The sequence below is a fragment of the Acinetobacter sp. YH16038 genome (genome assembly GCF_013417275.1).
GTDB lineage: Bacteria > Pseudomonadota > Gammaproteobacteria > Pseudomonadales > Moraxellaceae > Acinetobacter.
On record NZ_VPEG01000008.1, the window covers coordinates 1 to 115,343 of the forward strand.

The window sequence follows — 115,343 nt, forward strand, 5'->3', positions numbered from 1 at the left end:
GCCGCCTCCACCATTGCGGCGATTTATAAAGATCGTTGGAAAGTTGAGCTGTTCTTTAAGGCGATTAAGCAGAATCTCAAATTAAAAGCGTTTCTAGGCCGCAGCAGGAACGCAATTCAGACACAAATCTGGATTGCGATGATCGCCTATTTATTGGTGAGTTTCGCTCAACATTTAGGAAAAACAGGTTGGACAGTTCAACGTTTACTCAGAATAATTCAAGTGAATTTGTTTGAAAGAAGAACTTTAAAAGCTTTATTTTCACCCGATAAAATACCCATAAAACAAGAGGAAGCTCAAATGAGCTTCCTCTTGTGAAAAATTGTGGGACAGCAATGCCGTCAGGTGCTTTTTTTAGCTCAGGTGTTTTGTACAACGTTTGGACTAGTGGATGATTTAATCTAAGGTTTATGATCAGCACCGGTACGCTTGCTCAAGCTGTAACGCGCATAGCCATTGTAGGCGATATGAAATAGCAAGGCATGTAAAGCAATACTTGCAGCTACCAGAAACGAATTTGGCCCGCGTCCTGTATAGGCCATCCTTCTATAGATTTCCTCCGTCTGCGGATGCAGCCAGATGACTATAAACAAAAAGATAAATCCGAAGGTCATGGCAATAATCGTGGAACCCCAGACCAGTCTGCTTTTCTCTTCCTGGGTGGGTAGTCGGAGTTCTTTTTTTACAAAGTACCGGGCGCTGAGAAAGGCGGAGGCAATCAGGGCAGGAATCAGCAGAATGGCGCCCAGATTGAACACGTAGATGAGTATGCCGACTATTAAGACCAGAGTCAGATAAACGGTGACAAAATATTTAAGATAATGCGACATCGTTTTAGCCTCCTTATGCTGAGGTCTCTTCAGGATGGACGATTTTTACGTTGATGTCTACGGTATAAAACCCAGCCCACGATGATCACGACAATCGCAATAATCACATAACTGACCTGACTGAAGATTTTGTGCATCAATTCCTGGTTTTCACCAAAATAAAAACCGACACAGGCCAGGAACGTCGTCCAGATTACAGTACCCAGTCCACTATAGAACATGAATTTCCAGAAAGGCATATGGCTCATGCCGGCCGGGATACTGATGAGGGAACGTACTGCTGGAACCATCCGGCCAAAGAACACAATTCGATGCCCATATTGCTCGAACCATTCTAAAGATTTTTTGACATCTTCAGATTTGATAAACAGAAATTTTCCGTATTTGTCTACAAATTTGAAAATACTGTCGTGGTTAAATTTGTAGCCAATCCAATAGAGCAATGCCGCTGCCAATAACGAACCGATACTGCCTGCAATAATGACTCCGACCAGCACTAATTCTCCTTGAGATGCGGAATAGCCGGCAGAAGGCATAATAATTTCAGAGGGGATCGGGGGAAAGACATTGTCAAGAAACATGAGCAAGGCAATGCCCCAGTAGCCCAGCTGTTCCATGACAGAAATAATCCATTCAGTCAGATTCATAAAATTGGCAAAATAAAAAATACTGCTTGTATCCTAAGCAGTATTTTTAAGAGGGTAAAGTTAAGTTATATAAATGGCCAAGTGCGGATTAACTATGGGTTAAGGTATAAATGTAAACTTTACGTAAGCTGTAAGCCAGGCAAACTGGCAGAGCACTGAGCAGTAAATAGTGTGCTGCTGTAGCCTCAATATGGTAGCCAATAAACAGGGCAAGAATGGCACCAATGATAGTTCCCAAGATCACAATAAACAGATGTGATTCTGCTTCTAGCTCATCTGTCAGTTGGGTAATACGTTCCAGTTTTGTATTTTCTTTAGGTTGGAATCTAACAATATTATCTGGATCCCGAGCAAGTGAATTGGCCATTTTGTTTTCCTTTTCATTTAAAAAATTAATTAATAATGAAAGACTTATGGTAACAAAGTAATATGATATAAAGACTATCAAGCTTAGCTGTAAAAATATGCTGTTCTTGGTAAGGGATTGGTAAGTTTTTTATTGCAGATGTAATGCTTATGTAAACAAAAAGCCCTCCGAAGAGGGCTTAGATATTTTTAGTTACAAAACTGGAATTAGAGACGTTTACGTTTTGCAGCCAGAATTTGCGATTGACGCATACGGAAACCTTCTTTTTGTTTCTCGGTAGTTTTATCGATGCAGTACACACAAGATACGCCGTGTTCATAACTTGGCAGCGCTGCCTCTTCAGGTGTTAATGGCCAGCCACACGCATGACATTTGGTATTTTGACCTTCTTCCACACCATGTGTAACTGCAGTACGGCCATCAAATACGAAACATTCACCTTCCCAAAGACTTTCTTCAGCTGGAGTTTCTTCTAGGTATTTCAGAATACCGCCTTTCAGGTGATACACCTCTTTAAAGCCTTCCTGAAGCAATAAAGAAGTTGATTTTTCACAACGAATACCACCGGTACAGAACATGGCAATTTTCTTATCCTTGTGCTGTTCCAGGTTCTTTTTCACATATTCAGGGAATTCACGGAAAGTTTCAGTTTTTGGATCGATTGCGCCTTTGAAGGTACCGGCTTTGTATTCGTAATCATTACGGGTATCAACCAGAATCACATCATCACGTGCAATCAGCTCATTCCATTCTTTAGGATCAAGATAATGACCAACCAGATCACGTGGCTTAACCGGCACACCTAAAGTCACAATCTCTTTTTTCAGCTTGATCTTCATTTTACGGAATGGTTTGTCAGAGCTATGCGACTCTTTGTATTCCATTTCGTTGAAGCCTTCATCAAGCAGAAACTGATGTACTTTGTCGATGGCTTCACGGTTACCCGCAACAGTCCCGTTAATGCCTTCACCTGCCACAATTAGAGTACCGCAAAGGTTGATGGTTTTTACCAAGTCTAAAAGACGTTGTTGCAGACCCTCAGGATCTTGAACTTCTTTGAATTGATAAAGTGCGGCAACAACCCAACCAGTCGTCGCTTGCTGTTCTACAGGTGCAAGCTGTTCTACAGTAGCGTTCATGGAATACTCCAACGTAGCATGATAATTTGAAAGGCGCATATTTTAACGTGATTTGAATGAATAAGCGAGTAAAAGGCCGGGTTTTAACGGACTTCAAATCGATAGGGAGAGCGTGTATAGTCATGCCGACCCAGGATTTTGATGCAATGATGCAGATGCTGGAAGTTGCAGCACAGTTGGAGTAAGTTTTGAGTTCGGATCGTCGTATTGCATCTTTAACCCCTTGCGCAGGGCGTTGCTCAACCGTATTTGGGGATGCGGTCTGTCGTGGTTGCCGCCGTTTTAATCATGAAGTGATTCACTGGAATAGTTATAACGCAGATCAACATACTGCAGTCTGGCAGCGGCTGGATGCACAGCTAGATCAGATTTTGGTCCCGATGCTACCGATGGCGAATCTGGCCAAAGTGGAAACATTTGTCCTGTCTAAACGGGTGCGTCTGCGGGAAGATGCGACTAAGGGCCGTAAGCTTTACCATGCCTTAAAACTCTGTGAAAAGAACCGTCATTTTACTGATGAAAGCGGTTTAGGCATTCATTACAAACAGGTGCGTCCGCTTTGGGATGAATTCGAGCGTCGGGTACTGGCACTGGCCAAAGCCAGTTATGACCTGGCTTTTTTACGGGCGGATGGGATGAGTCAGCATTTGATTCATATGCAGGAAGAGGACTAAGTCCTCTTTTTTATTTAGTAAAATCATGATAGCTGAGGAAATGGCATGAATATCAGTGAATATATTCTCTATTGTCTGGCCGTCGTTATCATGATTGCCACACCTGGGCCTGTGATGTTGCTGGTCGCTAGTGCTGGACTGAAAGGTGGCTATAAGCATGCTTTGCAGACCATTTTCGGGACGAATTTTGCTTCTCTGGTATTGATCACCTTATCTATTTTTAGCTTAAAAGGCTTATTGGTCATTAATGAAAACTGGCTGAATGGCATCAAGCTGCTTGGCTGTTTATATATTGCCTGGCTGGGAATCCAGATTTTCCGGGAAGTCTGGCAAGGGCAGGGTTCAACCAGTTCACAAGGCTTGCAGCCAGTACAGGGTGGCTTCCGAACCGGTTTTCTGGTGGGGATCTCCAACCCCAAAGATATTATTTTCTTTGCTGCGTTTTTCCCGCAGTTTATTGGCATTACTCCAAACTTAGATTCCAGCTTAGTGATTCTGACGATCAGCTGGATTGTGCTGGATTTTTTGACTCTGTCATTAGTTTATTTAGGCTTTCAACGCTTTGCTAAATCCAGGCTGTATCCTTATTTGCTTGGTTTGTGCGGTTTGATTTTATTGGTAGTCGCAGTCTATGGAATATTATCTATACTCATCTAAAAATATTTATATAAGATAAAAAATCCCGGTCTTAAGCCGGGATTTTTTATCTTTAAATCTTATACTTATACATTGTGCTGCTGGCGGTAACGCACCAGTTCATCAATGGTAATCACGGTCAGCTGATGCGTCTGTGCATAAGACAATACCTGAATGCCAGAAGCCATGGTGCCATCGGGGTTAGTCAGTTCACACAGAACACCGGCAGGTTTCAAGCCAGCTAAACGCGCAAGATCAATCGTACCTTCGGTATGGCCGCGACGGGTCAACACACCACCTTCACGTGCACGTAAAGGGAAGACATGCCCTGGGCGATTCAGATCACTGGCGACAGCACCGTCTTTAATGGCTGCTTTAATCGTAGTGGTACGGTCTTTGGCAGATACACCAGTGGTCACACCTTCTGAAGCTTCAATCGTTACAGTAAAGGCAGTTTTAAACTGGCTAGAGTTGTCCTGCACCATAGGTGGCAGTTTTAAATGATTGGCCAGTTCATCAGTCAGGCACAGGCAGACAATACCAGAACCATCACGAATCATGCGTGCCATGGTTTCTACAGTCAAAGTCTCTGCTGCAATGATGAGGTCGGCTTCATTCTCGCGGTCAAAGTCATCCATCACCAGAACAGGTCTGCCTTGGCGGATGTCTTCGAGTGCTTGTTGGATGCGCTGTTCAGCGGGAGCTAAAGCGGAAAAGAAAATTTCGGGTTGAATCAAACTTGACATTGAAACGCTCACGTAAAGTAAAAGTACGATTGAACATTTCAGGACATAGTGAAAATAGGCTTATAGCAAAACAGTTTCATGCCAGGCATAAAACAGGGTGTACTGCTTTCGTCTTCTTTCATCCGGACTATACCGTCGGCTCTGGATTTGCACCAGATCTGCAGATCAATCGAAATTGACCGCTCGTGGGCTGATTCAGAAATAGAAAGATTTACTACCCTGAAATTACCACCGGTGGGGAATCTCACCCCGCCCTGAAGCGATGTAGGGCCATTATAGTCCTGATTTTTAAAAGATGGGATAGTTTGGCCAGTCACGAATTTGCAGAATTTCAGATAAGCAAAACAGATTATCTGAATTACTACAGTCCTTTAGCAAAAAACTGGAAACATGTTATGTTGCTATTAACAATAGAAATTGATCAATCATTCTGACAATGAAGAAAACCGAGCTGATCCATAATAATCCATTTTCTCCCTCGCTGTTTTGTGATGCAAAGGTTTTGCGTTATCTCAATATTTTGGGCGTTGCGCTGATTGCAGTCAGTTTGCTGTATTTAATGGCTGCGAACTGGTGGATGCTACCGAATCAGGTACAGTTAGCAATTCCAATGCTGGTTTTACTCTGTAGTGCAATAGCCAGCATTTACTTTAATCAGCGGGAATGGATCAGACAGAGTCTGGATACTGTATCTGGCCTGATGCTGGGCTTAAGTCTGGTGGTGATTGGGCAGATCTATCAGACTGGTGCGGATAGTTATCAGTTATTTCTGCTCTGGGCCGTATTGCTGTTGCCGTGGCTATATCGACCAAATATCGGGGTTTTTGCCATGCTTTGTGTGGTCAGTCAGCTGGCATTGTATTTTTACTTTAAGCAAAGTTTCTGGATGATACGGGCAGAAGGATTATATCTACTGACTTTGAATCTACTGACGGCCATCAGCTTTGCCTTTGCCATACGTTATTATTCGTTACTGCGATATCTGTTTATTGCATTCATTATCATGATTTCGATCAGCAGTATGATGCAGTTTACCCATCATTTTCAGCTGATCTATCTGGCTTCTTCAGTTGTTCTGCCAGCAGGTGCTGCATTTTATTTTTATCGTAAGCATCAGGCACTAGAAACCATTTTACTGATTGCAGGCTTGGCTGCCAGTTTGAGCCTATGGCTGTTTGAACTGGTGGACGATCAGCTTACCAATTCAGCAGCGGGCTTATTTATCTTGGCAATGCTGATCTTTGGCTGGTTTGCGATGATCAGTTTTGCCCTAAAGAAAATTTTTCCACAAACCAAATTCTCCGTCATTCCTTTGGCACTTGGTGCCTGGATAGCTGGGATTATTCTGGCAGTCTTGTTGCTGACCTATTGGAAAGCGGTTTCAATTGTTTTAGGTCTCATTTTTATTGGCATCGCTTGGAAATTATTAAGTCAAAAGAATTCCATATTTCTACGTCAGTTTGCCTATTGTCTTTGGGTTTGCGGGCAAGCTGCGGTATTAATTCATACGGAACTGCTCACCGATAGTCTGTTTATAGTGTGGCTGTTGCAATTAATGATGCTGGCTCTGACTGTGATCAAACGGATGCACTGGTTCATTCTAACCTTACAGCTCTTGATAGCTCATGCTTTAGCAATTGTGGTTTTGGCATTAGAGAATTCCTTTAAGCATGATGATATTGTAATCACGCTTGCCCTAAGCTTGAACTATGTCATTTTTATCGGGCTAATTCTAACTGCTAGATATTGGCAGTCCTCAATTTATCAGAAAAGTATTCTGCTCTGGATCATCGCTATGCTGACAGGTTCAGCCGTGGTTCAATCTGTGACTGGATTAGAGCATTGGCAGCGCATCGGGCAGATCAGCTTTGACCACGTTCTGCTGTTTTATGTTCTTCCGAGCTTATTGTTGCTTGGTTTTATTTGGCAAAACTGGCAGCAATTTTATGAAAAATTGCTCTGGCTGATTCCTATATTTGGCATCTTACTCATTCTGTTGGGCTATTTTGAGATTTTTATTATTATGCTGCTTATGGCATGGGCCATTGTTTATAAGCAGTCCTTGATTCAGGCCTTAACCATCTTGCTGTTAATCTTCTGGTTATGGATGCTGTATTACAATCTGGGCTTAAGTTTTCTATTAAAAAGCATCAGTATCTTTGCTTCTGGGATACTGGTCTTGTTGTTGGCATATATGTTGAAGCAGTCATCAAAACTGCAACATGAGCAAGGAGAGACAAGATGAAAAAGTTTCTTCCTTTGCATCTAGCTATTTTCAGTATTGCCTTATTTTGTGGATTGATTGCGCAACATGAATGGCATCTTCGAGATAGCCAAAGTATTTATGTGGAGCTGGCACCAGTAGATCCGCGATCAATTCTGCAAGGAGATTACATGGCGCTGAATTATGATCTGCATTTTAGTGCACTAGCAGCGGAGAATAGATCAGAACAATCAGAACCTAAAATCAGTATTCAAGATTTTGAAAACCAGTCCCGTGTACTAAGCTATGTACAGCTTGATGAGCAAGGAAAAGTGGTCAAAACCAGTTTTGATCGAAGTGCGCTGGATCAGCCACGCTCAGCGCGACTAATCCTGAAAAATCCACGGAATACCTTTGAAGGCTTATATCCGGCTGCCAACAGTTTTATGTTCGCTGAGGGACTTGAGCCTTGTTATCGTAATGCTAAATTCGCCGAATTAAAGCTAAAAGAAAATGGAGAAACTTTGTTGGCTGACCTGGTAGATCAAAATCTTAAGTCCTTAAACTGTGAGAACCGAAAAAGCTGGTGGCAGGGGCGTTAGTTTTATTTTAATCAGCCCATAAAAAAGCCCGCGAGAAGCGAGCTTTTGAGAATCTTGTTGAACCAGCTTAGGCAACCTGTACCGGAATGCAATTTGCAGTGTGATTCACAGTGTTATCCGGGTTGGCATAAACCAGACGTGGTTTATGAGCATTGGCTTCGGCTTCAGTGAAATCACCAAATGTTGCGATAATCACGATATCACCAACATCAGCCTGGTGCGCAGCACCACCATTCACAGAAATAATCCCTGAATTATCTTCACCACGAATGGCATAAGTAGTAAAACGCTTACCATTGGTCACGTTCCAAACATGAATTTCTTCGTATTCACGAATGCCAGCTAGATCCATCAAAACGCCATCAATTGCACATGAACCTTCATAGTGTAATTCTGCATGTGTAACAAAAGCGCGATGAATTTTGCATTTTAATAAACGAGATAGCATGGCTAGCGTCCCCTTAGTTGACCTAAGACTTTGATCTTATGGTTGAATCAATTTCTACGACACTGGATAAGTGGGTAGGCTTGCGCATTTTGCGCCTAAATGGCCAGCAAGGCAAGCGGAATTGTCCAGCAATTTATGAATGTTTAGTTCGGTTTATAAGCATTGATTTGATTCATTGCCTGTTGTACTTCACCGTTCACCAGCATTTTGGCGCGAGCAAGTGCATGGGCAATTGCATCGTCCATTAACTCTTGTTCACTGCTTGGTGCTTTACTCAGGACATGACCAGAAACACGGTCTTTAGAACCTGGGTGACCAATACCAATGCGTAGACGATGAAAGTTCGGACCGATATGCGGCACGATATCGCGTAAACCGTTATGTCCACCATGACCACCGCCAGTTTTCAGGCGAATAATGCCTGGATTCATATCCAGTTCATCATGGGCAATCAGGATTGATTCGGGTGCGATATTGTAGAATTTGGCGAAAGGAACAACACTTTTACCGGAAAGGTTCATGAATGTTGTAGGAAGAAGGAGACGGACGTCTTGACCTTCGATATTGCCACGACCGCTGAATCCATTGAATTTAGGGTCTTTTTTAAGGCTAATGCCATATTGATCTGCAAGGCGTTCTACAAACCAGAAGCCTGCATTATGGCGGGTTTGAGCATACTCAGAACCTGGGTTGCCCAAACCTACAATCAGTGAAATATTTGACACTAATCTACACCATTAACACTTATGCGCGTTTGAAGTCAGCGTGCATTGGAGTGTTTTTAGCTGGGTGACGTTGTAACGCTTGGATTTTAACGCTTTCAACTTTACCGTTTACATCAATTTCGATTACTTCTTCGAAGAATGAGTTGCTTTCTAAGAATTTAACAAGCTGACGAAGTTCAAGAGAAACAGCTACAGGAGCAGCTTCGCCACCATAGATGATCGCTGGAACTTTAGCAGCATGACGAAGGCGGCGGCTCGAACCTTTCCCTTGTTGTGCTACTTCACGTGCTTCTGCGTTTAATACGAAGTTTGCCATGATAGACATCCTATTTAAGTTTTAAATGAACCGGACCTGCGACCGATCCGGTGATAGAAAGCCCCGCCAAATGGCAGGGCTTTGGAAATTCAGCGCACTATTATAGATAAGAATCGAACATTGCGCTAATAGATTCTTCGTTGTTGATACGACGAATTGTTTCAGCAACCATGCTTGCAACTGAAACCTGGCGAATCTTGCCAAGAGCTAAAGCTTCTTCTGAAAGAGGGATGGTGTCAGTAACTACCAACTCATCGATCACAGAATTTTTCAGATTTTCAAGTGCTTTACCAGATAATACTGGGTGAGTCGCGTAAGCAACTACTTTGCGGGCACCGAAAGTTTTCAACGCATCAGCAGCTTTACAAAGCGTACCAGCAGTATCCACCATGTCATCAACGATCACACAGTCACGATCTTTCACATCACCAATCAAATGCATCACTTGTGATTCATTCGCTTTTTGACGACGTTTATCGATGATCGCCAGGTCGATATCACCCATCTGTTTCGCAACAGCACGAGCACGAACTACACCACCTACGTCAGGAGAAACAACCATCAGGTTATGATGCTGTTGTTGGCGTAAGTCAGCAAGCAGGGCTGGCGTACCGTAGATGTTGTCTACAGGAATATCGAAGAAACCTTGGATCTGGTCAGCGTGAAGGTCAATCATCACCACACGGTCAATACCTACAGTGGTCAGCATATCTGCAACAACTTTTGCAGTAATCGGCACACGGCTTGAACGGGGACGACGGTCTTGACGGGCATAACCGAAGTAAGGAATCACGGCAGTAATACGACCAGCACTTGCACGGCGTAACGCGTCAGCCATAACCAGGATTTCCATCAGGTTATCGTTGGTCGGTGCACAAGTAGGTTGTACGATGAATACGTCTTTACCACGAACATTTTCAGTGATCTCAACAGCGATTTCGCCATCAGAGAACTGGCCTACAGAGGCAGCGCCTAGAGGAATATGTAAGTGACTTACGACTTTTTGAGCGAATTGTGGATGCGCGGTTCCACTAAAAACGACAAGATTGGGCATGAAGCACCCTTGGCGGTTGGTATGTATGGAAGTAGATGGCAGGGGTAGCTGGATTCGAACCAACGAATGCCGGGATCAAAACCCGGTGCCTTACCACTTGGCGATACCCCTAATGCGGCAGAACTTTAATATTTTTGCGGTATTGTGTCAAGGTAAATTAACAGTCTTACAGCAAATGATGTTCTGTCTTTTTTCGAGAAAATGGCAGGGGCGGCTGGATTCGAACCAACGGATGCCGAGATCAAAACCCGGTGCCTTACCACTTGGCGACGCCCCTAGATTTGATGAACTGTAAGATGGCAGGGGTAGCTGGATTCGAACCAACGGATGCCGGGATCAAAACCCGGTGCCTTACCACTTGGCGATACCCCTAATACAGTACATCTACAGGTGAATAATGGCAGGGGTAGCTGGATTCGAACCAACGGATGCCGAGATCAAAACCCGGTGCCTTACCACTTGGCGATACCCCTATTGAACCTTGAAATGATGTAATGGCGATTCTTGCAGACTGTTCACCAGGTAAGATTTACATGGTGCATTCTCAAGAATGTCGGTCACATTCATATCATCAGTCACTTCGATAAAAACACAAGCACCTGTACCTGTAAGCTTTGCAACACCGAATTGATCGAGATATTGCATTGCCTCATCGACTTCTGGATATAGGCTTCGTGCCACTGGCTCAAAGTTATTTCCGAAATCAGATGGCTTTATCTGATAGGCGCAAAATTTAGAGGGCTTCGTGTCTCTTGTCAACGTTTTTTGTGAAAAAAGCTGTTGAGTGCTGATAAAACAGTCAGGTTTTAACACAATGAACTGTTTTTGATCTAAGTCTATGAATGTTAAGTGTTCACCAATACCTTCAGCCCAAGCATTGCGACCATGAACAAAAATAGGCACATCCGCGCCCAGCTTGACGCCGAGCTCTGCCAGTTGCTCAGAATTTAAGCCACAATGCCATAACTGATTCAGCACAATCAAGGTCGTTGCTGCATTGGATGAGCCACCACCAAGACCTGCACCCATGGGAATATTCTTCTCTAGTCGAATGATCAGACCAGAAGGCGTTTTGGCATAAGGCTGCAAAATCTGCGCTGCACGATAGATGAGATTCTGTTCCAAATTGACTGAGGCTAGACCTTCAATCTGAATCTGCTGATCATCTGTTTGCTCAAACTCTAGCCAGTCACACAAATCTATCAACTGAAAGATACTTTGCAGCTCGTGATAACCATCCGGACGGCGACCGGTGATATGGAGAAACAAATTCAGTTTTGCAGGTGAGGGAACACGAATCATCATAGGCTTGCATCAGACCAGTTAACGGTTTTGAATCACCATTGTAATACGGTTTTCACCCCCATTCTCAAGCGACTGCTTTAAAATCAAGCGGTTTGGAACAGTTGCCTGCTGGTTATAACTCAGATCTACCATCCAGCCTTGTTCAATAATCTGGCTGATACGCTGTGAGCTGTCTTTCTGGATCTGGGCTGATTGTGTCGCAGGACGTGCCTGTACCCAATCGACTAAATGACTAATCGGGGCTTGCCAGCCGGTTGCACGTTGCAATAGTTCTTCTGCCGTTGCTGCCTTGATCAGACCGGTTTTGGCACTATTCAACGTCACCTGACCAGGAGTACCTGAAATCTGGGTTTTTCCGGCACCTAAGATACCAGTCAGTTCAATATCAAACTCTTCCTGCTGCTGCACCCAGGTAAAAAAGGCACTGCCGCTTTGCTGAGGTGTACGTACCCCGATTTTACCTTGCAGCTGGAACTGGTTTTCAGCCTGTACCGATGGCGTGACAGGCGCTTTTTGCTGCACCATCTGCTGACAACCACTCATGAATAGGGCAGTAGAAGCAAGGAAACAGCAGCCTAAAGTACTTATGTTGTGCATAAAAGAATGGACTCGTTCAGGATTGTGGTGCTAACAATAGCGAATTAAGTTGGTTTAATTCTGGGTCATTTGGATGGTTTTGTTGTAATTGTTGTAACACTTGATGGAATTGTTGTAGATCGCCCTTCATATAAAGCGAACGTGCATAACGGACGCCAATTTTCGCACTTGGATTCAGTTCATAGGCTTTAAGCAGCACTTGGGCAGCCGTAGCAAAGTCATTTTGCAAATAACAGATATAGCCATAGGTATCCAGAATAGAAGCCTGTTCTGGTGCGTATTCCAGTGCCTGTTCAGCATAGCGCCGTGCTTCATCCAGACGGCGATTTTGTCGCGCCAGTGTATAGGCATAAGCATTCAGATAGGTTGGACTATTCGGCTCGATTTTAAGCAGGGTTTTTAACAGCTGATCTAGTTGATCACGGTCTTCATGCGGATCTAACAACAAGACTTGAGCATAGACCAGTTCCGGATCATCCGGCAGGTTTTTGCTGGCTTCTTCCAGAATTCGGATCGCTGCGTTCTTATTATTCATGCGTTTCAGAATATCCGCTTGAGCCAGATACAGGAAACTGGCATGTTGCGGATAATTGACCCGTTCCTGAGTCAGAAAGCGCAGCGCATCATGCAATTTATCCTGCTCGGCAAAGATCGCAATGATATTGCGTCGTGAGACCGTATACAGGCTGCCATCCACCAGGCGGTAATACGCCTTGGCGGTTTCATAATGCTGTTTGCGTTCTGCATTGACCGCCAGATAGTAATAGGCTTCATTCTGGTACTGAGCCGAATAACGGAGCTCAACCAGGTATTTTTCAGCTCGTTCATATTGCTGCAGGTCAATACTGGTCAGACCGGCAATAAACAGTGCTTCTTCGTGTTGTGGTGATTTTTTCAGGATCGTTTCTAGTTTCTGTAAGGCCTTTTCAGCTTCATTTAGCTTGATCAGGTATTTAACCTCAGCCAGACGTATATCCATGTTATTGCGATGTTTGCGACTGGCTTTCTCGTACCATTTCAGCGTTTCCGCATCATCACCCAATGCCGCCAACAGATTGGCTTTCATCAGGATATAACCAGTCGACTTTGGACGTTTTTTTAAGGCGCGATTAATAGTGTTGAGAGCCTGCTCTAACTGACCTTTTTGTGCCTCCAGACCGGCGACCAAAACCAGAATCGAAGGATTGTCTTTGGCTTTGCTAGTACTTAGAGCCTGAATTAAATATTCACGGTCATCCGGCTCATCCGGGGCAATCCCGGCCAGAATTTCTTCCAGATCGGCGTTATCATCAATTTTCAGGATCTTTTCCAGCGTTTCTGCCGCCAGTTCGTACTCATGCGCTTTTAAGGCAATATGCGCCAGATAGAATAATGCCGGCACATCCTGTGGTTCTTGAACGACCCAGTGGGTAGAAATATCCAGCGCTGCATTCAGGTCTTCATGTTCGAGGGCGATATTGAGTGCGCGCTGTTTAACCGCGGTGGAATTGCTTTTAATGGCCAGCACAGTATAGTTGTGTAAAGCGTTTGGAATATCGCGATAGGCGAGTGCGAACTCGGCTATCATACTTTGTTTTATCGCATCATAATTTTGATTTGCATGGTAAACTGCTTCTGCTGCATAAAGATGAGCAGTTGAAGCCATGCTAACCACCAGCAAGAATGTGGTAGAATATTGCTTAATGGTAGGGCCGTTTATACGGCTAGTTGTTAGACGCAATTTTTCTTTATCCAAGTAATGCTTTTTATGACACCGATGTTGCACAATAGCATAAATTTAGTGAAATGATGACCTGATATGTCTTTCTTTGCATTGGGTGTCAACCATCAAACTGCCTCTGTAGAGCTGCGCGAAAAGATTGCTTTTAACCCTGAAAAGTTAAGCATTTTACTTGCCGAGCAAAGCCAGCACCCTGTACTGAATGATATGGTGGTGGTGTCTACATGTAACCGGACCGAAGTTTACGCGATGTCGGACAATGTCGACATGGTGCTAAACTGGCTCGCCCAGACCAATGGTATTGATCCCAAGCAATTACAGAATCATGTTTATCGCTATGAGAATGCGCAAGCCGTCACTCATCTGATGCGTGTCGCCAGTGGTCTCGACTCCCTGATGCTTGGTGAACCGCAGATTCTGGGACAGGTCAAAACTGCACTCTCTCTTGCCAAAGAATCTAAAACCGTTTCGCAAAACCTGAATCGTATCTTTGAATATGCCTTTTATGCGGCCAAGCGTGTGCGCTCGGAAACAGCAGTCGGCAGTCATGCAGTATCGATGGGCTATGCAGTTGCACAATTAGCATTGCAAGTATTTAGCCGGCCTGAGCAGTTAACTGTAATGGTCGTGGCAGCCGGGGAAATGAACAGTCTGGTGGCCAAACATCTGGCAGAAATGGGCGTCAGAAAAATCATTATCTGTAACCGAACTCGTGCTCGTGCAGAGAATCTGGCGCAGGAAATTGCCCACCGTGCAGAAGTCGAGATTATTGATTTTGATCAGTTGGCAGCAAACCTGCATCGTGCAGATGTGATTTCCAGTTGTACCGGTAGTTTGCATCAAGTCATTCACTATCCGGATGTCAAAGCTGCCTTAAAGAAGCGCCGTTACCAGCAAATGCTGTTGGTCGATCTGGCTGTACCGCGTGATATTGATCCAAAAGTTGAAAAGCTGGATGGAGTTTATCTCTATGGCGTGGACGATCTGCAAAGCGTGATTGATGAAAACCTGGCGCAGCGTCGTCAGGCAGCGGTCGAAGCGGAAGTGATGGTCAATCAACTGGCGACTGAGTTGATCACCCAGCAGAAGGTGAGTGAGGCGGGTAGTACGATTCATGCTTACCGGGATTATGGGGAAAGCTTACGTCAGGAAGAACTGGCAACTGCTATGCAACGTATTGCCAAAGGTGAAAGTGCTGAAACAGTATTGGCCGAATTTTCTCATCGTTTGACTCAAAAACTTCTGCATCCGACCTCAATCATGCTGCGTGAAGCTGCCAAAGCTGAAGATCCAAGCTATTTTGAAATGCTACAGAACAGTTTACAGGACGTGGTACAGCATCGCCGTAAGGTTAAACATTAAAATGATGTTGGAATAACTTTCCGATATTTAAAAGGCGTTTAAAATAAACGCCTTTTTTATTTCTTGGTTTTTAATCTTCGAGTAAGGTCATGGAACGTTTTTTATCAATTTCATAAATCCGCATCTTGAGATTTTTCATCTCCGCGATGCTACTAAACTTTTTCGATTTTAATTTGTGTTGTAAGCATTGATATTGCAGCTTGATCGAGAAGTCTGCCGCCAGTTTATCTGCCTGCTCAGGAGAAGAGGTGTAATCGCTGACATTGGCATGTTGCAGGATATGCTGTAACTCATGATGATGTGCAGCACAGGCACCGAGTACATAATAAGTTGACAGTTCCGGGTCATCCGGCAATTCATCAAAAATCACATTAAATATATTCAGAATCTTGAATAGCAATTGATCTTCACTGACCAGTGCACGTAGTGGTTCAAAATGAATATACAGATAAGGATGATTCAACAGAATCGCAATGACATATTCTTCGGCATCAATTTTGGTGCTAAAGCTTAGAGATGCGTCATTATTGACTTTGGGTTGCCATTTGCGGCTAAAACCGAGTTTTTCCCGGAAGAACTGTTGCAGCAAATAACGAAATGAGCCAGCTTTTGGCAACAATTCGGTTAATTGACGCAGCTCGCCCATCACCTGACTTTTACCTTCAGGCGTTGCAATGTCGTGATTCTGGGTAAGATGAGCAAAGACAAAGTCAGAGAGTAGCGGTGCCTGATCCAGCAGACGGCGGAAATTTTCAATGCCTTCACGACGGATCAGAGAGTCTGGATCATGATCATTCGGTAGGACAAAGAATTTTAACTCACGCCCATCGTTCAGTAAGGGTAGAGCAATTTCCAGAGTACGGCGTGCAGCCTTTTGTCCGGCAGCATCACCATCAAAGGCAATGGTAATCCGGTTATTCTGCTTGAACAGAATATTTAGGTGATCAGTATTACTGGCCGTTCCCAAAGTAGCTACTGCACCATGAATGCCATATTGCTGCAAGGCAATGACATCCATATAGCCTTCCACCATCAGCCAGTCTTGAGCTTTCTGCTTGCGACCTTCATACAGGCCATACAATAACTGGTTTTTATGGAAAACTTCTGAATCGGGCGAGTTGATGTATTTCGGTTTGATCTCGTCATTCAGTGCACGACCACCAAAACCGACCACACGGCCTTTACTATCACGAATCGGGAAAATGACACGGTCACGGAGCAGGTCAAAATCCCGACCACTATCGCTAGTACGAATCAGACCTAAAAGTTTGAGACCTTCAATATCCTGTGGAAAGGCTTTTTCCAGATGTTGCCAGTCTTCCGGTGCATAACCGAGTCGCCAGTAGGCAATCGTTTCTGAGGTCAGACCACGCTGTTTAAAATATTGCTGGGCACTTGGACTGTTGGGTAGCTGACGCTCATAAAACTGCGCGATATTTTCCAGCAGGTCGTATAAGTTGCCATCTGCTTGTGCTTCTGCTGCAGGCATTTGCTCAAAAGAAGCAAAAGGGTCATCCGTATAAAATTCAGCTTCAGGTGTCTGAATTTCAGCAAATGGATCAAAATAAGCAGGTTGTTCGGATACTGGATTTATAGATGTATCCGCAGTTTTTGCTGGCGATGCTGCAACCGGCTTTGGTTTGGCTTCGCGTTTGTATTTTAAGCGGTTAGAATCTTTATTGTCTTTAGGCAGTTCAATTCCGGTCTGGCTAGACAGGTCTTTCATCACTTCAATGAAATTGCGGCTGCCAATATCCATTAAAAAGCGGATAGCATTGCCGTTGGCCTGACAGCCAAAGCAGTGGAAATACTGCTTGTCACGATAGACGTGAAAAGAAGGAGATTTTTCCTGATGGAAAGGGCAACAACCCGAATAGGTACGGCCAGTTTTTTTTAGTTTCACGTATTGACCAATCACATCGACAATATCGGTGCGATCGAGAATCTGATCAATCGTATGCTGAGGAATGGCCATGGTTTGCTAAGCTTCTCGTGCTGCGTTATTTAGGTGTTAAATCATTGAAAATTAAGAGCAGGATGATTTATCCAACGCTATAAATGAATTAATTGGTATAACCTGTTTGCACAATTTGTTCAAGCATTGCTCAGAAAATGCAAAAGGGCAAGTATGATAACTTGCCCTTTGCAAAAATGCACCTGTAACAGTTGGCTTATTCAGCAGTCGGTTCAGGTAGCTCAGTTTCAGAGGTTTTTGGACGATCGAGTAGACCAAACGTCATGCGATTGGTCAAACTGCGTTTTTCTGCCTGTGCTTCAGATGATTGGCTAGACGTATCGGTCACGGTTTTGGCTTCTTTACCGAAAATACCCAAAGTCGCACGGTTGAAGAAACTGCCTTCACTACGTGCTGCACGCAGGTTTACGGTACCATCGGCATTCACTAGACCTGGATAGTTCAGTTTCAGCACTTCGATATATTGCTGTGCTGTTGCTTTGTCACCTAGTTTGTCATAGCCATAAGCAACAGTTGCCAGTGCTTCTGGAATCTGTGGCGTTTGTGGGTAATGTTCAATCACCCATAAGCCACGTTCAACAGCAGCCAGATATGCTTTACGCTTGATATTAAAGCGAGCCGCATTCATTTCGCTTTCTGCCAGTTCCTGACCGATAAACTTCATACGCTGTGCAGCATCAACCGCATAGGTGCTTGATGGGTAGCGGCGAATGAAATCGACAAAATTCTGGTAAGCCACTTTCAGGTAGCTGACATCACGGTGTGACTGTTTTAGTGAGGTATAACGCAGCAGGCCATTATAGTTCTGCTCCATATTCGCTACGCCACGAATATAGTAAGCATAGTCGACATTTGGATGTTGCGGATTCAGACGGATAAAGCGTTCTGCCAGTGCCACTGCACCTTCATAATCTTTTTGCTGGAATTTGACATACAGCAGTTCCAGTTGCGCCTGCGGTGCATACTGGCTGGTTGGGTAATAGGTTTCCAGTGCTTCGAGCTGTTTTGCTGCATCAGTATATTGTTTGCGATCTAGCGCGTTCTGTGCTTTCTGGATATAAACCTGTTCGCTAGATTCTGGACCTTTGTCCACGACTTCTTTTTTTGGATTACTGCTACAGCCTACCATTGCCGATGCAATGCCTAACGTCACAGCAAGCATTGTCATTTTATAATGTGGTAGCGACATAAAAATTCCTCTGTTAATACGGGCAATGAGCTACAATTGCACTATTAAACCACTTTTGTCTGAATGAGCAAATGAGTCAAGCACAATCTTCCAATTCTAATATCCCTGATACTGATTTCAATTTACTTGAAGATTCTGAGGATGCAGATAACCATACTTCAGACGCAACTGCAACACGTTTATCGTTGCAATTTCAATTGGATGAAAGTTATATCGGGCAACGTATCGACCAGATTGCGGCCATGGTCTGGAGCGATTTTTCTCGAGAAAAGCTCAAGCAATGGATCAAAGACGGCAATTTATTAGTGAATGGTCAACCAGTTAAGCCGAAATTTAAAAGTGACGGTTTTGAAACCCTGACTTTAAACGTTGAACTGGAGGCACAAACCCGTAGTCTGCCTGAAGATATTCCACTGGATATCGTCTATGAAGATGATGACATTATTGTCATTAACAAACCAGTGGGCATGGTGGTGCATCCGGGTGCAGGCAATATGACCGGTACGCTGGTCAATGCCTTGCTGCATCATTATCCGAAATCTTCTGAACTGGCGCGTGCAGGTTTAGTACACCGGATTGATAAAGACACTAGTGGCCTATTGGTTGTCGCAAAAAATCTGGAAGCGCAGTTTGCGCTTAGCAAGCAGCTTGAGAAAAAGACCGTCTACCGTGTGTATGACCTGATCGTATATGGCAATATCATTGCCGGCGGTACCATTGATGAACCGATTAAACGTCATCCGGTTGATCGTGTGAAAATGGCAGTCCTGCCAGGCGGTAAGGAAGCGGTGACGCATTACAATGTGAAAGAGCGCTTCCAGCATTTCACCCGTATTCAGGCACGTCTGGAAACCGGTCGTACGCACCAGATTCGTGTGCATTTTAGTTACCTGGGCTATGGTCTGGTCGGTGATCAGGTCTATATGCCACGTGTGCGTATGCCAGCCGGTGCTTCGCAATTGCTGGATGACACCTTGCGTGGTTTTAAACGTCAGGCATTGCATGCAGCGACTCTAGGCCTGAAACATCCACGTACCAAAGAAGAAATGACCTTTAATGCGCCGTGGCCAGAAGACTTCGCCAATCTGGTTGAAGTACTACGCAGCGAAAACAAGGCCTATTAATTTTTCATTCTATTAGCAGTCATTAAAAGGGAAGCGACATGCAATTTGTACAAGGTTTGCCTCAAGGCGTTTATGTGGGTCAGACCCGTGTTCATCATGAACAGGTACAGCCATCAGCCCAGCCAGAGCTAGCGGGCTTTAACCTGGCTTTGCATGTCAATGATGATGCTGCGCGTGTACAGAAGCATCGCATTCAGCTGTTGAAAGATTTCCAGCCTTTTGGCGTGGACAAAATTACCTGGATGACACAGACGCATAGCACCATTTGTCATACTATCAATGAGCAGATGCCTTTTAAGGCATTGGTCGGTGATGGTCTGGTGACACAGCGCAAAGCTCATGCCTTAATGATGATGACGGCAGACTGCTTGCCGGTAGTGCTGGGTAATGCTGAAGGTACTGAAGTGGCCAATCTGCATGCTGGCTGGCGTGGGCTGGCAGGCGGTATCGTTGAAAATACCATTGCCGCGATGCAGACCCAGCCAACCTGGGCGTGGCTTGGTGCAGCGATCAGCCAGCCTTGTTTTGAAATTGGCGCAGAAGTAAAAGAAGCTTTCTGTTCCAAATATCCTGAACTGGACAGTGCATTTCAGGCAGGAGAACAGGCCGGAAAATACTATGCGGATCTGTATGCAATTGCGCGTTACATCTTGCAGCAGCAGGGTGTTGAGACTGTTTTAGGTGGCGATCAGTGTTCATATCGTCAGGCGGATGAATATTTTTCCTATCGCCGTGAAGCCAAAACCGGACGCATGGCAACATTCGTGTTTATGGCATGAAAATGTTAAACTTGATTGAAATTCTTGGTTTTTGATTGTTATGTCCCTATCTTCCCAATCTGTTGCGATTGTTTATCACAGTCCTTATGGACACACGGCTAAAGTGGCAAACTTCATTGCCGAAGGCGCACAAAAAACTGGTGTCCAGGTGCATATGATGAATGTGGAACAGGTGGATTGGGAGGTGTTGGACGCTGCCGATGCAATTGTATTTGGCTGTCCGACCTATATGGGTAGTCTGACTTCTGCCATGAAGTTATTTATGGAGCAGTCGTCCAAGCGCTGGCTGGCACGTAGCTGGCAAGGCAAGCTGGCAGCAGCCTTTACCAATGGTGGTGGCTTAAGTGGGGACAAGCTGGCTGTCTTGCAGCAGATTAATCTGTTTGCGATGCAACATGGCATGTTGTGGTCAGGTCTACCGTTAATGCCGACAGGTCGTGCCACTACCGATCTGAATCGTATGTCGAGCTTTCTGGGTCTCATGACCCAATCTGATAATGCGCCTGTTGAAGTGACACCACCGGAAGGGGATTTACAAACCGCGATCTGGTTTGGGGAATATATTGCCTTGACCCTAGCGCGTCTGAATCTGAAAGCCTAATTTGATCCATAAAAAAACCTCCATTAGTTGGAGGTTTTTTTATTGCTGGCATTATTTATGGAAAATACGCGCTTTATCACGTTGCCAGTCACGGTCTTTTTCAGATGCACGTTTATCATGTAACTGTTTACCTTTTACCAACGCAATTTCCAGCTTGGCATGTGGGCCTTTCCAGTAACAGGCCAGTGGTACACAGGAATAACCTTTCTGGTTAATTGCGCCCATGAGTTTTTCAATTTCACGGCGTTTCAGCAGCAGTTTACGGGTACGCGTTGCTTCAGGGACAACATGGGTAGATGCACTCAGTAAAGGCTGAATCTGTGCGCCGAACAGGAAGGCCTCACCATTTTTAAAGGTGATATAGCTCTCCACAATACTCATACGACCGGCACGCAGGGATTTTACTTCCCAGCCTTGCAAGGAAAGTCCAGCTTCAAATTTTTCTTCAATAAAATAATCGTGACGGGCACGTTTGTTCAGAGCAATCGTTCCGCCGTTATTTTTTTTAACTACAGTTGCTTTCGCCATAATCAGACACTTCCAAAGTTGTAGCTATTGTACCGTAACTTTTATTGAGTTGAAGTGTTTAAATTGATGGAGTTTCTTCACTAAAAAATGAAGATTTTGTTAAAATGGAAACTTACACAATAAACAGAGTACAAATGGATGACTAAAACTCGTGTAATTTATCCGGGAACTTTTGATCCGATCACCAATGGCCATATTGATTTGGTGACCCGCGCAGCAAAGATGTTTGATGAAGTTGTAGTTGCGATTGCCATCGGACATCATAAAAACCCGGTATTTAGTCTGGAAGAACGAGTTGAACTGGCCAAAACGTCATTAAGCCATTTGAACAATGTTGAATTTGTAGGATTTGATGGCCTGCTGGTGAACTTCTTCCGCGAGCAGAATGCCACAGCGGTATTGCGTGGTTTACGTGCAGTGTCCGATTTTGAGTATGAATTCCAGCTGGCCAACATGAACCGTCAACTGGATTCTCATTTTGAAGCGGTGTTTTTAACTCCTTCAGAGCAATATTCTTTTATTTCATCCACATTGGTGCGTGAAATTGCTCGTTTAAGAGGTGATGTGACCAAGTTTGTTCCGCCAAACGTGGTTGAAGCCTTTGAGCGTAAACTTCAACAAGGTTGGTAGAGTGTCTTTATATATCACCGATGAATGTATCAATTGTGATGTCTGTGAACCTGTCTGTCCGAATGAGGCAATTTTCATGGGTGACGTCATCTATGAAATTAACCCGGACTTATGTACAGAGTGCGTCGGGCATCACGACAAACCACAATGCCAGTTATTCTGTCCTGTGGACTGTATCCCGCTTGATCCGAACCATGCCGAGACGCGTGAGGAGCTTCAGGCCAAGTATGAAAAACTGACTGCTCAAAAAACATCAAGCAATTAGTCGCCAGATTTGGTACTATGCGGCTCGAAGTGAGCCAGACGATCGCTGCTGTGGAGATCTCCGTGATTGAAGCAGGGGAGGAAAGTCCGGGCTTCATAGGGCAAGGTGCCAGGTAACGCCTGGGCGGCGTGAGCCGACGGAAAGTGCAGCAGAGAGTAGACCGCCTTCATTATGGTTCTGAGCAATCGGAATCGGAGGTAAGGGTGAAAGGGTGCGGTAAGAGCGCACCGCATGACTGGTAACAGTTCATGGCATGGTAAACCCCACCGGAAGCAAGACCAAATAGGGATCCTTTAGGCATGGCCCATGCTGGATCCGGGTAGGTCGCTTGAGCGTATGAGTGATTGTACGCCTAGAGGAATGATCGTTCTCGACAGAACCCGGCTTATCGGCTCACTTCACCAAATTTTGATCAATCAGCACAATATGGGCTTGACGTTCTAAACAGAAAAACCCATAATGCGCGCACAGTTTAAGGCTATGTAGCTCAGTTGGTTAGAGCACCGCACTCATAATGCGGGGGTCACAAGTTCAAGTCTCGTCATAGCCACCATATTCTGAAAAAACCCACTCCGATTGAGTGGGTTTTTTTATGGCTTAATTTTGAGTTGTACTTGGAGGAAGAGCTGAAACACCTTACAATCGGTCAAATAAAACCATGACAAGAATATTGATAATGATAAAAAAAATCATCTTAAACATCTTAATTTTATATATTACTTTTCCTGTTTTTGCTGAAAATTCAATTCAATCATTGCCGTTTCAAAAAGAAAATATTTCTGCAACTGAAATAAGGAAAATTTGCCAACAATTAGAATCCGAATGTCATGAAATGAATGCTCAACTCTGGTCAGTCAGTATTGCAAAAAATAAATATTATTATTTGATAGAAGACAAATTACGAATCACACAGCTTGTAAAGCAGCGTGAGCAATATCGAATTATGGAGCACTGGGATTTGGATCAGCATCAACCTGTATTTGCAATTCAGGAGGATCATAAGTCGATCATTTATCTCCATCCTGCACTTTACCCTTTAAATAAGCATAGTTATGCCATTGCCTTGGTTTATGGCGGTATTTCAAACTCTCTGGGTGATGATAGGGGTGAGCGAAGTGTAGATTTTATTCAATTACTTCCAAAAGGAAAAACAAAACTGGTCTTTGAGCATTTACCTTTTTACCAATACCAGAATCAACTCTCCTGCTACCGAGATATGAAAGATGAAAAGAATAATTATTGTGAAGATCAGCAGGCGACCATACTTAAAATCAGCTATAGAGATGTAGGATTGGCTTATTATGAATGGCATCTAAGTTATTTGAATATAAACTGGCTTAAAAATAATAAAATCGATGAATATAAACAGCGGAGTTTGACGCTAATCCCTTTTATTCAAGTGCGTTAAAGGCATGCAGTAGCGATGTAACATCATCCGTCTGCAACTGCTCACGCATTTTTAAAAACTGCTTTTCATCCATGTCATAGAGCTTAAGGGAAAGCAGTTTTTTTATATCTTTTTCAGGGAAGCGGTATTTAATGATTTTCGCAGGTACACCACCTACAACAGCATAAGGTGGTACATCTTTGGTCACGACTGCACCTGTAGCAACAACAGCACCTTCACCAAGCTTTACACCCTGCATAATCATGGCACGAGAGCCAATCCAACAGCCATCTCCAATGACTGTATCACCTGCAGGCACAAAACTGCGTGTATCGAACGGAAACGCTGAGATCCAATCCGTACGGTGTAACTGGTTACCACCCATCATAATTACGCATTCTGCGCCAAAGCAGACGAAATTGCCGATATAGAGCTGATCGATCGGCTTCTCTGGTGTGGCTGGCTTGTCATGCAGATAACGCACCACACAACGCTCGAAACCTTGGTCCCAATAGGCTGAGTAATAACTGTAATTGCCCTTAATATGAATATTCGGATTCTTCACGGTTTTGGAGATGAATTCGAACTCGCACCAATGGTTCACAGGGGAATTAATCAACTTTTCAGCCATAACCGGGATACAAAAATAAGGAATACGCCATTATAGCGAATTGATCTTTAAGCTGGAGAACAATCCCATTCAACAACTGGCCTGATCAGGATTAAGTTTTATATGGCCTTAGCGGATTGAGGAATACGAGCAATGACTTTGATTTCGAAGTCAAAACCTGCCAGCCAGGTCACCCCCACAGCTGTCCAATTCGGATAGGGCCTTTGCGTAAAAATCTCGTTTTTAACTTTCATAATACTCTCAAATTGCTGTTCAGGATCGGTGTGAAAGGTGGTGACATCGACAATATCATCGAAAGTACAACCAGCCGCTGCCAATGTAGCAGCCAAGTTTTCAAAAGCTCGTTCTACCTGTTTCTCAAAGTCAGGTTCAGGACTGCCATCTTCACGGCTACCAACCTGACCAGAAACAAATAATAAATCTTCTGATTTGATTGCGGCAGAATAACCATGCTGTTCATACAAAGCATGGCGATTTTGGGGAAATATTGCAGTTCTAGTCATGATAATTCTCGCTCAATTTTAATTTATACGTATTTTAGAAAGCTGTTTAAATTTTCACATACGTAACGTATGTAAACATAATTGACATACGATGCGTATGTCAATTAAAATTTTCACAATGCTGATGGAAACAATATATGTCTGTACGTGAACAAAAAATGGCGGAAACCCGCAAAAAACTCATAGAAGTGGCACGTCGTGCATTTGCTGAATATGGTTATACAGACACTTCCATGGATAAGCTCACGGCAGAAGCAGGGCTAACCCGGGGTGCGCTATACCATCATTTTGGTGATAAAAAGGGCTTATTTGCTGCCGTGGTCGATCAGATTGATTCAGAAATGGCTGAATATGCCGGGCAACATCTGGAGCAGCCAGATGATCTGTGGGAAGGATTAATGCTTGAAGGGCGTACCTATATCGAACATGCATTAAATGCTGAGTTTCAACGGATTGTGCTACGCGATGGTCCGGCAGTATTAGGAGATCCCTCACACTGGCCAAGTCAAAGTAAATGCCTACAGTCGACACGTGAATGCGTAGAACAGTTACTGGCTGAAGGTAGATTGAAACCAGTCGATGCACTTGCTGCGGCAGTCTTGCTCAATGGTGCAGCAATGAATGCAGCACTGTGGGTCGCTTCTAGTGAGGATCCTGCACAGGTCTTACCTCAGGCTTTACAGGCATTTGAAGCCTTGGCATCTGGCTTCTTAAAATAAAATCGATGGGAATTTCTAGGCTCAATAAAAAACCCCTCATCTGAGGGGTCTTACAGCCTAAAATATCTAGTTAAAAATTAGATATATTCAACGCTTACAATTTCGTATTCGACTTCACCTTGTGGTGTCACGATTTTCACATCGTCGCCTTCGTTTTTACCCAGCAGGCCACGCGCGATCGGAGAGTTCACAGAGATCTTGTTGATCTTAAAGTCTGCTTCATCATCACCTACGATTTTGTAAGTTTTGCGTTCTTCAGTGTCTAGATTCTCAATAGTCACAGTGACACCAAAAACTACACGACCGTTTTGCTCCAGTTCTTTAACATCAATCACCTGGCAAGCGCCCAGTTTACCTTCGATGTCCTGAATACGGCCTTCACAGAAACCTTGCTGCTCACGCGCAGCATGATATTCCGCGTTTTCTTTTAAATCCCCATGCTCACGTGCCTCTGCAATCGCTGCAGTAATACGTGGACGATCCACAGTTTTCAGTTGGTGTAATTCTTTCTCTAAGGCAAGTTTGCCTTCGGGAGTCATAGGATAACGTTGCATAGTTGTCCCTCAGTAATAAAAATGAAAGTCTATAAATGAAAAAAAGCCCGCCACCGAGAAGGTGACGGGACTTCTCAGTAACGAATTAACCTACTGTTAAATCTTGCAAACGATATACATCCATTGGCAATTTAATTGCTAAAGCTTGGCATACAGCATCAGCACCATTCAGGGTAGTGGTATGGTATACCTTACCTTGAAGCGCAGAGCGACGGATCGAGAATGAATCCTGCTGAGCTTGTTTACCTTCAGTGGTATTGATAATGAGGTGAATTTCACCATTTTTCAAGCGGTCTACAATGTTTGGACGGCCTTCGGTTACTTTATTTACACGTTCACATTCAATACCTGCAGCTTTAATTACATCGTATGTGCCGCCAGTCGCAAGAATCTTGAAGCCAAAGTCAGCAAGCTGTTTTGCAATACCTACCGCACGTGGTTTATCAGAATCGCGTACAGAGATGAATGCATGCTTCACTTCGCCTTCAGTTGGCAGACCTGGTAAACGATCGTTAGAGCCTAGAACAGCTTTGTAGAACGCTTCACCAAATGTTTTACCAACGCCCATTACTTCGCCTGTTGATTTCATCTCAGGGCCAAGGATCGGGTCAACACCAGGGAATTTGTTGAATGGGAATACTGCTTCTTTCACAGAGAAGTGAGCAGGGATAATCTCTTTGGTAAAGCCTTGAGACTCAAGAGATTGGCCAGCCATACAACGTGCAGCCACTTTTGCTAAAGATTCACCGATACATTTAGAAACGAACGGAACCGTACGAGAAGCACGAGGGTTCACTTCCAGAATGTAAACGTCATCGCCTTTAACTGCAAACTGAACGTTCATCAAGCCCACAACGCCAAGCTCTTTAGCCATAGCGATGGTTTGACGACGCATTTCGTTTTGCACGTCTTCAGACAGTGAGTATGGAGGAATCGAACATGCAGAGTCACCAGAGTGAATACCGGCTTGTTCAATGTGCTGCATAATACCGCCGATCACCACGTCTTTACCGTCAGATACGCAGTCCACGTCAACTTCGATGGCATCGTCAAGGAAGTGATCGAGAAGAACAGGCGCTTCATTCGATGCTTGTACGGCATCACGTAAGTAGCGTTTTAATTCTTCGTCGTTATACACGATTTCCATCGCACGACCACCGAGTACGTATGAAGGACGTACCACCAGTGGATAACCCACTTTAGCTGCTTCAGCCATACCTTCTTCAGCAGATTTTACGATGCTGTTATTCGGTTGACGAAGTTGCAGGCGTTGAATCATTTGTTGGAAACGTTCACGGTCTTCTGCACGGTCAATCGCATCTGGAGATGTACCGATAATTGGCGCACCAGCTTCTTCCAAAGCACGAGCCAGTTTCAGTGGAGTCTGACCGCCGTACTGAACGATAATACCTTTCGGCTTTTCAGTACGTACGATTTCAAGAACGTCTTCAAGTGTAATCGGTTCGAAGTACAGACGATCAGATGTGTCATAGTCAGTTGAAACCGTTTCAGGGTTACAGTTCACCATGATGGTTTCATAACCGTCGTCACGCATTGCCAGGGCAGCATGTACACAGCAGTAATCGAATTCGATACCTTGACCGATACGGTTAGGACCGCCACCAATCACCATGATCTTGTCGCGGTTAGACGGATTAGATTCACACTCTTCATCATAAGTCGAGTACATATAAGCAGTATCAGATTCAAACTCTGCTGCACATGTATCCACACGTTTGTAGACTGGAGTTACACCCAGGTTCCAACGGTGCTTACGGAATTGTTTTTGTGAAATACCCATCAGGTTGGCAATACGGTGGTCAGATAAACCTTTACGTTTAAATGAACGGATATTGTCAGCGTTAAGATCACCAAAACCTAAAGATTTGATTTGTTCTTCAGTTTTAACGATGTCTTCGATCTGGATCAGGAACCAGCGGTCAATATTGGTTGCCGCAAATACTTCATCAAGCGTGAAACCGTGACGGAATGCATCAGCCACATACCAGATACGCTCTGGACCTGGAACTTTAAGTTCTTGAAGAATCTTCTCGCGTGCACCTTCAGTACCCACTTCGATTTTTTCATCAAAACCAGTTGCGCCAACTTCAAGACCGCGAAGTGCTTTGTTCACAGATTCCTGGAAGTTACGGCCAATCGCCATCACTTCACCTACAGATTTCATCTGTGTAGTCAGTGTCGCATCAGCTTGCGGGAATTTTTCGAAGTTGAAACGTGGAATCTTGGTAACAACGTAGTCAATTGCTGGTTCGAACGATGCTGGAGTTGTACCGCCAGTGATGTCATTCTTCAGCTCATCAAGGGTATAACCAACAGCCAGTTTCGCTGCGATTTTTGCAATCGGGAAACCAGTCGCTTTAGATGCCAGTGCAGATGAACGCGATACACGCGGGTTCATCTCGATGATCACCATACGGCCATCTTTCGGGTTGATACCGAACTGAACGTTAGAACCGCCCGTTTCAACACCGATTTCACGAAGAACTGCTAAAGATGCATTACGCATCAACTGGTATTCTTTATCAGTCAGTGTTTGTGCAGGCGCAACAGTGATCGAGTCACCGGTGTGTACGCCCATTGGGTCAAAGTTTTCGATCGCACATACAATGATACAGTTGTCGTTTTTGTCACGAACAACTTCCATCTCGTACTCTTTCCAGCCAATCAATGATTCATCGATCAATAATTGGTGAGTAGGAGAGAGGTCGAAACCGCGTTCACAGATTTCCAGGAATTCTTCACGGTTGTAAGCAATACCACCGCCTGAACCACCCATCGTAAATGATGGACGGATAATCACGGGGAAACCGAAGCGCGCTTGAATCTCAAGTGCTTCTTCCATAGATTCAGCAATCGCAGCTTTTGGACATTCCAGACCAATTTTACGCATTGCTTCGTCAAACAGTTTACGGTCTTCTGCTTTTTCGATCGCTTCTTTGGTCGCGCCGATCAGTTCAACGTTGTATTTTTCAAGAATACCGTTGGCATCCAGTGCAAGGGCACAGTTCAGTGCAGTCTGGCCACCCATCGTTGGAAGCACAGCATCTGGACGTTCTTTTTCAATGATTGCTGCAACAGTCTGCCAGGTAATCGGTTCGATATACGTCGCATCTGCCATTGCAGGGTCGGTCATAATGGTCGCTGGGTTAGAGTTCACCAGAATAACGCGGTAGCCTTCTTCACGAAGCGCTTTACATGCTTGAGCACCTGAGTAGTCAAACTCACATGCTTGACCGATGACGATCGGACCAGCACCAATGATCAAGATGCTTTTAATGTCAGTACGTTTAGCCATGATGCTTCCTTAATTACTTCTTAGATGCTTCGATAAGTTCGATGAAATGATCGAACAATGGTGCGCAGTCATGTGGACCAGGGCTTGCTTCAGGGTGACCCTGGAAGCTGAACGCAGGTTTGTCTGTACGATGGATACCTTGGTTTGTACCATCAAACAGTGAGCGATGAGTCACACGCAATACCGCAGGCAAGGTGCTTTCATCCACTGCGAAGCCGTGGTTTTGAGAAGTAATCATCACTGTACCAGTTTCGATGTTCTGTACAGGATGGTTAGCGCCATGGTGACCGTGCGGCATTTTTACCGTTTTAGCACCCGATGCAAGAGCAAGAATCTGGTGACCTAAGCAGATACCAAATACTGGAATTTCAGTTGTTTCAACAATTGTTTTTACAGCTTCAATTGCGTAGTCACATGCAGCTGGATCGCCAGGACCATTTGACAGGAATACGCCATCTGGATTTAACGCAAGTACTTTTTCAGCAGGAGTTTGTGCAGGCACCACAGTCAATTTACAGCCGCGGTCTGCGAGCATACGCAAGATGTTGGTTTTGACACCGTAGTCGTATGCAACCACATGGAATTTAAGTTCAGGTTGAGTAAAGCCTTTGCCAAGTGCCCATGAGCCTTCAGTCCATTCGAAACCGGTCGGATCACAGCATTCTTTCGCAAGGTCTAAACCACTTAAACCACCGAATGCACGTGCTTTTTCGACTGCTTCTTCTTCAGTGATGTTTTCACCCGCAAGGATACAACCGTTTTGTGCACCTTTATCACGCAAAATTCGAGTTAATCGTCGCGTGTCGATGTCAGCAATGGCAACTACATTGTGCTGTTTTAAATAATCACCGAGTGATTGATTCGCACGGAAGTTACTATGTAGTAAAGGAAGGTCACGGATAATTAAACCGTTTGCCCATACTTTATGAATACGACCTGATTCAGCGTCTTCTTCGTTGCAACCTGTGTTACCGATATGTGGGTAAGTTAGCGTTACAAGCTGCTGTGCATAACTAGGATCAGTCAAAATTTCTTGATAGCCAGTCATGGCAGTGTTGAAAACGACTTCACCAGTCGTACAACCCGATGCGCCAATTGAAGTACCTTTAAAGATAGTTCCGTCGGCAAGGGCTAAAATTGCTGGGGTGCTCAAACCAAAGCTCCTGAAATTTAGGCTGTAAAAAAGCGAGTAGACGAAAAAAAAGGAAGGTTAATTTTTAAACCTACCCTCCTATGTCTGCTCGCTTGAACTTAACACGGCATTATACGCAGAACCACCCCCTAAGTCCAATAGCTTTACAGCAAAAGTATGAGATAAATGGCTTGCTTTTTGCTTGAAAGTCTGTTTTACGAACAACGTAAAAAAATGTAAGCAATTAAGAATTGTCTAACAAATCAAATCTTAATTTTTATCAAAACTACTAATATGGATGAGTCGTAATATAACTATAGGAATAAGACACATGACTACAGCAGCGAAATCTTCCCAATCCAAGAAAAAGATCAATACCGTGGTTTCAGAAACGACTGAACAGCTTGAAAAAGTAGCAGCTGAAGCCAAAGAACAGGTGGTAGAAACCATCGAAGAAAGCAAAGAGAAGCTTGAAGTCGAAGCGAAACAGCTGGGTGATACTGTTCAGGAACAGTTACGCCAGTTAAAACAGGATCTGTTACAACGGATCGATACTCTGAAAGAGCAGTTATTTGGTTCACAAAAAGAACTGACTGAATTAACCAGTTTTATCAAAACCGAATTTACCGCAGTAATTGAAGACTTATCCAATATGGGTAAGGAACTGAAAGAAGATGTCAGCCAGATCTCGACCAAACATAAAGAGCATCTGACTGGTACATTCAAGCGCTCAAAAGACAGCACCATTGAAGTCCTGAAAAAGGTCAAACCCATGGTAAAAGCTGAAAGTTCAGAAAAAAGCCCTGAGCTGAAGAGTTAAGGGAATACGCTGACTTAAATTGCATGAAAGGAGAACTGGATACGTTCTCCTTTGTCTTTTTGAAGCAAAACGGACTCACAATAATAATGAAAGGGGGTCACGATGCAGCAGCATTATTTTATAGGTGTACTTTTTTTACTGACGCTGATTATGATGCTTAATCTGGTAAGTTGGTTAATGCGTACACTTTATCTCGGTGTGATGATGTTATGTCTGGGATTCTTTGGACTAACTTTTGGAACGATTATCCTGATCATCTTCACGTTAACTGTAATTTTTTATGCCGCGGTAAAATCAGTACAGGATAATTACCGTCTACATCACTAGAATATCGAAAACAATTAAAACGAACTCTTAGTCTATCAGCTTAAATAACGTTTAAATCATTATCAAAATAGCCAGCCCTAAGTATAGAGAGCAGGCTAGTTGTATCAATTTAATATTGACCTGAATCCACGTAATTAAAATACAGGCAAATATTTTTTAAAACTATAATAGTGAGCTTTGAGCGGATGAGCCGAAAAAGCCCATAAAAAAACGTGAGACTTTAATGCTCACGTTTTTTAATATCTTTTTTATCCAGCAAATACTTTTAATCTGCATTAAAAGACATGCAGCCAATCCCGTTTATTGTGGAAGTCTGCTTCTGGGCTGCTGTGCTGCATCGCAAAGTATTGATCACCTTGTGAGGTTTTTAATACTGCTGTCAGACCAATAAACAGGTCTGCCCATTTAAGTTTATGCTCAACCATAAACTCGGTCAGATCCAGACTGACATTAAGACCATAATGGGTGCGTTTAAGCTGATTCAGTTCGATATCGTATGCAGCAGGTGGCGGCATATCTTCCGGATAGCGATATTCCTCAAACTGATAGGCTTGCCAGGCCTGAGAGGGGGAGAGATTGATTTCGCGATAATAATCTTCACCCTGAACCCCGATAAAGATTTCAAAGCAGGTCTGTTCCCACAAAAAATCACGACGGGGATGTGCAGTAACCATTTCTGGCCACAGCACGTACTGGTTGGGATCGCGCAACCAAAATCCGACATTCAAGCTGCATGGATTTTGCTGTTCGATGGCACCGACCAATGAGATTGCCTGAAAACGGCGATCAAATGCGCTGAGTTCGTAACTGGCCATAAATCCTGTACTTAGTTAGAAAGATGGGCAAAACGGACAAGATTGGATAACTTCTGGTTTTGCTTTGGAGCTTTCTTGTAAAGCAGCGCAATTTTACCAATAGTTTGTACCACTTCAGCACCTGTAGTTTCTGAAAGTTCAGCAATGAGTGCTGCACGTGCTTCACGGTCTTCAGCCACCACTTTTACTTTAATGAGTTCGTGATCATTAAGTGCACGATTTAGCTCTTCAACTACAGATTCAGTTAAGCCTTTGTCACCAAGCATTACAACTGGGTTTAATGCATGTCCAATTTGACGTAAACGCTTACGTTCCTGAATAGATAAAGACGCCATGAGAGATAACCTGATTTTTAAAACGGCTTAGTATAGCAAAAGCGAAAAACAAACGCTGTAAATTCTCAGGAAATAATCACTTGTAAATAATCGTAAATGACACCGGAATACTCAGATTTAGATACACATGTATACTGCAAAAAATGTGTTTTTCACGTACAATGAATCATTAGAAGTTTTTTTTATTTAGAGAGTTATGGCAACACGCATTACCAACCAAAAGTTATCTAAAAGTAGTCGTGCGTGGATGAGAGAGCATCTTGATGACTTTTATGTGAAAAAAGCACAAAAAGAAGGTTATCGTGCCCGTGCTGCGTACAAGTTGCTAGAAATTCAGGAAAAATACGGCATTATCAAACCCGGCATGACGGTAGTGGACTTGGGTGCTGCCCCAGGAAGCTGGTCCCAGATTGCCGGCAAACTGGTCGGTGATAAAGGTCTGGTGATTGCATCAGACATCTTGGAAATGGATGCGCTACCTGATGTGACTTTCTTGCAGGGCGATTTCCGTGAACAAGAAGTATTCGATAAATTGTTAAATATTTTAAACGGACGCACAGTAGACGTTGTAATTTCAGATATGGCCCCCAATACATCAGGTAATAGAGCTGTAGATCAACCACGTCAGATTTATTTGTGTGAACTTGCTCTGGATTTTGCCAACAAGGTACTCGGTCCGAAAGGACAGTTTGTAGTGAAAGTATTCCAGGGTTCAGGTTTTGATGAATTTCGTAAAGAAGTCGTTAACAGTTTTGATGTATTGAAGACGATTAAACCTGCTGCATCACGTGCCCGTTCCAAAGAAGTGTTTTTGGTCGGACAGGGACGCAAGAAGGCTTTGAAATAAAGTTTACTTGCCAACACGTTAAAAATTGTGCATTTTGTAGGTTTTTACATTATTGCAAATTGATTTGCAGCTTATTGATTAAGGTCACCCTTCGAGGGCATGATCAAATTAGATTGGAATGGGAAATAAAGCTTTGAGCGATCTTTTTAAGAATGCCGTATTGTGGCTCGTGATACTGGGTGTGCTGGTGTTAATCTTCAGCAACGTCAGTGACCGCAATCAACCGACTACAATGAACTATTCGGAGTTTGTTGCCGCGGTCAATGCTGGCCAAATTAAACAAGTTACAATTGATGGCGAAAGAATTCGCGGTGAAAAATCAAACGGTTCAGAGTTTGAAAGCATTCGCCCGGCAGTTCAAGACCCAGAACTGATGCCAAGCCTGATTAAAAATAATGTAGTCGTTGAAGGTGAAGCGCCTCAACGTCAAGGTTTGCTCATGCAATTGCTGATTGCAAGTTTCCCTGTGCTTCTAATCATTTTGTTATTCATGTTCTTTATGCGCAACATGGGTGGCGGTGCAGGCGGCAAGAATGGCCCAATGAGCTTTGGTAAATCTAAAGCGAAAATGCTATCTGAAGACCAGATCAAAGTAACATTTACTGATGTGGCGGGTTGTGATGAAGCAAAACAGGAAGTAGTCGAAATCGTTGACTTCCTGAAAGATCCTGCAAAATTCAAACGTCTGGGTGCGACTATTCCTAAGGGCGTCCTGATGGTAGGTCCTCCAGGTACAGGTAAAACCCTGCTGGCTAAAGCCATTGCAGGTGAAGCAAAAGTTCCATTCTTTAGTATCTCAGGTTCTGACTTCGTTGAAATGTTTGTCGGTGTCGGTGCATCACGTGTACGTGACATGTTCGAACAGGCAAAACGTCATGCGCCATGTATCATCTTTATTGATGAGATTGATGCAGTCGGTCGTCATCGTGGTTCAGGTACAGGTGGTGGTCATGATGAACGTGAACAGACTCTGAACCAGATGCTGGTAGAGATGGACGGTTTCGAAGGCAATGAAGGTATTATCGTCATCGCTGCAACTAACCGTGCTGACGTACTGGATAAAGCCTTACTTCGTCCAGGTCGTTTCGATCGTCAGGTAATGGTAGGTCTGCCAGATATTAAAGGTCGTGAGCAAATCCTGAATGTACACTTGAAGAAACTTCCTTCTACTACTGGTGTAGATGTCAAAGTTCTTGCTCGTGGTACGCCAGGCTTTTCAGGTGCACAGTTGGCCAACCTTGTAAACGAAGCGGCATTATTTGCTGCACGCCGTAACAAGAACACAGTCGACATGCATGACTTTGAAGATGCGAAAGACAAACTGTACATGGGTCCTGAACGTAAATCGATGGTACTTCGTGAAGAAGAACGTCGTGCTACGGCTTACCATGAAGCAGGTCATGCGATTGTTGCAGAAATGCTTCCAGGTACAGACCCTGTGCATAAAGTCACCATCATGCCGCGTGGCTGGGCATTAGGTGTCACCTGGCAGTTGCCTGAATTTGACCAGACTAGCCATTATAAAGACAAGATGTTGAATGAACTTTCAATCCTGTTCGGTGGTCGTATCGCAGAGGAAGTCTTCATTAACCAGATGTCGACTGGTGCTTCGAATGACTTTGAACGTGCAACTAAAATGGCACGTGCAATGGTGACCAAATATGGTATGTCAGACAAGTTAGGTGTCATGGTCTACGAAGATGACTCTCAACAGTCTTTCATGGGTAGCATTGGTACCCGTACGATTTCTGAGGCCACCCAACAACAGGTAGATGCGGAAGTTCGTCGCATTATTGATGAGCAATACAAGGTTGCGCGCGATATCCTTGAAAACAACAAAGATATTGCCCATGCCATGGTGAAAGCGCTGCTTGAGTGGGAAACAATTGATCGTGAACAGATTCGTGACATTATGGAAGGTCGTGAGCCAAAACCACCTAAAGTTTATGTTTCAGACAATCCAGTGATTGATGTAACACCGACTGATGGTCCAATGACTCCTCCGCCATTACCAGCGAACTAAGTTAAAAATTAAAACCACCTTCGGGTGGTTTTTTTATGGCCATTGTTTTGTCATATCTAGTTGAATGCTATAGTCAATTCATAAAAATCACTGAGTAAAAATAAGAATGACTTTACCTGTTCTGGAATCCAGTATTTATCAGCTACGTTTGGAGCCACTGAGCTGGGAACATTTTGCAGACTTAGAAAATGCATGTGCCGAAGGGGACTTGGGGGAAGTGTTATATAATTCGGTACCTTACCTACATAAACTTAAACACTACTTTACCCAAGCTTTTGAACAGCAGTCCAAAGGTGAAAGAATGGCTTTTGCTGTGATTGATCTGAATTCGGGTCGCGCTATTGGTACTACCAGTTATCATGATATCAAGCCGGAAATTCCACGTGTTGAAATTGGCTTTACCTGGTATGCCAAACCTTATCAACGAACCTATGTAAACCGGGTCTGTAAATATCTTTTGCTGCAGCATGCATTTGAAGAGCTGAATGCTCAAGTGGTAGGCTTTCGGACTGATCATCTGAATCTTAAAAGTCAAAAAGCTATTGAAGCTCTGGGTGCCAAACAGGATGGCATCATTAGATGTCATATGCTGCGTAAAGATGGCGTGACATTCAGAGATAGTTATATCTATAGTATTTTAAAAAGCGAATGGGTTGATGTAAAAGCGTTACTGCAATCCAAGCTGATGCAATATTCCAATAAGAACTATTTTGAAATCTAGCTATTGAATAGATTGAGCTTTGCTTTATTGATCTTTCCATAAGACAATACCGGGGTTATTGTGAACTAGGATTGAACCATGCAGCTGAAGCCACTACGACCACAGATCTGGACTTTCGGTCATTTGAAACTGGATTTGTCTCAGCCGCATGTGATGGGAATTTTAAATGTGACTCCGGATTCCTTTAGCGATGGGGGGCTGCACAATCAGAAAGATCAGGCAGTAGTAAAAGCCCTGGAAATGATTGCTGATGGTGCCACCGTAATTGATGTGGGTGGTGAATCTACACGTCCAGGTGCATCAGTCGTGGAAGTTGAAGAAGAAATCCGTCGTGTTGTGCCTGTAGTTGAAGAACTGGCCAAGCATGATGTGATCATCTCGATTGATACTTCACAGCCAGAAGTGATTAAAGCAGCCGTCAAGGCGGGTGCACATATCTGGAATGATGTACGCGCGCTCAATCGTCCACAAGCGTTAGAGACGGCAGCAGAACTGAATATTCCGGTGATCATCATGCATATGCGTGGTGAGCCGACTACGATGAATAATCTGGATCAGTATGATGATGTAACTCAGGATGTGATTCGGGAACTGTCACAACGGGTTCAAGATGCTCTAGATGTCGGTGTTAAAGCTGAACATATCATGATTGATCCTGGTTTTGGATTTGCAAAAAATGCCCAGCAAAATTTAAAGCTGTTGCAAGAGTTTTATAAATTGACAGAAATGGGCTATCCGATTTTGTCTGCTTTATCCCGCAAACGTTTTATTGGTGCTGCTCTGAATGGTGCAGAACCACAAGCACGTGCAGTAGGTTCGGCTGCGGCGCATTTGCTGAGCATTCAGCAAGGTGCCTGTATGGTTCGAGCACATGATGTCAAGGTAACAGCAGACGCCATCAAAATCTGGAAAGCTATGCAAAATGCCTAAATCTGGGCTGAAAGACATATAGGAGCACAAGCTGTTTGGCTTTTAAACAGCAATGTGCTATACAGGCACGCTTAAGTTAGATTGTCATCTTTTAGAGTGCCTGTAATGTTTGCAGATTTACTTCTCCCCATGTTCGATGATGAATATTATCCCGATATTCTGGTTGCAGAAATCAAGCAACACATCGAACGTTTTGCTTCAAAAGTATCTAAATCCGGTTTATCAGATCAGGACGTGTACCAGCTAGCGCATGAGACTGTGGCAGACATCAATGCCATGAAGCCGCAGTTTGAAGATCTGGATTCGTCTCTGGATGATACTGCCGCAGACTATATTGCCGAGGCCATGATGATGGTCGTGCAAGAACAGGGTCTGTTTGATATTGAAATGGAAGAACTGGTCGTTAACCGCGAATGGTAAAAAAAAGCCCTGTTAAACAGGGCTTTTTTTAATGATCTGAAAATACGTCTTTTAAATTTTTATAATGAATTTCATCCAGTAGTTTCTGTTCTTCCAGCATGCAGCTATGATGTAAATCCAGATAATACTGTTTTAAATCTTTTTGATAAGGCACCGGTTCCGGCTCTTTGCTTTGCGATTGCTGATAAGACCAGTAAGCCAGCTGACGGATTTTCTGCAAACGTACCAATAGGGTGCTGCGAGTCGAAACTCTAAAGCAGGGCTCAACTAAAACCGGTACGAGGCTACTGAAAGCAAGCAGGGCCAAGCAAGGCAAGGTAATAATTGCTGAGTGAAAATACTGATAATTTATAAATGACAGAATCGCAATCAGGGTTTGCATATACAGGCAGAGTTGCAAACGCTTGGCATAGCGGGCAGAACTGTATTTCGCCTGAAACTGGGCACGCCAGATATAAGGATAGAGCATGCCGATCATGACAATAGTACCTGCACTGAGCGCCTGATATTTTGAAGTGACAAAGTCAGGATAAAACGGCAGTGAAAAGCACAGGCAACAAAATCCTGTGATCATGATCAGAATACCAATACGTAAATACAGATAGAGATCAGTGGTCTGGTTCAAATATTTATAACGGCCATAGCTGAGGCTGCAAAAGAATGCATCAGGATGGCGTAATTGCAATCTGGCTAGATCAAAAGAACGGGATGCAGACATGGGAAGGGCACATTCTATTGGTGATAATCACGCATAAAAAAACCAGCTGAATGCTGGAGATTTTCATTGCACCATTCTAATCAGAATTAAAATGGTGCCCGAGGCCAGACTCGAACTGGCACGCTTTGTGGGCGGGGGATTTTAAATCCCCTGTGTCTACCGATTTCACCACTCGGGCATGTGCGCAATAATAGAGGACGAAATAAAGCTTGGCAAGTAAATTTCAATACGTTTGCTTTATTTTCAAGCAATTCAGTAGTTTAAATTAAAAAATTAAATCCATAGTGCTAGATGATAAGCGTGAGAAGTCATGTAATTTTCTATTTCAGGCCGTGATTCATAAAACATTTACAGGTGCTCGTCCAGATAAGTATCGATATCGATGTATTTAATCTTCTTGCACTGCTCATGTTCCAGTTTAAACAAGCGGGTATGTAAATCCGCATAGTGCTGAAGCTGATTTTTCAATTCTTCATTTGGGGAGGTCGGCTTGGAATGAAAAAATAATTTCAGACGTAGTTTCCAGGTTTGTTGATAAGCCCAGAAACAGATGCGACGTAACTGCTGCAGTTGATATTGTTCAGTGCTATTGGTAGCAGGGCGGAACATATTTTCTTTATAGAACCGTACAAAACCAAAACTGATCCCGAAAAAGAATAGAATCCACATGGTCATACTGCTTTGTAGAAAAACCAGATTCAGCGCTTCCAGCACAATGACTACAGTGAGTTTAATCGGTGTATGTCTTAAAAACTGATAGAGGGAATGGGAAGAATGCCGGATCTGCTTGATCACCAGTGGAAGCACCAGCATCAGAAATAGCAGAATAGTCAGAATTGCATAAGCTTGCGCCTGAAAGTCTTGGGCAGTTGATAGCTTAGAGGAATAAACATCTTTGAGAACCAGACTAATCGGTACAAAGATCATGGCAGCCAGCACCCAGGGAATCAGTTCCTTGAGATCACTTAAAATACCCTTGGTCTTGATCTGGCCATAAAACAGATAATTTCTTTTGAAGGCAGCCGGATAAAGCAGTTTAAGTTGCTGCAATAAAAGATCAATCTGTTTGGTTTGCATAATAAAAAGTAAATAAGAAACTTGCCGCCTACTATAGCCAATTTACGCCAGAATGATAGAGATGACCCGGATTTTGCAATTATTAGAGTTGAAGCTAAAGATTTTAATTTTTTAGTAAGGATTTATGCGAAAATAGTCCATTGCATATTTATTTTTTAGGGACAGTTTATGACTGATCAATCTCCTGCGACGCTAAGCGACATCGAAATTTTAGACATCCTTCAAACCATGAAGAATGATGAGCTAGATACGGAAGCAAAAGAAGTCATTCGTCAGGGTGGTAAAGCGGGTCGTCAGGAAGCGCATAAACAGGCGCTGGTTGTATTGAATCAGTCATTTGAAGAAAAATTTGTTGAAGCAGTTTCTCTTGCTCTCAATCTGAATGAAGCACAAATCAAAAAAATCCGCTATAAGAAAGACCGTATCCGTATTTTAAAAGCGCGTGGTATTGATTACCTGGCAATTGATGGCGCGGAAACTGCCTTTGTGCTGGCACAGATTGCGCAGGCCATTCTGCGTGAAGATGCAGTCGTCACTCATGACCTGCATAATATTTTCCCATTCTGGAAAGAAGGCTGGCCAATGGTGCAATTTGATAATGCCTACAAAATCTTGCAGGAAGATATCCAGATCCATTATCAGGCAGTCCTTGAAGCACTTCTATCAAAAATTTAAGCTGAATTGAATGAATGTAAAAAAGCACCTTCGGGTGCTTTTTTAATGAGAATAAAATAGGGAAAGCAGCCAGCGCACAGGAAGCATAAACAGCCGCCACCAGGTGATGAGCGGATAATAAAAATATTCGCCTATTCTTAAAGTCGAATCAAACCCTTGCCGACGCCGCTCAAAAGGATAGGGAGTCAGCCAGATTGAAAGTAAAATGAGCACAATTGCTAGGATCAGAAATATAGGCTGTTGATCTTGCATAAAGAAGAAATAGATTAAATATAAGGCCGAATAAAAACTCAGACAGGCGAGTAGCGCAGCAATATTCATAAAAGTCTCATTATTATTGTTTTTCGATTTTTAAAAAAATTGAAGAAGAACCAGATTATTCTGATTCTTCTGTCGGTGGCTTTTTCACTTCTAGCATACGTGTAACCAGTAACTGGTCAATCTTGAAATGATCAACATCGACAACTTCAAACTTATAACCCGCATGTAGCACAATATCTGCAGGACGTGGAATCTTGCGCAGCTTGAACATCATAAAACCAGCCAGAGTTTCATAATTCTCTTCATCTGGCATTTCATCAATTTCCAGCGCATGTTTGATGTCTTCAATAGGCGTACTGCCATCAATCAGCCATGAATTGCTGTCACGCTTAATGATCTGCTGGTCTTCTTCCAGGGGAGTAACCCAGTCGCCCATCACGGTAATCATAATGTCGGAAAGGGTAATCACACCTACGACCAAGGCATATTCATTAATAACGACGGCGAACTTTTCCTTGGTTGAACGGAAGCGATCCAGTAATTCAGATAGAGTCAGTGTATCTGGAATGGTTAGAACCGTACGGATGGTATTTTCATTTAACTGAAGTAAAGACTGATTATTCAGAATACGAACCAGAATATCTTTGGAGTCGACATATCCAATCACATCGTCGATATTTTCATTACAGACCAAAAACTTGGAATAAGGAAATTCAGCCAGTTTTTGACGAATACTGGCTTCTGATTCTTTCAAGGTAAAGAACACCACATTTTCGCGAGTCGTCATACTGGAAGGAACATTACGTTCTTCAAGCTCAAACACATTCTCAATAAAGTGATGTTCCTGTTTCTGTAACACACCTGCCTGAGCACCCGCATCCATTACCGCAGAAATATCCGCAAAGGTAATATTGTCGTCTCGGATGGTATTCACTTTAAATAAGCGGAACAACAGGTTCGCAATGGCATTGATGAACCAGGCCAGTGGTTTACAGATTTTGATAAATACCTGAATTGGATTAATCACCGAGACAGAAATTTTTTCTGGAGCGATCATGGCCAGACGTTTCGGCATCAAGTCCGCAAACAGAATAAATAATGAAGTAACTGCAGTGAAGGACAGGCTGAACGCAATCGTTTCAGTCCAGGGACCTTGATAAAATCTGGAAAGTAAATTGATGATATAAGGGCGGAAGGCGCCTTCACCTAAAATACCGCCTAAAATGGCAACGGCGTTTAAACCAATTTGGGAAGCTGCAAAAAAGTCAGCAGAGTTTTCTTGTAAATCTAAAACTTTTTGAGCGCGAATATCTCCCGATTCAGCCAAAATTTTTAATTTGACCTTACGGGCACCTGCAAGCGCGATTTCTGTTAATGATAAAAAACCGGCCCCCGCGATGAGTAATAAGATAATCACGATGTTTTGAAAGAGGCTCACGAATCCACCTGTGGATTAATATGATCTAGCTAAAAATATTTTTAACACAAAAAAAGACTTGAGGTACAAATAAAGCAACTCAAGTCTCTAGAGTATAAGCTTAAAAATGAGCAATTTAGCTAATATTCAATTTAATAATGCGAAAATTGCGAATTATTCATTAAAAATTCACGATTTTCTTCTTCGATCATCTGACGCGCTACATACAGAATTAGCTGACGTAACCAGCGATGGGCGGGATGATGATGCAATAAAGGACACCACGCCATCTTCAATTCAAACTCAGGAATATAGAATGGTGGATCTTTAATGAGTAAGTTCTGGTTTTTGGCTTGCAGACGTGCAATACGGGTCGGTAGTGTTGCGACAAGATCTACATTGGCAGCCAGAAGACCGGGCATCTGATAATGACGGGTAAATACCGAAATCTTACGTTTTTGGCCAATACGCTCAAGCGCCTGATCAATCCAGCCGAGACCCGCCTGCTTCTCAGGATTCACCCCAAAGCCAACGCCCATACCGGTTTTCGATACCCAGATATGCTGTGCATCGAGATAGCTTTTCAGATTCAGGTTGCCCGCAGCTGGATGCTTGTTATTTAACAGGCAAGAAAAACTATCGCGCCAAACCAGTACCTGATGGAAGCTTTGCGGAATTTCATTAAAACGGTTAATCGCCAGATCAACTTTACCTTGTTCCATGTCACGATAGGACACATCACTTGGCGTTAAGAAGTCGAGCACCACATTCGGTGCTTCTGAACGCAATGCTTTCACCAGGCGTGGTACCAGCGTGGCTTCAGCATAATCTGAAGTCATGATGCGGAAGACACGGTTTGAAGTATAAGGACGGAATTCAGTACGCGGTTCCAGAATCATGGAAAGATCCGCTAAGGCATCGCGGATACGAGGTTGGAGTTCTAGTGCACGTTCTGTTGGGGTCATACCTTCAGAAGAGCGAATCAGGAGGGGATCATTAAATAAATTTCGTAAGCGACGTAAAATGTTACTCATCGCAGGCTGGGTTACCCCAAGTTGTTCTGCAGCACGCGTGACATTTTTTTCACGTAGAAGTACGTCAAGATAAATGAGGAGATTAAGATCGACCCGCTCCAGATTCATAAAAAAAATACCGAAAATAAAATTATGAAATTATATGGATTATGCCATAACTACTATAGCTTGTGTACGCAACTGATGAAAAAAAGCCCAGCTGATTGTACTGAAATACCTTTTTAGAGTCTCTTTCACCGCAGATTTTACCAGCCTGAATCATTCTCTATTTTTAAGAGCAGAAAGGAAATGTGGCTGCATCCTAAACGAAAGAAAGGCATTTCTGAAAAACAGAGGGAATTAGCAAATAATGTGCCAGATTTGATCAAAAATATTTCAACAAATAAATGAAAAATAATTCCTTCGAAATAAGTATTCCAGGTTTTAAGGCTTATAAAGTAGACAAAAGTTGCTGAAATTAAGCGCTGCTAAAGTCTTGCAAGACTTAAGTCTAATGAATATTTTTTGCCCTTATTGCTGATGTTTTAGGCAAAATCCAATTTTAAAAATTCAAAAATAAAATATAAAATACAATAACTTATAAAATATTGATCAATATATAATTAGACTTTCATCTACATATTTTTTAAATAAATAATGATAATTCTTGCAGAATATTGGATTAATTTTTCGAAGCCCACTAATCTTTAGCTATCCCAACGGATCGTCGAAAATCTGAACAAGTCATTGAGGGTGTGATTTGAGCGGTTCGTTGCAGAAAAATCCTAATATTAATACAGGAATATATCATGACTACATACCAAACAGCGATTGATGCAATCCGCGAATTAAAAGCGAAATTCGGTAACACTTGGGCAGACATCAGTCCTGAAGATGCTGCGCGTATGCAACTTCAAAACCGTTTCAAAACTGGTTTAGACATTGCTAAATATACAGCGGCGATTATGCGTCGTGATATGGCTGCTTATGATGCAGACTCTAGCAAATACACTCAATCACTAGGCTGCTGGCACGGTTTCATCGCTCAGCAAAAAATGATTGCGAACAAAAAATACTTCGGTACAACTGAACGTCGCTATATCTACCTTTCTGGCTGGATGGTTGCTGCACTTCGTTCAGAATTCGGTCCTCTTCCTGACCAATCTATGCACGAAAAAACTTCTGTTCCTGCATTGATCGAAGAAATCTACACATTCTTACGTCAAGCTGATGCGAAAGAACTGAACGACCTGTTCCGCGCACTTAAAAAAGCTCAAGACGCTGGTGATACAGCTAAAGCTGCTGAAATCACTTCACAAATCGACAACTTCCAAACTCACGTTGTGCCAATCATTGCGGACATCGACGCTGGTTTCGGTAACGAAGAAGCGACTTACTTACTAGCTAAGAAAATGATCGAAGCGGGTGCTTGTGCACTTCAAATCGAAAACCAGGTTTCTGACGCGAAACAATGTGGTCACCAAGCTGGTAAAGTAACAGTTCCACACGAAGACTTCATCGCGAAAATCCACGCTCTTCGCTATGCATTCCTTGAAATGGGTCTTGACGACGGTATCATCGTTGCACGTACTGACTCTGAAGGCGCTGACTTGACTCAAAAAATCCCAGTGGTTAAAGAGCCAGGCGACATCGCTTCTCAATACATCAGCTACTTAGACACTCAAGAAATTGACATCTCTGAAGCGCAAGAAGACGAAATCCTGATCAAACGTGATGGTAAACTTCACCGTCCTAAACGTCTTGCTTCTGGCTTGTACCAGTTCCGTGAAGGCACTCAGATCGACCGCGTTGTACTTGACTGTATCACTAGCTTACAAAACGGTGCTGACCTTCTTTGGATCGAAACTGCGACTCCAAACGTAGCTGAAATCGCTCACATGGTTAACCGTGTACGTGAAGTTGTGCCAAATGCGAAACTTGTTTACAACAACTCTCCATCATTCAACTGGACACTGAACTTCCGTCAACAAGCGTATGACCGTTGGGTTGCTGAAGGTAAAGACGTATCTGCATACGACCGTGCTAAACTGATGAGCGCTGAGTACGACGATTCTGAATTGGCTGCTGAAGCTGACGAAAAAGTACGTACATTCCAAGCAGATGCTTCTCGTGAAGCAGGCGTGTTCCACCACTTGATCACTCTGCCTACTTACCACACAGCTGCTCTTTCTACTCACGAGCTTGCTCAAGGTTACTTCGGTTCTGAAGGTATGTTGGCGTATGTTGCTGGCGTACAACGTAAAGAAATCCGTGGCGGTATCGCTTGTGTGAAACACCAAGCAATGGCTGGTTCTGACATCGGTGATGACCACAAAGAAATCTTCGCTGGTGACAACGCGCTTAAAGCGGGTGACGATGCGAAAAACACAATGAACCAATTCTCTGCTTAATCAGCTCTGAATCGATTCTAAAAAAACCCTGCGCAAGCAGGGTTTTTTTATGCCTAAAATAAAAATAATAACCTTATAAATTGTTGAAATAGCTAGATGAAAGGCAAAATCTTCATATTTTCTTCATGATTCAATTTTATACATATTTTTCTGTGATCAAGCCTTGCATTCTCTAGGCCACTGCCTGAATATCCTTAAGCTGACTCAATAATGCAACGTCTTCCATAATTCATTAAATTCAAAGTGATTCAGACTTATGCTGTCTAAGTTTTTCATTCATCGTCCTATTTTTGCAGGTGTGCTGGCCATTGTAGTCATGGCCATTGGACTTTTTGCGGTGATGAATTTACCTGTTGAACGTTATCCGGATATTGCACCGCCTCGTATTACTGTGGCAACAACCTATAGCGGTGCTTCTGCAGAAACAGTAGAAGAAAGCGTGACCCAGGTGCTGGAACAGCAAATTAAAGGTATCGACCGCTTGCTGTATTTCAGCTCAAGCAGTGATTCCTCAGGTCGAAGCCGGATCAGCATCAGTTTTGAAAATGGTACCGATCCAGATACAGCACAAGTACAGGTTCAAAATGCGATTAACGGGGTTCTCAATCGTTTGCCAGATGATGTCCAGCGACAGGGCGTGAATGTCTTCAAATCTCTTGGCGATACCCATATGGTCATCGGTTTGTATGATGAGTCACGGCGTAGCAGCAATATTGAACTGTCTGATTATTTGACCACGCATCTGGAACAGGATATTTCCCGAATTGATGGCATTGGGGAAGTGGATGTTTTTGGTTCACAGTTCGCGATGCGCATCTGGCTGAATCCAGCAAAATTGAAACAATATAACCTGATGCCAAGTGATGTGCGGGCAGCGATTGAATCACAAAATACTCAAGTGGCAGCCGGCGCAATTGGTGACTTGCCGACAGTCGATGATCAGTATCTGAATGCCAAAGTCACATCAGGCAGCCGTTTAAAAACAGTCGAAGAATTTGAAAATATTATTGTGAAGTCTGCCCGGGATGGTAGCTTTATCTACTTAAAAGATGTTGCACGGGTTGAATTGGGTGCGGAAAATTATCAGTCATATAGCACCACCAACGGCTATCCTTCTGCCGGTCTGGGCATTTCACTGGCCTCCGGTGCCAATGCAATTGCGACGTCGAGTCTGATCAAGGCTGAAATCGAGCGACTCTCCCAGCAGTTGCCGGAAGGCTATAAAATTGCCTATCCGCGTGACAATACACCGTTTGTTAAAGAATCGATTAAAGAAGTCGTTAAAACTTTATTCGAGGCGGTCATTCTGGTCGTCATCGTGATGTTTATCTTCCTGCAAAACTGGCGTGCCACCTTAATTCCGACTGTAACTGTGCCTGTAGTTTTACTCGGAACCATGGCAGTACTTTATGTTTTGGGACTGAGTATTAATACGCTGACTTTGTTTGCCTTAGTACTGGCCATTGGCTTGCTGGTCGATGATGCCATTGTGGTGGTAGAGAACGTTGAACGTCTGATGCATGAGCAGCAGCTTACAGCCAAAGAAGCAGCGCTGGAATCCATGCAGGAAATCAGCGGCGCACTGATCGGGATTACCCTGGTTTTAACCGCGGTCTTTATTCCCATGGCATTTTTTGGTGGCTCAACCGGGGTGATCTATCGTCAGTTCTCGATTACGCTCGTGGCAGCGATGTCTCTGTCGCTGATGGTCGCACTGATTCTGACACCTGCACTTTGTGCGCTGATTCTAAAACCAAATCCAAAACCTGCCAAGTGGGCGAGTTGGTTTAACCAGAAACTGGATGGTTTGAAGCATCGTTATCTGAAAGTTTCTAATGTCACTCTACAACATAAGGCCATTAGTCTGGTGCTGTTTGCCGGATTGCTCTGCGTATTTGCTTTATTTTATCGCGCCTTACCCACCAGCTTTTTGCCGAGTGAAGACCAGGGTATTCTGAATCTGCAAATCCGGCTGCAGGAAGGCGCGCCAATGAAAAACACCATTCAGGTCGGTGAGCAGATTCGTCAGTATTTTCTGGAAGAAGAAAAGGACAATATCGACTTGGTCATGCTACGTTATGGCCGTAACTTCTCAGGTACCGGTCAGAACCTGGCGACCGGTTTTGTTGCCTTGAAGCATTGGGATGACCGTGCTGGAGAAGAAAATACCGCGCAAGCGATTCGTGAACGTGCTATGAAGCATTTTCGCAGTAACCGCGATGCTCAAGTCAATATCAGCATGCCGGCTTCAGTGAATGGTTTAGGGCAAACCGACGGCCTGGATTTCTGGATTCGTGATATTAACGGTAATGGCCGTCAGTATCTGGAAGAGCAGTTCCAGAATATGCAGGCTGGAGCAGCTCAATATAGTAGCTTTGAAAATCTGGATAAGCGTTCCAATCCGGAAAAAGCCGAACTGAAAGTCAATATTGACCAGAAACAGGCTATGGCCAATGGTCTGAGTCAATCCGCAATCAACAGTACGCTTTCAGCGGCCTGGGGGGGTAATTATATTAATGACTTTATTGATCGTGGCCGGATTAAACGGGTGATTATGCAGGGCGATGCAGAATTCCGTTCCAAACCTGAAGATCTGGCGCAATGGCATGTACGTAATGACCTGAACGAGATGGTGCCTTTCAGTAATTTCGCTCAGGTGGACTGGAGTGGTGGTCCTGAGGTAGTCAACCGTTTTATGGGCTATACCTCGCTGCAAATGCAAGCGGATATGGTCAAAGGTTCCAGTTCTGGTGAAGCGATGCAAGATGCTGAAAATCTGGTGGCAGAACAGGATGGCATTGACGTGGTCTGGAGCGGTTTATCCTTTGAGGAAAAACAATCCAGTAATCAGGCAATCTGGTTATATCTGGTGTCGATTGGTTTCATTTTCCTGTGCCTGGCCGCTTTATATGAAAGCTGGACGATTCCGACTGCGGTCATGTCCGCTATTCCTCTAGGGATTGGTGGGAATATCATTTTTAGTTTTCTGGCAGATTTTCCGAATGATATTTACTTCCAGATTGCTTTGCTGACCACGATTGGTCTGTCCTGTAAGAATGCAATTTTAATCGTAGAGTTTGCGGCATTGGCTCAGGAAAAAGGTAAATCGGTAGTTGAAGCTGCACTTGAAGGTGCTTCACTGCGCTTGCGCCCAATCCTGATGACATCTCTGGCCTTTGGTGCTGGCATTCTGCCACTGGTCTTTGCTTTTGGTGCAGGTGCAGCCAGTCGTCGTGAGATTGGAATCAGTGTTTTTGGTGGAGTGATCTTTGGAACGATACTGGTGCTAATTTTTATTCCATTTATGTACGTTTTAATTCGCCAAATGACGATGAAGAAATCACATACATAATATCAATTGAGAATATAGCATTCTAAAATCCCCGTTATAACGGGGATTTTTTTATCGGAAATAAAAAGGTAAAGATTGGCTTAAATTTAAGCATGGTGTGAAAATTGCTATAGAAATCATCTATTCATGGCGTGTGCATCCTAAAGATGCATTTGATGGGGATTTCTGATTTATGTTGTCGCGCTTTTTTATTTATCGTCCCAAGTTTGCAGCGGTCATTGCAATTTTAATGATGGCCCTTGGGGTATTTGCACTTCAAAAAATTCCCATTGAACATATGCCAAATATGGATACGCCAGCTTTAGGCGTTTCCGCAGGTTATCGTGGTGCATCGGCTGAAACAGTTGAGCAATCGGTGACCCAGATTCTGGAACAGGCGGTAAAAGGCATTGCAGGTCTGGAAACTTTTCACTCCAGCAGTTCGGTGGGACGGGCCCAACTTACGCTGCAATTTGAGCCAGGAGTCGATCTTGATCAAGCCCAGTTACAGGTTCAAAACGCCGTGAATGGTGTATTGAGCCGTTTACCTGAAGAGACGCAGCAGGGCGGAGTCAATGTTTATAAATCAGGGTATGACCAGTTTGCACTATTAAGTTTATATGATGAGAGTGGACAGAGTAGTGTTACCGAACTTTCAGATTATTTGATGGTCCACGTCGAACCGCGTTTGTCACGTATTGAAGGTGTAGGGGAAATTGACCTGTACGGTGCAGGTTATGCCATGCGGATTTGGCTAAATCCGCATAAGTTGCACCAGTTTAACCTGATGCCAAGCGATATCCGTAATGCCATTGAAACTCAAAACGCGCCACTGGCTTCAGGCGCAATTGGTGGTTTGCCAACCATGCAGGATCAATATCTCAATGCCAAGGTCAGTGCCGGTTCACATTTAAGCAGTGTGAAAGAATTTGAAAATATCATCGTTAAAACCACAGATTCCGGTTCATTGCTGTATTTAAAAGATGTGGCACGGGTAGAACTAGGTGCAGAAAGTTATAACCACATTAACTATACCAACGGACAGCTCTCTTCAGCTTTATCGATTACTTTGGCGCCGCGGAGTAATGCTATTGCCGTGTCCAAACAGATTCAAGACGTATTAAAAAACGCTCAGGCCAATTTGCCACCGCACTACCAGTTGCAAATGACCATGGACAAAACTCCATTTATTACCAGCTCAATTGAACAGGTAGCTAAAACTCTGGTTGAAGCCATTATTCTGGTCATTGTGGTGATGTTTATCTTCCTGCAAAACTGGCGTGCCACGATTATTCCGGCCGTTACGATTCCGATTGTGGTTTTAGCGACCTTTGCAGTGCTGTATGTCTTGGATATGACTCTGAATAGTTTTACCTTATTTGCCCTGATTTTAGCCATCGGTCTGCTAGTCGATGATGCCATTGTAGTGGTGGAAAATATTGAACGCCTGATGCAGGAAGAATATCTGGATGCCAAAGCGGCTGCCTTAAAATCCATGCAGGAAATGAGCGGAGCACTGGTCGGTATTACGCTAGTACTTACCGCAGTATTTATCCCGATGGCTTTCTTTGGCAGCATCACTGGGGTGATTTATCGTCAATTTTCCATCACTTTGGTGGTAGCGATGTTCCTGTCTTTATTCGTGGCCTTAATCATTACTCCAACATTTGCGGCACAACTCCTCAAACGCAAACATCATCAGGCTCGCTGGGCGCAGTGCTTTAACCATGGCATGGATCAGCTCAATGCCGGTTACCAAAAAGTTTCAGCTCGGAGTATGCGATTGAAATTCATGATGTTGGCACTGTTTGGTGTGTGCATAATGGGCTTCGGCTGGGTATATAAGCATTTGCCGGAAGGTTTGATGCCCACCGAAGACATGGGCTTTGTTATGGGGCAGATTGTCATGCCTGGCAATGCACCGCGTACAGAAGTCGAAAAAGTCGGGCGTGAAGTACAAGACTATTTAATGAAACACGAATCGGAACGCATTCAGAGTTTAGGTGTCTGGTATAGCGGCAACAATGTCGGTGTAGGTCCGTATCGTGGGCAGCTCTTTGTGGTATTAAAAGACTGGGCTGAGCGCAAAAATCCTGAAGATTCGGTCTTTGCCATTGTCGATCGAGCACAGAAACACTTTGCCAATCATGCCAATGCCCAAATTTTCTTTATGGCACCTTCCATGTCGAGTAATGGTCGTGTGGTCGATTTCTGGTTGCAAGACCTGAATTATAAAGGAGCTGAATTTTTACAGGAGGCATTTGGCCAGATTGAAGCGCGTGCCCAAGGCAAATCATCGATTGAATTTTTACAGCTGGATCAACCTAAAGAAAGCGCTGAGCTGAATATCAAACTTGATGCAGAACGTGTGTTAAAGCATTCCATTCCTCAGCAAAATGTAAACAGTACTTTGGCTGCAGCATGGGGTGGAACTTATATCAATGACTTTATTGATCGCGGACAGATTAAGCGTGTGATTATGCAGGGTGAAGCAGAATACCGTTCCAAACCTGAAGATCTGGCCTTCTGGCATGTACGCAATCAAAAAGGTGAAATGCTGTCATTTAACCAGTTTAGCAGTCTGAATTGGCAGGGCGGGCCGAACAGTATTAACCGCTATATGGGCTATAACGCTGTTCCAGTCTATGCCGGGATTCCAAAGGACAAGTTTTCCAGTCAGACCATGCAGGATGTTGAAACATTGGTAGATACTCAGGAAGGCGTGAATCTGGCCTGGAGCGGAGCTGCATTGGAAGAAAAGCGTAGCAGCGGTCAGGCGATTTTTCTTTATGTGATTTCGATTGCCTTTATTTTCCTGTGTTTAACCGCTTTATATGAAAGTTGGACCATTCCTGCGGCCGTGATCAGTGCCATTCCATTGGGCGTAGGCGGCAGTATCTTATTTTGCTGGGTCTTTGGTTTCGCCAATGACATCTTTTTTCATATTGCCTTGCTGACGACGATTGGTCTGTCCTGTAAAAATGCCATTCTGATTGTGGAGTTTGCTGCACAGGCAGAGAAAGCAGGAAAAACAGCTATAGCTGCAGCCTTAGAAGGAGCAAGTTTGCGCTTACGGCCGATTCTCATGACTTCTATTGCTTTTGCTGCGGGAGTGATTCCTTTGATTTTTGCTTCTGGGGTCAGTGCGATCAGCCGTCAGGAAATTGGTGCCAGCGTTTTGGGCGGGGTCATTTTTGCAACTATTTTGGTATTATTCTTTATCCCGTTTATGTATGTGTTAATCCGAAACCTGTTTCGTGTCAAAGCAACAAATAAAGTTATACAAATCAATCAGGAAAATGAGGAATACTCACTCTAGGGCGGGTATGTTTCATACCTGCATGGAATGATGGTAGGGAAATGCAGCACCAAGAAAAAATACAGCAACTTCATGAGACTCTGCTGACAGGGGAAAATAATATTCATCAGCTTCTACAAAAGCTAAATATTGCCGATCAGGCCAGAATTTTGTCTGAGCTTGGACCAGCAGAACGCTGTCACCATTTCAAGCAGCTGGAACGTCAGGCAGAAGTACTGGAGTACTTACCACTGGCCATGCAAATCCAGCTGGCCTATCAATTTCCTCTGGAGCAACTGGCCAGTCTGATGGATGCCATGCATTCCGATGACTTCATTGATTTATACAAGCAGATGCCCTGTGAAGTGCAGCAGCAGTTACTTGGCAAATTATCTACCCAGTCGCTACAAACCCTGCGAGAGCTGCATGCTTATCCGGAAGAAACAGCCGGTGCATTAATGAGTTCGGACTTCGCCACGCTTGCTCCCGAGTTGAGCATGACTGAAGCGATTGAAACGCTACGTGATATTGCGGGGAATCATGACACCTTATATCTGATCTATATTGTCGATGAAAAACAGCATCTGCTCGGCGTAATTTCCTTGCGACAAATTATTCAAGCACGGCCGGATGCCACCATTAATGAGGTCATGACCACAGATGTAGTCTATGCCACTGTGGATGAGGATCAGGAGCAGGTCGCCCGTACCTTGGCTTATTATGATTTTATTGCCTTGCCTGTGGTCGACGCGACTCAAAAGCTGGTCGGAATTATTACTTATGATGATGCCATGGATATTGCAGAGGCAGAAAGCACCGAGGATATTTTAAAATCCGGTGCAGTGACGCCTTTGAATGAACTGAGTCTGAAAACCGCACCGATTCTCAGATTGTATCAAAAACGGGTATTCTGGCTGGTCATTCTGGTGTTTGGCAGTCTGCTCTCCGGAATCGGGATTGCTCATTTTGAAGATATTATTTCCACCCATATTGTGCTGGTATTTTTCTTGCCATTATTGGTGGGAAGTGGCGGGAATGCTGGTTCGCAATCTGCCACCTTGATGGTGCGTGCCTTGGCAACAGGTGATGTGCAGTTTAAGGACTGGTTTAGCCTGCTTGGTCGTGAATCCCTGGTTGCTTTATGTCTGGGTGGAACGATGGCCATTGCAGTATCAATTCTGGGTTATATTCGAGGCGACTGGATGGTCGCTGTTGTACTCGCTTTAAGTATGTTAGGTATTGTGCTGATGGGCTGTCTGATTGGCATGAGTTTACCCTTTATTCTCAACAAGCTGAAAATGGACCCAGCCAGTGCATCAGCACCGCTGGTAACGTCGATTTGTGATGCCACTGGGGTGATTATTTACTTGTTTATTGCCTCTCAATTATTGTTTTAAATACCTAGCAATTACAGCTTAAATAGAAAAAATACTTTATGCTCAATTACATCAGCTTCATTTCTGGAAGAACCTATGCCTGATCCCGGACAAAAAAATAAATTGAGCCAACAGGATGTCATTCGTCTGGAGCGGGATCTGGCCAAGTTTGCCAATATGATGGATTCGGTGGTACGGATTCCATTTACCAAGCAGGGCGTCGGGGCAGATGCTGCTTTGAGTACCATTCCGGTAGCTGGAGATATCGCAGGTTTTGTATTGACCAGTTATGCGATTTATAAAGCCCGTCAGATCGGGGTGCCAAGTGAAAAATTAAAGCCAGTCCTGAAAATGGCCGTCATGGATGCTGTGGTCGGCTTTATTCCTGTAGCAGGAACAATATTTGATATTTTTATTCGTCCTAGCCGTAAGGCACTGGATATTGTGCATCAGCATATCCGGGACGAATACCAGATCCGTACCGATCATCATGTGGTACATCCATTTCTGCATGAAAGTTTGGAACGCAGACAACAGCAATCTGCTTTCTGGCGTAATCCTGTGGTGGCCTGGATCTGGATTCATCTACCAGATATCTTAGGAACTTTCTTTTTGATTCTGTTAATTATGGCCATTGGCTGGGGCACAATGCAGCTCTTTCAATGGTTTAAAGCCTGAAGGTTTATAAACCTAAACTTAATAAAAAAGCCTGCAAATGCAGGCTTTTTTCTATCAAGCAATCAATGCGTTGCTTAAGGGCAATCGAGTTGTTGCAAAGCAGCAACACGTTGTTCAATCGTTGGGTGAGTCTGGAACAGTGCCGCCAGACTAAAACCTTGTTCCTGACCAGCAGAAATTGCAAAGGCTTTCATTTCTTTCGGCATAGTATCCGGCATTTCTGATTCCGCCTGTAAACGTAATAACGCTGAAATCATCGCCTGTTTGCCTGCCAAACGTGCACCTGCTTCATCAGCACGATACTCACGGTAGCGTGAGAACCACAGCACGATCGCTGAAGCCATAATACCAAATACGATATCCAGTACAATGGTAATCACAAAATAGCCAATACCCGGTGCCTCACCTTCTTCACGACCGAAGATCGTACGGTCTACAAAGTCGCCAACTACACGGGCAAAGAACATGACAAATGCGTTGACTACACCTTGGATCAAGGCCAGTGTCACCATATCGCCATTGGCAACGTGACCAATCTCGTGTGCCAGTACCGCACGAAGTTCGTCTTTATTCATGCGTTCAAGCAGACCCGTGGACACAGACACGAGCGCATCGTTCTTGTTCCAGCCTGTTGCAAAGGCATTTGACTGATAAGATGGGAAAATACCCACTTCCGGCATTTTAATGCCAGCGCGCTGAGAAAGTTGCGCAACTTCTTGTAATAACCATGCTTCTGCCTGGTTACGAGGGGCATTTGGGTCAATCAGTTCAGTACCGGTTGTTTTTTTCGCCATCCATTTAGACATGAACAGGGAAATCAGTGATCCCACCATACCGAACACAAAACAGATCACCAACAGGTTGCCTAGATTCAAGCCACCCGCGCCATGGTAACTACCGACACCGAAGAGTGACAGGATAATGCCAGCTACAACCAGTACCGCGAGGTTGGTTAGCAAGAACAAACCAATCCGCATCATTGAGAAATCCTCTTATTATAAAAAAATAATCTGATTAGCAAATGAAAATCATTGAAATCAATATGGGGTGAAATGACTAAAAATTCAAGAAAAAAATGGCCCTGGATCACAAAACACAGCTTTATTTTTTGCTGCATTTTCGCTAAGGCCATTCAGAATCAAATAATTTTGATTTGTTTATTCACTTAAATAAATTTTAGCTGCTGCTGTTGCATTTGCCGTTGCATAAGAACCCATCGGTGCATCGGTATAACTGCCATCAGCATTCATAATAATCTGACGCTGATACTTGGCTGCCTGGATGTGCGAAGTGCTGCTGCTATCATTGGAGTAATTTGCTGAACTGGCAATGATGCGGCCTTCACTGGATGGTGTGTTAGACGTGGTTGTACTTGCACTCAGGCCATGAGTATACAGATTTTGATAACGGCTGGTCACACGGCGCACATAATCCTGGGTCTCACGAAAAGGCGGGATTCCACCATATTTGCTGACATTACCTTCACCGGCATTGTAGCCCGCCAGTGCCAGGCTGGTATTGCCATTAAAACGCTTTAATAACCAGGCCAGATATTTGGCGCCTGCCATAATGTTCTGATGCGGATCATAAGCATTACTGACATTAAAGCGACGTGCTGTAGCTGGCATCAGCTGCATCAGGCCCTGAGCACCCACAGGGGAGCGGGCATGGGTATTAAAGCCGGATTCAGTATGCATGACTGCTTTAATTAAACCTTCAGACACACCATAAGTCTGTGCGGCCTGACGAATGATCGAATCAAAAGCATTCTTATTCTTGCTATAGCTAGGCAAAACCGACGACTCGCTGCTGCCCCAGTTACTATAGCTATGAATATTGCTATCCGGATAATAAGTCTTCTTTTCGACCTGAAGATGATTATAACGGCTCTTCTTATTGGTCAATAAGGTACTGCCGTTTTTATCACGCAACTGATAGATGGTTTCACCGGCATACACCAAATGACTGCAGCTCAGCATGACCAAGCTACCGATCAGTTGACACCCCAAGAAATACGTCTTTATTTTCATTGTTTATATTTGATAAATAATAAGCTAGAAAAATTCATGAATGAGTTTAACAAAAAATTACGTAATGCACAGCCTTATACGCTGCATTTATAAACGAGTATGTAAACAGGAAGCTGTCAATATTTTGAACACTAAAATATTTTTTTTATTTAATTTAAAACCTTAGGGTTGACAGGTTTAACTTGTTGATTTTAATAATAAAATAAATTGATCAAAAAATGATCAATTTAAAGAAAAGCCTTAAATTTTGAGGTGAACAAGTTGTCAAGTCCATTTCAATCCACAAAGTTATCCACAGCTTTTGTGGACAACTGTGGAAAAGTCCAAAAGATAAGCATCTCGCTTAAAAATTGAACTAAATCGTTCAATATATCAATCTAAATAAAACATGAAAATGAAACTAATATGGCATTTGTATGAAAATAAATTCTTTTGATGCGATACGGAACCGAATCAGCTAAAATTGCGCGGTATTTCTATTTATGGGTTATTCTCGTCTATGTACTCGCCAGTTGAATCCGAGCAAGGATTTAATTTCAAACCTGAACTGCCAACAAGCTCTGCCTACTACCGTTTGTTGAAGAAGCTTCGCCGCCAGGTCGGACATGCCATTCGCGACTTCAAGATGATTGAAGACGGCGACAAGGTCATGGTGTGTATTTCTGGTGGTAAAGACAGTTATACCTTGCTTGATATCCTGCTTCAGTTTAAACGCATTGCACCAATCAACTTTGATGTGGTGGCGGTTAACCTGGACCAGAAACAGCCCGGTTTCCCGGAAGATGTATTACCGCGTTATTTAGAAGAAAATAACATTCCGTATTACATCTTGGAAAAAGATACCTATAGCATTACCAAAAAACTGACACCGGAAGGTAAGACTTACTGTGCAGTATGTTCACGTCTGCGCCGTGGTTCTTTGTACGGTTTTGCTCAGGAAATTGGGGCGACTAAAGTGGCGCTGGGTCATCACCGTGATGATATTTTGGCAACATTCTTCCTGAACCTGTTCCATGGGGGCAGCCTGAAAGCCATGCCGCCAAAACTGCTGTCTTCTGACAAAAAGAATATCCTGATTCGTCCATTGGCCTATGTGGAAGAAAAAGACATCATCAAATATGCACAGATGCGTCAATTTCCAATTATTCCATGTAATTTATGTGGCTCTCAGGAAAATCTTCAACGTGCCATTATCAATGACATGTTACGTGAATGGGACAATGCACATCCAAAACGTCTGCACAGCATCTTTGGTGCCTTGCAAAATGTTTCACCATCTCAGTTAGTTGACCGCGAATTATTTGATTTTGAAATTCTGGATAGCCAGCGCGAATTCGATTTCAAAGGCAGCTGTTCAACTGAAGAGGCGGTAGAAGGTGAGAACCGCCGCATCAATATGGTCAATTTGGGCTTTGCAGCGGACTAATCGACCTATATAAAGTTAAGCCGATACAGGCATGGGCTACGGCCGATGCCTGAATCAAAAATAACACAAGATAAGAACTACAAAAATTGAACGGTGCGTACAAAATTCGTTAGCCTTTGCCATAATGATCATGTTATAACAAGTCACAAGCATAATAGCTTCAACCTGATGTCGTCTGGATAGTCGACACAAATGAATAAATAAATTGAGGAAAGATCATGCCTGCTTTTTTAACTGATGATTGGTTTTCGACTGTAGACACGCTCACTGCACAAGCTGGTGATTTGGATTTGCCACCTGCTTTGGCGAATCTGGCAATTAATTTGGTCGTTGCAGACACTACAGGTAATACAGAATTATCTTTGGAAGGTGGCGCGATTAAAAAAGGTTTGTCTCCAAATGCAAAAACAACATTGAACATGGATGGCGAAACCTTACGTAAAGTTTTCCTTGAGTTTGATATGGCGGCTGCAATGCAAGCCTTCATGACAGGTAAAATCAAAGTGCAAGGCGATATGTCTCAATTGATGGCATTACAAACAGCGAAGCCAAGCCAAGCTCAAAAAGACCTGTTCAAGAAAGTTCTTGAAAATACCACAGCTTAATAGTTTTGATCTAAAAAGCTGAAGTAATAAAAAAAGCTTACCCTGAGGTAAGCTTTTTTTTTATAGCTGAATATCTGGATTTGAAATGATCAGGCTTAAATATTCACCAGCTGTGGAGTGGTCTTGATGTGTTCCAGATAGGCACGAATACGGGTCACGTATTGCAGGGCCTGACGGTAACGACCATTACTGGCTTTATTCTGTTCCAGATAAGCATACAGGTTTACCCAGTTATTCGGATTCTTGCCTTGGGCCTGAATACGTTTTTGCAGCTGATTCACAGCACCTGGGCCCATGTTATAGGCAACTAAAGCAAACCAGTTACGATCCGGATAAGGGATATGTTCATAACGGCTCAGCATCTGGTCATAGTATTTGGCACCCCCATCAATACTTTCGCCTGGGTCTGTCCGGTTACTAACCCCCATCGCTTTAGCGGTAGAGCTTGTGAGCATCATCAGACCGCGGACACCGGTGGGAGATACGGAGTTTGGCTTTAGATAGGATTCCTGGTAACCGATCGCGGCGAGCAGGTGCCAGTCCAGATCGTACTGCTGAGCAGATTTCTGGAAGCTCGCCTTGTATGTGGGGAGTCGCTGGTTCAGGTCCTGTTGAATTTCATCCCAAGAATGTTCTTCTACCACATTCTGATTGTAGAAGGATGCAAGCTGCTTGATCGCACCACTTTGTTTGCCTTGACAGACAAAAGCACTGGCGGTTTGACTCAAGGGATCACTGGCTGATTTAAATACCAGATTCAGATTGGCATTCAGTCCATTACTGGCCAGTGAAGACTCATCACCACAAGTGGCAGAAAAAGCCGTTAAACGCTGTTGTTCAATCGTACCCAGATCAGTGGTGGTCATGGCCAGATTGGCTTTGCCCTGCGCTACCCATTTCAGGGCCGTGGCATTATCCGGAACAGTTTTAAAATCCAGCTTAACATTCAGGCTGTTGGCATAGTTACGAACCAGGTCATAACCAAAACCATGCTGATGTTGTCCATCCTGAAACACAGTCGTTGGACTTTGAACTGCGACGACGGTGAGTTTGTTGCTATTGACCACATGATCATATTGAAGTGTGGTTTTAGTGGCATTGATACTATGAAAGGGGATAAGTGCCGTACTCAGTACCAGTGCTTTTACAGGGAGAGAAGAGATAAAAGAGCTAAGGCAAAGCCTCGACCCAGTGGTTGAACTACTGTGCATGTTGTCTCCGCTACAAGTAATTTATGCCCTAAAAATCACAGCCAATACTAGCCAGAAACTTTTAAAAGTTTGATAAATTCAATAAGGGTTGGGCAGTCATGACGTCATTCAAAAATGACTAAATTGATCGGGAAATATGTAGAAAAACTACATAGATTAAAAAATAAGCGATTCCAAAAGTAGGGTGCATATTAAAGATCAAAAAATGAATTGTCAAATTTTGTACATAATTTATTTTTTAAATGTAATTTAAGTTATTAAATTTATTGAAGAAAAAAATTGCATATTCTGGCTTGTCCTAAAACTCCAAATAAAATAAGCTCTTAATGTCTAAAAACTGGTTCAAAATTGGCAATTAAAACACATGAAATCTAACCTGATTACCCGTGGTGGACACGACAAATTGGTGGCAGAACTTAAAAATCTCTGGCATGAGGAACGTCCTGAAATTACCAAAAAAGTGAACTGGGCAGCCAGTCTCGGCGACCGTTCGGAAAACGCAGATTACCAGTATAACAAACAGCTTTTACGTAAAATTGATCGTCGGGTTCGTTATCTGGGCAAGCGTCTGGAAGAGCTGCGAATTGTTGATTTTTCTCCTGAACAGGAAGGCAAAGTTTATTTTGGTGCCTGGGTCGAAATTGAAAATGAACAGGGTGAGCAAAAGAGCCTTCGGATTGTGGGCGTCGATGAAATTTATGATCATCATCCGCAGCATATTTCGATTGATTCACCCATGGCACGTGCCCTGTTAGGCAAGTCAGTGGATGATGAAGCTGAGGTGATGACACCATCCGGCAAGAAACTCTGGTTTATCAATTCAATTCGCTATGAAAAGCCAGAAAATTCAGAAGATTAATGAAATTGATTTTATTTTGCGCAGTTGATGCAGAGAAATTGGAAAAATATTTGCCAAGCGCAATTTTTATTTATATGATGGCGGCCATGGAAGCGTGGCAGAGCGGTTTAATGCACCGGTCTTGAAAACCGACGAGGGCTTATACCCCTCCGTGAGTTCGAATCTCACCGCTTCCGCCAGATACGAAAACCCCGATCATTGATCGGGGTTTTTATTTTTAACTCATTAAAATGATTTTAAATTTTCATTGTTCAAAATGATGTGAACATTAAGGCTAAATTCATTCTGAATATAAAAATATCAGCCCCTAAATCTTATGTATAAAATTTTATCTACTCTAAAATTTTCGTCTGATTTTTAACTGAATGAACTGATTTTTACAGAAGTTTTGCGAAAATTTATTGCCAAGAAACAGAAATATTTATATGATGGCGGCCATGGAAGCGTGGCAGAGCGGTTTAATGCACCGGTCTTGAAAACCGACGAGGGCTTATACCCCTCCGTGAGTTCGAATCTCACCGCTTCCGCCAGATACGAAAAACCCCGATCATTGATTGGGGTTTTTTATTGTCTGATCATTGGGGTTTATAGGTCAGACTCAGATGGAAGGCTGCCCTGAATTTCCTGTTGTATCCATGCAACAAATTTTTCAATCAGCGGTGAGCTTTCCTGACTGGAATGGACCAGATAATAGCCTCGTTTCCTTTCTAAAGTCTTGCTGGATACCAGCACCAATTCCTGCCGCTTTAATTCTTTTTCAATCAGCATTTGCGGGATCAAGGCCATTCCCATGCCATGGCTAGCCACTACAGCGAGCATAGAAAACAGTTCATGTCGTTGCCCCTGCAAAGGATTTGGATGTTGGATCTGATGTAGCTTGAACCAGTCTTCCCAGATATTCGGCCGGGTGGTTTGCTGTAATAAAGGGAGTTGAACCAGTTGTTCAGCACTTAAGTCATAGCTGTAGTCATTAATCTTCTGTGCATCGGGAAAATACTGTTGAATCAGGTCAGGTGCACAGACAGCAACTACATCCTCATGCATTAGAAAATGGCTATGCGTACCAGGCCATTGTTCGACCTGTTGAGGTGTTCCTGCATAAATAGCAGCATCGAAAATCTGTTCCTGAAACAGAAAAGGGCGGGTGCTGGTTTCCAGATGTACCGTAATTTCAGGATACAACCGATTAAAGCTCTGGAGTTTAGGCAATAGCCAGCGCGTCGCAAACGTAGGCACTACGCCCAGTTTTAAAGTACCGCCGCGCCCTTGATGCGTAATGACATCCAGTGTTGACTGTTCCAGTCCTTTGAGATGCGGAGTGATACTTTTTAAATATTGCTGTCCAGCATGATTGAGTTCTACACCATGCCGCGTACGGGTAAATAAAGCTGTGCCTAAATACTCCTCCAGTTGCTGGATCTGGCGTGAAATTGCACTTTGGGTTAAAAACAGTTCCTGCGCTGCATAAGTATAACTGGCATGACGTGCAGCAGATTCGAAACAGATCAGCGCTTGCAGGGAAGGTATTTTTCTACGCACCTGTTCATCCTTGAACTTAAAATGGTCAGATATCAATAAATGGTATATCAATCTTATACTACTATACGACTTTGGTATAAAAAATAGGCAAATTAGCTATGAAAAAAATTTCTAGAAATAGCGACTTATATAAGGTATGCATAAAGTGCATAGCTGCATGCAAATTTATTGTTTGAACAAGTCATGATTCATGCCTAGAGTCAATCTGAAGGATAAAATAACATCATCTAATAGATGGAGGATTGGCAGGGAATATTATGAATCAAATGGTCGATACGAAAAAAACCAGCAAAGTCTATTTTAATTGGCAAGATCCGTTCTTACTGGAGCAGCAGCTGACTGAAGAAGAACGCATGATCATGGAATCTGCGCGTGCATATTGTCAGGGGCAGTTACAGCCGCGTGCATTAGAGCAGTTCCGTCATGAAAAAACCGATCCCACTATTTTCCGTGAAATGGGTGAACTGGGTCTGCTGGGTCCAACCATTCCAGAACAATACGGCGGCGCAGGTTTAAACTATGTCAGCTATGGTCTGATTGCTCGTGAAGTAGAACGTGTAGATTCGGGTTACCGTTCTATGGCCAGCGTGCAAAGTTCTCTGGTGATGGTGCCCATCAATGAATTTGGTTCTGAAGAACAGAAACAGAAATATTTGCCAAAACTGGCGACCGGTGAATATATCGGTTGTTTCGGTCTGACTGAACCAGATCATGGTTCTGATCCAGGCAGCATGATTACTCGTGCCAAGAAAGTCGATGGTGGTTACCGTTTGACGGGCGCCAAAATGTGGATTACCAACAGCCCGATTGCGGATGTCTTTGTGGTTTGGGCGAAAGAAGTGTCTCCTGAAGGCAATGTCGGTGATATTCGCGGCTTTATTTTAGAAAAAGGCTGGGAAGGGCTTTCTGCACCAGCGATTCACGGTAAGGTTGGCCTACGTGCTTCGATCACCGGTGAAATCGTGATGGACAATGTATTTGTACCAGAGGAAAACGCGTTCCCGGAAATTCGTGGTCTAAAAGGTCCATTTACCTGCCTGAATAGTGCCCGTTATGGTATTGCTTGGGGTGCGATGGGTGCAGCGGAATTCTGTTGGCATACAGCGCATCAATACACCATGGACCGTAAACAGTTCGGTCGTCCATTGGCTGCGAATCAGCTGATCCAGAAAAAACTGGCAGACATGCAAACTGAAATTGCGTTAGGTCTGCAAGTCGCTTTACGTTTTGGCCGCATGAAAGATGAAGGCATTGCATCAGTTGAAGGTACTTCACTGATCAAGCGTAATAACTGTGGTAAAGCACTGGATATTGCCCGCTTAGCGCGTGACATGATGGGCGGTAACGGTATTTCTGATGAATTCGGTGTGGCACGTCATCTGGTAAATCTGGAAGTGGTCAACACTTATGAAGGTACACATGATGTACACGCCTTGATTCTAGGTCGTGCGCAAACAGGTATTGCTGCTTTTTCTAATTAATTCATTTTATAAATCCGGGATGCTCAGGGTTGAGTATCCTTAGGGCTTTTTGTCCCTAAAAATTAATCAATAACTTAAATAAAGGATTCATCGTGAAGCTTTCTTGTAATTCTTAGTATTAGTAAGCAAAGTTCAAAAGATACGAACAGAAAAAGAATAAAGAACACTGCTGAAGAACTGAAGACAGAGGAATGTCGGTGACTCATTTGGGAAAATGAGGTAATACATGAAAAATGAAAATCAAAATAGTATCCATCAAGACGCTGTCATCTTAGGCTTGAAACTGCCTAAGAATGTTGGAACGGCCCATCGTATTCATACCCATACTTGGAAATTAGCTTTTATATTTGCGTTCGTCTCATTGGTAATTGACGGCGTGGACATCATGCTGCTGTCGTTTAGCTTGACCAGTCTGAAAGCAGAATTTGGTCTGACCTCGTTTCAGGCTGGAATGTTAGGTAGTTCTTCATTAGCAGGAATGGCACTGGGCGGCATTACGGGTGGTTGGGCTTGTGATAAGTTTGGACGAGTGAAAACGATTGCGTGGTCAGTCGTATTTTTCTCAATCATGACCTGTATTTTGGGACTTACTCAAAGTTATGAGCAGTTTATGGTACTTCGCTTTATTGGGGCATTTGGGTTGGGTTCATTGTACATGGCTTGTAATACGCTGATGGCAGAATATGTACCGACTAAATATCGTACTACTGTGCTGGGTACACTCCAGACAGGTCAAACCGTAGGTTATATTGTAGCAACCTTGTTGGCGGGTTCGATTATTCCAGATTACGGCTGGCGTATGTTGTTCTACGTAACAATTATTCCTGCTGCCTTCGCACTAATGTTTATGCGTTTTGTTCCGGAGCCAGCTTCATGGCAGGAAGCTAAAATTGAACAGGCTAAGCGTAAGGCACTGAATCTTGATATTCCCAAAACCCCTATTTCTCCCCAACAGCCATCAGAAAGCATTTATAAGCGTATCTTTGGACATCAGTCGCATCGACGTATGTTCCTATTATGGATGACTACAGCTGCAATTCCTACAGTTCGGTTACTACGGTGTTAATAACTGGATGCCGACCTACCTTGAAACTGAACTTAATATGAATTTCAAGGCCTTAACAGGCTATATGGTAGGTGCCTATACAGCCATGATTTTAGGTAAGATTCTTGCTGGTTATGCGGCAGATAAATTTGGACGCCGTATTACTTTCGTATTTGGTACGGTGAGTACTGCAGCTTTCTTGCCCATCATTATTTTCTATAACACCCCAACTAATATTGCCTACTTATTGATTACCTTTGGTTTCCTTTACGGCATTCCATATGGTGTTAATGCGACTTACATGGCTGAGACTTTCTCAACAGATGTACGTGGCACAGCAATCGGTGGAGCATACAACATGGGACGCCTTGGCGCGGCAATTGCTCCAGCAACGATTGGATTTATCGCAGCAGGTGGTTCTTTTACTATGGCATTTATCGTCATGGGAACTGCGTATTTCATTGCAGGGGTGATTCCAGGCCTGTTTATTCGTGAACGTCAATATGATCCTCAACAGACTAGCTTGGTGAAGACGGCAGAAGCAGAACAAAGCGATTCTATCTCATCAGTCGATGCTAAGAAACCAACTCGACCAGCCACAGCAAGTCAGTAATTATAAAAGAATGAAATGGTCGGGATGTAGCCCGACCCCTTAAAGAGGAATGAGCATGAGTGCATTAAAAGGAATACGTGTACTAGATTTAAGCCGAGTCTTGGCTGGACCATGGTGTGGCCAGATTCTGGCCGATCTAGGTGCTGAAGTTATTAAGATTGAACGTCCTCAGGTAGGAGATGATACCCGTATGTGGGGACCACCGTGGATGCTGGATCAGCAGGGCCAAGTGACACGCGAATCAGGCTATTTTCAATGTGCTAACCGTAATAAATATTCAGTCGCAGTTGATATTGCAAGTGTAAAAGGACAAGAGATTATTCAGGAAATTGCTAAAACTGCTGATGTTGTAATTGAAAACTATAAGGCAGGCTCATTGGCAAAATATGGTCTAGACTATGCCAGTCTAAGTAAGTTAAATCCAAAGCTGGTATATTGTTCAATTACGGGCTTTGGTCAAAACGGACCACGTGCCGAAGAGCCGGGTTATGATTTTATTATTCAAGGCATTTCAGGCCTGATGAGCATAACTGGTGAAAAAGATGGGGAACCATGTGCAGGTGCACAAAAAGTTGGAGTAGCCGTAGTAGATATTCAGACCGGACTCTATTCAACTATTGCTATACAGGCAGCCTTACTGGCACGCCAGCACACAGGACGAGGACAATATATTGATATGTCCTTACTGGATGTACAGGTAGCCACACTGGCCAACCAGGGTATGAATTATTTAACATCAGGTATGGTGCCGAAACGAATGGGAAATAATCATCCTAATATCGTTCCCTATCAAACTTTTAAAGCCAAAGATAAAGAATTTATTATTGCTTGCGGTAATGATAAGCAGTTCAGGGATCTATGTATAGCTATTGATTTACCTAAACTTTTAGAGGATAAAAAATTCCAGCGCAATCAGGATCGGGTGAAACATCGCGATGAACTAATTCCTTTATTGTCAGAATATTTTCTCGCAAAAAATGCCAAAGACTGGGTCGATGCCATACATGCAGTAAAAGTACCGGTAGGTATAATTAATTCGATAAAGGATGCGCTGGCTGAACCACAGATTAAGCATCGGGAGATGGTGGTTAATATCCCACATACGCTGAATGATCAGTTCAAAGTTATTGCTTCGCCAATCAAACTTTCGGACACACCAGTAGAATATCGACATGCACCGCCACAGTTGGGTGAACATACCGGTTTAATCTTATCTAGGTTTAAAAATTCTGAGGAACTAGCTGTATTAAAAAATGAAGGCATTATTGATGGCACAACTCATGACTTAGTTGAAGATTCAGTAGCCTAACCCTGCGTCATTTTCTTACTCCAATTACACTCCTTTGCCGAAGTGATGTTTGACTTCGGCATTTTTTATATCTCTATGTTTATAAGAATTCATCTAAAGCTTGAGTGAAAATAGTCACATCCCGGTTGACGCGGTATGATAGACAGATTCAGGCGTTGGAACAGATTATGAAAATTGTCGCAGATGAAAATCTGGCATTTACCGATTATTTCTTTGCAGAATTTGGCGATATTCAGCATTGTGCAGGAAGAACTCTCACTGCGAACGATGTAAAAGATGCCGAGGCTTTATTGGTCCGTTCCGTGACCAAAGTCAATGCAGCACTCGTACAGGACAGTCAGATTAAATTCGTCGGCAGTGCCACCATTGGTACAGATCATCTGGACATTGCTGCACTAGAACAACAGAACATCCGCTGGAGCAATGCACCCGGTTGTAATGCGCAGGCGGTAGCTGAATATGTGATTACGGCTCTATTATATTTACAACCCCAATTGATCAATGCAAATAAAGATTTCACCTTGGGTATTGTCGGTCTAGGAAATGTCGGTTCGCGTTTAGCAACAATGGCCAAATTGCTAGGCTGGAATGTGATTGCCTATGATCCCTTTGTACAGCGCGATCAGGTTCATCAGGTTGAATTTGAACAACTGCTAAAAACTGCAGATGCCATTTCCATTCATGTGCCTTTAACCAAAACGGGTCAGCATCCGACTTATCATTTGATTAATGCTGCTGCACTTGGACAAATGAAGCCTGAAGCCATTTTAATTAATTCAGCGCGTGGGCCAGTCGTTGAAGAAGCAGCACTAATTGCTGATATTCAGGCAACTCAACGTCAGGTTGTACTGGATGTGTTTGAGCATGAACCGGAAATTTCTGAACAGTTGCTGAATCTGATTACTTTGGTGACGCCGCATATTGCAGGTTATAGTCTGGAAGGTAAGGCACGCGGTACTCAAATGATTTACGACGCATTTTGCCAGACTTTCGGCTTTGAGATTAATAAGCAGTTTGAAAGCCAGTTGCCTGTCTGTGAACAGTTTTTCCAGAATCAGGATTTAAAACTGGCGCTACAGCAGCATTTAACCCAGATCTATGATATCGCCCGTGATGATGCCAATCTGCGTGCCTGTTTAAAAGATGGCAAAGTCGATCAGAAAGCATTTGATCATTTACGCAAGACTTATCCTTTACGCCGTGAATGGGCCGCTCATGGAGGGCCAAAGGCATGAGTCAGATTGTATCTTATCAACCGACCTGCGACTTAAAAGCCATTAAAGCGCGTGCCAACATGTATGCTCAGCTCCGTCAGTTTTTTGCTGAACGTGAAGTGCTGGAAGTAGAAACCCCGATTTTATCTCAGGCTGGCGTGACCGATGTGCACCTGGCTTCGATTCAGGCCCAGCGTCATGTCATGGGTAAGCTCGGCACACATTATCTACAGACCTCACCTGAATTTGCCATGAAACGTTTATTGGCCAGTGGTAGTGGGCCGATTTACCAGATCTGTAAAGTGTTTCGCGATGATGAACACGGCCGCAAGCACAATAGTGAATTCAGCATGCTGGAATGGTATCGTCCGGCCTTTAGTCTGAAAGATCTGATGTTTGAAGTGACAGATCTGTTAAATGTGACGCTTAAGGCACGTTTTGGAGAAATCCGCCCCACTGTGCTCAGCTATAAACATGCCTTTATGGATCGCTTGGATCTCAATCCTTTACAGGCCACTTTGCAGCAACTCAAAGATTGCTGTCGCAGGGTAGGTCTCAATCTGGACTTGGGGGATGACCGTTTAGGGTATATCGACCTTTTATTCTCGCATATGGTCGAGCCAAGCCTGGGTTTCGATACGGCTGTATTTCTGACAGATTTTCCACCGGAACTGGCATCATTGGCTAAAACCAGAATCGATGAAGATGGGGAACTGGTTGCGGCCCGTTTCGAGTTGTATATCGAAGGGCTGGAACTGGCCAATGCTTATGATGAGCTGATTGATGCTGAAGTTTTGCGTTCCCGCTTTGAAGCAGATAATGCAGAACGGGCAGTGCTCGGCTTGCATGTCATGCCGATTGATGAGTATTTGCTGGCGGCATTGCCACAAATGCCGGAATGTTCAGGTATTGCCCTAGGTCTTGATCGCTTGCTGATGATTGCAACCAATCAGATGAAATTGGAAAAAGTGATTACTTTCCCGGCTGAAATTTCATAAATTAAATTCACGATTGATCAGCTGGTTATGACTGGCTGATCATTCCAGATGCTTACGAAATCCAATACTATAACTGTCAAATCCCAGTCCTTGATAAAAGGTATGCGCAGGGTGGCTTTCTTCGCGATTTCCGCTGTTGAGCTGAATCATCTTGAAGCCTTGCTCTTTTGCAATCTGTTCAATAACAGCCATCAGTTGCTTGCCAATACCTTTTCCACGATGGGCCTGATCAATTACAAAAGCCTGAATCCTTAAGTATCCACCGTCAAATTCCCAGGTGTATTCCTGAATAAAATCGGCATAGCCGATTACATGTGAATCCTGTTCTATAACTAGTGTCTGATAATGACTGTCTTGATGAATCCGTTCCCAACGCTGTTTGATATTTTTCAGCGTAGAGGGATAGCCAAGCTGAATCGTGAGTTGATGAACGTCATGCAGGTCTTTTTCAAGATCCAGTTGACGGATGAGATAAGTCATTAGACATGTTCTTAGCTAAAAATAATATCAATCATAATCAATATTTACTTTGCTTAGGTGTTGAAAGTACACGGTAGCTTCAAAGAATTACTGCTATTTATATAGAAAATCGAGATGAGTGAGATTTCAGATATTAAATAAAAAGGCCCCCGAAGGAGCCTGATATTTAGAGTATGGCACTATGCTGTTCTTTCAGTTCTGCCAAAGCCGCAATCCGTTGTTCAATCAGCATTTCACCAATATCCGGACCTTGAATTTCCGGTGGTAAATCTTGTGCTTTGATGCTACGTACAACCTGCATGGCATCCAGCACATATTGAGCCTGAGGATAAGCACGATTTTCCAGACCCAAACGTCCACGGGAGTCACATTCACAGGCCTGTACAAACGCTTCAACACGTTCAGGACGACGCAATACATCCAGACGCTGTAATAAACGCCATAAAGTGCCAGGTTTTAAGTTAAAAGCCTGATGGCATTTTAAGTGTTCTTTACAGACCGCCAATGCCAGCTGTTTAGTATGAGTTGGAACTCTTAAACGTTCACATAGCTCATTTACCGGTTTGATCCCACGTTCTTCATGCATGATATGGCGTGGCAATTCTTCAACAGGGGTTAATGCCTTACCCAGGTCATGAACCAGAACTGCAAAACGAACATCCAGAGTATAATTTTGGCGGCAGGCTTGCTGTAAAGACATCATGGTATGAATACCACAGTCAATTTCCGGATGATATTCAGGACGTTGCGGAATGCCATATAAGGCATCCAGTTCCGGGAACAGCACTTTTAAAGCACCACAACTACGTAATACTTCAAAATACACATCTGCATCTTGTTCCATCAGTGCGCGTGTGGTTTCTTTCCAGACCCGCTCAGGTGTCAATGCATTAAGCTCGCCCGATTCCGCCAGCTGCTTCATCAGCACCAACGTTTCTTCTGCAATGCTAAAACCCTGATGTTGATAACGCGCAGCAAAGCGGGCAATCCTTAAAACACGTAAAGGATCTTCGACAAAAGCTTCTGATACATGACGCAGTACACGATCAGCCAGATCTTTTTGACCGCCATAAGGATCATAAATCTTACCTGAATCATCCATGGCCATGGCGTTGATGGTCAGGTCACGGCGGATCAGATCCTCTTCCAAGGTGACATTGATATCGGTATAAAATTCGAAACCATGATAACCATAGCCAGACTTGCGTTCGGTACGTGCCAGAGCATATTCGTCTTTGGTTTCAGGATGAAGAAAAACAGGGAAGTCCTTGCCAACAGGTTGAAAACCTTTAGCAAGCAATTGTTCCGGCGTCGCGCCGACAACCACATAATCTTTTTCGTGATAGGGGTGTCCAAGTAAATGATCCCGAACTGCACCGCCTACTAAATAAACTTGCATGAAAAAACCTCTATTCTTACAAGCATCATGCTACAGAATAGAGGTTTTCTCAAGTCAAGAAGTTACGCTGATGCGTACATTCCTTAAAGCGCGTTTTTTTCTGCTTCCTGAATTTCAGCAACAGTTAACGCTGTCATATTCACTACGCGACGAGTCGTTGCAGTTGGTGTCAGGATATGAACAGGTTTCGCAGCACCAAGCAGGATAGGACCAATGGTCACGTTATTACCTGAAGTTGCTTTTAACAGGTTAAACGAAATATTGGCTGCATCCAGATTTGGCATGATCAGCAAGTTTGCAGAACCTTTGAAACGAGAGTTCGGGAATGCAAACTGACGGATATTTTCGTCCAGTGCTGCATCACCATGCATTTCACCTTCAACTTCAAGCTCAGGTGCAGTTTCAGAAAGGATTTCATATACACGGCGCATTTTTTGTGCGCTGGCATCGTGCTGGTCTGAACCGAAGCTAGAGTGAGAAAGTAGGGCAACACGTGGAGTAATACCGAAACGACGTACTTCTTCAGCAGCCAGAATCGTCATCTCAGCAAGCTGTTCAGCCGTTGGATTACGGTTGATGTAGGTATCCGCGATAAACAGGTTGCGCTCTTCAAGCATTAATGCGTTTAAGGTGAAGAAGGTATTATGGCCATCCTGTTTGCCGATGACATTGCTGACAAAGTCCAGATGGATGTCATAGCTTGAGTAAGTACCACATAACATACCGTCCGCCATGCCATGACGAACCAGCATCGCAGCGATCAGGGTAGAACGGCGACGCGCTTCACGGTGTGCATATTCAGGCGTTACACCTTTGCGTTGCATCAGGTTGTAATAGTCGTCTGCAAATTTTTCGTAATCCGGGTTCTTTTCCTGATCCACGATGGTGATGTTGACACCATCTTCAAGACGTAAGCCCAATTTCTTGATATTGGCTTCGATGACTGCTGGACGACCTACCAGAATCGGTTTTGCCAAGCCTTCATCCACTGCAATTTGTGCAGCACGAAGTACACGCAGGTCTTCACCTTCTGCATAAGCGATACGTTTAGGATCTGTTTTAGCTTGTGCAAAGATTGGTTTCATCATGAAGGCTGAGTTGTAAACAAACTCAGACAGACGTTGACGATATGCCGAGAAATCCTGAATTGGACGAGTTGCCACGCCAGAATCCATTGCAGCTTGAGCAACTGCAGGCGCAATTTCCAGAATCAGACGTTGATCCAGTGGACCAGGAATCAGGTAATCACGGCCGAAAGAAGCTGATTTTTCGCCATAAGATGCAGCATCTGCTTCTACGTGTGCCATACGTGCAATCGCGTGTACGCAGGCAATTTTCATTTCTTCATTAATGGTGGTGGCACCAACGTCTAATGCACCACGGAAGATATAAGGGAAGCACAGTGCATTGTTTACCTGGTTCGGATAGTCAGAACGGCCAGTCGCCATGATGACGTCATCACGAATTTCGTGTGCATGTTCAGGCAGAATTTCTGGATCCGGGTTCGCCAAGGCAAAGATAATTGGATCTTTGGCCATCAGTTTCACCATTTCTTTGGTGAGAATACCGGCTGCAGAAAGACCCAGGAACATGTCTGCACCTGCAATCACGTCACCGATCTGAGAGGCATCAATGTCTTGTACATATGCTTTTTTAGATTCGTCCAGACCTTCACGTTTAGTTGTTAATAGACCACGTGAGTCAGCAACGATGATATTTTCTTTTTTCGCGCCAAGGGCACAAAGCAAGTTCAAGCAAGACAGGGCAGCAGCGCCGGCACCTGAAGCAATGATCTTGATTTCATCAATTTTTTTGCCGTTTAATTGCAAAGCATTCAGAAGAGCAGAACCTACAATGATTGAAGTACCATGCTGGTCATCGTGGAACACAGGAATTTTCATGCGTTCACGAAGTTTCTGTTCAATATAGAAACATTCTGGAGCCTTAATGTCTTCCAGGTTGATCCCGCCAAAAGTGGGCTCTAGAGAAGCGACAATATCAACAATCTTGTCTGGATCATTTTCAGCAATTTCGATATCGAATACATCAACACCCGCAAATTTTTTGAACAGTACGCCTTTACCTTCCATGACCGGTTTAGACGCCAGCGGGCCAATATTACCCAAACCAAGAACTGCTGTACCGTTACTGACCACTGCAACCAGGTTACCGCGTGCGGTATATAGGGCAGCTGTTGAAGGATCACGTTCAATCTCAAGACATGGTGCGGCAACGCCAGGCGAGTAAGCAAGGGCTAAGTCACGTTGGTTGACCAATTGTTTGCTTGGTGTAACGCTGATTTTTCCTGGAGTAGGGAATTCGTGATAGTAAAGAGCCTGCTGCTTTAAAGATTGTTCGTCCATCTGTATCTCTATCGTTGTAAAGATTACCCAGAAAGCGGGTAAAAAATTGCATTTATGGCTCTGAATATAACATTTGTTAAGCACTTAGCCCAGTCAAAGTCGACCATTTTTGCGACAATCTTATTCGAGGTAGATATAGACTTAGACTTGATATATATAAGTTTCAGCGACGCGATTCTGTTCTAAATACGCAGTTGCTTCCAGTTCAGGCAATGGCTTGGAGAAGAAGTAGCCTTGGGCAATATCACAATCTAAATCACGTAGATATTGCAGCTGTTCTTCAGTTTCAATACCTTCAGCGACGACAGTCATGCCCATGGCTTTGCCCATCGCGACCATGGCGCTGACAATTGCTTCCTGTTTATGTTCCCCAATTTTAGAGACAAAACTGCGGTCAATTTTGAGAATATCAATAGGAAAATCGGCAAGATAGGATAAAGAAGAATAACCGGTTCCAAAATCATCCAGCGAGATATTAATCTGGCGCTGCTTGATCTGGTTCAGCAGATTTTTGACAGATTCAGAGTTTTCAATCAGTGAAGATTCAGTAATTTCTAGTTCCAGACTGGTGCCAGAAATCTGGTTTTCGCTAATGGCCTGATCCAGATCATCGAGTAACTGACCACGACGCAGTTGCTGTGCCACGATATTCACAGAGACACAGATATTATGAAAGCCAAGATCATTCCATTCACGAATCTGTTTGGCAGTTTGCTGAATCACCAGACGGCCGATCTCGGAAATCAGGCTGGTCTGTTCGGCTAAAGGAATAAACAAGCTAGGTGGGATGATGCCTTTTTCTGGATGTTTCCAGCGCACTAAAGCTTCAAAGCCATAAATATGCTGGTCATTGAAATTAATTTTCGGTTGATAGTAGACCACCAGTTCACCATTCTGGATGGCTTTACGCAGATCACGTTCAATGAAAATTCCTTGCTCTAGCAAAGCTGTATTTTCATTGGAGTAAAAATGGATAGTATTCCCGCCGAGATTTTTGGCTTCACTCAGCGCCTGTTCAGCACAGTTATTCAAATAATCTAGCTGACGACCATGATCCGGATAGAAGGCCACGCCCATCGATAGGGTAATCACATAATCTTGTCCAAAAATATGGAAAGGAGCCTGGAAGGCTTCAGCAATTCGTTGACAGTGTTCCTGTACAGACGGGCGAATATGCGAGATTTCATACAGAATCGCAAAATCGTCACCATTTAGATGGGCCACAAACAGGGCTTCAGCATTAGTCAGACGTAAGCGCTGTGCCACCTGACGCAACAGCTCATCACCACCATTATTAGACAGATATTCATTCAATGGACGGAAACGATCGATATTGAGTCGGATCACCGCCATTTTCTTGATGGAATCTTTTTGCGTCATCAGATATTGATGCAGCTGGTAGTTATAGTAAAAACGGTTCGGTAAATCAGTCAGTGTGTCGTAATTTTCCAGATAAGACAGGCGCTGTTCCTGTAATTTACGTTCAGTCAGATCAGAGACAATGCCGATATAGTGAGTGATACGGCCTTCATCATCGGTAATTGCATTGATATGTAACCAGAGTGGCATCTCTTTGCCAGACAGGAATTTCTCACTCAGTTCGCCATCAAAAGAACCGATTTTCACAACTTGTTTGATGATATTGGAATGAATGCTGCGCTGCTGTGACTTATGACTCGCAGTAATATCAAATAGATATTTACCCAAGATGTCATTACGTTCAAAACCGGACAAATTTTCGAAATAAGGGTTCACTTCGATATAACGTAATTCATCATTTAGGATGAAGATCCCTTCAGCTGCTTGCTCAATTACACTGGCTGCCAGTTTCAGGCGTTCTTGAGAACTACGTTCCTGTTGAATATCACGCAAAATTCCCACCATGCGTAAAGGACGGTGAGTTTCGGGATCGCGACTGATCACCCGACCTACATCATGTACCCAACTCCAGACTCCCGGCGCTTGCTGAATCCGGTAAGTTACTTCATAGCGCTCAGTTTTCCCACGCAGATGCTGTTTCATATTGCTTTTGAATGCAGCCAGATCATCGGGATGAATCATATGTTGTAACTGCAAATGATGCTCACTGGATTTCCGTTGTACCTTCTCATCTTTATGATTAGTCAGCAAAATACTGCGGTCTTTGATATTCCAGTCCCATGGACGGATGCCGGCGATTTCATGGGTCAGCTCAAGGTTTTGCTGCTGGTTTTTCAGATCAATATTAATCTGTCCGATATCATAAGTACGTTCACGAACTTTCTGTTCCAGTAACTGATTGCTGAGTTGTAGCTCCAGTTCGATATCTTTTGATTTATTGACTTCCGTTTGTAGCTGTTTGCACAGTTCATCCGTCCAGGCGACCTGTTGTTCGGCATTATTCACCAGCAATTCATTTTCTGCATAAAGGCGAGAAGTACGGGTATGAATACGATAGGTACTATTGGCACAGAGCAGGATCACAATGACTGCAAAATTTAAGGCTAGGCCAAAGACCGGATTAGCACCTGAGATATGAAAAAACTGAAAGAGTAAAAAAGGTACTAATGAAGGCAAAAATACCAATGAAAAGTAACTGAGCTTCTGGGTTAGATAAGTCAGACCAAAAGCTTGAGTCACGATTAACAGCAAAGCTGATAGAGTCAGTGCTTCTATTTCATCAAAATTAATATTGGCCTGCGGCAAGTAATAATAAATCAGAGAAATACCAGAAGCGATACAGCAACCTACCGCAAGGCTCTGGATCTGTAACCAGTAATGCGCATTTTTCAGTTGATATTGTTCAGGTTTAAAATACAGGGTATTGATAAGCCAGCACATGCTGACGGTAATTTCAGTCAGGATAAACCAGAGGTTAAAATAAGTATTCGATAAGCTATATTGAATGTGATAAACACAGAAAATATAGAGGCAAATAATCATGATACTTAGCAGAAAATATCGGCTATGTCGAAGCGTGTTCGCAATCTGAGCACGATGCAAGTGCTCTTTGATATAAGCCTCTTGATTATCAATCATATAATTAAGTGCCTTGTATTCGTCCTGAACGGTTTTTATCCTAGATTTTAATTTTTATTCAAGCCTGAATGATTCTTAAATCAATCAATATGTGTTTCATTATTATTGACTCAAGAGTAGAGTGCTTATAAATAAAAATCAATAAAATTAGTAACTAAATTTTACAATTTTGACCGCTTAAATAGTGTAATTCAAAATTGAGAGGGCAACGACAGGAGCAGTTTCGGTACGCAGCACACGTTCACCAATACACCAATTGACAAAGCCTTGCGCATTCGCCGCTAGGATTTCTGCTTCACTCAAGCCGCCTTCAGGGCCAATCAGCAAAGCAATATCCGGCGTGGCATTCGCCAGAACATCAATTTCTTCTTTATTTGGCGCTAGCACCAGTTTGGTAGTAGGAAGATCGGTTTCCAGCCATTTTTCAAGTGACATTGGCGCTAAAATTTTAGGGACAATGTTCATTCCACACTGTTCACAGGCGGCAATGGCTACACCTTGCCAGTGATCCAGTTTTTTCTGGTCGCGGTCGTATTTCAGGCGCATCTCACAGCGTTCAGAGGTTAAAAGCTGAATTTCAGATACACCCAGTTCGACCGCTTTCTGGATCGCATAATCCATGCGGTCACCTTTACTCATGACCTGGCCAAGCAAAGCTTTAAATTTTGGTGTGCGGTCAGTAGGGTTATAACTATTGACCTGTACAGCAGCCGACTTTTTGGAAACTTCAACCAGTTCAACTTCATATTCACCACCTTGTCCATTAAACAGGGTGGCTTTTTCGCTGACTTGAGCGCGTAAAACTTTAACCCAATGATGAAACACTGTTTCAGTCAGTTCTACAGTGGTATCTACTGCTAAATCAGCTTCAATAAAAAAACGCGGCATTAAAGTTTTACTCTCAAATCAGGTATTTTACTTATGCAAGACCGAGGTCTTTAACAAGTTGACGGGTTGGATCAGTGGTATTCATGGTATAGAAGTGCAAGCTTGGTGCACCGCCAGCAATCAGGCGTTCGCAGAATTTCACCACGACTTCATGACCAAAGGCTTTAATGCTTGCAGTGTCATCCCCATAAGTTGCCAGTTGCTTGCGAATCCAGCGTGGAATTTCTGCGCCTGTACCATCTGCGAAGCGAATCAGGTTGCTGGCATTGGTAATCGGCATAATACCCGGCGCAACCGGAATATCAATTCCAGCTTTCTGGATACGGTCTACAAAGTAGAAGTATGCATCTGGATTAAAGAAGAACTGGGTTAAGGCAGCATTGGCGCCAGCATTTACCTTATCCACAAAGTGCTGAATATCTTTATCAAAGCTGTCTGCTTGTGGATGCATTTCAGGATAAGCGGCAACTTCAATATGGAAGTGGTCACCTGAATGTTCACGGATAAAGCGAACCAGATCCTGTGCATAAGGCAATTCACCCAGGCCCACCTGACCAGATGGCAAGTCACCACGCAGCGCGACAATACGGTTAATTCCTTGTGCCTTATACAAATCAAGCAGTTCAGCAATACGCGCTTTATCATCGCCGATACAAGACAGGTGAGGGGCAACGGGTGTACCTTTACCATTAAAGTCATTGATCGTAGATAAAGTACGTTCGCGTGTTGAACCACCCGCGCCATACGTCACAGAAAAGAATTCTGGGTTCAGCAGTTGTAGTTCTTGATGTACGGTTTTAAGTTTTTCTGCACCCGCATCGGTTTTGGTCGGGAAAAACTCAAAAGAAATTGGAATCTGTTTAGACATGTTCAAATCCTTTTTATAAATACTTGTATTTTATAGATTACCCTCATCCTAACCTTCTCCCAAAGGGAGAAGGGACTCCCATTGTGATAGTTAAAGTCTTTAAAGACTTACCCTATAACAATTTTCACAATGGAAATCTCCCTCTCCTTATAGGAGAGGGCCGGGGTGAGGTGGAAATCAAAAATTAGTATTTATAAGCATCAGACTTGAATGGACCTTCAACAGGTACACCTAGGTAATCTGCCTGTTCTGGAGTCAATTGAGTCAGAACACCACCGAAACCGGCAACCATTGCAGCAGCAACTTCTTCGTCTAATTTCTTAGGAAGCAGTTCTACACGAATCGCTGCTTGTTTTTGATCTTCAGGAAGATCCGCAAATTTCTCAGCGAACAGGTGCATTTGACCCAATACTTGGTTCGCGAATGAACCGTCCATCACACGTGATGGGTGACCAGTTGCATTACCCAGGTTCACCAGACGACCTTCAGAAAGCAGGATCAGGTAATCATTTTCATTTTCTGAACGATATACTTGGTGTACTTGAGGTTTCACTTCAACCCATTTGTAACCACGTAAGTAGTTAGTATCGATTTCGGTGTCGAAGTGACCGATGTTACAAACTACTGCACCAGCTTTTAGTGTATCTAGCATCGCAGCGTCACATACGTGGTAGTTACCAGTTGTAGTCACGATCAGGTCGGTATTTTGAAGAAGATCAACGTTCACATCTTCTTTTTTGCCAGTTTGAACGCCGTTTTTGTATGGAGAAACCACTTCATAACCGTCCATGCATGCTTGCATCGCACAGATTGGATCGATTTCAGATACACGTACGATCATGCCTTCTTGACGAAGAGACTGAGCAGAACCTTTACCTACGTCACCATAGCCGATCACTAATGCACGACGGCCAGAAAGCAGCATGTCAGTTGCACGTTTGATCGCATCATTTAGAGAGTGACGGCAACCGTATTTGTTATCGTTTTTAGACTTGGTTACTGAATCGTTGACGTTAATCGCTGGAACTTTCAGAGAGCCATCTTTCCACATTTCCAGAAGACGCGCTACACCTGTAGTGGTTTCTTCAGTAATACCGTGGATTTTTGCAATCAGTTCAGGATATTTTTCGTGAACAACAGCTGTCAAGTCACCACCATCATCCAGAATCATGTTGGCATCCCAAGGTTTGCCGTTCACATTGATCTGTTGCTCAAGACACCACATGTATTCTTCTTCTGTTTCGCCTTTCCATGCAAATACAGGAATACCGCGAGCAGCGATTGCAGCAGCAGCGTGATCTTGAGTAGAGAAGATGTTACAAGAAGTCCAGCGAACTTCAGCGCCTAATTCAACCAGAGTTTCAATTAAAACCGCAGTTTGAATAGTCATGTGGATACAGCCAAGGATTTTGGCACCAGCAAGCGGTTTAGCAGCTGAGTAGCGCTTACGCAGACCCATGAGGGCAGGCATTTCAGCTTCTGCAAGTTTGATTTCTTTACGGCCGTAGTCAGCTAGGGAAATATCAGCAACTTTATAATCTGTAAATGAAGCATTAACCGCGTTCATCACGATCTCCTTATAAAAAACAATAATTGATCATTCAGTTCGCGGATGCCGTTGTTGGTCTGTCTAGAAAAAGTTGGACCGATCGTCGAGCCTGGCGCTTTTACATTTCGTACCTGTAAAACGTCGCAGCATCCCTCGACTAGCCGGCTATTGTACTTGGAAATTAATTTGGTTCCAATCCGAAATTGTTTAATATCTGACTAATAAGAACATTTTGAAAAATATCCTGATATTTGAAAACTGAAATAAAGTTTTATTCTCGTAAAAAAGCCCATCATCTGACGGGCTTTTTATTTATTCTATGTCCTGCTCAATTTCATCTGCTTTCTTAGTCCAGTAATCTGCCTGTAGGTCATCAGCAACCACACCAAGACCATTGGCATAAATAAAGGCAAGATCACGCATGGCTTGAACTTCGCCCCATTCAGCTGCTTGCTTTACAAGAGCAATGGATTTTTCGACATCTTTTTCGACCACATCACCACGTCGGTAAAAGCCAGCTAGCTCTAAAGTTGCCGCAGGGTGTTTTTCGAAATTGGCTTTACTCAACCAGTAATAGGCTAACTCAAAGTGAGCTTTAGAATCTTCAGGGTCTTCCTCAGCGATTTCTTTGGCATAAACCGTATAACCCTCACCGAGCCAGTACATGGCTTCAACCCAGCCGCCATTGGCTGCTTTCAATGCCCATTCTTCAGCCAGCATGATGTCTTCGTCATGCTCGCTTTGCATATAGAGTTCGGCAAGCTCAAATTGGGCTTCGGCATTGCCTGCCAGTGCGCGGTTTGCCAGCGTGGCAGGGGGAGAAACACGCTCAGTCATGTCAGTATCTCAAATATCTTTGTATCTAGATTAAAAGGTTCAAAATAAAAAAGCCAATCCGAAAATTGGCTTTTGTATAAAAGTCGACTGATAGAGCTTAAAACACGCAAACGAAGCTATTTGTTTAGAGGAATAACAATAAAACGAATAGAAAGAGAACAAAAATAAATTTAAATATTTTTCAATGATTCAGAAAGAAAAACAGCGGCCCGAAAGCCGCTGTTGATATACGATTAATGAGATAAGAATTTAGTCTTGCTGGATTCCTGCAACCACCCAATCTTGTTGAGAGCCGGCAGGTTTGACAAAGTGCCAGATTTCAGCAAACGGTTGAGGTTGGCTATTCAGGTCTTCACTTACAGTACCAGTGAAACGTACGCTTACTACGTATTGACCATTCTCATTCGATGAATCTACCACCATTGCATTCAGGTTAGAGAACTCAGCTACGTCCTGATCCTGATTTGCCATAATGTCGTTATACATCGACTGGTAAAGATCAGGGGTTAGGTAACGTTTAATTTCTGAAATGTTGCTCGCCGTATTCATTGACTGAATGTGGTTGAAGCGCTGACGTGCAACACGTAAGAAAGTCGCAGGTTCTGTTCCATCTGGAAGCTGGTTGCCGCTATTGGTATAGGCTGCACCAAATGGGGCGTTATTTACCGGAGCTGAACCAAACGGTGCATTCGTGCTTGTACTACCACCTACGTTCTGACCAAAAATATTGGTGTTGTCACCACCGCGAGGAGGCGTTTGACCAAATGGTGCTGAATGACCAGCACCACTATTTGGGGCATATGGATTAGAAGCTACTTTTTTTTTTGCGCCCATCTTACGGAAAATGAAGAAGGCAACAGCGGCAGCAAGTAAAATCCAGATCCACCCTGGAATACCACTTTTTTCCTCTTGTTGCTGTTGAGCTGCTTGAGCTTCAGAAGCCGCTTGTACTTCTTTGTCATCAGCCAGCGCATTGGCAGCAACTGCACCCACTGCAGCACCTGCTACACCGGCAGCAACCATACTACCTACACCTGGGCCAGATCTTTGCTGAGTTGCAGCACCAGCGGCTGGAGCCTGTTGTGCTGGCGCAGCTTGACGAGGTTGTTGATAAGATTGAGTAGGCGCAGCAGAACGTTGCATACCATGGCTTTTACCGCCACCGGCACGTTTTGCTTCAGCAGTTAAAGGAGCAACCAGTAATGCTGCTGTTAAAAGACCTGCAATCAAACCACGCTGTCGAACTTCCATTCAATTTTCCTATGTGAAAAAAACTTATTTGAATACTCTATTTATATAGGCTTTATAGGGGATTTCAATCAAAAATGTGTATTTTTTTAGGCTTTTCGCAAGATTTATCGATTAAAACTAACTGAGTTCATCACTTAGGCTCATGGCTTCACTCAGGGCTTCATGCAATCGAGCTACAGCAATGACCTGCACGCCGGGAATCGGTTTTTGCGGTGCATTGGCACGCGGTAAAATAATATATTTAAAACCATGTTTGACGGCTTCTTTCAGACGTTCCTGACCATTCGGCACCGGACGAATTTCGCCAGAAAGACCAACTTCACCAAAAACAGCGAGTTGCTGAGGCAAGGCTTTAGTCCGGATACTGGATGCACAGGCTAAAAGTACAGCCAGGTCAGAACCGGTTTCGGTAATTTTTAAACCACCGACGATATTGACATAGACATCCTGACCGGATGTTTGTACGCCACCATGACGATGCATTACAGCCAGCAGCATATTCAGACGATTCTGTTCTAAACCTAAGGCTACACGGCGTGGCTGACCATGGGCATCATCGACCAAAGCCTGAACTTCAACCAAAAGTGGGCGAGTCCCTTCACGGCTGATCATAACGATGGAACCTGGAATCGCTTCATCATAACGACTGAGGAAAATGGCAGATGGATTGGCGACTTCACGCAGACCTTTATCGGTCATGCCAAAGACGCCAAGTTCATTGACTGCACCGAAACGGTTTTTGACTGCGCGGATCATACGGTAACGTGAATCCGACTGGCCTTCAAAATACAGCACACAGTCCACCATATGTTCCAGTACACGCGGACCTGCTAAGGCACCTTCTTTAGTCACATGACCGACAATAAACAGGGCAGTGCCGCTATTTTTGGCGAAACGGGTCAGTAGGGCTGCAGATTCACGAATCTGTGACACACCACCTGGTGCAGACTGCAAGGTTTCGGTATATAAAGTCTGAATCGAGTCCAAAATCGCAACAGCAGGACGTTCCTGTGCAAGCACCTCGCAAATGCGTTCCACACAGGTTTCTGCCATGACTTTCAGTTGGTTAGTTGGTAAGTCCAGACGCTGGGCGCGTAATGCCACCTGAGATAAAGATTCTTCACCTGTCACATACAGGGCAGAGCTATTGCCTGCTGCCATATGGGTTGCGGTTTGCAATAGGATAGTTGACTTACCAATCCCCGGGTCACCACCAATTAGCACCACGGAACCTGTGACCAGACCACCACCTAAGACTCGGTCAAACTCACCAATCCCGGTTTGCAACCGGGTTTCATGTGAAACGGAGACTTTGTTTAAGGTGGTAATCGCTGCTGCCTGACCGGCATAACCTCCAATTTTTGGCTGAGCACGATGTGTCGTTGCAGGCGCAATACTGACTTCTACCAGACTGTTCCATTCCCCACATTCAGAACACTGACCCGCCCATTTAGGATGGTCTGCTCCACATTGTTCACAACGATACACACTTTTTGCTTTAGCCATAATTTCCGAAAATAAATATTGGGAATGGGGGCTACAGCATAGCGGTGAATGAGACTGAAAACCAAGACCTTTGGCTGAAAAAGTCACTGATTTACGTCAGCATATGACGCATATGAATTTACCTTTCTACATGAAAGTGAAATGAAAGTGAAATACCTTCTATAATGAGAAAATTCATCACGGGTACAGGAATCCTGACATGCCACAACTTTTAAAACATATCGATGCGATCGCACGTGAAAAAGACCGTGATGTATTATTTGTACATTTTGAAAATTACGAACATGAAAATGCAGATGCTGAGTCCTATCATTTACGTCAGAACCTGATGGAATGGCTAGAGCAACGCCAAATTAATTTTGCACCCTGTATGGGCATAGAACAGCCTGGCGTAATTGAAAGTTATTCAGGTGATCTTTATATCGATGTGCCATTTGATGAAGCCCATCCGGTTTACCAAATGGTCAGTGAACATCTGGAAGATGCCGAAGGGGAAATGAAAATTCCGGGTGTACTGTTCTTTGTATTATCTCTAGAAACTGCTCTTGAGATTGAAGCCGATCGTGAAGAGTTCTTAAATCTAAATCAAGCTCATGATGATGAATTTTCTGGCCGTGTGAACTGATAGTTTTAGCAAACTTAAATTGATAAAAAAGCCACGATGAACGTGGCTCTTTTATTAAGGGTTTTAAATTTGATTAATACAGTTCACCTGATTTACGGCGAGCAATAAAATCTTTGGATTCTTTCACGATCACCCCAGACAGCAGTAGCAGGCCGATCAAGTTTGGAATCGCCATCAAACCGTTGAATGTGTCTGCGAACAGCCAGACCAGATCCAGTGTTGCTACACAGCCAATAAATACTGAAGCGATATAAATGATGCGATAAGGGAATACAAATTTTTCACCGAGCAGATAGGTGGCACATTTTTCGCCGTAGTAGCTCCAGCCCAAAATGGTAGAATAGGCGAAGAAGATAATACCGAAGGTCACGATCCAGCCACCGACACCTGGCAGCAGTTTGTTAAATGTAGAAACGGTCAGAACAGCACCGGTTTGTCCACCAAAATCACTGCCGGCCATGATGAAGCCCATCACCAGGACAATACCGGTAATCGAACAGACAATAATCGTGTCAATAAAAGTTCCGGTCATGGAAACCAGACCTTGACGGGCAGGATGATCGGTTTTTGCAGCAGCAGCGGCAATCGGTGCCGAACCCATACCAGCTTCATTCGAGAAGACACCACGCGCGACACCATAACGAATCGCCGCACCAATCGCACCACCTACGGCAGCTTCACCAGTAAAGGCATAGGTGAAAATCATTTTCAGTGCAGGGCCCACTAAATCGAGATGGGTGAAAATAATGATCAGACCGCCCGCCACATAACCAATCGCCATAATTGGAACGATGAAGGAAGCAGCTCTAGAAATCCACTTAATCCCGCCTAGAATTACCAGTGCAGAAAACGCAGTGATCACGATACCTGTAACCCAGGTTTCCAGACCAAAACCATTTTCTACCGCGAGTGCAACAGTGTTGGACTGAACTGAACTACCAATTCCGAAAGATGCGACAGCACCAAAGAACGCAAAAATCAGCGCCAGCCATTTCCATTTCAGGCCACGCTCAATGTAATACATTGGACCGCCAGACATTTCACCGCGTTCATTTTTAACCCGGTATTTGACGGCCAGTACACCTTCGCCATATTTGGTTGCCATTCCGAACAGGGCAGTCATCCACATCCAGAATACGGCCCCTGGGCCGCCCAGCACACAGGCAGTTGCCACACCGGCAATATTACCGGTACCGATGGTAGCTGACAGCGCGGTCATGAGTGAGCCAAACTGGGAAATATCGCCTTCATGCGAAGGGTGTTTGCCAAAAACCTGTTTAAAGGCCAGTGGCAACATGCGGAACTGCCAGAACAGCAGGCGGAAGGTCAGGAATATACCGGTACCGACAATGAGGACCAGCATATATGGGCCCCAGACCCAGCCACTGACGGTTTCCATGATGCTTTGTAAATTTTGCATAAATTTCTTCTTATTTATCCGTGTCAGCTTTATTTGAGATGTTGATTGAAAAGCAATTGCTATGCCATGCGCGCTCATCCTAAACGCGAATATTGGCGGATTTGTATTCTATTTTTTACATAGTTTCAGCGCTTTGACAAGAAAAATCCTGTATTCATTGCGCCTTAAAACTAAGACTAAAGATAAATGAATATTGATATAAGAAAAATAAATTAACTTGCAAGATTAGTTGGAAAATACAAATGATGCGAATTTTCTTTTTGTATTCCATGTTTTTTACGTTAATTTGTCGCGATTAAAACTCAAAGTTGAAATGAAATAATGTCAGAAAAATATAGTCACTCATCATCGGAAGATGGTGAGCTACAGCGTAGTTTATCCAACCGGCACCTGCAGTTAATTGCCATTGGGGGTGCGATTGGCACCGGCCTGTTTATGGGTTCAGGGAAAACCATTAGCCTGGCAGGACCATCCATTCTGGTGATTTATATGATCATCGGTTTTATGGTGTTTCTGGTCATGCGTGCATTGGGTGAATTATTGTTATCCAATCTGCAATATAAATCTTTTATTGATTTTGCCACAGATCTGATCGGGCCATGGGCAGGTTATTTTGTCGGCTGGACCTACTGGTTATGCTGGATCACGATTGGTATCGCGGATCTGTCAGCCATTATCTATTACCTGCAATTCTTTAATAACGGCCTGCCATTTACTCCGGGCGAAGGCGTGCTGATCAGTATTGCCTCTATTGTCTTCATTATGGGCTTGAACCTGGCAACCGTGAAACTGTTTGGTGAAATGGAATTCTGGTTTGCTTTGATCAAGATTATCGCCATTATTGTTTTGATTGGTGTGGGTCTGTGGATGATCTTTACTGGCTTTACTAATGATGCAGGTACGGTCGCTTCATTTGCCCATATCTGGGATCATGGCGGTTTATTCCCGACAGGAACTATGGGTTTCCTGGCTGGTTTCCAGATTGCGATTTTCGCCTTTGTAGGTGTAGAGCTGGTTGGTACTACGGCTGCTGAAACCAAAGATCCAGAGCGTAACTTGCCGAAAGCGGTGAACTCGATCCCGATCCGTATCATTATTTTCTATGTGCTAGCTCTGATCATTGTGATGTCAGTGACACCATGGGATCAGATCAATCCAAATGTTTCTCCGTTCGTAAATCTGTTCAGTCAAGCAGGTATTGCGGCGGCCGCGATCATCATGAACCTGGTGGTGTTGTCATCAGTAATGTCATCGATGAACAGTGGGGTGTTCTCAACCAGCCGTATGTTGTTTGGTTTGTCTCGGGAAGAACAGGCACCTAAAGCCTTTGGTCGTTTAAATTCGCGTGCTGTTCCAGCGAATGCTTTGTATTTCTCAGCGATCTGTTTATTGCTCGGTGCAGCATTACAGTACTTCGTACCAAATACGGTTGAAGCATTTACTTTGGCAACAACTCTGTCGACCATCCTGTTTATCTGTGTATGGCTGATCATTATCTGGAGCTACATGATCTATTACCGTACCCGTCCGGAATTGCATGCTAAATCCATATTCAAGTTGCCTGGTGGGTTGGTGACTTGCTGGATCGTCATTATTTTCTTTGTCGGCATGATTGGTGTGTTGTCGCTGGAAGATGATACCCGTCGTGCCTTGATGGTCAGCCCGGTGTGGTTCATTTTGCTGATTATTGGATATTTAGGCTTCTATAAACAGAAACATAAATAATCCATATCAATAAAAACGTCAGCGATCTGCTGGCGTTTTTTTATGTCTGAATATACTCTCTAGCGTTTAGCGCTTTGGTCATACGGATGATCGCGTTATACTTCATCGAAAATACTCATATAGGTGGTCAGATGCGTCAGGTCATTTGCTACATCAGTTTAATTACAGTCGGTTTTGCCTTGGTCGGTTGTGGTCAGTCGGGAGCTTTACATCTTCCAAATGATCCAAACTACGATAAACGTGCCAAGTATTTACTCTATAAAAATACTGAATCTGCACCGCAAGTATCAGATGAACAACAGGATGCGCCGGTCAAGCAGCAATTTGAAGCGCCCGCTGAATCCGATTCAACACCATCTCCTTAAGACTTTCAGAGAAAGGATACATTCATGAGTTTCACCCGCATTAATGGGGTATTGCATGCTGAGCAATGTTCACTGCAACAGCTCGCAGAGCAATTTGGCACACCACTTTATGTTTATTCAAAAGCAACTTTTGAAAAGCATTATCTGGATATGGACCGTGCTTTTAGCTTTATCGATCATCAAATCTGTTTTGCGGTAAAGTCAAACTCTAATCTTGCGGTATTGAATGTATTGGCCAAGCAGGGTGCTGGTTTCGATATCGTGACTGGTGGTGAACTGGCTCGTGTCTTGAAAGCCGGTGGTGAGCCTTCAAAAATCGTATTCTCAGGCTTGGGTAAATCTGAAGCAGATATTAAAAAGGCATTAGAAGTAGGCATCGCCTGTTTTAATGTGGAATCTTATGCCGAACTGGACCGTATTCAGAAAGTAGCGGCTGAACTTAAGGTTAACGCGCCGATTTCACTACGTGTTAATCCGGATGTTGATGCTAAAACCCATCCATATATTTCCACTGGTTTAAAAGAAAACAAATTTGGTATTCCATCAGATAGCGTATTTGATACCTATGCTTATGCAGCATCATTGCCAAATCTTGAAGTGGTCGGGATTGACTGCCATATCGGTTCGCAGTTGACTGAAACTCAGCCGTTTGTTGATGCGCTGGATCGTGTCATTGTCATGATCGACAAGCTAAAAAACATGGGCATCAACCTGAAACACATCGATATTGGTGGTGGTCTGGGTGTGACCTATAAAGATGAAACACCGCCATCGGTTGAAGAATATGCCAATGCCATGCGTCCTGCTTTAGAAAAACTGGGCCTGAAAGTATATATGGAGCCGGGTCGTAGTATCTCTGCCAATGCAGGCGTGTTACTGACTAAAGTAGATTTGCTGAAACCAACCAATCACCGTAACTTTGCCATCATTGATGCCGCGATGAATGACCTGATTCGTCCAGCTTTATATGAAGCATGGATGGATATTCAGTCTGTGACACCGCGTACAGATGTGGAAACAAAAGAATGGGATGTGGTGGGCGCGATCTGTGAAACAGGCGATTTCCTGGGTAAAGAACGCGAGCTTGCCATTAAAGAAAATGATGTACTAGCAGTTCTTGGGGCTGGTGCATATGGTTTCGTAATGAGTTCAAACTATAACAGTCGTGGCCGTGCTGCTGAAGTGATGGTGGATGGTGATCAGGCGCATCTGATTCGTGAGCGTGAAACGGTTGAATCACTTTGGGAACGTGAGCGTTTATTGCCTTAAGGAGACTGAATAATGTTGCTTGAATTTACCAAGATGCATGGCCTGGGCAATGATTTTATGGTGGTAGACCTGATTAGCCAGCGTGCTTATCTGGATACTCTCACTATTCAGCGCTTGGCAAATCGTAACTTTGGTGTGGGTTTTGACCAGCTCTTGATTGTTGAACCGCCTGATATTCCAAGTGCAGATTTTAAATACCGTATTTTTAATGCGGATGGTTCTGAAGTTGAGCAGTGCGGTAATGGTGTGCGCTGTTTTGCCCGTTTCGTGCATGAACGTCAATTAACGACTAAAACCAAAATCAAGGTACAGACCAAAGCTGGAATCGTGGAACCTGAACTTGGTGCCAATGGCTGGGTACGAGTGAATATGGGTTATCCAAAATTCCTACCTCAGGAAATTCCATTCGTGGCTGAAGAACCGGAAAATCTGTATGACATCGATCTGGCGGGTGGTGAGAAACTGACGATTGATGTGGTGAATATGGGTAATCCACATGCAGTGACGATTGTTCCGGATGTGTTGACTGCTGATGTGGCTAAAATTGGTCCACAGGTGGAATCTCATGTGCGTTTCCCGGCACGCGTTAATGCTGGATTTATGCAGATCATTGATGAAAAGCATGCCCGTTTACGTGTTTATGAGCGTGGTGTAGGCGAAACACTGGCTTGTGGTACAGGTGCCTGTGCTGCAGCAGTGTCTGGTATGCGCCGTGGTTTGTTATCTAGCAAGGTCGAAATTGAACTTGCGGGTGGTAAATTGCAGATTGAATGGAAAGAAGGTGATGTAGTCTGGATGACAGGTCCAACCGCCAATGTTTATGAAGGTCGACTGGACTTGCGCTACTTCCAGGGTTAATCCCACATTTATTTCTCTAAAAAGCACCGCACATAGTACGGTGCTTTTTTTATGATAGGATGAATTCCATATTTAATTGATATCACAACAGCTCTATGAATCAGCTTGTGTTTTTACCGGGTGCATCAGGCAGCCAAGGCTTTTGGCAGCCGTTGTTGGCTCATTTAAAAACAGATCAATCTACAAAAATATTGACATATCCGGGCTTCGATGGGGTAGAACCAAATTCAACTATTCAAAATCTTCATGATCTGCAGGAACTCATCACAGAGCAGATTGAGGATGATTCGATTCTGGTTGCCCAGTCCATGGGGGGAGTTCTTGCAGTTGGAATTGCACTACATCATCCACAGAAAGTCAAAGGACTGGTGTTACTGGCAACTTCTGGTGGTGTGGATCTATCACAGTTCGGTTGTGCTGACTGGCGGATAGATTATCGCGAGCAGTTTAAAGATGTTCCTGATTGGTTTTTACAAGATCAAACCGTATTTAGCCTGAAACAGTTAAGCAATCTTGAGATTCCTGTTCTACTGATCTGGGGTGACCAAGACGCTTTAAGTACCGTTCAGGTGGGGCAATGCTTAAAGCAAAATTTGAAACATGCAAACCTGCATGTAATTCAAAGCGGAGATCATTTCTTTGCGGCGACTCATCCAGTACAGACCGCAGAACTGATTGAAGCTTGGCTGGAGTCAATTGAATGGAGCAAGTAAAGCTTTCTGCAAAAGACTTGCTCGGAATCTGGCTCAAAGAACGTGAGATCCAGAACCAGTCTAAACATACCTTGCAGGCCTATGAACGTGATGTGGCTGATTTTCTGGAGTTCTGCGCAGTACAACAACTAGCGCTTAATGATGTGGAAGCCACGGATTTACGCCAATTTCTGGCTGAAAAAGTCGAGCAGCACGGATTAAGTTCGAGTAGCTTGCAGCGGATGCTCTCTTCGATTCGCCAGTTCATGAAATGGGCAGAGCAGGCGCAGTATCTTGCATTTAATCCGGCTGATGATTTTCAGTTGAAACGTCAGTCACGTCCTTTGCCGGGTATGGTCGATATTGAAACTGTGAACCAGATTCTGGACCAGCCGGCTCCAGAAACCGAAGCGCAGCAGCAAATGTGGTTGAGAGACAAGGCGATTCTGGAATTACTCTATTCCAGTGGTTTACGTTTGGCAGAAATTCAGAGCTTAAGAATCAAGGATGTTGATTTTAATCGTCAGCTCTTGCGTATTACTGGTAAAGGCAATAAAACCCGGGTAGTGCCTTTTGGTTCAAAAGCCAAAGACAGTCTGATGGAATGGCTAAAAATTTATCCGCTCTGGAATGGTGATTTTGTACCTGACGCGAATGTATTTATCACCCAAAAAGGCAATCCGCTCGGTGCACGGCAAATTGAAAACCGGGTCAAGTTTCAGGCGCAGCGTGCAGGGGTTAGTGTTGACCTGCATCCGCATTTGTTACGGCATTGTTTTGCCAGCCATATGCTGTCGAATAGTGGTGATCTTCGTGCCGTTCAGGAAATGTTGGGGCATAGCAATTTGAGTACCACACAAATTTATACTCATATTGATTTTGATCGACTTGCGCAGATTTATGATCAGGCGCATCCGCGGGCACAGCATAAAGAATAGGGAAAATATAAAGTTTTCTTCCGCTTGTCGGATGATTAGGATTCATGGCATAAAACTTTCATGTATCATGCTCAAAATATGACCTGAACAGACTGTTGGAAAGATATTTCACTATTGTCTTATTTTTCAAATGGCTGTTTTCGGATATAAGTATAAATAGTAATCAATTTTTAAAAGAAAATCAGCGATCTCGATACTGGAATTTTTATGGACACAGCAATTATCCCGGATATACAACAAAAGCATGCGCAGTTAAGCCCAGCCCAAAAAGATATGTTTGCGGGTTATGGTTTACGCCAGATTAAACATTTTGTTGAGATTAGCTTGCCCACTATTGAAGCCGTTCTCCCTGAAGGAGCAATCGTGCAAGGGATTAATGCAGAAGGAAAAATGCAGGCTTATAATCCTGAAACAGGCCAGTATTATCTATGGATTTCTGATCTGCAATGGCAGACCACGCAGCGAGCCAGTAAAGCTGTTGACCTAAAAGAAGATGCGCTCGAAATTTGGAATATTTTCGATCTGAAGTCTTATGAACTGATTGAACTGAGTCATGTGCATCGTGACTTTCTGCAAGTTTAATGAACATGAAGGATGACTAAGGTCATCCTTTTTTATTGCTAAAATATTTTATAAGTCATCCAAGGGTAACTGAAAACTTTGCTTGATAATCTGGCTGGGTAAATCTGTTTTGACACTGGTAATGCCATTTTTCTTGGTCAAATGTGTGGACTGGAATTTACGGTAACTTTCCAGATCAGGCACCACAACTTTTAACATCGCATCACATTCACCCAGAATGATATAGCACTCCATCACCTGAGGCAGCTCTTTCATCGCCTCGATAAAAGTATCAATGGTTTCTGCATCCTGACCGACCAGCCAGATCCGCGAAAATAGGATCAACTGAAAACCAATTTTCTGTGAATCAACAATGGTCGTGTAATTCTGGATCACGCCCGCATCTTCAAGCAACTTTACCCGACGCAGGCAGGAAGAAGGGGATAGTCCAATTTCACGTGCCAGATCGTTATTCTGAATACGACCATTGGCTTGCAAGTGATGAATGATATTTTTATCAATTCGATCAAGTTTTACTCGCACAGACTTGGAAGATATTTTCATAAATTAGAATATAATTCGAAAAATAGTACTTATTATAAAATAAATTGAAAGCCTATTTTGTAAAAATTCGCAGATACTAATTCCACTTTCCGAAGATTTAAAGGAAAAGGAAATGTCTGTATTTGCACTTTTTGCACTAACCGTGCTTCCCCTGATTTTTACACCTGGACCAGATATGCTGTTTATCCTGTCTCAAGTGATGGGTAAAGATGCAAAAGCAGGCATGATGGCAACCATCGGGATCTGTTCAGGTTATCTGGTACATTCCATTTTGGTAGCAATAGGAATCGCAGCCATTATCGTGTCTTTTCCGGTATTGTTTGAGGCGATTCGCTGGTTGGGTATTGCTTATTTGCTCTATCTGGCTTGTAGCCTGTTGAAATCAGTATTTAGCAAAAATTCAATGAAAATTGAGAAAAAGACCAGTGCTAATCCAGTGAAAAAAGGCTTCTTTACGGCCTTACTCAATCCTAAAGGCATGCTGATCTATTTTGCGATCTTGCCGCAGTTTATCGATAAAAGCGGAAATACTGTAAGCCAAGGCTTAATTCTCTCTTTTATTTTTATCGGTATGATTTTCATTGTTTATTGTGCTCTCAGCATTCTGTTCAGCAGAATTACCCGCAATACACAAATTGATGAGCGTAAACAGAAATGGGTTGATGGCACCTCAGGCGGTTTACTTGCCCTTGCTGCAAGCTGGTTAATTATTAATTAAGCAATTGCGTATTTTAAAAAAGCATACTGCTCCCAGTATGCTTTTTTTATATTTATAGATTGATGACAACCCGATTTTTAGACCTACCTAACAAAATAAAGCGGAGTAAATTGAGCAGATATGTAGAATAAATCCTGATTAATTTCGCTTTATGTCCAAACTGACCAAAGCGGTCATTTTTAAATATAAGTCATTTTCCACAAATCTTAGGACGGATTTGTGCATTTAATAAGCAAAAATCAAAAGTTCTGATGTGTTTCATCAAATAAAAACATAATAAAAATCAAAGGTTAAATTTTATTAAATATTGATAAAATTCATTGTAATAAATCGATACGGATTAATTGTGAACGCATCGTTCAAGGAAAATTACGCATTTTTACAGCTCTTTGCTGAATTGTGACTTGACCGAAATGCCGTGCACATTGCAAGATAGGGCACCTAAAAAAATTTAAGTGAAGAGTTATTATAACTTTTCTCAACATTTACATTTGCTAAAACAGCCGAGGATTACATGAAGGCTCTTGTTGCTGTAAAACGTGTGGTTGATGCCAACGTTAAGGTTCGCGTTAAGCCGGACAACAGTGGTGTTGACTTAACAAACGTTAAAATGTCAATTAACCCATTCTGTGAAATCGCGGTGGAAGAAGCGGTTCGTTTAAAAGAAAAAGGAACTGTTTCAGAAATCGTTGTTGTTTCTATTGGTCCTAAAGAAGCTCAAGAACAAATCCGTTCTTCTATGGCTCTTGGTGCTGACCGCGGTATCCTGGTTGAAGCTGATGACAGCCAATTAGGTGCGTTAGAAGTAGCGAAAATTCTGAAAGGCGTTGTTGAAGCTGAACAACCGCAATTAATCCTTCTTGGTAAGCAAGCGATTGATGATGACTCTAACCAGGTTGGTCAGATGCTTGGTGCACTTCTAGGTGCAGGCCAGGGTACTTTTGCTTCTGAAGTGAAAGTTGAAGGCGACAAAGTACAAGTGACTCGTGAAATCGATGGTGGTTTACAAACTGTTGAATTGAACTTGCCAGCAATCATTACCACTGACTTACGTTTGAACGAGCCACGTTATGCTGCTCTTCCAAACATCATGAAAGCGCGTAAAAAACCGCTGGATACTAAGTCACCTGCAGATTTCGGTGTAACCACTACAACTAAACTGAAAACAGTAAAAGTTGAATCTCCTGCAGAGCGTAAAGCTGGTGTACAAGTGAAGTCTGTAGACGAACTTGTAGAAAAATTGAAAAACGAAGCGAAAGTGATCTAATACAGAAGGATAAAAATCATGAGTATTTTAGTTATCGCTGAGCACGACAACAAAGCATTAAACGCTGCTACTTTAAACGTTGTTGCTGCGGCGCAAAAAATCGGTGGTGATATCACTGTATTGGTTGCTGGTTCTGGCGCTCAAGCAGTTGCTGACCAAGCGGCTAAAGTTGCTGGCGTAAGCAAAGTATTGCTTGCGGATGATGCTGCTTATGCAAACCAGTTGGCTGAAAATGTAGCGAAACTGGTTGCTGAATTGGGCAAAGGCTATAGCCATATTCTTGCTGCTTCTACCACGACTGGTAAAAACATCCTGCCACGTGCAGCTGCATTACTAGACGTAAGCATGATCACAGACATCATTGCTGTTGATTCTGCAAACACATTCAAACGTCCGATTTATGCAGGTAACGCGATTGCAACTGTAGAATCTTCTGAATCAGTTGTTGTTGCAACTGTTCGTGGTACTGCATTCGATCCAGTTGCTGCTGAAGGTGGTTCTGCTGCTGTTGAAGCTGCTACAGCGACTGGTGATGCTGGTATTTCTAAGTTCATTAACGAAGAAATCGTTAAATCTGAACGTCCAGAATTAACAGCTGCTCGTATCGTTGTTTCTGGTGGTCGTGGTGTGGGTTCTGGTGAGAACTATCACAAAATCCTTGATCCACTTGCAGACAAACTGGGTGCAGCTCAAGGCGCATCTCGTGCAGCTGTTGACGCAGGCTTCGTTCCTAACGATATGCAGGTTGGTCAAACTGGTAAGATCGTTGCGCCTGACCTGTACATCGCTGTAGGTATCTCTGGTGCGATCCAGCACTTGGCAGGTATGAAAGAATCTAAAGTGATCGTTGCGATCAACAAAGATGAAGAAGCTCCAATCAATGCTGTCGCTGACTACTGGTTAGTAGGTGACTTGAACACTGTTATTCCAGAATTAGTATCTAAAATCTAATTCCTGAACACAGTTTAAAAAGACGCTCTTGCGTGAGCGGTAAGTGAATACTTACTGCTCTGTTCAGGGGCGTTTTTTATTTATAATGAGAAATGAATAAAATAATAATGAAAGTTTCTATATTGCCTGTATATCAGCCTTTAATCGAAAATGCTCGATTTTATCGACTGTTTTGTTCAACTCTAATATTATTCATTCTCGCTGTATTGACTTATTTGATCATCTTAATACAGCGCTGGACAATAGTTTATTTTTGCTGCCTGTAGTTTTGTAGGGTTTATTTATCTGATCTATTTGAACGCGCTTTCAGATGCACAGGTGCTGGCGAAAGCAGAGCAATGGATCGAACTTGATAATCAGCGATTTCATAACAGTGCTTATGGTATCTAGGGCGATGCGCTGATGGTATTGGCGCCTATTTTTCCTTTTGTATTATCTACGTGGTTGTTATATGGATGTTCTAAATTATTTAAAAATTAAGTATGAAAATTTGAATAATGATTAGAAAATTGGACTGAAAATAAAGATTGGATATGTTGCTTTTGGTGCTTAATAGGGCAGATATTAAGCGAGCTTTAGAAGATTTAAAAGTAATACTAATATTCATATTTTAATTTACTTGCCGGTTTAGCGGCGTCTTCCTGTGAACTTTGATGGTCTGTCGCCCTGATGCATGCTGGTGATGTTGATTGTCGTCCAGTATTTAATTACCTGGCTATTGGTGCAGCTGGATTGCATGCAGGTAAATTGTCTGTGTATGCTTGATCAGCAGAAAGAAACAGTGGATTCAGTACAAAATATTTCCGTGCATAAAATGCGATAATTCAAGCTAAGAATGAACCTCTGTGTGCAGAGGTTTTTTTATGCGTTAAAAATTGTGAAGTGGTTAAAATTTCTACCAAAAATCCTTTGGATAGTTGGGTCTGAAACGGCTTAATTTAGCCTGATTTATGCTATACTGTCCGACTGAATTTTAAATATTGGTTCAGCGTTTTTTGAACCAATTTATAGCTGGATTTACGACATATAAATACAGGTCAAACAAGGCCTGTAGAATAAGGAGTATGCATGAGCGTATCGGAAATTAGACCGATTGCCATTGAGGATGAACTTAAAAGCTCATATCTCGATTATGCGATGAGCGTGATTGTGTCACGTGCATTGCCAGATGTACGAGATGGTTTAAAACCGGTTCATCGTCGTGTGCTTTTCGCAATGCACGAATTAGGCAATGACTATAACAAAGCATATAAAAAATCTGCACGTGTAGTCGGTGACGTGATCGGTAAATATCACCCGCACGGTGATTATGCCGTTTATGAAACGATTGTCCGTATGGCACAAGACTTTAGCTTGCGTTACCAGTTGGTTGATGGCCAGGGTAACTTCGGTTCTGTCGATGGTGATAGTGCAGCGGCAATGCGTTATACCGAAGTACGTATGCGTAAGCTGACCCATGAGCTTCTTGCTGATCTTGAAAAAGATACAGTGGAATGGGAAGACAACTACGACGGTTCTGAGCGCATTCCACAAGTCATGCCGACGCGTATTCCTAACCTGTTGATTAATGGTGTTGCTGGTATTGCCGTAGGTATGGCGACCAATATGGCACCGCATAACATGACTGAAGTCATCAATGCGTGTTTAGCCTATGCCAATGATCCAAATATCAGCATTGAAGGGCTGATGGAACATATTTCGGGTCCAGATTTTCCTACTGGCGGTATTATTTACGGTAAATCGGGTATTGTAGATGCCTACCGTACCGGTAAAGGCCGTTTGCATATCCGTGGTAAATACCACATCGAAGAAGATGCCAAAACTGGTCGTAGCACGATTGTATTCACTGAAATTCCTTATCAGGTCAACAAAGCGAGAACCATTGAGCGTATTGCTGAGCTGGTAAAAGAGAAAAAACTCGAAGGGATTTCTGAACTTCGTGACGAATCTGATAAAGAAGGGATGCGTATTGCGATTGACCTGAAGCGTGGTGAAAATGCTGAAGTCATTGTCAATAACCTGTTCCAGAATACACAGTTAGAAAATTCTTTCAGCATCAATATGGTGTGCCTGGACAATGGCCAGCCGAAATTGATGAATCTGAAAGATATCATTGCGGCATTCATTCGTCACCGTCAGGAAGTCGTGACACGTCGTACCATGTACGAACTGCGCAAAGCACGTGAACGTGGTCATATTTTAGAAGGTTTAACCGTTGCTCTGGCAAATATTGATGCCATCATCGAAACCATCAAAACTTCTGCCAACCCGGCTGAAGCACGTGAACGTTTGCAAGCAGGTGAGTGGGCAGCAGGCGGTGTGGCAGCGTTGCTTGAAAAAGCGGGTGCTGTTTCTGTACGTCCTGATGAAATTGAAGGCGAAGATCCAAACCGCCCGTTTGGTATTGATGGCGATGTGTATCGTTTATCTCCGACTCAAGTTAACGCGATCATGGAACTACGTCTCCATCGCTTAACTGGTCTTGAGCAGGATAAACTACAAGCTGAATATTCTGAAATCTTGGGTCAAATTGCTGAATACACTGCCATCTTAAATGACTTCAACTTATTGATGAATGTGATTAAGGAAGAGCTGGCACTGATCCTTCAGCAATATGGTGATGCACGTAAAACAGATATCGTTGAATCTCGTATCGATTTCTCTCGTGAAGATCTGATTCCTGAAGAGCAAATGGTTCTGACCGTTTCAAAAACTGGTTATGCGAAAACTCAACCATTATCTGACTATGCTGCTCAGCGTCGTGGCGGTCGTGGTAAATCTGCAACCAGCATGAAAGAAGATGATTACATCCAGCATATGGTAGTGACGTCGAATCATGCCACTGTGCTTTGCTTCACTAATGTCGGTAAGGTTTACCGTCTGAAAGTTTATGAAGTACCACAAGCTTCGCGTGGTGCCAAAGGGCGCCCAATGGTGAACTTGTTGCCGCTGGATGACAATGAAACCATTACTGCTATCTTGCCAGTGATTGATGCACCGAAGAAATTCAAAGAACGTCTGGCTGACTTCAAAGCATTTGTGAGAGCCAATGCTGCTCAGCTGCAAACTAACGAAATAATCAGTAGTCACTTTGCTGCACTAGAAGCTGCACTTTCTGAATCTGAAGAGGGTGCAGATGATATTTCTGATGCACTGCGTGTTCAATTAAAAGAATTAGGCTTAGCACTTTCAACCACTGATCTTGATGCTGACATCATCAATGACTTTGCACAGCAAGCCGAAGCTGTTCGTAAGAACTTCTATGTGTTTATGGCGACTGAGTACGGTACGATTAAACGTGTAGAACTGGAACAGTTCTCAAATGTTCGTTCAAACGGTTTACGTGCGATTGAACTGAATGGTGATGACACCTTAATTGGTGTTGCGATTACCGACGGTGAACAGCAAATTATGTTGTTCTCGAACGAAGGTAAAGCAATTCGTTTTGCAGAGACTGACGTACGTTCAATGGGTCGTTCAGCCAAAGGTGTACGCGGTATGCGCGTGACCATTGGTGCTTCTCAGGTTGAAGATGCAGAAGATGCAGATGTTGAATCTGATGATGAAGATACAACTGAAGCTAACTTCATTAGTCGTATCGTATCTCTAGTGGTTGTACCTGAAACCGGTGAAGTGCTGTGTGCTTCTGCAAATGGTTATGGTAAACGTACCCCGGTAGATGACTTCCCAACCAAGAAACGTGGCGGTAAGGGGGTGATTGCAATCAAGACCTCAGAACGTAACGGTGAGCTGGTGGGTGCAGTGGCAATTGACGCATCTAAAGAACTGATGCTGATTTCTGATGGCGGTACATTGGTACGTACCCGTGCTTCTGAAGTGGCACAGACTGGTCGTAATGCACAAGGTGTTCGTCTGATCCGTCTGGCTGAAGATGAAAAACTGGTGGGTGTAGAAGCGATTGAAGCAGTTGAAGATGAGTTGGAAATATTGGAAGATATTGAAAATACTGAATCTGCAGCTGATGATGTAACTGATACACAAGAAGCTGAAAAAGATGATGACAATACAGTAGAGGAATAAGTTCTGCTACTGATGAAAAAGGGCGCTTCGGCGTCCTTTTTTACACATCGGCTAAATGAGAGATAAATAATGAAAACCAGATTGATGCTTTTGACCGCAGCTATTGCACTCAGCGGCTGTAATAATGCAATGGACAGTATGCCCGATCCAAGCCCTGAGCAGGAAAAGGCAGCGCAAGTAGCTTATGAAGACCTGCGTGATGGAAAATATGACGAGTTTTTAGCTCAGCTTGAACCGAAGTTGCAGGCAGAGTTTCAAAACAATGAAAAAATCATGAAGCGTTTTTCACGTTCAATTCCGCAAGGTGAATATAAGTCCAAGACTATCATGAGGAAGAACTTCGAAGAAAATAATGGCAAACCAAGTGAATACAAAGTGAGTTATGAAATTGCCTATCCAAAAAATCTGGTTCAGTATGATGTGAGTTTTGACCAGCCGAATGGCAGTACTAAAATCCGCAACTTTAATATTCAGGTATTTGGTGAATAATTTTCAATGTGAATAGACTGAATAAATCCATATCTAAGAACGTGGGCGTAGCCGATAATAGCCTAAGCTCATACAGATGATGCCGATCACCAATAGATAAGCAAGCTTTCCTAGAATCATATAAGTGGGCACGCCCATCTGATTGAGCTGAATAAACATCTGCACGATTTGGGTCGAAGGTAAAGCTTGCCCAATAAGTTGGACCCAGACTGGCATGGCAGCATGCGGCCAGGCGACTCCTGAAAGCATAAAGAGCGGAATCGAAGTAAAAACAATGATATGACCGGCGCGTTCTGGCATGTCCAGAAAACTGGCGAATAGTGTGGTAATACCAATCATGCAGAATACAAAGATGGGTACAGCCAGCAGCATGCCCCAGAAATTTCCACCACGGGGATAATCAAAATACCAGAAAGTAAAACCAAACAGGTAATAACAGCCCAGACAGCCAATGGTCAGAATCGCCAAACTGATACCACTTAAGGTGGTCAGATTAATCACCTGTCTACTTTCTCGATACAACGCAATTAACATACTCAGGCCTAGAAAAATAGTCTGATGAATAATCAATGGCGCAACAGCCGGAAACACATAGCTGCCATAGCCAGAAAGCGTATTAAATAATGGAATCTGGTGAATGGATAGGGCAGGAGAGAAGTGTGAAATCTCGCTAAAGCGTTCCGCATATTCGCTTAAGGTATTTTCTACTGAAGAGACCAAGCCCAAACCAATCTGTTTGGTAATTAAAAAGTTAGCAGCACTTAAGTACAGCCCAATCCCGCCATTTTCACCGTGCCGGATAGATTGTGAAAGATTATCTGGTAATAATAAAATCCCGTCGGCTTTTTGAGTTTCCACCCAGTGTTTAGCTTCAGCAAAATTTCCAGTCACCGCCTTGATTTGTACATTGGGGCTTTGGCTGACATGACTGATGATGGTATTGGTTAAAGCACTTTGCTCTTCGTCGACAATAATAATCGGCAAGGCTTCTGCCTGTTCAGCTTTATACGCCGTTGGATAAAAAAAGCTGTAAAACAGAACCGATAAAATTAGGGTGGTAAAAATACTGGTATTGCTAATAATGTCTTTAAAAGTTTGGCAATAAGCTTTCCAGAGTGATTTCATTGTGACACTCCTTTGGCTGTTTTTTTGAGAAAGACATAGGCCAGCACAGCATAAAGCACGACATAAATGACGAGCACGAACATCGGTTGCAGTGAAAGAGAGAGCGGACTGCCAATCACCCATTGCTCCGTCTGTAACTTGGCATAGGGTGTATAGGGAATAATATTGGCCCAGAACTGGGTGAATAGTGGGGCATTATTAAGGGGCAAAGTCACCCCAGCAAAACTGAGCGATGAACCACCATAAACTGCTAGTAGACCAAAAGATTTGGTCAGGTCTTGAGTGGCCAGAACCACCGCACTACTGATAAAGGCATAGGCACTATAGAACAGTATTTGCGCCAGAAGAATTGGCCATAATGACCCGGCAATAAACCAGCCGCGAATTTCGACCAGCCAAAACATCCAAGCCCAGGTCCAGCAACAAAATATTGCTACATAAACCAGATTTTTAGACAGCAGTGCCGACCACAAGTTTTGTTGGGCAATCCAATGACTAATAGTATGTCGTTTAATTTCCTGACCCACAGCAAAAGCCACACAGCAACATAACAGCAAGTGCAAAATTGCCGGCACCATGTAAGGTTCCAGATAAAATTCATAATTCAGCTGCGGATTATACAGTGGGGAAATTTTAATATTCGGTGTAGGTGCTTCCAGATAGGGGAGCGTGTTACCTAGATACTGCTTGCCAGTAAATTCAGCCAGAGCCTGCAAGGTGCTAAGTAGCATAGCCGAAGAAATGGTATTCCCGATACTAAAATAACTCTGATTAAAAGCAATACTAATTTCAGCATCCTGAGCTTTGACCAGTCGTTGCTCGGCTCCGGCAGGAATATGAATATAGCCCCAGATTTTATTTTCGTTTAATAGCTTTTCGATTTCGACCGTTTGATCAGAAATGGTATGCACTTGTAGGGTATGATTCAAAGATAAATGATCATAAATCTTGCTGCTCAGGCTACTTTGATCCTGATCAATAATGGCGACTGGTAGATGATCCGGTTTGCCTTTGGCAAACATGCTGCCAAGTAAAATCAGAATACAGGCTGGGGCGAGCAGAACCAGAGTCAGATCACATTTCTCTCTGCATAAATAGCGTATTTCACGCTGAATACCCGCCCAGAATCCAGAAGCCATTTATTTTGGCTCTTTCAATTTAAACAGCACGCTCATGCCGACTTTTAGCTCAGGCATTTCAGTGACTGGCACAAGATGAACTTTAAAACTGCGGACATCATAACCACCGGTTTGGCGCGTGGTTTTAATGGTGGCAAATTCACCTTCAGCACTAATATTTTTTACTTTAAAAGTGGCTGATTGATTCAGTGCCGGAATAAAACCTTCAAGCTGTTGCTGTTTACCTAAAGCGGCATATTGGTCTTCACGAATATTCAGGCTGATCCAGCGTTCTGCCGAGATCAGGCTGACCACTGGCACTGCGGTTGCCACCAGCTCAGTGGCATTTCCATAGGTTTTGGAGACGGTACCATCAATCGGTGCCAATAATTCAGTTTCTGCTTCTAGTGCATTGGCTTCAGCGACTGCTGCACGGGCTATATCGACCTGAGCATCTGCTGAACTTTTCTGTTCTGGTGTACTGCCGCGTTTAGCCCGGGCATATTGCTGATAAGCGGCTTCGGTCATTTGGGATGCAGATTGTGAAGCTGCAAACAGTTCATCTCGGCGCTGGCGGGAAATGACACCCTCCTTAAACAGGTTAGCTCCACGTTGATAGGAAGTTTTAGCGAGTTGCTCCTGTGCTTTTAGTGACTGCCAGTTGGCATACAGAGAAGCGATATTTTCTTCCTGAGAACCACGTTCTGCGGTGGACTGAAGTGCTAATGCAGACTGTAAAGTGGCTAAAGCCTGCTGCTTTTTCGCCTCAATTTCAGGACTATGTAATTTTACCAGCGCCTGGCCTTTCTTGACGTTATCGCCTTCCTGTACATAAATCTTTTCAATCCGGCTTGGAACTTTAGTGGCCACTTGAACGGTTTCTGCCTCAACCCGGCCTTGTAGCTCGATTTCTTTGGGTTGATAGGTTTTCCATAGGCCAAACCCAATCAAAGCAAGAATCACTGGAATTAAAGCTAAAAGCAGATATTTTTTGCGCGATTTTTTTTCTGTGCTTTCAGGATTATCTGGCTCTGATTCACTGTAATTGATTTCTGAAGCCGTTTCATCAACAGGATGTTCTGGCTTTTGCTCATCTGTCATGTCTGGCTCCATTAACGAATATAGTGGGTATTGGCATGTTGCATGTAATTTGGAAATTCAACAATTGAGCCATGGCTCTGTAATAAGGTCGCGAGAGATATTACATATTTATAAGCGTTTAATGCCATTTCTGCCTTTAAACTGCTGAGCATGTTTTGGGCATCGATGACCTGAGTGGCTGTCCCGACTTCTTCCTTAAAGGATAACTCTTGAATACGTAGGTTTTCCTGAGCTGCTTTCAGGTTCTGCTGAAGTAGAGCATCACTTTGCTGGGCGCTGACTGCTTCACTAAATGATTTATAAATCAGGTTTTCAATCTCCTGCTGGGTACGCGCCGTCATGAGTTCAGCGGCATAGCGTTTCAGCTCTGCAGCCTGAATATTTTTATTTTTATCAATGCCTGAGAACAGGTTATAACGTGCTGCAACCCCCACAATCCAGTTTTGATGTTGATCCAAGCTATATTCACCAAACGCAAAAACATTTGGCTTTTTAGCGGCCTGCTGGGCTTTGACATTGGCTTTGGCCAGTTCGGTATCCATCTGCATTTTTTTGATCAGGGGAGAGTTCTGACTAAAACTGCTGAGCAGAATATTCACATTTTGTGGTTCAGCACGATTCACAAACAAAGGTGTGCTTAGCTCGGTGATATTGCTATCCAGCAACAGATTATTTAGCTGAAATAGGGCAGCATTCAGATTGGCTTGGGCATTTTGTTGTGCGCGTTCAGCATTATTGCGTGCCACTTCGAACTGCATGCGTTGACCTTTACTGATAAAACCCTGCTGTTCCAGCTTCAGAGCATTACGATAATGTTGTTGCATGGCATTTGAATTAAAGAGTGCTGCATCCAGTAACTGTTTTTGTAGTTGAACATTAAAGTAAGACTGAATCAGTTCAAAACGCTGAGTATCCTGTTGCTGCTGATTACTAAGTTCGCTACGTCCTGACTGAATATTGGCAATTTCTTTGGCGCTACGGGTGAGGCCTCCGGTATATAGTGGCATCATCACGGAAACAGTGGGACGAATCACCTGATCTTCAAGGACGACATTAGACGTATCCGGAATCAGACCAACTCCGCTATGAATAGTATTGTTAAGTCCTTCACGCAGTGGATCAGTAATACCTGCAGGTAGATCCACACCATTACTGGCTTCCCACTCATTAAGCCGGCCATTCACGCCTTGAGAGAGTGAATTTTCCAGATTATTTTTAAACTGCTTTAATGGAATATCGACTTCACTATGAAAGGCATAGGCACGAACATTCAGGTCAACACGAGGTAGGCCAATACCTTTGACAGCTTCTGCTTCAAGTTTTGACGCTTGCTCCAGACTTTGAAAAGCCTGGCTACTATAGGAACGTTGCAACAATTGTTGTTCTGCATCCTTAAAGCTGATGCTTTGTGCATAAGCAAAACTGCCATACATCATAGATGCAAGCACAGTCAGACCCCAGCAGACACATTGTTTATTTTTCTTCATATTCATAAAGTGGTAATGTAAAAGTCACATTAATTCAGTCTAAGCTGCATTATAAATCAAGTGCTTGCAGTGCAGGAATGGGTTAAGTTGTAGTATTGTTGTAATTTGAAACAATTCACTTCTCAAGTTTCAAGCTGATAGTTCTATGTCACTCTAAAACTTGAGCCGAGTTTAAATTCATTTTTCAATTATTTTATATTAGCGGCCGATTCAACATCTTCTAAGCATTGGATGAGATTGAATATTTTTAGCTGTACAATTTCTCATAAATGAAATCACCGAGTTAGAACAAAAAAATCAAAGATATTCAAATTATCCCTCGAATCTAGATTGGTTTTTTGACTCTATCTTCATTCTTGGATAGAAATAATTTTGTGCAAGCGGCGTCCAGATATGGTTAAATGCCATCATTTTATTGTGTTTCACTCTGAAAGGAAAAATCATGCGCGCGTACAACTTCTGTGCTGGTCCTGCTGCATTACCTACTGCCGTACTTGAAAAGGCTCAAGCTGAAATGCTTGACTGGCAGGGCAAAGGTCTTTCGATCATGGAAATGAGCCACCGTAGTGCAGACTATGTTGCAGTTGCGGAAAAGGCAGAAGCAGACCTTCGCAAACTCATGAATATTCCTGAGAACTATAAAGTACTGTTCTTGCAGGGTGGTGCATCTTTGCAATTCTCGGCAATTCCATTGAACTTGCTGGGTAAAAACAACAAAGCTGACTATATCCGTACCGGTATCTGGTCTGAAAAAGCATTGAAAGAAGCTAAACGCTATGGCGATATCAATGTGGTTGAAGCAGGCATTAAAACTGAAGATGGTAAATTAGCGATTGCTGATCAAAGCACATGGAATCTTTCTGATGATGCCGCTTATGTGCATTATGCAGATAACGAAACTATTGGCGGTCTGCAATTTGCCCATGTGCCAGAAACTGATAAGCCACTCGTATGTGATTTCTCTTCAAGCATTCTGTCTGCACCGATTGATGTTTCTAAATTCGGTCTGATATATGCCGGTGCGCAAAAGAATATTGGCCCTGCAGGTTTAACACTGGTTATTATCCGTGAAGATCTGCTTGATCAGGCAAAACCTGAAATTCCAAGCATCCTGAAATATGCAGATCAAGCGAAAAACGGTTCGATGGTCAACACACCATCAACTTATGCATGGTATCTATCTGGTCTGGTATTTGAATGGTTACTGGAACAGGGCGGTGTAGACGCGATTCATAAAGTGAACCTGCAAAAAGCTGAATTGCTTTATGGCTATATCGATTCTAGCGACTTCTATGCAAATCCGATTGCCAAAGAAAACCGTTCAATCATGAACGTTCCATTTACCTTGGCAAATCCTGAACTTGAAAAACAGTTCCTGCAAGAAGCAAAAGAAAACCATTTGCTTAACCTTGCCGGCCACCGTTCAGTAGGCGGTATGCGTGCCAGCATTTACAATGCCGTACCGTTAGAAGGTGTACAGGCATTGGTAAACTTCATGGATGACTTTGCTAAACGCAATGCTTAATTCCTGAGAATTAAAAAACCCGGCAATTGGCCGGGTTTTTTTATCATTTAATTCGGGTTAAAAAACAAAGTTATGTAAGATATAGCCGCAAATGAGCATACCCAATACGAAAAATAGGCATGACATCATATCAAGCTGATAACGCGAGCCAAGATGATGCTCAACCTGCTGTAAATTTTCTTCTTGAACGATTTTCATAGATATTTATTATCCGATCTATTTATCGTAAATGATTATTTGTTGATCGTATTTTTACCATAAAAAATTGATTAAATAAAGTCCATTCTTAACTAAACTTCATAAAGTATTAATTTTATTTAAATAACTGGCCTCAATATATTCATAAAAATAGAACTATTATATTAAGTCATTATTTTTATAATGTTTTTAATATGATTATTCAGTTTAAGATAACATTGAAAATGAATTTATTTGAATTTAAATCTGTGGATAAATCTATTTTTAATAAATTCAAAATCCATTAATTCTGATTTCAATTGTGGATAAAAAATCATCAGAATTGAGAGAATATCGCACTAAAATAAATAAAAAACAGGAGACTCATATAAAAATATGAGTCTCCGATCTGGATATTCAGCTTAAGCTGCTTTTCGATAGATATTGGCCTGAATCCACAGATTGCCCCGAATATATTGACCAATCTGGAAATCTTTATGCTTGTCATTGCGGGTGGCTACACGGATCAAGGTAGCCGGCTGGCCTTCATCATGAATCAGGGTAACATCATAGAGCATGTAGTCCTGATCCATAAATTGCATTGAAGTTTTACCGACAATATTGCCCTGGAACCAGGCTTCATCTTCCTGACCCATGGTCTCACCATAGAGATAAGCGACCATTTTGGAGAAATCAACCGTTACCGGTTCTTTGTCTTCTTCAGATTTCGGCTCCCAAGCATCGATCTGTTCCTGTAAATTATCCGGTGCAACACCATTATTTTCCGCAAGAATTGCATTCAGGGCACGGTGATGTTTGATAGAGGCAGGATCATCCACGACTAAATGTTCATGGTCAGTCACCACTTCCAGTTCATAAGCCCAGGCATTTAAGTTGACGATATAAGACTGGTCTTTTTCATAATGCGACCGGTTGACGCTGTACAGCGTATCAAAGGCATAGATGATATTGTTGGCACCCAGATTGAGACGCAACACAGCTTGGGTGTCGGATTTACAAGAAATAATCCGGTCAATCGTGGCTTTCACCTGGTAGGGACTGTCAAAACCCGGAAATGCGGTTTTCACAGCCTGTGGCTTGTTATTTTCTACGGCAATCACTTGGCTTAATTGTACCGCAGCTTTGCTCGGTCCCTGAATCAGCCAGGTGGTTTCATCCATATCGCATTCTTGTGTACACAAGCCCATCGGCATTACAGGTGCGTCAAGGGCTTTGCCTAACCACTGGGGAACATCTGTGCCTGGGTTTTCAGTAAGCAAGGTCCAATGTTCGACATGACTACCGAAATTTTGATCATCAATAGTGATGATCTCTGGGCTATTCTGTTTTTTCATATGCACAATTGATCTTGGATGACTTATTTATAGTTAATCGAGGGCCATTACGATTTTTCAAGTCACTCGAATGAATTTAAAAATTAAAATGCAAATCATGTGAAGTCAAATATTTTTCTAGTTGTGAGTGGCTGACTCATTTAATACGGTTGAGTTGAGTATTTAAATACCAGGATATTCAGAGAAAGAGCAGTTTTAGGCATCAACCTGCATCCTCTGATTTGCTACACTAGTCCAAATTTCTCCCTTATGGAAAGCTGTGTGTTGCCATTCAAACTTTGGGTCGATGCAGATGCATTACCTCGTATTCTGAAAGATGTGATTATCCGTGCCTCCGATCGTTATCAGCTTGAAGTCACTTTTGTGGCTAATCAGCCGGTAGGGATTACACCGTCGATTCGCATCAATTCTATTCAGGTCATGAGCGGGGCAGATGCAGCAGATCAGGAAATTGTTGATCGTATGAAAGAGCATGACATTGTGGTGACGCAGGATATACCCTTGGCTGCTCAAGTCATCGAGAAGGGCGGTATCGCGATTCACCCGCGTGGCGAAATCTATACAGTGGCTAACGTCAAAGCACGTCTACATTTACGTGATTTTATGGATACCTTGCGGGGGGCTGGTGTACAAACCGGTGGCCCACCGCCGATTTCTGAACGTGATAAACGTGAATTTTCCAGCTCTCTAGATCAAACCATTCAAAAACAGAAACGTAAAACTGCGATTAAATAAAAAACGAGATCAAGTATGCCCCCAAAAAGTAACCTGATGTTGACCTATGCCTTGCTGGTTTTCATCTGGTCCACCACACCACTGGCGATTGTCTGGAGTGTGGAAGATTTGCATCCGATGTGGGCATTGGCGATCCGGTTTTTTCTAGCACTTCCTTTGGCCTTAGGATTATTGTGGTTATTTAAAACCAGATTACCGCTTGATCGTGTTTCCCTGCATAGTTACTTGGCGGGTGCATGCAGTTTTATCGGCTCGCAAATTTTTACTTACTGGTCTACGGATTATTTAAGTTCCGGTATCATTGCCTTAATGTTCGGCTTGGCACCCTTAATTTCAGGCCTCATTGGGCGTTTTGTGTTTCAGATGCAGCTTTCCCTGAATCAATGGCTAGGAATGGGAATTGCTTTAACCGGACTTTCTGTGATCTGTCTAGGTGATGCAGATCAGCATATACAGCCAATTGGAATCGTGATCGCTCTGGTTGGGGTGTTAGTTTATTGCGTATCCATGTTCTGGGTGAAGAAAATCAATGCACCAATTGATCCTATGGCACAGGCGGCCGGTTCGATTGGTTTGTCAGTCGTTTTCTCTATCGGTATGTTGCCATTTATCTGGCAATACGCACCCACTGCTATGCCACATGCCAAGTCCTTATTTGGTCTGGTATATGCGGTAATTATGGCATCACTGATTGCGATGTTCTGTTATTTCAAACTGGTACAGAAGATTAAGCCGACGACCCTATCTTTAACCACCGTTCTGACACCAATGCTGGCCTTGCTGGTAGGTGTATTATTGAATAATGAAAAATTGCCGCTCATTGCTTTGGTGGGTGTAGTAATTTTATTGTTCGGCTTAGTGGTTTATTTCGCTAAAGAAATTAAGGCGAGCTATAAAGCCCGCCTTTAATAAAAAGATAGATGCCAGTCTTAAGCAAAGCTGGCTTTCACACATTCGCCCAGTTTGACGCGATCCTGAGGATGCAGGGTAATGAAATAAGCACCCGTACGATATTTCCCGTTTTCTTCTGCACGACTGTAGGCCACCTGAGCGGTTGCCGCGATGTGGAAGAAGTTTTCCGGGTGACTTAAAGTCACATGCAGATAGGTTCCTTCACTAATCGGCTGATCACTAAAGAAGCTAAAACCAGTCTCTGAAAAGTTCACATGTTCCGGTACAGGTAACATGCTTTGTACAATTGCGTCATACAAAGAACCGGTAATAAGGTTTAATTTTTGGTTGAATAAGGATAAGATTCGAGCAATTTGTTGATCTTTTTCAGATAATTGTTCTAATTCGTAGTTAACAGCATGATCAAATTGATCTAGCTCTGCAAGTAGTAGAAAATAGCGGGGCAATACGAAATTAGCATCGTAAGGATCATTCAAGGCAACATCATCGGAAATAATCTGATAATTGATTCGTAAAGCAGCATCGATTCGAGACAGGACTCGTCTTTCAGTGAATCCGTTTGGATGCTGTACATTTTCCATAATTTATTACCTCGGACTAGATGGTTATGTTCAAACCAATCTCGCTGTATATAGGGTTGAAATATACTCGCGCACGGCGTAGTAACCACTTCATTTCTTTTATCGCATTGGTCTCAATGATCGGTCTCACGCTCGGTGTAGCAGTCCTCATTACAGTTTTGTCTGTCATGAATGGTTTTGACCGAGAGTTGAAAAATCGCGTCTTGGGGATGGTTCCTCAAGCCACTGTTTCTTCGACGCAAATTCTAACAAATTGGCCTGAACTTGCAAAGCAGATTGAGCGGCATGAACACGTTCAAGGTGTGGCTCCTTTTACCCAGTTACAGGGGATGCTCACGGCTCAAGGGCAAGTTGCCGGAATTATGGTCAGCGGAATTGAACCAAAGTATGAGAAGAAAGTTTCGATCATCCAGAACCATATGGTCGAGGGTAGTATTGATAACCTGAAAAAAGGTGAATTTGGGATTGTTTTAGGCAAACAGATGGCAGATGCCATGGGCGTAGGCTTGAACGATAATATTACCTTGGTTCTACCTGAAGCGACGCCTTCACCAGCGGGTGTTGTGCCACGTTTTAAACGCTTTAAAGTGGTTGGGATCTTCAGCATTGGTGCAGAAGTTGATTCGATGATGGGTTATATTGCCTTGAACGATGCTTCAACCTTGTTACGTCTGCCAGATGGTGCTCAGGGCGTACGTATGAAGCTGGATGACATTTTCGCAGCGCCTCAGGTTTCTCAGGAAATTGTGCGTGACTTACCGGGTAACTTCTATGCCTCTGACTGGACTTATACCCATGGTAATCTGTTTAGTGCAATCCAGATGGAAAAAGCGATGGTGAGCTTATTGCTATTCCTGATTGTCTTGGTCGCAGCATTTAATATCGTGTCTTCACTGGTAATGGTGGTCACAGATAAAAAATCCGACATCGCAATTTTACGTACTTTGGGTGCTTCACCTGCCACGATTACCCGAATCTTTATGGTTCAAGGTACTGTGATCGGCGTAATCGGAACTTGTGCGGGTGCCATTCTCGGGATTATTGCCGCCACCAGTATTAGTAGTTTTATTGGCTGGTTAAACAATTCACTTGGCCTGAATATGTTTGATGCTTACTTCATCAACTATTTACCTTCTTATCTGCGCTGGCAGGATGTGGTCGTGATTGTAGGTCTGTCACTTGCTTTAAGTTTCCTGGCCACTATTTATCCAGCATTCCGTGCTGCTAAAATTCAACCGGCGGAGGCATTGCGTTATGAGTAATCTGGTTCTGGATGCCCAAAATATCGAGAAATCTTTTACAGATGGAAAATCTACGGTTGATGTGATCAAAGGGATTTCATTGCAGGTAAAGGCCGGGGAATTTGTTTCTATTGTCGGTTCAAGTGGTTCCGGTAAAAGTACCTTGTTGCATATTCTGGGAGGATTGGATCGTCCTTCTGCCGGACAAGTGATGGTCAATGGCCGCCGTTTTGACAATTTATCTGAAGCAGAACGCGGCTATGTCCGTAATGAAAATTTGGGCTTTGTATATCAATTCCACCATTTATTGCCAGAGTTTACTGCACTAGAAAATGTCGCGATGCCTTTAATGCTTCGTAAAAACGTCAAGTTTAAAGAGGCTAAACAGCAGGCAGAATACTTACTGGAGCGTGTTGGATTAACCCATCGTTTAACCCATCAACCGGGCGAACTTTCAGGGGGCGAGCGTCAGCGTGTAGCACTGGCTCGTGCCGTGGTGACCAAGCCGAAGTTAATGATGGCAGATGAGCCAACAGGTAACTTGGACCGTAAAACAGCCGATAAAATCTTTGAGTTACTGACTGAATTACGTAGCGAATTCAATATGGCTATGTTAATTGTGACCCATGATGAGCAATTAGCGCATTCGGCAGACCGAATTCTACATATGCGTGATGGCTTGTGGATGAATGACTAATTGCAGGAATAATCCTCTTTAATTGAAGCTCACTTCGGTGGGCTTTATTATTGCCTGAAAATAATAATAAAAAAGAAAATCTTCATGTTGCAATGGCTGTGTCTGGGCTGGATTTTAGGCCTTGCCTGTATGGGAAAATCTTTTCTGAATATTGAGTTGAATTCAATCTCAGTGATATTTCTTGCTGTGCTCTTTTATTTCTGTAGTTCCAAGCTCAATACTGTTCTGAAAAAGCCCTTACATAAAGGATTGCTGGTAAGTACCTGTATTCTACTCGGGACATTTTTGGGATATGGTTATGCCAATCAACAGCTCAGCCAACGGCTATTGAATGTCGAGCATGAAGTACTGCAGAAAGACATTATCGTTTATGTCAAACGCTTGAATAAGCTCAGTGATCAATCCATCCAGCAGCCTTTGGAGGTATTAAATCTCGATGGACGCACCGTAACCTGGATGGGTTTTCTATCTGTAAATCCTCCCAATACTTCACAACTATCAGCGAATCATGAAAATTTAAATACGCTTGAACTGGGTCAGTATTACCGGCTGCAAGGTCAGGTACGTCCTAATCACAGTTATGCAACGCCCGGTGCTTTTGATGCTGAAAAATGGGTGCTCCAACAGAATGTGATGGCAGGTTTCCGGATCAAACAGATAGAGCAACTTGATTCAGCTACTGTTTCTACACTGGGGCATAGTCAGTATATTCGAGAGCAAAGAGCTTTAACTCAGCAATTTTTACTTTGGGTAGAACAGAAACGGCTGGAATTAAGAGAGTTCATAGCAAGACAACCTGTACAAAATAAAGGTTTGATTCTAGCTTTGCTTACCGGAGATGAAAGCCTTTTAAGTCCTGCAACTGAGCAACAATTTCGACGTATGGGCATGAGTCACTTATTGGCGATTTCCGGACCACATGTGCTGATCTTTGCCCTGATGGTCTGTGCCATGCTTCGGCTACTTGTCGCACGAAGTATGCCTAAGCTTTATCTAAGATGGCCACGCCAGTATTTTTTGGCTTTGCCTTTTCTGTTTTGTGTGGTGCTGTACTGTGCCTTTGTGGGTTTTGAAATCCCGGCAATCCGAACCCTGCTGATCTGTATGATTGGTGTCATCCTCATGCTGCTTCGACAAAATCTGCAAGCTTTAAAACTTCTAATTCTGAGCGCCGCCTTACTGTTATTCATTGACCCCTTTAGTATCTTGTCCGCGGCTTTCTGGCTGTCCTATGGGGCCTGTTTTGTATTGCTCAGAATTTATCAGACCATTCAACAGCGACCATCCGAGCAAAATCAGACAGCAATACAAAAAATGTATTTTGCGGCTAAAGTGCTGGTGGAATCACAGTGGAAAATCTTTCTCGCTTTATTTCCTTTAATGATGCTGTTTTTTAAGCAGATTACCTGGATCACGCCGTTCAGTAATCTGGTCGCAATCCCCTGGATTGGTCTGCTGATTGTGCCGATCGATATTTTGGCAGCAATTCTATTTTTTATCGCTGAACCTGTCTCAAGCATGCTATTTCAGCTGAATGATCTTATGCTGAATATCTTGTTGGGATTCTTAAATCTGCTGGATCACTGGTTTAAACCGCAATTAATTCCAGTTGCGATGAATCTCTGGATGATTGGCCTATGCATCCTGTCTTTGCTGATTTTATTCTTACCACGAGGCGTATTACCAAAATCCTGGATAGCTGTCGCGGCGGTACCAGTTTGTATTCCTCAATTCTATCATCCGCCATTTCAGCTTTCAGTGCTGGACGTCGGTCAAGGACAGGCGATATTCCTTCGTCATGGAACCCATAACATGATGATCGATATGGGCGGTTATTATGATGAGGAAAAATTTAGTATTGGGAAGCAGGTAATCATGCCATTTCTGTCGGTACAAGGTGTTTCTCAACTGGAGCAGGTGATTTTAACGCATCTGGATCAGGACCATAGTGGTGCTTATCACAGCATTAAAGACCAGCTCAAGATTAAGAATATCTATGCCAATGAAGTGACCGAAACTGCAGCCTCTTCAAACTTTCAATTATGTTATCAGGGACAGCGGTGGCAATGGCAGAATGATGTGCAGATTAAGGTCATTGCACCAAAACTAGAACAATTAAATACTGCTAATTTCAATAAAAATGACCTGTCTTGTGTAGTGTATTTGCAGCTCAAAGATGTCTGGCCTTATCAGAATTTTCTGCTGATGGGAGATGCAGGTTGGCAGACTGAATATCAGTTACTCAAAGACTATCCTGATTTAAAAGTGGATGTCTTGATCTTAGGTCATCATGGCAGTCAGCACAGTTCAGCTTATCATTTTTTGCAGCATTATCGTCCTAAGCTGGCGATTGCGTCTGCTGGAAAATTTAATCCTTACGGGCATCCAAGTCAGTTGACTCAACAGCGTCTCAAAGAATTGGATATTCCTCTATTGACTACAGCAGAGCATGGCAGCCTGCATTTTCATCAGCAAGGAACTCAAATCATTCTAGAAACTGAAAGAAGTCGCTGGAAGTGGTTACAAAGACAAAATCTAACTGACTGATTTTACAGATAGTTCAATAGAAGCCGGATTAGAAGTTCTTAACTGGTTCACTTTGGACAAAGCTTGGTCATGATCAAGCTTATAAATATTTCCCAGATCTTCGTGAGCTCTAAAGCGTTTATAGCTCCAGTGATAATGTTCAGGATGACGCTGAATCAGGTTTTCAATTGTGTTGATGATGATGCCTGTACCCTGATTGGCATCTCCCTGATAAATTTTTTCATCTATGGCCTCGATATGAATATCAAAGCCAGCATCCTCATTACGCAGGGCATAAAGGAACAGGGCACGAGCTTTAGTTTTCTGGATCAGCTTGGCGCTCAGATTACTGGTAGCTAGAGGAACACCAAAGTAAGGAATATATTCACCGCCAACGTTGGGTGTATGATCCGGCAGAATGACAGTAGTGCCACCTTGCTTCAAGGCCTTGAAAATCTGTCGTACACCAGACTCATCTGTCGGCACCAGATTGGCCTGTTCGCGACTACGAGCTGCACGTACAAACTGATCCGCTGCCTGATTTTTTACAGGCTTATACATGATGGTCATTGAAGTGAATTGCGCAACATAGGCATTCATGATTTCCCAAGTGCCAAAGTGCGGCACAATCAATACCAGCCCTTTATTTTGTGCCAAGGCATCATGCAGTAAATCTTCGCCTATAACTTTATGCACTCTCTCAATATTTTTCTGATTACTCGAGCCCCAAATACTGAAAAATTCGAAATAAGACATCAGTTCATTGCGAATCGCGGCACGGGTAATCCGTTCTCTTTCCTGTGTCGACAGTTCAGACAAACTGATCTCAAGGTTCAGGCGAATTACATCAGAAGTTTTAGAAACTTTAAAAATATTAACGATTAAGGCAAGAATACGCGCAATCCATCGGGAAACTGAAAGCGGTTGGCGGCTAATATATTTGAGTAAACCGTAAGCTGAATTCTTTGAGCTGCGTTCAGTCATTGAGTTGTAATATTGATAAAATAAAAAAGAATAGCACTTATTATAGGCGAAAACGGTTTCTTTAGACAGAATTACCCTTTTCGGTGTATATAATGGGTTCAATATAAATTAATTTATTGGATTATTTATGTCCGATTGGCCACCAAAACCTGAAAATCAAATACAAAATACGCAACAACCAGTTCAACCGACTGGCCCAGAATGGAAACTGCTGGAGAAAGCAGTTTTAGCTTCAGTAGAAGAGCAACGACGGGCACGTCGCTGGGGGATCTTCTTTAAATTTCTAACCTTTGCTTATCTGCTGGTTGTCATTCTTGCGCTAGGTAAAGGCTGTAGCATGAGTGCTTCTGATCCGAGTGCAGGCGCAGGTGCACACATTGCTGTGGTTGATATTATTGGTACGATTGCCGCAGACAAGCAAAGCGTAAATAGTAGCAATACCATCAAATCACTCAAAAAAGCCTTTGAAAACAAGCAAAGTAAGGCTGTTGTTTTAAATATTAATTCACCGGGTGGTTCACCAGTCCAGTCAGATGAAATCTGGCAGGAAATCCAGTATCTGAAAAAACAGCATCCTGAGAAAAAACTCTATGCCGTGATTGGTGATACT

At 43.3% G+C, this 115,343-nt stretch carries 105 protein-coding genes, 8 tRNA genes, 1 other RNA gene, 1 pseudogene and 1 riboswitch (1 of these 116 running past the window's edge); of the genes and pseudogenes, 60 read left to right on the plus strand and 55 right to left on the minus strand.

All coding sequences use genetic code 11. From position 1 onward, the window contains the following. Nucleotides 1-318: transposase (locus tag FTV34_RS04695; protein ID WP_180069047.1), on the plus strand; the 318-nt coding region annotated here is incomplete at its 5' end. Between the two features lie 83 nt (nt 319-401). Here FTV34_RS04695 and FTV34_RS04700 read toward each other — a convergent pair. The 4 genes from FTV34_RS04700 to FTV34_RS04715 all read right to left on the minus strand — a co-directional run bounded on the left by FTV34_RS04700 (nt 402) and on the right by FTV34_RS04715 (nt 2,983). Next, nucleotides 402-830, minus strand: a complete 429-nt coding sequence (locus tag FTV34_RS04700; protein ID WP_180069049.1) for an ABZJ_00895 family protein — start codon at nt 828-830, stop codon at nt 402-404. Nucleotides 831-859: 29 nt separating this feature from the next. Continuing rightward, complete coding sequence (locus FTV34_RS04705; protein WP_180069051.1) at nt 860-1,477, minus strand: DedA family protein; 618 nt, start codon at nt 1,475-1,477, stop codon at nt 860-862. Between the two features lie 88 nt (nt 1,478-1,565). Beyond that, a complete protein-coding gene (locus FTV34_RS04710; RefSeq protein WP_159123452.1) occupies nt 1,566-1,844 on the minus strand; it encodes an FUSC family protein in 279 nt (92 codons plus the stop codon). Between the two features lie 206 nt (nt 1,845-2,050). Continuing rightward, nucleotides 2,051-2,983, minus strand: coding sequence for a rhodanese-related sulfurtransferase (locus tag FTV34_RS04715; RefSeq protein ID WP_004784858.1), 933 nt, complete (start codon nt 2,981-2,983; stop codon nt 2,051-2,053). A gap of 56 nt (nt 2,984-3,039) precedes the next feature. Between FTV34_RS04715 and FTV34_RS17900 the strand changes: the two genes are divergently transcribed. The 3 genes from FTV34_RS17900 to FTV34_RS04725 are packed head-to-tail and all read left to right on the plus strand — an operon-like array spanning nt 3,040 to nt 4,314. Next, nucleotides 3,040-3,168 carry a hypothetical protein gene (locus FTV34_RS17900; RefSeq protein WP_257218376.1) on the plus strand — a complete coding sequence of 43 codons (129 nt, stop codon included), beginning with the start codon at nt 3,040-3,042 and terminating at the stop codon, nt 3,166-3,168. Nucleotides 3,169-3,171: 3 nt separating this feature from the next. Then, nucleotides 3,172-3,657, plus strand: coding sequence for a DUF1289 domain-containing protein (locus FTV34_RS04720; RefSeq protein WP_180069053.1), 486 nt, complete (start codon nt 3,172-3,174; stop codon nt 3,655-3,657). 45 nt (nt 3,658-3,702) lie between these two features. Continuing rightward, a complete protein-coding gene (locus tag FTV34_RS04725) occupies nt 3,703-4,314 on the plus strand; it encodes a LysE family translocator (RefSeq protein WP_180069055.1) in 612 nt (203 codons plus the stop codon). A gap of 65 nt (nt 4,315-4,379) precedes the next feature. On the opposite strand, the gene ribB is transcribed toward FTV34_RS04725, so the two are convergent. Next, nucleotides 4,380-5,039, minus strand: a complete 660-nt coding sequence (gene ribB / locus FTV34_RS04730; protein WP_180069057.1) for a 3,4-dihydroxy-2-butanone-4-phosphate synthase — start codon at nt 5,037-5,039, stop codon at nt 4,380-4,382. A 106-nt stretch (nt 5,040-5,145) separates the two neighbouring features. After that, nucleotides 5,146-5,304, minus strand: a riboswitch (FMN riboswitch). Between the two features lie 171 nt (nt 5,305-5,475). Here ribB and FTV34_RS04735 point away from each other — a divergent pair. Together FTV34_RS04735 and FTV34_RS04740 are read left to right on the plus strand one after the other, a co-directional pair. Further along, nucleotides 5,476-7,284, plus strand: coding sequence for a DUF2157 domain-containing protein (locus FTV34_RS04735; RefSeq protein WP_180069059.1), 1,809 nt, complete (start codon nt 5,476-5,478; stop codon nt 7,282-7,284). Next, nucleotides 7,281-7,844: a GDYXXLXY domain-containing protein gene (locus FTV34_RS04740; RefSeq protein WP_180010590.1), complete on the plus strand. Its 564-nt coding sequence runs from the start codon at nt 7,281-7,283 to the stop codon at nt 7,842-7,844. The genes FTV34_RS04735 and FTV34_RS04740 overlap by 4 nt, the downstream gene beginning before the upstream one ends. A gap of 67 nt (nt 7,845-7,911) precedes the next feature. On the opposite strand, the gene panD is transcribed toward FTV34_RS04740, so the two are convergent. The 11 genes from panD to FTV34_RS04795 form a co-directional block, all read right to left on the minus strand. Next, nucleotides 7,912-8,292 (minus strand): aspartate 1-decarboxylase, encoded by a 381-nt coding sequence (panD, locus tag FTV34_RS04745; protein ID WP_004784844.1) that lies wholly within the window; start codon nt 8,290-8,292, stop codon nt 7,912-7,914. 143 nt (nt 8,293-8,435) lie between these two features. After that, on the minus strand, nt 8,436-9,017 hold the full coding sequence (gene pth, locus FTV34_RS04750) for an aminoacyl-tRNA hydrolase (protein WP_005236857.1): 582 nt from the start codon (nt 9,015-9,017) through the stop codon (nt 8,436-8,438). Nucleotides 9,018-9,036: 19 nt separating this feature from the next. Then, nucleotides 9,037-9,333 carry a 50S ribosomal protein L25 gene (rplY, locus tag FTV34_RS04755; protein WP_004784841.1) on the minus strand — a complete coding sequence of 99 codons (297 nt, stop codon included), beginning with the start codon at nt 9,331-9,333 and terminating at the stop codon, nt 9,037-9,039. A 100-nt stretch (nt 9,334-9,433) separates the two neighbouring features. Next, nucleotides 9,434-10,387: a ribose-phosphate pyrophosphokinase gene (locus FTV34_RS04760; protein ID WP_004784839.1), complete on the minus strand. Its 954-nt coding sequence runs from the start codon at nt 10,385-10,387 to the stop codon at nt 9,434-9,436. A 36-nt stretch (nt 10,388-10,423) separates the two neighbouring features. Continuing rightward, a tRNA-Gln gene (locus tag FTV34_RS04765) sits at nt 10,424-10,498 on the minus strand. 91 nt (nt 10,499-10,589) lie between these two features. Beyond that, nucleotides 10,590-10,664: transfer RNA gene (locus FTV34_RS04770), tRNA-Gln, on the minus strand. A gap of 20 nt (nt 10,665-10,684) precedes the next feature. Beyond that, nucleotides 10,685-10,759 (minus strand) — tRNA-Gln (locus FTV34_RS04775). A 26-nt stretch (nt 10,760-10,785) separates the two neighbouring features. Continuing rightward, nucleotides 10,786-10,860: transfer RNA gene (locus FTV34_RS04780), tRNA-Gln, on the minus strand. Further along, complete coding sequence (ispE, locus tag FTV34_RS04785) at nt 10,859-11,689, minus strand: 4-(cytidine 5'-diphospho)-2-C-methyl-D-erythritol kinase (protein WP_180069061.1); 831 nt, start codon at nt 11,687-11,689, stop codon at nt 10,859-10,861. Before ispE ends, FTV34_RS04780 begins: the two co-directional genes overlap by 2 nt. A gap of 21 nt (nt 11,690-11,710) precedes the next feature. Continuing rightward, nucleotides 11,711-12,289 (minus strand): lipoprotein insertase outer membrane protein LolB, encoded by a 579-nt coding sequence (lolB, locus tag FTV34_RS04790; RefSeq protein ID WP_180069063.1) that lies wholly within the window; start codon nt 12,287-12,289, stop codon nt 11,711-11,713. A 16-nt stretch (nt 12,290-12,305) separates the two neighbouring features. Continuing rightward, entirely contained in the window at nt 12,306-14,009 is a 1,704-nt protein-coding gene (locus tag FTV34_RS04795; RefSeq protein WP_159123462.1) for a tetratricopeptide repeat protein, read from the minus strand. Nucleotides 14,010-14,087: 78 nt separating this feature from the next. On the opposite strand from FTV34_RS04795, the gene hemA reads away from it, so the two are divergent. Continuing rightward, the gene (gene hemA / locus FTV34_RS04800; protein ID WP_159123463.1) at nt 14,088-15,371 is read left to right on the plus strand and encodes a glutamyl-tRNA reductase; all 1,284 of its coding nucleotides are present in this window, start codon (nt 14,088-14,090) and stop codon (nt 15,369-15,371) included. 70 nt (nt 15,372-15,441) lie between these two features. Here the strand turns inward: hemA and FTV34_RS04805 are convergent, their stop codons facing one another. Continuing rightward, complete coding sequence (locus FTV34_RS04805; RefSeq protein WP_180069065.1) at nt 15,442-17,346, minus strand: DNA primase; 1,905 nt, start codon at nt 17,344-17,346, stop codon at nt 15,442-15,444. A 196-nt stretch (nt 17,347-17,542) separates the two neighbouring features. Beyond that, nucleotides 17,543-18,535 carry an outer membrane protein assembly factor BamD gene (locus tag FTV34_RS04810; protein ID WP_005236848.1) on the minus strand — a complete coding sequence of 331 codons (993 nt, stop codon included), beginning with the start codon at nt 18,533-18,535 and terminating at the stop codon, nt 17,543-17,545. Between the two features lie 71 nt (nt 18,536-18,606). Here FTV34_RS04810 and rluD point away from each other — a divergent pair, with 71 nt between their 5' ends. The 3 genes from rluD to FTV34_RS04825 are packed head-to-tail and all read left to right on the plus strand — an operon-like array spanning nt 18,607 to nt 21,039. Continuing rightward, nucleotides 18,607-19,659, plus strand: coding sequence for a 23S rRNA pseudouridine(1911/1915/1917) synthase RluD (gene rluD / locus FTV34_RS04815; RefSeq protein ID WP_004784827.1), 1,053 nt, complete (start codon nt 18,607-18,609; stop codon nt 19,657-19,659). 38 nt (nt 19,660-19,697) lie between these two features. Next, the gene (pgeF, locus tag FTV34_RS04820; RefSeq protein ID WP_180069067.1) at nt 19,698-20,438 is read left to right on the plus strand and encodes a peptidoglycan editing factor PgeF; all 741 of its coding nucleotides are present in this window, start codon (nt 19,698-19,700) and stop codon (nt 20,436-20,438) included. A 40-nt stretch (nt 20,439-20,478) separates the two neighbouring features. Further along, a complete protein-coding gene (locus FTV34_RS04825; protein WP_159123468.1) occupies nt 20,479-21,039 on the plus strand; it encodes a flavodoxin family protein in 561 nt (186 codons plus the stop codon). A 51-nt stretch (nt 21,040-21,090) separates the two neighbouring features. Here the strand turns inward: FTV34_RS04825 and smpB are convergent, their stop codons facing one another. Then, nucleotides 21,091-21,567, minus strand: a complete 477-nt coding sequence (smpB, locus tag FTV34_RS04830) for an SsrA-binding protein SmpB (protein WP_004784822.1) — start codon at nt 21,565-21,567, stop codon at nt 21,091-21,093. A 138-nt stretch (nt 21,568-21,705) separates the two neighbouring features. Between smpB and coaD the strand changes: the two genes are divergently transcribed. From coaD to FTV34_RS04855, 5 genes are all read left to right on the plus strand, one after another. After that, nucleotides 21,706-22,197: a pantetheine-phosphate adenylyltransferase gene (gene coaD, locus FTV34_RS04835; RefSeq protein WP_180002110.1), complete on the plus strand. Its 492-nt coding sequence runs from the start codon at nt 21,706-21,708 to the stop codon at nt 22,195-22,197. A gap of 1 nt (nt 22,198) precedes the next feature. Continuing rightward, on the plus strand, nt 22,199-22,462 hold the full coding sequence (locus tag FTV34_RS04840) for a YfhL family 4Fe-4S dicluster ferredoxin (protein ID WP_034581081.1): 264 nt from the start codon (nt 22,199-22,201) through the stop codon (nt 22,460-22,462). Nucleotides 22,463-22,488: 26 nt separating this feature from the next. Continuing rightward, nucleotides 22,489-22,866, plus strand: an RNA gene (rnpB, locus tag FTV34_RS04845) — RNase P RNA component class A. A 72-nt stretch (nt 22,867-22,938) separates the two neighbouring features. Then, nucleotides 22,939-23,015, plus strand: a tRNA-Met gene (locus FTV34_RS04850). Nucleotides 23,016-23,138: 123 nt separating this feature from the next. Continuing rightward, nucleotides 23,139-23,870 (plus strand): hypothetical protein, encoded by a 732-nt coding sequence (locus tag FTV34_RS04855; RefSeq protein WP_257226105.1) that lies wholly within the window; start codon nt 23,139-23,141, stop codon nt 23,868-23,870. On the opposite strand, the gene FTV34_RS04860 is transcribed toward FTV34_RS04855, so the two are convergent. After that, nucleotides 23,854-24,480 carry a CatB-related O-acetyltransferase gene (locus tag FTV34_RS04860; protein WP_180069069.1) on the minus strand — a complete coding sequence of 209 codons (627 nt, stop codon included), beginning with the start codon at nt 24,478-24,480 and terminating at the stop codon, nt 23,854-23,856. The two genes, FTV34_RS04855 and FTV34_RS04860, sit on opposite strands and share 17 nt — an antisense overlap. A gap of 98 nt (nt 24,481-24,578) precedes the next feature. Beyond that, nucleotides 24,579-24,983, minus strand: a complete 405-nt coding sequence (locus tag FTV34_RS04865; RefSeq protein WP_180069071.1) for a RidA family protein — start codon at nt 24,981-24,983, stop codon at nt 24,579-24,581. 137 nt (nt 24,984-25,120) lie between these two features. Here FTV34_RS04865 and FTV34_RS04870 point away from each other — a divergent pair, with 137 nt between their 5' ends. After that, nucleotides 25,121-25,702 carry a TetR/AcrR family transcriptional regulator gene (locus tag FTV34_RS04870; RefSeq protein WP_180069073.1) on the plus strand — a complete coding sequence of 194 codons (582 nt, stop codon included), beginning with the start codon at nt 25,121-25,123 and terminating at the stop codon, nt 25,700-25,702. Nucleotides 25,703-25,779: 77 nt separating this feature from the next. Here the strand turns inward: FTV34_RS04870 and greA are convergent, their stop codons facing one another. From greA to carA, 3 genes are all read right to left on the minus strand, one after another. Continuing rightward, nucleotides 25,780-26,256, minus strand: coding sequence for a transcription elongation factor GreA (gene greA / locus FTV34_RS04875; protein WP_005236827.1), 477 nt, complete (start codon nt 26,254-26,256; stop codon nt 25,780-25,782). 85 nt (nt 26,257-26,341) lie between these two features. Then, the gene (carB, locus tag FTV34_RS04880) at nt 26,342-29,572 is read right to left on the minus strand and encodes a carbamoyl-phosphate synthase large subunit (protein WP_159123473.1); all 3,231 of its coding nucleotides are present in this window, start codon (nt 29,570-29,572) and stop codon (nt 26,342-26,344) included. Between the two features lie 13 nt (nt 29,573-29,585). Further along, complete coding sequence (gene carA / locus FTV34_RS04885; RefSeq protein WP_005236823.1) at nt 29,586-30,725, minus strand: glutamine-hydrolyzing carbamoyl-phosphate synthase small subunit; 1,140 nt, start codon at nt 30,723-30,725, stop codon at nt 29,586-29,588. Between the two features lie 310 nt (nt 30,726-31,035). On the opposite strand from carA, the gene FTV34_RS04890 reads away from it, so the two are divergent. Continuing rightward, nucleotides 31,036-31,524 (plus strand): hypothetical protein, encoded by a 489-nt coding sequence (locus FTV34_RS04890; protein WP_004784804.1) that lies wholly within the window; start codon nt 31,036-31,038, stop codon nt 31,522-31,524. A gap of 102 nt (nt 31,525-31,626) precedes the next feature. After that, entirely contained in the window at nt 31,627-31,851 is a 225-nt protein-coding gene (locus tag FTV34_RS04895) for a hypothetical protein (RefSeq protein WP_180069075.1), read from the plus strand. A 275-nt stretch (nt 31,852-32,126) separates the two neighbouring features. On the opposite strand, the gene FTV34_RS04900 is transcribed toward FTV34_RS04895, so the two are convergent. Both FTV34_RS04900 and yhbY read right to left on the minus strand, forming a co-directional pair. After that, nucleotides 32,127-32,666, minus strand: coding sequence for a DOMON-like domain-containing protein (locus FTV34_RS04900; RefSeq protein ID WP_034170177.1), 540 nt, complete (start codon nt 32,664-32,666; stop codon nt 32,127-32,129). A gap of 11 nt (nt 32,667-32,677) precedes the next feature. Beyond that, entirely contained in the window at nt 32,678-33,001 is a 324-nt protein-coding gene (yhbY, locus tag FTV34_RS04905) for a ribosome assembly RNA-binding protein YhbY (protein ID WP_004784797.1), read from the minus strand. 196 nt (nt 33,002-33,197) lie between these two features. Between yhbY and rlmE the strand changes: the two genes are divergently transcribed. The 5 genes from rlmE to FTV34_RS04930 all read left to right on the plus strand — a co-directional run bounded on the left by rlmE (nt 33,198) and on the right by FTV34_RS04930 (nt 37,942). Next, nucleotides 33,198-33,848 (plus strand): 23S rRNA (uridine(2552)-2'-O)-methyltransferase RlmE, encoded by a 651-nt coding sequence (rlmE, locus tag FTV34_RS04910; RefSeq protein ID WP_004784794.1) that lies wholly within the window; start codon nt 33,198-33,200, stop codon nt 33,846-33,848. Nucleotides 33,849-33,981: 133 nt separating this feature from the next. Next, nucleotides 33,982-35,871 carry an ATP-dependent zinc metalloprotease FtsH gene (gene ftsH / locus FTV34_RS04915; protein WP_034170205.1) on the plus strand — a complete coding sequence of 630 codons (1,890 nt, stop codon included), beginning with the start codon at nt 33,982-33,984 and terminating at the stop codon, nt 35,869-35,871. A gap of 106 nt (nt 35,872-35,977) precedes the next feature. After that, entirely contained in the window at nt 35,978-36,592 is a 615-nt protein-coding gene (locus tag FTV34_RS04920) for a GNAT family N-acetyltransferase (protein ID WP_180069077.1), read from the plus strand. Between the two features lie 78 nt (nt 36,593-36,670). Continuing rightward, complete coding sequence (gene folP / locus FTV34_RS04925; RefSeq protein WP_180069079.1) at nt 36,671-37,522, plus strand: dihydropteroate synthase; 852 nt, start codon at nt 36,671-36,673, stop codon at nt 37,520-37,522. A gap of 105 nt (nt 37,523-37,627) precedes the next feature. Next, the gene (locus FTV34_RS04930; RefSeq protein WP_125278212.1) at nt 37,628-37,942 is read left to right on the plus strand and encodes a DUF5713 family protein; all 315 of its coding nucleotides are present in this window, start codon (nt 37,628-37,630) and stop codon (nt 37,940-37,942) included. A 28-nt stretch (nt 37,943-37,970) separates the two neighbouring features. Here the strand turns inward: FTV34_RS04930 and FTV34_RS04935 are convergent, their stop codons facing one another. From FTV34_RS04935 to FTV34_RS04945, 3 genes are all read right to left on the minus strand, one after another. Next, nucleotides 37,971-38,660: a hypothetical protein gene (locus FTV34_RS04935; RefSeq protein WP_180069081.1), complete on the minus strand. Its 690-nt coding sequence runs from the start codon at nt 38,658-38,660 to the stop codon at nt 37,971-37,973. Between the two features lie 92 nt (nt 38,661-38,752). Further along, nucleotides 38,753-38,838 (minus strand) — tRNA-Leu (locus FTV34_RS04940). A gap of 170 nt (nt 38,839-39,008) precedes the next feature. Further along, nucleotides 39,009-39,737 (minus strand): hypothetical protein, encoded by a 729-nt coding sequence (locus FTV34_RS04945; RefSeq protein ID WP_180069083.1) that lies wholly within the window; start codon nt 39,735-39,737, stop codon nt 39,009-39,011. Between the two features lie 168 nt (nt 39,738-39,905). On the opposite strand from FTV34_RS04945, the gene FTV34_RS04950 reads away from it, so the two are divergent. Then, nucleotides 39,906-40,412 carry a hypothetical protein gene (locus FTV34_RS04950; protein ID WP_004784781.1) on the plus strand — a complete coding sequence of 169 codons (507 nt, stop codon included), beginning with the start codon at nt 39,906-39,908 and terminating at the stop codon, nt 40,410-40,412. A gap of 42 nt (nt 40,413-40,454) precedes the next feature. On the opposite strand, the gene FTV34_RS04955 is transcribed toward FTV34_RS04950, so the two are convergent. From FTV34_RS04955 to FTV34_RS04965, 3 genes are all read right to left on the minus strand, one after another. Next, complete coding sequence (locus tag FTV34_RS04955; RefSeq protein ID WP_180069085.1) at nt 40,455-40,733, minus strand: hypothetical protein; 279 nt, start codon at nt 40,731-40,733, stop codon at nt 40,455-40,457. 55 nt (nt 40,734-40,788) lie between these two features. After that, the gene (locus tag FTV34_RS04960) at nt 40,789-42,111 is read right to left on the minus strand and encodes a hemolysin family protein (RefSeq protein WP_004784777.1); all 1,323 of its coding nucleotides are present in this window, start codon (nt 42,109-42,111) and stop codon (nt 40,789-40,791) included. A gap of 131 nt (nt 42,112-42,242) precedes the next feature. Continuing rightward, nucleotides 42,243-43,232 carry a LysR family transcriptional regulator gene (locus FTV34_RS04965; RefSeq protein WP_004784775.1) on the minus strand — a complete coding sequence of 330 codons (990 nt, stop codon included), beginning with the start codon at nt 43,230-43,232 and terminating at the stop codon, nt 42,243-42,245. A gap of 680 nt (nt 43,233-43,912) precedes the next feature. Between FTV34_RS04965 and FTV34_RS04970 the strand changes: the two genes are divergently transcribed. From FTV34_RS04970 to FTV34_RS04990, 5 genes are all read left to right on the plus strand, one after another. Then, a complete protein-coding gene (locus FTV34_RS04970) occupies nt 43,913-45,514 on the plus strand; it encodes an isocitrate lyase (protein ID WP_159123482.1) in 1,602 nt (533 codons plus the stop codon). A gap of 256 nt (nt 45,515-45,770) precedes the next feature. Beyond that, nucleotides 45,771-48,866, plus strand: coding sequence for a multidrug efflux RND transporter permease subunit (locus FTV34_RS04975; RefSeq protein ID WP_180069087.1), 3,096 nt, complete (start codon nt 45,771-45,773; stop codon nt 48,864-48,866). Nucleotides 48,867-49,038: 172 nt separating this feature from the next. Then, nucleotides 49,039-52,164 (plus strand): efflux RND transporter permease subunit, encoded by a 3,126-nt coding sequence (locus tag FTV34_RS04980; RefSeq protein ID WP_180069089.1) that lies wholly within the window; start codon nt 49,039-49,041, stop codon nt 52,162-52,164. A gap of 41 nt (nt 52,165-52,205) precedes the next feature. Beyond that, the gene (gene mgtE / locus FTV34_RS04985; protein ID WP_180069091.1) at nt 52,206-53,540 is read left to right on the plus strand and encodes a magnesium transporter; all 1,335 of its coding nucleotides are present in this window, start codon (nt 52,206-52,208) and stop codon (nt 53,538-53,540) included. Between the two features lie 75 nt (nt 53,541-53,615). Further along, nucleotides 53,616-54,197 carry a DUF4112 domain-containing protein gene (locus tag FTV34_RS04990; protein ID WP_005236796.1) on the plus strand — a complete coding sequence of 194 codons (582 nt, stop codon included), beginning with the start codon at nt 53,616-53,618 and terminating at the stop codon, nt 54,195-54,197. A gap of 74 nt (nt 54,198-54,271) precedes the next feature. On the opposite strand, the gene htpX is transcribed toward FTV34_RS04990, so the two are convergent. Both htpX and FTV34_RS05000 read right to left on the minus strand, forming a co-directional pair. Continuing rightward, the gene (gene htpX, locus FTV34_RS04995) at nt 54,272-55,177 is read right to left on the minus strand and encodes a protease HtpX (RefSeq protein WP_166137792.1); all 906 of its coding nucleotides are present in this window, start codon (nt 55,175-55,177) and stop codon (nt 54,272-54,274) included. Nucleotides 55,178-55,354: 177 nt separating this feature from the next. Beyond that, nucleotides 55,355-56,227: a lytic transglycosylase domain-containing protein gene (locus FTV34_RS05000; protein ID WP_180069093.1), complete on the minus strand. Its 873-nt coding sequence runs from the start codon at nt 56,225-56,227 to the stop codon at nt 55,355-55,357. Between the two features lie 499 nt (nt 56,228-56,726). On the opposite strand from FTV34_RS05000, the gene ttcA reads away from it, so the two are divergent. Both ttcA and FTV34_RS05010 read left to right on the plus strand, forming a co-directional pair. Beyond that, nucleotides 56,727-57,653 carry a tRNA 2-thiocytidine(32) synthetase TtcA gene (gene ttcA / locus FTV34_RS05005; protein ID WP_005236792.1) on the plus strand — a complete coding sequence of 309 codons (927 nt, stop codon included), beginning with the start codon at nt 56,727-56,729 and terminating at the stop codon, nt 57,651-57,653. A gap of 218 nt (nt 57,654-57,871) precedes the next feature. Beyond that, the gene (locus FTV34_RS05010) at nt 57,872-58,258 is read left to right on the plus strand and encodes an SCP2 sterol-binding domain-containing protein (RefSeq protein ID WP_004784757.1); all 387 of its coding nucleotides are present in this window, start codon (nt 57,872-57,874) and stop codon (nt 58,256-58,258) included. Nucleotides 58,259-58,353: 95 nt separating this feature from the next. Here FTV34_RS05010 and FTV34_RS05015 read toward each other — a convergent pair whose 3' ends face one another. Further along, nucleotides 58,354-59,469 (minus strand): transglycosylase SLT domain-containing protein, encoded by a 1,116-nt coding sequence (locus tag FTV34_RS05015; protein WP_180069095.1) that lies wholly within the window; start codon nt 59,467-59,469, stop codon nt 58,354-58,356. A 364-nt stretch (nt 59,470-59,833) separates the two neighbouring features. Between FTV34_RS05015 and greB the strand changes: the two genes are divergently transcribed. From greB to FTV34_RS05030, 3 genes are all read left to right on the plus strand, one after another. Beyond that, on the plus strand, nt 59,834-60,328 hold the full coding sequence (gene greB, locus FTV34_RS05020) for a transcription elongation factor GreB (RefSeq protein ID WP_159123487.1): 495 nt from the start codon (nt 59,834-59,836) through the stop codon (nt 60,326-60,328). Nucleotides 60,329-60,416: 88 nt separating this feature from the next. Next, nucleotides 60,417-60,507 (plus strand) — tRNA-Ser (locus FTV34_RS05025). Between the two features lie 260 nt (nt 60,508-60,767). After that, nucleotides 60,768-60,858 (plus strand) — tRNA-Ser (locus FTV34_RS05030). 55 nt (nt 60,859-60,913) lie between these two features. Here the strand turns inward: FTV34_RS05030 and FTV34_RS05035 are convergent. Then, nucleotides 60,914-61,867: a LysR substrate-binding domain-containing protein gene (locus tag FTV34_RS05035; protein WP_180069097.1), complete on the minus strand. Its 954-nt coding sequence runs from the start codon at nt 61,865-61,867 to the stop codon at nt 60,914-60,916. 257 nt (nt 61,868-62,124) lie between these two features. Between FTV34_RS05035 and FTV34_RS05040 the strand changes: the two genes are divergently transcribed. From FTV34_RS05040 to epmA, 5 genes and pseudogenes are all read left to right on the plus strand, one after another. Then, entirely contained in the window at nt 62,125-63,348 is a 1,224-nt protein-coding gene (locus tag FTV34_RS05040) for an acyl-CoA dehydrogenase (protein WP_180069099.1), read from the plus strand. Between the two features lie 226 nt (nt 63,349-63,574). Beyond that, a pseudogene (locus FTV34_RS05045) lies at nt 63,575-65,006 on the plus strand (MFS transporter). A 55-nt stretch (nt 65,007-65,061) separates the two neighbouring features. After that, on the plus strand, nt 65,062-66,315 hold the full coding sequence (locus tag FTV34_RS05050; RefSeq protein ID WP_180069100.1) for a CaiB/BaiF CoA-transferase family protein: 1,254 nt from the start codon (nt 65,062-65,064) through the stop codon (nt 66,313-66,315). Nucleotides 66,316-66,482: 167 nt separating this feature from the next. Beyond that, on the plus strand, nt 66,483-67,550 hold the full coding sequence (locus FTV34_RS05055) for a 4-phosphoerythronate dehydrogenase (protein WP_180069102.1): 1,068 nt from the start codon (nt 66,483-66,485) through the stop codon (nt 67,548-67,550). Continuing rightward, nucleotides 67,547-68,527, plus strand: a complete 981-nt coding sequence (gene epmA / locus FTV34_RS05060) for an EF-P lysine aminoacylase EpmA (protein ID WP_180069104.1) — start codon at nt 67,547-67,549, stop codon at nt 68,525-68,527. Before FTV34_RS05055 ends, epmA begins: the two co-directional genes overlap by 4 nt. Before the next feature lie 39 nt (nt 68,528-68,566). Here epmA and FTV34_RS05065 read toward each other — a convergent pair whose 3' ends face one another. The 10 genes from FTV34_RS05065 to radA all read right to left on the minus strand — a co-directional run bounded on the left by FTV34_RS05065 (nt 68,567) and on the right by radA (nt 82,686). Next, nucleotides 68,567-69,007 carry a GNAT family N-acetyltransferase gene (locus FTV34_RS05065; protein WP_180069106.1) on the minus strand — a complete coding sequence of 147 codons (441 nt, stop codon included), beginning with the start codon at nt 69,005-69,007 and terminating at the stop codon, nt 68,567-68,569. Between the two features lie 166 nt (nt 69,008-69,173). After that, nucleotides 69,174-70,406 (minus strand): multifunctional CCA addition/repair protein, encoded by a 1,233-nt coding sequence (locus tag FTV34_RS05070; RefSeq protein WP_180069108.1) that lies wholly within the window; start codon nt 70,404-70,406, stop codon nt 69,174-69,176. A gap of 83 nt (nt 70,407-70,489) precedes the next feature. Then, nucleotides 70,490-72,769 carry an NADP-dependent malic enzyme gene (locus FTV34_RS05075; protein WP_005236761.1) on the minus strand — a complete coding sequence of 760 codons (2,280 nt, stop codon included), beginning with the start codon at nt 72,767-72,769 and terminating at the stop codon, nt 70,490-70,492. 141 nt (nt 72,770-72,910) lie between these two features. Continuing rightward, nucleotides 72,911-75,787: a bifunctional diguanylate cyclase/phosphodiesterase gene (locus FTV34_RS05080; RefSeq protein WP_180069110.1), complete on the minus strand. Its 2,877-nt coding sequence runs from the start codon at nt 75,785-75,787 to the stop codon at nt 72,911-72,913. A 177-nt stretch (nt 75,788-75,964) separates the two neighbouring features. Beyond that, nucleotides 75,965-76,675 carry a 16S rRNA (uracil(1498)-N(3))-methyltransferase gene (locus FTV34_RS05085; RefSeq protein WP_180012764.1) on the minus strand — a complete coding sequence of 237 codons (711 nt, stop codon included), beginning with the start codon at nt 76,673-76,675 and terminating at the stop codon, nt 75,965-75,967. 31 nt (nt 76,676-76,706) lie between these two features. Continuing rightward, the gene (gene metF, locus FTV34_RS05090; RefSeq protein ID WP_166137759.1) at nt 76,707-77,543 is read right to left on the minus strand and encodes a methylenetetrahydrofolate reductase [NAD(P)H]; all 837 of its coding nucleotides are present in this window, start codon (nt 77,541-77,543) and stop codon (nt 76,707-76,709) included. Nucleotides 77,544-77,727: 184 nt separating this feature from the next. After that, nucleotides 77,728-79,110, minus strand: coding sequence for an adenosylhomocysteinase (ahcY, locus tag FTV34_RS05095; RefSeq protein WP_005236746.1), 1,383 nt, complete (start codon nt 79,108-79,110; stop codon nt 77,728-77,730). A gap of 294 nt (nt 79,111-79,404) precedes the next feature. Further along, a complete protein-coding gene (locus FTV34_RS05100; RefSeq protein WP_180069112.1) occupies nt 79,405-79,929 on the minus strand; it encodes a tetratricopeptide repeat protein in 525 nt (174 codons plus the stop codon). A 249-nt stretch (nt 79,930-80,178) separates the two neighbouring features. Next, nucleotides 80,179-81,180: a Tim44 domain-containing protein gene (locus FTV34_RS05105; RefSeq protein ID WP_180069114.1), complete on the minus strand. Its 1,002-nt coding sequence runs from the start codon at nt 81,178-81,180 to the stop codon at nt 80,179-80,181. 117 nt (nt 81,181-81,297) lie between these two features. Further along, nucleotides 81,298-82,686 carry a DNA repair protein RadA gene (gene radA, locus FTV34_RS05110; protein WP_005236740.1) on the minus strand — a complete coding sequence of 463 codons (1,389 nt, stop codon included), beginning with the start codon at nt 82,684-82,686 and terminating at the stop codon, nt 81,298-81,300. 199 nt (nt 82,687-82,885) lie between these two features. On the opposite strand from radA, the gene FTV34_RS05115 reads away from it, so the two are divergent. Continuing rightward, a complete protein-coding gene (locus FTV34_RS05115) occupies nt 82,886-83,311 on the plus strand; it encodes a hypothetical protein (RefSeq protein ID WP_180053138.1) in 426 nt (141 codons plus the stop codon). A gap of 73 nt (nt 83,312-83,384) precedes the next feature. Here FTV34_RS05115 and FTV34_RS05120 read toward each other — a convergent pair whose 3' ends face one another. Continuing rightward, nucleotides 83,385-84,731 (minus strand): sodium:alanine symporter family protein, encoded by a 1,347-nt coding sequence (locus tag FTV34_RS05120; RefSeq protein ID WP_005236738.1) that lies wholly within the window; start codon nt 84,729-84,731, stop codon nt 83,385-83,387. Between the two features lie 321 nt (nt 84,732-85,052). On the opposite strand from FTV34_RS05120, the gene FTV34_RS05125 reads away from it, so the two are divergent. The 7 genes from FTV34_RS05125 to FTV34_RS05155 all read left to right on the plus strand — a co-directional run bounded on the left by FTV34_RS05125 (nt 85,053) and on the right by FTV34_RS05155 (nt 91,160). Further along, nucleotides 85,053-86,456: an amino acid permease gene (locus FTV34_RS05125; RefSeq protein ID WP_166137739.1), complete on the plus strand. Its 1,404-nt coding sequence runs from the start codon at nt 85,053-85,055 to the stop codon at nt 86,454-86,456. Between the two features lie 131 nt (nt 86,457-86,587). Continuing rightward, a complete protein-coding gene (locus FTV34_RS05130) occupies nt 86,588-86,821 on the plus strand; it encodes a lipoprotein (RefSeq protein WP_005236736.1) in 234 nt (77 codons plus the stop codon). A 24-nt stretch (nt 86,822-86,845) separates the two neighbouring features. After that, complete coding sequence (lysA, locus tag FTV34_RS05135) at nt 86,846-88,090, plus strand: diaminopimelate decarboxylase (RefSeq protein WP_180069116.1); 1,245 nt, start codon at nt 86,846-86,848, stop codon at nt 88,088-88,090. 12 nt (nt 88,091-88,102) lie between these two features. Beyond that, nucleotides 88,103-88,948: a diaminopimelate epimerase gene (dapF, locus tag FTV34_RS05140; RefSeq protein ID WP_004784684.1), complete on the plus strand. Its 846-nt coding sequence runs from the start codon at nt 88,103-88,105 to the stop codon at nt 88,946-88,948. 95 nt (nt 88,949-89,043) lie between these two features. Next, nucleotides 89,044-89,661 carry an alpha/beta fold hydrolase gene (locus tag FTV34_RS05145; protein WP_179992658.1) on the plus strand — a complete coding sequence of 206 codons (618 nt, stop codon included), beginning with the start codon at nt 89,044-89,046 and terminating at the stop codon, nt 89,659-89,661. Beyond that, nucleotides 89,649-90,578, plus strand: coding sequence for a site-specific tyrosine recombinase/integron integrase (gene xerA, locus FTV34_RS05150; protein ID WP_166137730.1), 930 nt, complete (start codon nt 89,649-89,651; stop codon nt 90,576-90,578). Before FTV34_RS05145 ends, xerA begins: the two co-directional genes overlap by 13 nt. A 207-nt stretch (nt 90,579-90,785) precedes the next feature. Beyond that, nucleotides 90,786-91,160, plus strand: coding sequence for a hypothetical protein (locus FTV34_RS05155; protein WP_159124423.1), 375 nt, complete (start codon nt 90,786-90,788; stop codon nt 91,158-91,160). A gap of 48 nt (nt 91,161-91,208) precedes the next feature. On the opposite strand, the gene FTV34_RS05160 is transcribed toward FTV34_RS05155, so the two are convergent. Then, nucleotides 91,209-91,703, minus strand: coding sequence for an Lrp/AsnC family transcriptional regulator (locus FTV34_RS05160; RefSeq protein WP_005236726.1), 495 nt, complete (start codon nt 91,701-91,703; stop codon nt 91,209-91,211). 112 nt (nt 91,704-91,815) lie between these two features. Between FTV34_RS05160 and FTV34_RS05165 the strand changes: the two genes are divergently transcribed. From FTV34_RS05165 to FTV34_RS05190, 6 genes are all read left to right on the plus strand, one after another. Next, nucleotides 91,816-92,421: a LysE family translocator gene (locus tag FTV34_RS05165; protein WP_180069118.1), complete on the plus strand. Its 606-nt coding sequence runs from the start codon at nt 91,816-91,818 to the stop codon at nt 92,419-92,421. 514 nt (nt 92,422-92,935) lie between these two features. Next, a complete protein-coding gene (locus FTV34_RS05170; RefSeq protein ID WP_004815037.1) occupies nt 92,936-93,688 on the plus strand; it encodes an electron transfer flavoprotein subunit beta/FixA family protein in 753 nt (250 codons plus the stop codon). Between the two features lie 18 nt (nt 93,689-93,706). Then, nucleotides 93,707-94,639: an electron transfer flavoprotein subunit alpha/FixB family protein gene (locus tag FTV34_RS05175; protein WP_004815039.1), complete on the plus strand. Its 933-nt coding sequence runs from the start codon at nt 93,707-93,709 to the stop codon at nt 94,637-94,639. 682 nt (nt 94,640-95,321) lie between these two features. Then, nucleotides 95,322-95,462 (plus strand): hypothetical protein, encoded by a 141-nt coding sequence (locus FTV34_RS05180; protein ID WP_180069120.1) that lies wholly within the window; start codon nt 95,322-95,324, stop codon nt 95,460-95,462. Between the two features lie 245 nt (nt 95,463-95,707). Next, nucleotides 95,708-98,680, plus strand: a complete 2,973-nt coding sequence (gyrA, locus tag FTV34_RS05185) for a DNA gyrase subunit A (RefSeq protein WP_180069122.1) — start codon at nt 95,708-95,710, stop codon at nt 98,678-98,680. Between the two features lie 69 nt (nt 98,681-98,749). Then, a complete protein-coding gene (locus FTV34_RS05190) occupies nt 98,750-99,169 on the plus strand; it encodes a DUF3887 domain-containing protein (protein WP_159124427.1) in 420 nt (139 codons plus the stop codon). Between the two features lie 33 nt (nt 99,170-99,202). On the opposite strand, the gene FTV34_RS05195 is transcribed toward FTV34_RS05190, so the two are convergent. The 4 genes from FTV34_RS05195 to FTV34_RS05210 are packed head-to-tail and all read right to left on the minus strand — an operon-like array spanning nt 99,203 to nt 104,006. Next, nucleotides 99,203-100,294, minus strand: a complete 1,092-nt coding sequence (locus FTV34_RS05195) for an ABC transporter permease (protein ID WP_180069124.1) — start codon at nt 100,292-100,294, stop codon at nt 99,203-99,205. After that, nucleotides 100,291-101,433 (minus strand): ABC transporter permease, encoded by a 1,143-nt coding sequence (locus FTV34_RS05200; RefSeq protein ID WP_180069126.1) that lies wholly within the window; start codon nt 101,431-101,433, stop codon nt 100,291-100,293. The genes FTV34_RS05195 and FTV34_RS05200 overlap by 4 nt, the downstream gene beginning before the upstream one ends. After that, nucleotides 101,434-102,513 carry an HlyD family secretion protein gene (locus FTV34_RS05205; RefSeq protein ID WP_179992663.1) on the minus strand — a complete coding sequence of 360 codons (1,080 nt, stop codon included), beginning with the start codon at nt 102,511-102,513 and terminating at the stop codon, nt 101,434-101,436. 11 nt (nt 102,514-102,524) lie between these two features. After that, nucleotides 102,525-104,006 (minus strand): TolC family protein, encoded by a 1,482-nt coding sequence (locus tag FTV34_RS05210; RefSeq protein WP_159124431.1) that lies wholly within the window; start codon nt 104,004-104,006, stop codon nt 102,525-102,527. Nucleotides 104,007-104,442: 436 nt separating this feature from the next. Here FTV34_RS05210 and serC point away from each other — a divergent pair, with 436 nt between their 5' ends. After that, complete coding sequence (serC, locus tag FTV34_RS05215) at nt 104,443-105,525, plus strand: 3-phosphoserine/phosphohydroxythreonine transaminase (protein ID WP_166137710.1); 1,083 nt, start codon at nt 104,443-104,445, stop codon at nt 105,523-105,525. A gap of 599 nt (nt 105,526-106,124) precedes the next feature. On the opposite strand, the gene FTV34_RS05220 is transcribed toward serC, so the two are convergent. Continuing rightward, nucleotides 106,125-107,057 (minus strand): hypothetical protein, encoded by a 933-nt coding sequence (locus FTV34_RS05220; RefSeq protein WP_159124053.1) that lies wholly within the window; start codon nt 107,055-107,057, stop codon nt 106,125-106,127. 249 nt (nt 107,058-107,306) lie between these two features. Between FTV34_RS05220 and FTV34_RS05225 the strand changes: the two genes are divergently transcribed. Then, on the plus strand, nt 107,307-107,792 hold the full coding sequence (locus FTV34_RS05225; RefSeq protein ID WP_159124052.1) for a YaiI/YqxD family protein: 486 nt from the start codon (nt 107,307-107,309) through the stop codon (nt 107,790-107,792). A 15-nt stretch (nt 107,793-107,807) separates the two neighbouring features. Beyond that, complete coding sequence (locus tag FTV34_RS05230; RefSeq protein WP_180069128.1) at nt 107,808-108,701, plus strand: DMT family transporter; 894 nt, start codon at nt 107,808-107,810, stop codon at nt 108,699-108,701. Between the two features lie 20 nt (nt 108,702-108,721). On the opposite strand, the gene FTV34_RS05235 is transcribed toward FTV34_RS05230, so the two are convergent. Beyond that, nucleotides 108,722-109,285, minus strand: coding sequence for a PilZ domain-containing protein (locus FTV34_RS05235; protein ID WP_159124050.1), 564 nt, complete (start codon nt 109,283-109,285; stop codon nt 108,722-108,724). Between the two features lie 26 nt (nt 109,286-109,311). Between FTV34_RS05235 and FTV34_RS05240 the strand changes: the two genes are divergently transcribed. From FTV34_RS05240 to FTV34_RS05250, 3 genes are all read left to right on the plus strand, one after another. Then, nucleotides 109,312-110,547 carry a lipoprotein-releasing ABC transporter permease subunit gene (locus FTV34_RS05240; protein ID WP_034170943.1) on the plus strand — a complete coding sequence of 412 codons (1,236 nt, stop codon included), beginning with the start codon at nt 109,312-109,314 and terminating at the stop codon, nt 110,545-110,547. Beyond that, a complete protein-coding gene (gene lolD / locus FTV34_RS05245; protein ID WP_159124049.1) occupies nt 110,540-111,223 on the plus strand; it encodes a lipoprotein-releasing ABC transporter ATP-binding protein LolD in 684 nt (227 codons plus the stop codon). The genes FTV34_RS05240 and lolD overlap by 8 nt, the downstream gene beginning before the upstream one ends. Nucleotides 111,224-111,307: 84 nt before the next feature. Then, on the plus strand, nt 111,308-113,770 hold the full coding sequence (locus FTV34_RS05250; RefSeq protein WP_180069130.1) for a DNA internalization-related competence protein ComEC/Rec2: 2,463 nt from the start codon (nt 111,308-111,310) through the stop codon (nt 113,768-113,770). On the opposite strand, the gene FTV34_RS05255 is transcribed toward FTV34_RS05250, so the two are convergent. Then, complete coding sequence (locus tag FTV34_RS05255) at nt 113,759-114,733, minus strand: lysophospholipid acyltransferase family protein (RefSeq protein ID WP_180069132.1); 975 nt, start codon at nt 114,731-114,733, stop codon at nt 113,759-113,761. The two genes, FTV34_RS05250 and FTV34_RS05255, sit on opposite strands and share 12 nt — an antisense overlap. A 127-nt stretch (nt 114,734-114,860) precedes the next feature. Between FTV34_RS05255 and sppA the strand changes: the two genes are divergently transcribed. After that, nucleotides 114,861-115,343 carry the 5' end (the start) of a signal peptide peptidase SppA gene (gene sppA / locus FTV34_RS05260; protein ID WP_166137701.1) on the plus strand. Its footprint extends 540 nt past the window's final position, so only the first 483 of its 1,023 coding nucleotides appear in the window; the start codon lies at nt 114,861-114,863; its stop codon lies beyond the right edge, outside the window.

What these genes read in the sequence shown, in the direction of transcription:
- ispE (WP_180069061.1), bottom strand. Translation starts at nt 11,689, where the DNA reads ATGATTCGTGTTCCCTCACCTGCAAAACTGAATTTGTTTCTCCATATC.
- FTV34_RS04865 (WP_180069071.1), bottom strand. Translation starts at nt 24,983, where the DNA reads ATGACTAGAACTGCAATATTTCCCCAAAATCGCCATGCTTTGTATGAA.
- FTV34_RS04950 (WP_004784781.1), top strand. Translation starts at nt 39,906, where the DNA reads ATGACTGATCAATCTCCTGCGACGCTAAGCGACATCGAAATTTTAGAC.
- FTV34_RS04710 (WP_159123452.1), bottom strand. Translation starts at nt 1,844, where the DNA reads ATGGCCAATTCACTTGCTCGGGATCCAGATAATATTGTTAGATTCCAA.
- gyrA (WP_180069122.1), top strand. Translation starts at nt 95,708, where the DNA reads ATGAGCGTATCGGAAATTAGACCGATTGCCATTGAGGATGAACTTAAA.
- FTV34_RS04855 (WP_257226105.1), top strand. Translation starts at nt 23,139, where the DNA reads ATGATAAAAAAAATCATCTTAAACATCTTAATTTTATATATTACTTTT.
- xerA (WP_166137730.1), top strand. Translation starts at nt 89,649, where the DNA reads ATGGAGCAAGTAAAGCTTTCTGCAAAAGACTTGCTCGGAATCTGGCTC.
- ribB (WP_180069057.1), bottom strand. Translation starts at nt 5,039, where the DNA reads ATGTCAAGTTTGATTCAACCCGAAATTTTCTTTTCCGCTTTAGCTCCC.
- dapF (WP_004784684.1), top strand. Translation starts at nt 88,103, where the DNA reads ATGTTGCTTGAATTTACCAAGATGCATGGCCTGGGCAATGATTTTATG.
- FTV34_RS05040 (WP_180069099.1), top strand. Translation starts at nt 62,125, where the DNA reads ATGAATCAAATGGTCGATACGAAAAAAACCAGCAAAGTCTATTTTAAT.
- FTV34_RS05055 (WP_180069102.1), top strand. Translation starts at nt 66,483, where the DNA reads ATGAAAATTGTCGCAGATGAAAATCTGGCATTTACCGATTATTTCTTT.
- htpX (WP_166137792.1), bottom strand. Translation starts at nt 55,177, where the DNA reads ATGATGCGGATTGGTTTGTTCTTGCTAACCAACCTCGCGGTACTGGTT.
- rluD (WP_004784827.1), top strand. Translation starts at nt 18,607, where the DNA reads ATGAGTCAAGCACAATCTTCCAATTCTAATATCCCTGATACTGATTTC.
- yhbY (WP_004784797.1), bottom strand. Translation starts at nt 33,001, where the DNA reads ATGGCGTCTTTATCTATTCAGGAACGTAAGCGTTTACGTCAAATTGGA.
- FTV34_RS04980 (WP_180069089.1), top strand. Translation starts at nt 49,039, where the DNA reads ATGTTGTCGCGCTTTTTTATTTATCGTCCCAAGTTTGCAGCGGTCATT.
- FTV34_RS04725 (WP_180069055.1), top strand. Translation starts at nt 3,703, where the DNA reads ATGAATATCAGTGAATATATTCTCTATTGTCTGGCCGTCGTTATCATG.
- serC (WP_166137710.1), top strand. Translation starts at nt 104,443, where the DNA reads ATGCGCGCGTACAACTTCTGTGCTGGTCCTGCTGCATTACCTACTGCC.
- FTV34_RS05190 (WP_159124427.1), top strand. Translation starts at nt 98,750, where the DNA reads ATGAAAACCAGATTGATGCTTTTGACCGCAGCTATTGCACTCAGCGGC.
- greA (WP_005236827.1), bottom strand. Translation starts at nt 26,256, where the DNA reads ATGCAACGTTATCCTATGACTCCCGAAGGCAAACTTGCCTTAGAGAAA.
- FTV34_RS05010 (WP_004784757.1), top strand. Translation starts at nt 57,872, where the DNA reads ATGCCTGCTTTTTTAACTGATGATTGGTTTTCGACTGTAGACACGCTC.
- FTV34_RS05160 (WP_005236726.1), bottom strand. Translation starts at nt 91,703, where the DNA reads ATGAAAATATCTTCCAAGTCTGTGCGAGTAAAACTTGATCGAATTGAT.
- rlmE (WP_004784794.1), top strand. Translation starts at nt 33,198, where the DNA reads ATGGCAACACGCATTACCAACCAAAAGTTATCTAAAAGTAGTCGTGCG.
- radA (WP_005236740.1), bottom strand. Translation starts at nt 82,686, where the DNA reads ATGGCTAAAGCAAAAAGTGTGTATCGTTGTGAACAATGTGGAGCAGAC.
- FTV34_RS04945 (WP_180069083.1), bottom strand. Translation starts at nt 39,737, where the DNA reads ATGCAAACCAAACAGATTGATCTTTTATTGCAGCAACTTAAACTGCTT.
- rplY (WP_004784841.1), bottom strand. Translation starts at nt 9,333, where the DNA reads ATGGCAAACTTCGTATTAAACGCAGAAGCACGTGAAGTAGCACAACAA.
- FTV34_RS05210 (WP_159124431.1), bottom strand. Translation starts at nt 104,006, where the DNA reads ATGAATATGAAGAAAAATAAACAATGTGTCTGCTGGGGTCTGACTGTG.
- mgtE (WP_180069091.1), top strand. Translation starts at nt 52,206, where the DNA reads ATGCAGCACCAAGAAAAAATACAGCAACTTCATGAGACTCTGCTGACA.
- FTV34_RS04930 (WP_125278212.1), top strand. Translation starts at nt 37,628, where the DNA reads ATGTTTGCAGATTTACTTCTCCCCATGTTCGATGATGAATATTATCCC.
- folP (WP_180069079.1), top strand. Translation starts at nt 36,671, where the DNA reads ATGCAGCTGAAGCCACTACGACCACAGATCTGGACTTTCGGTCATTTG.
- FTV34_RS04990 (WP_005236796.1), top strand. Translation starts at nt 53,616, where the DNA reads ATGCCTGATCCCGGACAAAAAAATAAATTGAGCCAACAGGATGTCATT.
- FTV34_RS04740 (WP_180010590.1), top strand. Translation starts at nt 7,281, where the DNA reads ATGAAAAAGTTTCTTCCTTTGCATCTAGCTATTTTCAGTATTGCCTTA.
- lolD (WP_159124049.1), top strand. Translation starts at nt 110,540, where the DNA reads ATGAGTAATCTGGTTCTGGATGCCCAAAATATCGAGAAATCTTTTACA.
- FTV34_RS05100 (WP_180069112.1), bottom strand. Translation starts at nt 79,929, where the DNA reads ATGACTGAGCGTGTTTCTCCCCCTGCCACGCTGGCAAACCGCGCACTG.
- FTV34_RS04890 (WP_004784804.1), top strand. Translation starts at nt 31,036, where the DNA reads ATGACTACAGCAGCGAAATCTTCCCAATCCAAGAAAAAGATCAATACC.
- FTV34_RS17900 (WP_257218376.1), top strand. Translation starts at nt 3,040, where the DNA reads ATGAATAAGCGAGTAAAAGGCCGGGTTTTAACGGACTTCAAATCGATA.
- FTV34_RS04965 (WP_004784775.1), bottom strand. Translation starts at nt 43,232, where the DNA reads ATGAATCTGGAGCGGGTCGATCTTAATCTCCTCATTTATCTTGACGTA.
- ttcA (WP_005236792.1), top strand. Translation starts at nt 56,727, where the DNA reads ATGTACTCGCCAGTTGAATCCGAGCAAGGATTTAATTTCAAACCTGAA.
- FTV34_RS05200 (WP_180069126.1), bottom strand. Translation starts at nt 101,433, where the DNA reads ATGGCTTCTGGATTCTGGGCGGGTATTCAGCGTGAAATACGCTATTTA.
- FTV34_RS05255 (WP_180069132.1), bottom strand. Translation starts at nt 114,733, where the DNA reads ATGACTGAACGCAGCTCAAAGAATTCAGCTTACGGTTTACTCAAATAT.
- FTV34_RS05170 (WP_004815037.1), top strand. Translation starts at nt 92,936, where the DNA reads ATGAAGGCTCTTGTTGCTGTAAAACGTGTGGTTGATGCCAACGTTAAG.
- FTV34_RS04810 (WP_005236848.1), bottom strand. Translation starts at nt 18,535, where the DNA reads ATGTCGCTACCACATTATAAAATGACAATGCTTGCTGTGACGTTAGGC.
- coaD (WP_180002110.1), top strand. Translation starts at nt 21,706, where the DNA reads ATGACTAAAACTCGTGTAATTTATCCGGGAACTTTTGATCCGATCACC.
- FTV34_RS04870 (WP_180069073.1), top strand. Translation starts at nt 25,121, where the DNA reads ATGTCTGTACGTGAACAAAAAATGGCGGAAACCCGCAAAAAACTCATA.
- lolB (WP_180069063.1), bottom strand. Translation starts at nt 12,289, where the DNA reads ATGCACAACATAAGTACTTTAGGCTGCTGTTTCCTTGCTTCTACTGCC.
- FTV34_RS04825 (WP_159123468.1), top strand. Translation starts at nt 20,479, where the DNA reads ATGTCCCTATCTTCCCAATCTGTTGCGATTGTTTATCACAGTCCTTAT.
- greB (WP_159123487.1), top strand. Translation starts at nt 59,834, where the DNA reads ATGAAATCTAACCTGATTACCCGTGGTGGACACGACAAATTGGTGGCA.
- FTV34_RS05220 (WP_159124053.1), bottom strand. Translation starts at nt 107,057, where the DNA reads ATGAAAAAACAGAATAGCCCAGAGATCATCACTATTGATGATCAAAAT.
- pgeF (WP_180069067.1), top strand. Translation starts at nt 19,698, where the DNA reads ATGCAATTTGTACAAGGTTTGCCTCAAGGCGTTTATGTGGGTCAGACC.
- FTV34_RS05115 (WP_180053138.1), top strand. Translation starts at nt 82,886, where the DNA reads ATGCCACAACTTTTAAAACATATCGATGCGATCGCACGTGAAAAAGAC.
- FTV34_RS05175 (WP_004815039.1), top strand. Translation starts at nt 93,707, where the DNA reads ATGAGTATTTTAGTTATCGCTGAGCACGACAACAAAGCATTAAACGCT.
- hemA (WP_159123463.1), top strand. Translation starts at nt 14,088, where the DNA reads ATGTCTTTCTTTGCATTGGGTGTCAACCATCAAACTGCCTCTGTAGAG.
- FTV34_RS05075 (WP_005236761.1), bottom strand. Translation starts at nt 72,769, where the DNA reads ATGGACGAACAATCTTTAAAGCAGCAGGCTCTTTACTATCACGAATTC.
- FTV34_RS05165 (WP_180069118.1), top strand. Translation starts at nt 91,816, where the DNA reads ATGTCTGTATTTGCACTTTTTGCACTAACCGTGCTTCCCCTGATTTTT.
- metF (WP_166137759.1), bottom strand. Translation starts at nt 77,543, where the DNA reads ATGTCTAAACAGATTCCAATTTCTTTTGAGTTTTTCCCGACCAAAACC.
- FTV34_RS05050 (WP_180069100.1), top strand. Translation starts at nt 65,062, where the DNA reads ATGAGTGCATTAAAAGGAATACGTGTACTAGATTTAAGCCGAGTCTTG.
- FTV34_RS05015 (WP_180069095.1), bottom strand. Translation starts at nt 59,469, where the DNA reads ATGCACAGTAGTTCAACCACTGGGTCGAGGCTTTGCCTTAGCTCTTTT.
- FTV34_RS05205 (WP_179992663.1), bottom strand. Translation starts at nt 102,513, where the DNA reads ATGACAGATGAGCAAAAGCCAGAACATCCTGTTGATGAAACGGCTTCA.
- FTV34_RS04760 (WP_004784839.1), bottom strand. Translation starts at nt 10,387, where the DNA reads ATGCCCAATCTTGTCGTTTTTAGTGGAACCGCGCATCCACAATTCGCT.
- FTV34_RS05240 (WP_034170943.1), top strand. Translation starts at nt 109,312, where the DNA reads ATGTTCAAACCAATCTCGCTGTATATAGGGTTGAAATATACTCGCGCA.
- smpB (WP_004784822.1), bottom strand. Translation starts at nt 21,567, where the DNA reads ATGGCGAAAGCAACTGTAGTTAAAAAAAATAACGGCGGAACGATTGCT.
- FTV34_RS04715 (WP_004784858.1), bottom strand. Translation starts at nt 2,983, where the DNA reads ATGAACGCTACTGTAGAACAGCTTGCACCTGTAGAACAGCAAGCGACG.
- FTV34_RS05000 (WP_180069093.1), bottom strand. Translation starts at nt 56,227, where the DNA reads ATGAAAATAAAGACGTATTTCTTGGGGTGTCAACTGATCGGTAGCTTG.
- FTV34_RS04735 (WP_180069059.1), top strand. Translation starts at nt 5,476, where the DNA reads ATGAAGAAAACCGAGCTGATCCATAATAATCCATTTTCTCCCTCGCTG.
- epmA (WP_180069104.1), top strand. Translation starts at nt 67,547, where the DNA reads ATGAGTCAGATTGTATCTTATCAACCGACCTGCGACTTAAAAGCCATT.
- FTV34_RS05065 (WP_180069106.1), bottom strand. Translation starts at nt 69,007, where the DNA reads ATGACTTATCTCATCCGTCAACTGGATCTTGAAAAAGACCTGCATGAC.
- FTV34_RS05195 (WP_180069124.1), bottom strand. Translation starts at nt 100,294, where the DNA reads ATGAAATCACTCTGGAAAGCTTATTGCCAAACTTTTAAAGACATTATT.
- FTV34_RS05145 (WP_179992658.1), top strand. Translation starts at nt 89,044, where the DNA reads ATGAATCAGCTTGTGTTTTTACCGGGTGCATCAGGCAGCCAAGGCTTT.
- FTV34_RS04895 (WP_180069075.1), top strand. Translation starts at nt 31,627, where the DNA reads ATGCAGCAGCATTATTTTATAGGTGTACTTTTTTTACTGACGCTGATT.
- FTV34_RS05085 (WP_180012764.1), bottom strand. Translation starts at nt 76,675, where the DNA reads ATGCCGCGTTTTTTTATTGAAGCTGATTTAGCAGTAGATACCACTGTA.
- FTV34_RS05120 (WP_005236738.1), bottom strand. Translation starts at nt 84,731, where the DNA reads ATGCAAAATTTACAAAGCATCATGGAAACCGTCAGTGGCTGGGTCTGG.
- carB (WP_159123473.1), bottom strand. Translation starts at nt 29,572, where the DNA reads ATGGCTAAACGTACTGACATTAAAAGCATCTTGATCATTGGTGCTGGT.
- FTV34_RS04860 (WP_180069069.1), bottom strand. Translation starts at nt 24,480, where the DNA reads ATGGCTGAAAAGTTGATTAATTCCCCTGTGAACCATTGGTGCGAGTTC.
- FTV34_RS05105 (WP_180069114.1), bottom strand. Translation starts at nt 81,180, where the DNA reads ATGGAAGTTCGACAGCGTGGTTTGATTGCAGGTCTTTTAACAGCAGCA.
- FTV34_RS04975 (WP_180069087.1), top strand. Translation starts at nt 45,771, where the DNA reads ATGCTGTCTAAGTTTTTCATTCATCGTCCTATTTTTGCAGGTGTGCTG.
- FTV34_RS04805 (WP_180069065.1), bottom strand. Translation starts at nt 17,346, where the DNA reads ATGGCCATTCCTCAGCATACGATTGATCAGATTCTCGATCGCACCGAT.
- FTV34_RS05080 (WP_180069110.1), bottom strand. Translation starts at nt 75,787, where the DNA reads ATGATTGATAATCAAGAGGCTTATATCAAAGAGCACTTGCATCGTGCT.
- FTV34_RS05230 (WP_180069128.1), top strand. Translation starts at nt 107,808, where the DNA reads ATGCCCCCAAAAAGTAACCTGATGTTGACCTATGCCTTGCTGGTTTTC.
- FTV34_RS04900 (WP_034170177.1), bottom strand. Translation starts at nt 32,666, where the DNA reads ATGGCCAGTTACGAACTCAGCGCATTTGATCGCCGTTTTCAGGCAATC.
- FTV34_RS04970 (WP_159123482.1), top strand. Translation starts at nt 43,913, where the DNA reads ATGACTACATACCAAACAGCGATTGATGCAATCCGCGAATTAAAAGCG.
- FTV34_RS05125 (WP_166137739.1), top strand. Translation starts at nt 85,053, where the DNA reads ATGTCAGAAAAATATAGTCACTCATCATCGGAAGATGGTGAGCTACAG.
- FTV34_RS04955 (WP_180069085.1), bottom strand. Translation starts at nt 40,733, where the DNA reads ATGAATATTGCTGCGCTACTCGCCTGTCTGAGTTTTTATTCGGCCTTA.
- ahcY (WP_005236746.1), bottom strand. Translation starts at nt 79,110, where the DNA reads ATGAACGCGGTTAATGCTTCATTTACAGATTATAAAGTTGCTGATATT.
- FTV34_RS04920 (WP_180069077.1), top strand. Translation starts at nt 35,978, where the DNA reads ATGACTTTACCTGTTCTGGAATCCAGTATTTATCAGCTACGTTTGGAG.
- FTV34_RS05225 (WP_159124052.1), top strand. Translation starts at nt 107,307, where the DNA reads ATGGAAAGCTGTGTGTTGCCATTCAAACTTTGGGTCGATGCAGATGCA.
- lysA (WP_180069116.1), top strand. Translation starts at nt 86,846, where the DNA reads ATGAGTTTCACCCGCATTAATGGGGTATTGCATGCTGAGCAATGTTCA.
- FTV34_RS05070 (WP_180069108.1), bottom strand. Translation starts at nt 70,406, where the DNA reads ATGCAAGTTTATTTAGTAGGCGGTGCAGTTCGGGATCATTTACTTGGA.
- FTV34_RS04705 (WP_180069051.1), bottom strand. Translation starts at nt 1,477, where the DNA reads ATGAATCTGACTGAATGGATTATTTCTGTCATGGAACAGCTGGGCTAC.
- FTV34_RS05235 (WP_159124050.1), bottom strand. Translation starts at nt 109,285, where the DNA reads ATGGAAAATGTACAGCATCCAAACGGATTCACTGAAAGACGAGTCCTG.
- FTV34_RS05250 (WP_180069130.1), top strand. Translation starts at nt 111,308, where the DNA reads ATGTTGCAATGGCTGTGTCTGGGCTGGATTTTAGGCCTTGCCTGTATG.
- FTV34_RS05180 (WP_180069120.1), top strand. Translation starts at nt 95,322, where the DNA reads ATGTTGATTGTCGTCCAGTATTTAATTACCTGGCTATTGGTGCAGCTG.
- panD (WP_004784844.1), bottom strand. Translation starts at nt 8,292, where the DNA reads ATGCTATCTCGTTTATTAAAATGCAAAATTCATCGCGCTTTTGTTACA.
- FTV34_RS04935 (WP_180069081.1), bottom strand. Translation starts at nt 38,660, where the DNA reads ATGTCTGCATCCCGTTCTTTTGATCTAGCCAGATTGCAATTACGCCAT.
- FTV34_RS05130 (WP_005236736.1), top strand. Translation starts at nt 86,588, where the DNA reads ATGCGTCAGGTCATTTGCTACATCAGTTTAATTACAGTCGGTTTTGCC.
- FTV34_RS05155 (WP_159124423.1), top strand. Translation starts at nt 90,786, where the DNA reads ATGGACACAGCAATTATCCCGGATATACAACAAAAGCATGCGCAGTTA.
- FTV34_RS04700 (WP_180069049.1), bottom strand. Translation starts at nt 830, where the DNA reads ATGTCGCATTATCTTAAATATTTTGTCACCGTTTATCTGACTCTGGTC.